At 45.8% G+C, this 115,343-nt stretch carries 94 protein-coding genes; 36 read left to right on the top strand and 58 right to left on the bottom strand.

The genetic code is table 11. The features are described from left to right. The first annotated feature begins 97 nt into the window (after positions 1 to 97). Together F3J22_RS11790 and F3J22_RS11785 are read left to right on the top strand one after the other, a co-directional pair. Positions 98 to 814, top strand: coding sequence for a hypothetical protein (locus tag F3J22_RS11790; RefSeq protein ID WP_167017335.1), 717 nt, complete (start codon positions 98 to 100; stop codon positions 812 to 814). A 65-nt stretch (positions 815 to 879) separates the two neighbouring features. Continuing rightward, entirely contained in the window at positions 880 to 3,522 is a 2,643-nt protein-coding gene (locus F3J22_RS11785) for an alpha-L-rhamnosidase (protein ID WP_167017333.1), read from the top strand. A 7-nt stretch (positions 3,523 to 3,529) separates the two neighbouring features. Here the strand turns inward: F3J22_RS11785 and F3J22_RS11780 are convergent, their stop codons facing one another. Next, a complete protein-coding gene (locus F3J22_RS11780; protein WP_167017331.1) occupies positions 3,530 to 5,119 on the bottom strand; it encodes a Na+/H+ antiporter in 1,590 nt (529 codons plus the stop codon). Between the two features lie 46 nt (positions 5,120 to 5,165). After that, positions 5,166 to 6,017 carry an NAD(P)-dependent oxidoreductase gene (locus F3J22_RS11775; RefSeq protein ID WP_167017329.1) on the bottom strand — a complete coding sequence of 284 codons (852 nt, stop codon included), beginning with the start codon at positions 6,015 to 6,017 and terminating at the stop codon, positions 5,166 to 5,168. Between the two features lie 198 nt (positions 6,018 to 6,215). On the opposite strand from F3J22_RS11775, the gene F3J22_RS11770 reads away from it, so the two are divergent. After that, positions 6,216 to 6,809, top strand: a complete 594-nt coding sequence (locus tag F3J22_RS11770; protein WP_167017327.1) for a porin family protein — start codon at positions 6,216 to 6,218, stop codon at positions 6,807 to 6,809. 155 nt (positions 6,810 to 6,964) lie between these two features. Here the strand turns inward: F3J22_RS11770 and F3J22_RS11765 are convergent, their stop codons facing one another. The 14 genes from F3J22_RS11765 to F3J22_RS11700 all read right to left on the bottom strand — a co-directional run bounded on the left by F3J22_RS11765 (position 6,965) and on the right by F3J22_RS11700 (position 22,696). Beyond that, on the bottom strand, positions 6,965 to 7,918 hold the full coding sequence (locus F3J22_RS11765) for a hypothetical protein (protein WP_167017325.1): 954 nt from the start codon (positions 7,916 to 7,918) through the stop codon (positions 6,965 to 6,967). Positions 7,919 to 8,041: 123 nt separating this feature from the next. After that, a complete protein-coding gene (locus F3J22_RS11760; protein ID WP_167017323.1) occupies positions 8,042 to 8,887 on the bottom strand; it encodes an NAD(P)H-binding protein in 846 nt (281 codons plus the stop codon). Between the two features lie 392 nt (positions 8,888 to 9,279). Further along, entirely contained in the window at positions 9,280 to 10,116 is an 837-nt protein-coding gene (locus F3J22_RS11755) for a hypothetical protein (protein WP_167017321.1), read from the bottom strand. A gap of 1 nt (position 10,117) precedes the next feature. Further along, a complete protein-coding gene (locus tag F3J22_RS11750; protein ID WP_167017319.1) occupies positions 10,118 to 10,567 on the bottom strand; it encodes a MarR family winged helix-turn-helix transcriptional regulator in 450 nt (149 codons plus the stop codon). Between the two features lie 42 nt (positions 10,568 to 10,609). After that, on the bottom strand, positions 10,610 to 12,187 hold the full coding sequence (locus tag F3J22_RS11745) for a DHA2 family efflux MFS transporter permease subunit (RefSeq protein ID WP_167017317.1): 1,578 nt from the start codon (positions 12,185 to 12,187) through the stop codon (positions 10,610 to 10,612). 189 nt (positions 12,188 to 12,376) lie between these two features. Next, positions 12,377 to 13,267 (bottom strand): MBL fold metallo-hydrolase, encoded by an 891-nt coding sequence (locus F3J22_RS11740; RefSeq protein WP_167017315.1) that lies wholly within the window; start codon positions 13,265 to 13,267, stop codon positions 12,377 to 12,379. A gap of 522 nt (positions 13,268 to 13,789) precedes the next feature. After that, positions 13,790 to 14,893 carry a Gfo/Idh/MocA family protein gene (locus tag F3J22_RS11735; protein ID WP_167017313.1) on the bottom strand — a complete coding sequence of 368 codons (1,104 nt, stop codon included), beginning with the start codon at positions 14,891 to 14,893 and terminating at the stop codon, positions 13,790 to 13,792. Positions 14,894 to 14,962: 69 nt separating this feature from the next. Beyond that, entirely contained in the window at positions 14,963 to 15,427 is a 465-nt protein-coding gene (locus F3J22_RS11730; RefSeq protein ID WP_167017311.1) for a MarR family winged helix-turn-helix transcriptional regulator, read from the bottom strand. 1 nt (position 15,428) lies between these two features. Continuing rightward, the gene (locus tag F3J22_RS11725; RefSeq protein WP_167017309.1) at positions 15,429 to 15,848 is read right to left on the bottom strand and encodes an SRPBCC family protein; all 420 of its coding nucleotides are present in this window, start codon (positions 15,846 to 15,848) and stop codon (positions 15,429 to 15,431) included. A 195-nt stretch (positions 15,849 to 16,043) separates the two neighbouring features. After that, on the bottom strand, positions 16,044 to 19,172 hold the full coding sequence (locus tag F3J22_RS11720; RefSeq protein WP_167017307.1) for an efflux RND transporter permease subunit: 3,129 nt from the start codon (positions 19,170 to 19,172) through the stop codon (positions 16,044 to 16,046). Continuing rightward, on the bottom strand, positions 19,169 to 19,474 hold the full coding sequence (locus F3J22_RS11715; protein ID WP_167017305.1) for a DUF190 domain-containing protein: 306 nt from the start codon (positions 19,472 to 19,474) through the stop codon (positions 19,169 to 19,171). Before F3J22_RS11715 ends, F3J22_RS11720 begins: the two co-directional genes overlap by 4 nt. Before the next feature lie 11 nt (positions 19,475 to 19,485). Then, a complete protein-coding gene (locus F3J22_RS11710) occupies positions 19,486 to 20,547 on the bottom strand; it encodes an efflux RND transporter periplasmic adaptor subunit (RefSeq protein ID WP_167017303.1) in 1,062 nt (353 codons plus the stop codon). Positions 20,548 to 20,555: 8 nt separating this feature from the next. Next, entirely contained in the window at positions 20,556 to 21,806 is a 1,251-nt protein-coding gene (locus F3J22_RS11705) for a TolC family protein (protein ID WP_167017301.1), read from the bottom strand. Between the two features lie 245 nt (positions 21,807 to 22,051). Beyond that, a complete protein-coding gene (locus F3J22_RS11700) occupies positions 22,052 to 22,696 on the bottom strand; it encodes a GNAT family N-acetyltransferase (RefSeq protein ID WP_167017299.1) in 645 nt (214 codons plus the stop codon). Between the two features lie 121 nt (positions 22,697 to 22,817). Here F3J22_RS11700 and F3J22_RS11695 point away from each other — a divergent pair, with 121 nt between their 5' ends. Beyond that, positions 22,818 to 25,613, top strand: a complete 2,796-nt coding sequence (locus F3J22_RS11695; protein WP_167017297.1) for a hypothetical protein — start codon at positions 22,818 to 22,820, stop codon at positions 25,611 to 25,613. Between the two features lie 101 nt (positions 25,614 to 25,714). Here the strand turns inward: F3J22_RS11695 and F3J22_RS11690 are convergent, their stop codons facing one another. The 4 genes from F3J22_RS11690 to F3J22_RS11675 form a co-directional block, all read right to left on the bottom strand. Further along, positions 25,715 to 26,290: a hypothetical protein gene (locus F3J22_RS11690; protein ID WP_167017295.1), complete on the bottom strand. Its 576-nt coding sequence runs from the start codon at positions 26,288 to 26,290 to the stop codon at positions 25,715 to 25,717. A 96-nt stretch (positions 26,291 to 26,386) separates the two neighbouring features. Then, positions 26,387 to 26,959, bottom strand: coding sequence for a hypothetical protein (locus F3J22_RS11685; protein WP_167017293.1), 573 nt, complete (start codon positions 26,957 to 26,959; stop codon positions 26,387 to 26,389). Positions 26,960 to 27,198: 239 nt separating this feature from the next. Continuing rightward, complete coding sequence (locus tag F3J22_RS11680) at positions 27,199 to 28,194, bottom strand: S9 family peptidase (protein WP_167017291.1); 996 nt, start codon at positions 28,192 to 28,194, stop codon at positions 27,199 to 27,201. Between the two features lie 8 nt (positions 28,195 to 28,202). Continuing rightward, complete coding sequence (locus F3J22_RS11675) at positions 28,203 to 28,694, bottom strand: hypothetical protein (RefSeq protein ID WP_167017289.1); 492 nt, start codon at positions 28,692 to 28,694, stop codon at positions 28,203 to 28,205. A gap of 73 nt (positions 28,695 to 28,767) precedes the next feature. Here F3J22_RS11675 and F3J22_RS11670 point away from each other — a divergent pair, with 73 nt between their 5' ends. Beyond that, positions 28,768 to 29,973 carry a serine hydrolase gene (locus F3J22_RS11670; protein ID WP_167017287.1) on the top strand — a complete coding sequence of 402 codons (1,206 nt, stop codon included), beginning with the start codon at positions 28,768 to 28,770 and terminating at the stop codon, positions 29,971 to 29,973. A gap of 24 nt (positions 29,974 to 29,997) precedes the next feature. On the opposite strand, the gene F3J22_RS11665 is transcribed toward F3J22_RS11670, so the two are convergent. After that, positions 29,998 to 31,053: a formylglycine-generating enzyme family protein gene (locus tag F3J22_RS11665; RefSeq protein WP_167017285.1), complete on the bottom strand. Its 1,056-nt coding sequence runs from the start codon at positions 31,051 to 31,053 to the stop codon at positions 29,998 to 30,000. Positions 31,054 to 31,226: 173 nt separating this feature from the next. Here F3J22_RS11665 and F3J22_RS11660 point away from each other — a divergent pair, with 173 nt between their 5' ends. After that, positions 31,227 to 32,285 carry a linear amide C-N hydrolase gene (locus F3J22_RS11660; protein WP_167017283.1) on the top strand — a complete coding sequence of 353 codons (1,059 nt, stop codon included), beginning with the start codon at positions 31,227 to 31,229 and terminating at the stop codon, positions 32,283 to 32,285. A gap of 79 nt (positions 32,286 to 32,364) precedes the next feature. Here the strand turns inward: F3J22_RS11660 and F3J22_RS11655 are convergent, their stop codons facing one another. Genes F3J22_RS11655 through F3J22_RS11640 form a run of 4 tightly spaced genes read right to left on the bottom strand, consistent with a single transcriptional unit; the run spans position 32,365 to position 42,143 of the window. Next, a complete protein-coding gene (locus F3J22_RS11655; RefSeq protein ID WP_167017282.1) occupies positions 32,365 to 34,077 on the bottom strand; it encodes a RagB/SusD family nutrient uptake outer membrane protein in 1,713 nt (570 codons plus the stop codon). Positions 34,078 to 34,098: 21 nt separating this feature from the next. Then, positions 34,099 to 36,951 (bottom strand): SusC/RagA family TonB-linked outer membrane protein, encoded by a 2,853-nt coding sequence (locus tag F3J22_RS11650; protein WP_167017280.1) that lies wholly within the window; start codon positions 36,949 to 36,951, stop codon positions 34,099 to 34,101. A gap of 29 nt (positions 36,952 to 36,980) precedes the next feature. Continuing rightward, positions 36,981 to 38,831 (bottom strand): RagB/SusD family nutrient uptake outer membrane protein, encoded by a 1,851-nt coding sequence (locus F3J22_RS11645; RefSeq protein ID WP_167017278.1) that lies wholly within the window; start codon positions 38,829 to 38,831, stop codon positions 36,981 to 36,983. An 18-nt stretch (positions 38,832 to 38,849) separates the two neighbouring features. Beyond that, positions 38,850 to 42,143, bottom strand: a complete 3,294-nt coding sequence (locus F3J22_RS11640; RefSeq protein WP_240155037.1) for a TonB-dependent receptor — start codon at positions 42,141 to 42,143, stop codon at positions 38,850 to 38,852. 407 nt (positions 42,144 to 42,550) lie between these two features. Here F3J22_RS11640 and F3J22_RS11635 point away from each other — a divergent pair, with 407 nt between their 5' ends. Both F3J22_RS11635 and F3J22_RS11630 read left to right on the top strand, forming a co-directional pair. Then, entirely contained in the window at positions 42,551 to 43,873 is a 1,323-nt protein-coding gene (locus tag F3J22_RS11635; protein WP_205195187.1) for a hypothetical protein, read from the top strand. A 527-nt stretch (positions 43,874 to 44,400) separates the two neighbouring features. Beyond that, positions 44,401 to 44,895 (top strand): GNAT family N-acetyltransferase, encoded by a 495-nt coding sequence (locus F3J22_RS11630; protein WP_167017274.1) that lies wholly within the window; start codon positions 44,401 to 44,403, stop codon positions 44,893 to 44,895. 36 nt (positions 44,896 to 44,931) lie between these two features. Here the strand turns inward: F3J22_RS11630 and F3J22_RS11625 are convergent, their stop codons facing one another. Then, the gene (locus tag F3J22_RS11625; protein ID WP_167017272.1) at positions 44,932 to 45,912 is read right to left on the bottom strand and encodes a DUF1080 domain-containing protein; all 981 of its coding nucleotides are present in this window, start codon (positions 45,910 to 45,912) and stop codon (positions 44,932 to 44,934) included. A 133-nt stretch (positions 45,913 to 46,045) separates the two neighbouring features. Here F3J22_RS11625 and F3J22_RS11620 point away from each other — a divergent pair, with 133 nt between their 5' ends. Next, positions 46,046 to 46,384: a cupin domain-containing protein gene (locus F3J22_RS11620; protein WP_167017270.1), complete on the top strand. Its 339-nt coding sequence runs from the start codon at positions 46,046 to 46,048 to the stop codon at positions 46,382 to 46,384. 39 nt (positions 46,385 to 46,423) lie between these two features. Next, positions 46,424 to 47,350 carry an alpha/beta fold hydrolase gene (locus F3J22_RS11615; RefSeq protein WP_167017268.1) on the top strand — a complete coding sequence of 309 codons (927 nt, stop codon included), beginning with the start codon at positions 46,424 to 46,426 and terminating at the stop codon, positions 47,348 to 47,350. A gap of 1 nt (position 47,351) precedes the next feature. Here F3J22_RS11615 and F3J22_RS11610 read toward each other — a convergent pair whose 3' ends face one another. Together F3J22_RS11610 and F3J22_RS11605 are read right to left on the bottom strand one after the other, a co-directional pair. After that, positions 47,352 to 47,870, bottom strand: a complete 519-nt coding sequence (locus tag F3J22_RS11610; protein WP_167017266.1) for a thioredoxin domain-containing protein — start codon at positions 47,868 to 47,870, stop codon at positions 47,352 to 47,354. 3 nt (positions 47,871 to 47,873) lie between these two features. After that, the gene (locus tag F3J22_RS11605) at positions 47,874 to 48,344 is read right to left on the bottom strand and encodes a redoxin domain-containing protein (RefSeq protein WP_205195185.1); all 471 of its coding nucleotides are present in this window, start codon (positions 48,342 to 48,344) and stop codon (positions 47,874 to 47,876) included. 126 nt (positions 48,345 to 48,470) lie between these two features. Between F3J22_RS11605 and F3J22_RS11600 the strand changes: the two genes are divergently transcribed. Continuing rightward, positions 48,471 to 49,595 carry a lactonase family protein gene (locus F3J22_RS11600; protein WP_167017264.1) on the top strand — a complete coding sequence of 375 codons (1,125 nt, stop codon included), beginning with the start codon at positions 48,471 to 48,473 and terminating at the stop codon, positions 49,593 to 49,595. A gap of 114 nt (positions 49,596 to 49,709) precedes the next feature. On the opposite strand, the gene F3J22_RS11595 is transcribed toward F3J22_RS11600, so the two are convergent. From F3J22_RS11595 to F3J22_RS11550, 10 genes are all read right to left on the bottom strand, one after another. Continuing rightward, positions 49,710 to 50,456 carry a DUF1269 domain-containing protein gene (locus F3J22_RS11595; RefSeq protein WP_167017262.1) on the bottom strand — a complete coding sequence of 249 codons (747 nt, stop codon included), beginning with the start codon at positions 50,454 to 50,456 and terminating at the stop codon, positions 49,710 to 49,712. Positions 50,457 to 50,582: 126 nt separating this feature from the next. After that, positions 50,583 to 51,563 carry a metallophosphoesterase gene (locus F3J22_RS11590; RefSeq protein WP_167017259.1) on the bottom strand — a complete coding sequence of 327 codons (981 nt, stop codon included), beginning with the start codon at positions 51,561 to 51,563 and terminating at the stop codon, positions 50,583 to 50,585. Between the two features lie 203 nt (positions 51,564 to 51,766). Further along, positions 51,767 to 53,362: a RagB/SusD family nutrient uptake outer membrane protein gene (locus F3J22_RS11585; RefSeq protein WP_167017257.1), complete on the bottom strand. Its 1,596-nt coding sequence runs from the start codon at positions 53,360 to 53,362 to the stop codon at positions 51,767 to 51,769. A 19-nt stretch (positions 53,363 to 53,381) separates the two neighbouring features. Further along, positions 53,382 to 56,594, bottom strand: a complete 3,213-nt coding sequence (locus F3J22_RS11580; protein WP_167017255.1) for a SusC/RagA family TonB-linked outer membrane protein — start codon at positions 56,592 to 56,594, stop codon at positions 53,382 to 53,384. Between the two features lie 18 nt (positions 56,595 to 56,612). After that, a complete protein-coding gene (locus tag F3J22_RS11575) occupies positions 56,613 to 57,569 on the bottom strand; it encodes a FecR family protein (RefSeq protein WP_167017253.1) in 957 nt (318 codons plus the stop codon). 94 nt (positions 57,570 to 57,663) lie between these two features. Then, complete coding sequence (locus F3J22_RS11570) at positions 57,664 to 58,218, bottom strand: RNA polymerase sigma factor (RefSeq protein WP_167017251.1); 555 nt, start codon at positions 58,216 to 58,218, stop codon at positions 57,664 to 57,666. 291 nt (positions 58,219 to 58,509) lie between these two features. After that, entirely contained in the window at positions 58,510 to 59,616 is a 1,107-nt protein-coding gene (locus F3J22_RS11565) for an NADH:flavin oxidoreductase (protein WP_167017250.1), read from the bottom strand. 26 nt (positions 59,617 to 59,642) lie between these two features. After that, positions 59,643 to 60,803, bottom strand: coding sequence for an iron-containing alcohol dehydrogenase (locus F3J22_RS11560; RefSeq protein ID WP_167017248.1), 1,161 nt, complete (start codon positions 60,801 to 60,803; stop codon positions 59,643 to 59,645). Between the two features lie 121 nt (positions 60,804 to 60,924). Continuing rightward, positions 60,925 to 61,377, bottom strand: a complete 453-nt coding sequence (locus F3J22_RS11555) for a MarR family winged helix-turn-helix transcriptional regulator (RefSeq protein ID WP_167017245.1) — start codon at positions 61,375 to 61,377, stop codon at positions 60,925 to 60,927. 17 nt (positions 61,378 to 61,394) lie between these two features. Continuing rightward, the gene (locus tag F3J22_RS11550; RefSeq protein WP_167017243.1) at positions 61,395 to 61,811 is read right to left on the bottom strand and encodes an organic hydroperoxide resistance protein; all 417 of its coding nucleotides are present in this window, start codon (positions 61,809 to 61,811) and stop codon (positions 61,395 to 61,397) included. Between the two features lie 209 nt (positions 61,812 to 62,020). Between F3J22_RS11550 and F3J22_RS11545 the strand changes: the two genes are divergently transcribed. Continuing rightward, complete coding sequence (locus tag F3J22_RS11545; RefSeq protein WP_167017241.1) at positions 62,021 to 63,541, top strand: hypothetical protein; 1,521 nt, start codon at positions 62,021 to 62,023, stop codon at positions 63,539 to 63,541. Positions 63,542 to 63,544: 3 nt separating this feature from the next. Here F3J22_RS11545 and F3J22_RS11540 read toward each other — a convergent pair whose 3' ends face one another. Next, positions 63,545 to 65,800: a family 78 glycoside hydrolase catalytic domain gene (locus tag F3J22_RS11540; protein WP_167017239.1), complete on the bottom strand. Its 2,256-nt coding sequence runs from the start codon at positions 65,798 to 65,800 to the stop codon at positions 63,545 to 63,547. Between the two features lie 167 nt (positions 65,801 to 65,967). Here F3J22_RS11540 and F3J22_RS11535 point away from each other — a divergent pair, with 167 nt between their 5' ends. Together F3J22_RS11535 and F3J22_RS11530 are read left to right on the top strand one after the other, a co-directional pair. Continuing rightward, on the top strand, positions 65,968 to 66,804 hold the full coding sequence (locus tag F3J22_RS11535) for a glycosyltransferase family 2 protein (protein ID WP_167017237.1): 837 nt from the start codon (positions 65,968 to 65,970) through the stop codon (positions 66,802 to 66,804). A 282-nt stretch (positions 66,805 to 67,086) separates the two neighbouring features. Further along, positions 67,087 to 69,528 carry a bifunctional YncE family protein/alkaline phosphatase family protein gene (locus tag F3J22_RS11530; RefSeq protein ID WP_167017236.1) on the top strand — a complete coding sequence of 814 codons (2,442 nt, stop codon included), beginning with the start codon at positions 67,087 to 67,089 and terminating at the stop codon, positions 69,526 to 69,528. A gap of 115 nt (positions 69,529 to 69,643) precedes the next feature. Here F3J22_RS11530 and F3J22_RS11525 read toward each other — a convergent pair whose 3' ends face one another. Continuing rightward, positions 69,644 to 70,621: a helix-turn-helix transcriptional regulator gene (locus F3J22_RS11525; protein WP_167017234.1), complete on the bottom strand. Its 978-nt coding sequence runs from the start codon at positions 70,619 to 70,621 to the stop codon at positions 69,644 to 69,646. Positions 70,622 to 70,700: 79 nt separating this feature from the next. On the opposite strand from F3J22_RS11525, the gene F3J22_RS11520 reads away from it, so the two are divergent. The 3 genes from F3J22_RS11520 to F3J22_RS11510 all read left to right on the top strand — a co-directional run bounded on the left by F3J22_RS11520 (position 70,701) and on the right by F3J22_RS11510 (position 72,365). Next, positions 70,701 to 71,078, top strand: a complete 378-nt coding sequence (locus F3J22_RS11520; RefSeq protein ID WP_167017232.1) for a hypothetical protein — start codon at positions 70,701 to 70,703, stop codon at positions 71,076 to 71,078. A gap of 126 nt (positions 71,079 to 71,204) precedes the next feature. After that, on the top strand, positions 71,205 to 71,864 hold the full coding sequence (locus F3J22_RS11515) for an NAD-dependent epimerase/dehydratase family protein (protein ID WP_167017230.1): 660 nt from the start codon (positions 71,205 to 71,207) through the stop codon (positions 71,862 to 71,864). Positions 71,865 to 71,903: 39 nt separating this feature from the next. Continuing rightward, entirely contained in the window at positions 71,904 to 72,365 is a 462-nt protein-coding gene (locus F3J22_RS11510) for a hypothetical protein (RefSeq protein WP_167017228.1), read from the top strand. On the opposite strand, the gene F3J22_RS11505 is transcribed toward F3J22_RS11510, so the two are convergent. Both F3J22_RS11505 and F3J22_RS11500 read right to left on the bottom strand, forming a co-directional pair. Then, a complete protein-coding gene (locus F3J22_RS11505) occupies positions 72,360 to 73,646 on the bottom strand; it encodes a sensor histidine kinase KdpD (RefSeq protein ID WP_167017226.1) in 1,287 nt (428 codons plus the stop codon). The two genes, F3J22_RS11510 and F3J22_RS11505, sit on opposite strands and share 6 nt — an antisense overlap. Next, positions 73,643 to 74,317, bottom strand: coding sequence for a response regulator transcription factor (locus tag F3J22_RS11500; protein ID WP_167017224.1), 675 nt, complete (start codon positions 74,315 to 74,317; stop codon positions 73,643 to 73,645). The genes F3J22_RS11505 and F3J22_RS11500 overlap by 4 nt, the downstream gene beginning before the upstream one ends. A gap of 291 nt (positions 74,318 to 74,608) precedes the next feature. Here F3J22_RS11500 and F3J22_RS11495 point away from each other — a divergent pair, with 291 nt between their 5' ends. The 3 genes from F3J22_RS11495 to F3J22_RS11485 all read left to right on the top strand — a co-directional run bounded on the left by F3J22_RS11495 (position 74,609) and on the right by F3J22_RS11485 (position 78,992). Further along, positions 74,609 to 77,017: a TonB-dependent receptor gene (locus F3J22_RS11495; protein ID WP_167017222.1), complete on the top strand. Its 2,409-nt coding sequence runs from the start codon at positions 74,609 to 74,611 to the stop codon at positions 77,015 to 77,017. Positions 77,018 to 77,088: 71 nt separating this feature from the next. Continuing rightward, positions 77,089 to 78,294, top strand: coding sequence for a PepSY domain-containing protein (locus F3J22_RS11490; RefSeq protein WP_167017220.1), 1,206 nt, complete (start codon positions 77,089 to 77,091; stop codon positions 78,292 to 78,294). Positions 78,295 to 78,428: 134 nt separating this feature from the next. Continuing rightward, positions 78,429 to 78,992 (top strand): NADAR family protein, encoded by a 564-nt coding sequence (locus tag F3J22_RS11485; RefSeq protein WP_167017218.1) that lies wholly within the window; start codon positions 78,429 to 78,431, stop codon positions 78,990 to 78,992. A gap of 59 nt (positions 78,993 to 79,051) precedes the next feature. Here F3J22_RS11485 and F3J22_RS11480 read toward each other — a convergent pair whose 3' ends face one another. From F3J22_RS11480 to F3J22_RS11465, 4 genes are all read right to left on the bottom strand, one after another. Next, complete coding sequence (locus tag F3J22_RS11480) at positions 79,052 to 81,313, bottom strand: WG repeat-containing protein (protein WP_167017216.1); 2,262 nt, start codon at positions 81,311 to 81,313, stop codon at positions 79,052 to 79,054. Further along, positions 81,303 to 83,606, bottom strand: a complete 2,304-nt coding sequence (locus tag F3J22_RS11475) for a WG repeat-containing protein (protein ID WP_167017214.1) — start codon at positions 83,604 to 83,606, stop codon at positions 81,303 to 81,305. Before F3J22_RS11475 ends, F3J22_RS11480 begins: the two co-directional genes overlap by 11 nt. Before the next feature lie 155 nt (positions 83,607 to 83,761). Continuing rightward, complete coding sequence (locus F3J22_RS11470; protein WP_167017212.1) at positions 83,762 to 85,900, bottom strand: M48 family metallopeptidase; 2,139 nt, start codon at positions 85,898 to 85,900, stop codon at positions 83,762 to 83,764. Positions 85,901 to 86,079: 179 nt separating this feature from the next. Beyond that, on the bottom strand, positions 86,080 to 86,481 hold the full coding sequence (locus tag F3J22_RS11465) for a DUF5856 family protein (RefSeq protein WP_167017210.1): 402 nt from the start codon (positions 86,479 to 86,481) through the stop codon (positions 86,080 to 86,082). 241 nt (positions 86,482 to 86,722) lie between these two features. On the opposite strand from F3J22_RS11465, the gene F3J22_RS11460 reads away from it, so the two are divergent. Next, complete coding sequence (locus F3J22_RS11460) at positions 86,723 to 87,211, top strand: dual specificity protein phosphatase family protein (RefSeq protein ID WP_167017208.1); 489 nt, start codon at positions 86,723 to 86,725, stop codon at positions 87,209 to 87,211. Between the two features lie 2 nt (positions 87,212 to 87,213). On the opposite strand, the gene F3J22_RS11455 is transcribed toward F3J22_RS11460, so the two are convergent. After that, the gene (locus tag F3J22_RS11455; protein ID WP_167017206.1) at positions 87,214 to 87,600 is read right to left on the bottom strand and encodes a helix-turn-helix domain-containing protein; all 387 of its coding nucleotides are present in this window, start codon (positions 87,598 to 87,600) and stop codon (positions 87,214 to 87,216) included. A gap of 93 nt (positions 87,601 to 87,693) precedes the next feature. Here F3J22_RS11455 and F3J22_RS11450 point away from each other — a divergent pair, with 93 nt between their 5' ends. Then, positions 87,694 to 89,064, top strand: a complete 1,371-nt coding sequence (locus F3J22_RS11450; protein WP_167017203.1) for an MFS transporter — start codon at positions 87,694 to 87,696, stop codon at positions 89,062 to 89,064. A 90-nt stretch (positions 89,065 to 89,154) separates the two neighbouring features. After that, complete coding sequence (locus tag F3J22_RS11445) at positions 89,155 to 89,619, top strand: DUF4268 domain-containing protein (RefSeq protein WP_167017201.1); 465 nt, start codon at positions 89,155 to 89,157, stop codon at positions 89,617 to 89,619. Between the two features lie 36 nt (positions 89,620 to 89,655). On the opposite strand, the gene F3J22_RS11440 is transcribed toward F3J22_RS11445, so the two are convergent. Both F3J22_RS11440 and F3J22_RS11435 read right to left on the bottom strand, forming a co-directional pair. Beyond that, the gene (locus F3J22_RS11440; protein ID WP_167017199.1) at positions 89,656 to 90,387 is read right to left on the bottom strand and encodes a DUF2490 domain-containing protein; all 732 of its coding nucleotides are present in this window, start codon (positions 90,385 to 90,387) and stop codon (positions 89,656 to 89,658) included. 8 nt (positions 90,388 to 90,395) lie between these two features. Continuing rightward, positions 90,396 to 91,193 (bottom strand): sulfite exporter TauE/SafE family protein, encoded by a 798-nt coding sequence (locus F3J22_RS11435; RefSeq protein WP_167017197.1) that lies wholly within the window; start codon positions 91,191 to 91,193, stop codon positions 90,396 to 90,398. A gap of 236 nt (positions 91,194 to 91,429) precedes the next feature. Here F3J22_RS11435 and F3J22_RS11430 point away from each other — a divergent pair, with 236 nt between their 5' ends. Beyond that, entirely contained in the window at positions 91,430 to 92,416 is a 987-nt protein-coding gene (locus F3J22_RS11430; protein WP_167017195.1) for a methylenetetrahydrofolate reductase, read from the top strand. Between the two features lie 240 nt (positions 92,417 to 92,656). Beyond that, positions 92,657 to 93,097: a YqgE/AlgH family protein gene (locus tag F3J22_RS11425; RefSeq protein ID WP_167017193.1), complete on the top strand. Its 441-nt coding sequence runs from the start codon at positions 92,657 to 92,659 to the stop codon at positions 93,095 to 93,097. A gap of 9 nt (positions 93,098 to 93,106) precedes the next feature. On the opposite strand, the gene F3J22_RS11420 is transcribed toward F3J22_RS11425, so the two are convergent. After that, positions 93,107 to 94,417 carry a hypothetical protein gene (locus tag F3J22_RS11420; protein WP_167017191.1) on the bottom strand — a complete coding sequence of 437 codons (1,311 nt, stop codon included), beginning with the start codon at positions 94,415 to 94,417 and terminating at the stop codon, positions 93,107 to 93,109. A 269-nt stretch (positions 94,418 to 94,686) separates the two neighbouring features. Between F3J22_RS11420 and F3J22_RS11415 the strand changes: the two genes are divergently transcribed. Further along, positions 94,687 to 97,038 (top strand): ABC transporter permease, encoded by a 2,352-nt coding sequence (locus tag F3J22_RS11415; protein WP_167017189.1) that lies wholly within the window; start codon positions 94,687 to 94,689, stop codon positions 97,036 to 97,038. 85 nt (positions 97,039 to 97,123) lie between these two features. Beyond that, positions 97,124 to 97,837, top strand: a complete 714-nt coding sequence (locus F3J22_RS11410) for an SDR family oxidoreductase (RefSeq protein WP_167017187.1) — start codon at positions 97,124 to 97,126, stop codon at positions 97,835 to 97,837. 5 nt (positions 97,838 to 97,842) lie between these two features. On the opposite strand, the gene F3J22_RS11405 is transcribed toward F3J22_RS11410, so the two are convergent. The 3 genes from F3J22_RS11405 to F3J22_RS11395 all read right to left on the bottom strand — a co-directional run bounded on the left by F3J22_RS11405 (position 97,843) and on the right by F3J22_RS11395 (position 100,314). Beyond that, the gene (locus tag F3J22_RS11405) at positions 97,843 to 98,769 is read right to left on the bottom strand and encodes an AraC family transcriptional regulator (RefSeq protein ID WP_167017185.1); all 927 of its coding nucleotides are present in this window, start codon (positions 98,767 to 98,769) and stop codon (positions 97,843 to 97,845) included. An 11-nt stretch (positions 98,770 to 98,780) separates the two neighbouring features. After that, the gene (locus F3J22_RS11400; protein ID WP_167017183.1) at positions 98,781 to 99,683 is read right to left on the bottom strand and encodes an NAD(P)H-binding protein; all 903 of its coding nucleotides are present in this window, start codon (positions 99,681 to 99,683) and stop codon (positions 98,781 to 98,783) included. 190 nt (positions 99,684 to 99,873) lie between these two features. Continuing rightward, positions 99,874 to 100,314 carry a matrixin family metalloprotease gene (locus F3J22_RS11395; RefSeq protein WP_167017181.1) on the bottom strand — a complete coding sequence of 147 codons (441 nt, stop codon included), beginning with the start codon at positions 100,312 to 100,314 and terminating at the stop codon, positions 99,874 to 99,876. Between the two features lie 388 nt (positions 100,315 to 100,702). Between F3J22_RS11395 and F3J22_RS11390 the strand changes: the two genes are divergently transcribed. The 5 genes from F3J22_RS11390 to F3J22_RS11370 all read left to right on the top strand — a co-directional run bounded on the left by F3J22_RS11390 (position 100,703) and on the right by F3J22_RS11370 (position 105,293). After that, positions 100,703 to 101,122 carry a BrxA/BrxB family bacilliredoxin gene (locus F3J22_RS11390; protein WP_167017179.1) on the top strand — a complete coding sequence of 140 codons (420 nt, stop codon included), beginning with the start codon at positions 100,703 to 100,705 and terminating at the stop codon, positions 101,120 to 101,122. Positions 101,123 to 101,233: 111 nt separating this feature from the next. Next, positions 101,234 to 102,229, top strand: a complete 996-nt coding sequence (locus F3J22_RS11385) for a hypothetical protein (protein WP_167017177.1) — start codon at positions 101,234 to 101,236, stop codon at positions 102,227 to 102,229. A gap of 117 nt (positions 102,230 to 102,346) precedes the next feature. Next, positions 102,347 to 102,766, top strand: a complete 420-nt coding sequence (locus F3J22_RS11380) for a BrxA/BrxB family bacilliredoxin (RefSeq protein WP_167017175.1) — start codon at positions 102,347 to 102,349, stop codon at positions 102,764 to 102,766. Between the two features lie 196 nt (positions 102,767 to 102,962). Next, positions 102,963 to 104,057 (top strand): serine hydrolase, encoded by a 1,095-nt coding sequence (locus F3J22_RS11375; protein ID WP_167017174.1) that lies wholly within the window; start codon positions 102,963 to 102,965, stop codon positions 104,055 to 104,057. Positions 104,058 to 104,183: 126 nt separating this feature from the next. After that, entirely contained in the window at positions 104,184 to 105,293 is a 1,110-nt protein-coding gene (locus F3J22_RS11370) for a hypothetical protein (protein ID WP_167017172.1), read from the top strand. Between the two features lie 85 nt (positions 105,294 to 105,378). Here F3J22_RS11370 and F3J22_RS11365 read toward each other — a convergent pair whose 3' ends face one another. After that, entirely contained in the window at positions 105,379 to 105,906 is a 528-nt protein-coding gene (locus F3J22_RS11365; RefSeq protein WP_167017170.1) for a hypothetical protein, read from the bottom strand. Between the two features lie 183 nt (positions 105,907 to 106,089). After that, a complete protein-coding gene (fusA, locus tag F3J22_RS11360) occupies positions 106,090 to 108,129 on the bottom strand; it encodes an elongation factor G (RefSeq protein WP_167017168.1) in 2,040 nt (679 codons plus the stop codon). 529 nt (positions 108,130 to 108,658) lie between these two features. Between fusA and F3J22_RS11355 the strand changes: the two genes are divergently transcribed. Continuing rightward, the gene (locus tag F3J22_RS11355; protein WP_167017166.1) at positions 108,659 to 109,678 is read left to right on the top strand and encodes a lysylphosphatidylglycerol synthase transmembrane domain-containing protein; all 1,020 of its coding nucleotides are present in this window, start codon (positions 108,659 to 108,661) and stop codon (positions 109,676 to 109,678) included. 4 nt (positions 109,679 to 109,682) lie between these two features. Here the strand turns inward: F3J22_RS11355 and F3J22_RS11350 are convergent, their stop codons facing one another. After that, the gene (locus F3J22_RS11350) at positions 109,683 to 110,585 is read right to left on the bottom strand and encodes a DMT family transporter (protein WP_167017164.1); all 903 of its coding nucleotides are present in this window, start codon (positions 110,583 to 110,585) and stop codon (positions 109,683 to 109,685) included. Between the two features lie 149 nt (positions 110,586 to 110,734). Between F3J22_RS11350 and F3J22_RS11345 the strand changes: the two genes are divergently transcribed. Both F3J22_RS11345 and F3J22_RS11340 read left to right on the top strand, forming a co-directional pair. Next, entirely contained in the window at positions 110,735 to 111,196 is a 462-nt protein-coding gene (locus tag F3J22_RS11345; protein ID WP_167017161.1) for an Lrp/AsnC family transcriptional regulator, read from the top strand. A gap of 34 nt (positions 111,197 to 111,230) precedes the next feature. Then, on the top strand, positions 111,231 to 111,653 hold the full coding sequence (locus F3J22_RS11340) for a pyridoxamine 5'-phosphate oxidase family protein (RefSeq protein ID WP_167017159.1): 423 nt from the start codon (positions 111,231 to 111,233) through the stop codon (positions 111,651 to 111,653). Positions 111,654 to 111,657: 4 nt separating this feature from the next. Here the strand turns inward: F3J22_RS11340 and F3J22_RS11335 are convergent, their stop codons facing one another. Continuing rightward, entirely contained in the window at positions 111,658 to 113,136 is a 1,479-nt protein-coding gene (locus F3J22_RS11335) for an alpha/beta hydrolase-fold protein (protein WP_167017157.1), read from the bottom strand. 92 nt (positions 113,137 to 113,228) lie between these two features. Continuing rightward, positions 113,229 to 114,656 carry an alpha/beta fold hydrolase gene (locus F3J22_RS11330; RefSeq protein ID WP_167017155.1) on the bottom strand — a complete coding sequence of 476 codons (1,428 nt, stop codon included), beginning with the start codon at positions 114,654 to 114,656 and terminating at the stop codon, positions 113,229 to 113,231. A gap of 121 nt (positions 114,657 to 114,777) precedes the next feature. Here F3J22_RS11330 and F3J22_RS11325 point away from each other — a divergent pair, with 121 nt between their 5' ends. Further along, a complete protein-coding gene (locus F3J22_RS11325; protein WP_167017153.1) occupies positions 114,778 to 115,254 on the top strand; it encodes a hypothetical protein in 477 nt (158 codons plus the stop codon). Positions 115,255 to 115,343: the final 89 nt, after the last annotated feature.

Raw genomic sequence — 115,343 nt, 5'->3', positions numbered from 1 at the left:
AAGGGCATCTAACATCTTTCATTTTTTTGCTTTCGTATATCCATTGAAGTATGACATTCTCATAACCACCACAATACTCCTTCAAAACCTGTTGTTCATGAATACCTTTTCCGAAAAGTTTATCCCCCGACTAAACGAATTCAAAGAACTACTAAGGGAAATACATAAACTTCACCAGCAACACTCCCAGAACTTCCAGCAATGGCATCGCAATATAGAACGCGAATGCCAGCAGCTGCTCCAACAGATGAATACCGGTATCAACGCCATCGCAGCAGACAATAAATACTTCGAGTCGATGCTCAGTAACCTCTCCCACTGCATGGAACTTCAGGAAGCCCTCACCACCTTCAGCGATGTTTTCAACGAATACATAGAAGATACCAATGAAGTACTCGGCCAGTTCAGCAACCACTGGAACGGCCACCTCGAAACACTATCCATTAAATACCTGGAAAAATCCCTGCAACACGAATACAGCACACATACCTTCATCCAGAAATATAAACACACCATCCCCAACACGGAAATACTGGAAGCCGATCATATCGCTATCAGCGATACCACCTGCTTTGTCTCTCATTTCGACAATCCGGTATTCTCCTCCCTGCTGCCTGATACACTCACTATTCAGTCTTACGCAAACACATTAATCCCAGGTACCAGTCACCTCCACCTGCAACCAGTCATCATCTGTATTCAGCCCAACGAAACCCTCTTCCAGAAAGCATTGTCACTGAATTGCTGGGTACTGAAATACGAAGGCTTTGATCCGGAAACCGCCAGGCACGCCTTTCAATGGTACCGCCCATAAAGTGATTTACGTATATACGACACCGTTTATTATATTGTACTACTGTACATCATAATATCCACGTTATGCGTCATCGTCTCATAATTCTATGGCTGATTGCACTGTTGTCGCCGGCAGCCACCAGGGCCCAATTACAGGTAAAAGATCTCCGCTGTGAATATCTTTCCAATCCCATCGGGATCGACCAGCCGCATCCCCGGCTTACCTGGTCCCTGCCTGCCCCCTTTCCGGCAACATCCGGGGAACTAAAGGTTTTTGCGCATGATACGCTTATCTGGACAGCCCCCCTTACCGACAGCACCTCCAGGCTGGTACGATATGAGGGCCCCGATCTACAACCTTTTACCAGGTATAAATGGACCATAACGTATACAGATACCCACCGGGATAAACATATAGGCACGGCCTTCTTTGAAACCGGCATGATGGCGCCTTCCAACTGGAAAGGAAACTGGATCAGCGACAGCCACGATAAAAACTTCCCCCCTGCTCCCTATTTCCGCAAAGTGGTCCCACTCAGGAAACCGGTCAAAAAAGCAACTGTCTATATCGCTGCTGCAGGACTGTATGAACTGTCTGTAAATGGTGAAAAGGTGGATAGCACTGCCTGTCTCGAACCCCTGTACACCCGCTTCGACAGGCGAAATCTTTACGTCAGCTACGACGTAACCAGTCTTGGCAAGGGGAATCGTATGGCTATCGGCGTTATACTTGGCAATGGCTGGTATAATATGCAATCAACGGCCGTATGGAATTTTGATAAGGCCTCCTGGCGCAACCGGCCGGCCTTCCTGCTGAACCTCCGCGTTGAATACAAGGACGGCACCATTGAAACCTTCGCTACAGGGCCCGACTGGAAAACAGCTACAGGAGAAATCAGCTTCAATAGCATTTATACCGGTGAACACCAGGACAGGCGCCGCTACCAAAAAGGCTGGGACCTTCCCTCCTTTAACGACAGCCAATGGCAACCCGCCATTGTTCGTGAGTCACCTGCTCCCCTGCTGGTTTCACAGGCTGCGGCACCGGTACGCCGGATAGAAACCCTGCCAGCCAAAACTATGCGGCAACTCAGCGATACCTGCTGGGTCTTTGACCTGGGCCGCAATATAGCCGGTATCAGTCAGCTGACGGCAGATGGCCCCGCAGGTACGGTTATTCGCCTGAAACACAGCGAACAGCTTAATGCCAGCGGCCACGCTGATCAATCCAATATCGACGTACATTACCGCCCCGTTGGCGACGGCGATCCATTCCAGACAGATATCTATATCCTGGATGGCAAAGGGCCACATACCTTCTCGCCGCTATTTAATTACAAAGGCTTTCAGTATGTGGAAGTAACGGCCAGCCGGCCGCTGAAACTTTCGGCCACAAGCCTGAGCGGCATAGTGCTGCATAGCGCAGTTCCTAAAGCAGGCCAGCTCACCACTTCCAATCCACTGATGAACAAAATATGGGAAGCTACCAACAGCTCCTATCTCGCCAACCTCTTCGGCTATCCTACGGATTGCCCGCAGCGGGAAAAGAATGGCTGGACAGGCGACGCTCATATCAATGTTGAAACCGGTCTCTATAACTTTGATGGCATCACCATCTATGAAAAATGGCTGGCAGATCACAGAGATGAGCAACAGCCGGATGGAACACTCCCATCCATCATTCCTACCGCAGGCTGGGGATACGAATGGGGCAACGGCCCCGACTGGACCAGCACCATCGCCATTATCCCATGGAACCTCTATCTATTTTATGGAGATACGACCGCGCTGGCAGACAATTACAACGCCATCAAAAAATATGTAGACCTCCTCACCCATAAGAGTCCGGAAGGTATCTGCAACTGGGGACTCGGTGATTGGGTACCAGTGAAGTCCGTAACACCCATGCCTTTCACCAGCACTGTTTATTATTATACCGATGTCCGCATACTCGCAAAAACAGCGAAGATATTAGGCAAAACCGCCGACTATCAGCATTATAGCCATCTGGCCGACTTCATTAAAAATGCCTTCAATGAAAAATACCTGAACAAACAGACAGGCATATACGACACGGGGTTACAGACAGAACAGGCCGTGCCCTTATACTGGGGACTTACACCCGACAGTCTGAAAACAAAAGTGGCCGCAGCTCTGGCCACACGGGTACAGGCAGATAGTCTGCAACCAGATGTTGGCCTGTTAGGCAGCAAAGCCATACTTTCCGCGCTCAGCGACAACGGCTATGGCAACATCGCCTGGCAGCTGGCTTCCAGGGAAACTTACCCCGGATGGGGCTGGTGGATCAAAAATGGGGCTACTACCCTGTTTGAAAACTGGAAGACCGACGCCCAATCAGATATCTCCAGAAATCATATCATGTTTGGTGAAATCAGTGCCTGGATGTATAAAGCCTTATTAGGCATCAGGCCAGTGGAAGACCAGCCAGGATTCCGGCAGGTATATATTGCGCCTGTCTTTCCGGCCGGACTGGACAGTGTAAACGGTTACCATCATACCCCTTACGGCGATATTGCAGTGGCATGGCGCCGTACCGGAAATGATATAGCCATGGAATTACAGCTGCCTCCTGGCAGCAATGGTACACTACAACTTTATCATCAACCACAGGAAATAACTATCAATCATCAACCAGTAAAATTATCTGCAGATAATCGCTATCAAAACATAACAGGAAAGGTGGTCATCTACCTAAAAAATAAATAAAAGGTGATCACATACGGAATTGCAGGCGCAGCTTTTCTTCTTCTACATCCAGCAACTCATAAAATTTGCGGATGACTTCATGATTTGTTGCGTAATCTTTATTCAGCTCATGTAATACCTCTCGCTGAAATTCCAGCAGTTGCAGGGACACTCTCAGGTACTGTTCCCGCTCAGTGGCTGTAGCAGCGGGCTTGCTGGTGAGCAGGTGCAGTTCTTCCAGCTCTTCCCGCATTTGCCTGACTGCGCGGTTAGACTGTTGTAATTCCGCATGCTGCTCATCAAGAAACTTCATACTACGTTGCAGCAGTTGCTTGCGGACTTTCACTTCCTGCTCTTCTAACGGCAGGGCATGGTCGAAATCCTCCATCTTCAGCCAGCGGACAATCAACGGCAGTGTTAGTCCCTGTAACACCAGCGTGACCAGTATTACCATAAAGGTGATAAAGAGTATGAGGTTACGCTCCGGAAAAAACACGCCCTTGCTGACATACACCGGGATAGACAATGCCGCCGCCAGCGACACCACCCCTCTCATACCTGCCCAACCTATGATCAGCGGCCCTTTCCAGCCGGGATGACGCTGCGCGGTAGTAATAAAATTGCTGATGAAAGTGGTAAAAATGCTGGTGCCCAGCGTACATAGGATACGTCCTACAATAAGGGCGAAAGAGATAATCAGGCCGTAGGTGATGGCATGAAAGATATTCGTTTTGCCCAGGCCTTTAATAATAACGGGGAGCTCCAGCCCTATCATTACAAACACAAGCCCATTCAGCATATACGTGACCGTTGCCCATACATCTGCACCGGCTATACGACTTCTGTTAGACAGGAAAAGATGTTGGCGGCTGGAAAGGAAAAGTCCGCCGGTAACCACCGCCAGAACACCACTCCCATGCAGTTGTTCTGCAATAATATACATCACGTATGGTGCGGTGAAAGTCAATACAATATCCATTTGCGTAGTGGTAGGCATCCAGCGGTGCACTATATAATAGACGACAGCGACGGCGAGTCCTACCACGATACCCATTACGATCACCAGCACGAAGCTGCCTGCGGCCTGCAGGAATACGAACTGTCCGGTAGTAACGGCTACCAGTGCAAAGCGGAAAATGATAAGGCTGCTGGCGTCGTTCATCAGACTCTCTCCTTCGAGGATAGCGCTGATGGCTTTGGGAACTTTTACATATTTGAGAACAGTAGTAGCAGAAACGGCATCAGGGGGAGAAACGATTCCTCCTAACAGGAAACCCAGTGCCAGTGTAAATCCGGGTATGATGGCCACCGACACCACTGCTACCAGGCAGGAGGTAACGATAACGATAAGGAAGGCGAAACTGATAATCATACGCCGCCATCGCCAGAAGTCTTTCCAGGAAGTATACCAGGCAGCTTCGTATAGCAATGGCGGCATAAATATGAGCAGTATCAGTTCAGGGTTGATCTGGATGGCGGGAAGCACATGTACCGTGCTGAGTAACAATCCACCTATACACAAAACAATAGGGTAAGCAATTTTCAGTCGCCCTGCAAGCATGATCAGCGTAAGGATGATAAACAGCAGCAGTATAAGCTGAATAAAAGATGCCAGCATATGATCGTGGGTTAGGGTGAAGGATAGTTACCCGCCATTGATCCTGTTATTTAACAGTATCGCTGCCGATTACGGTCCAGTCTTCGTTGCCATGGCCTTTGGCGATATAGGCATCCATCAGGGCTGCGATGGCAGGGATGATATGCAGTTCATTACCTGCTTTTTCAGTGGCATTCATGAACAGCTGGGTATCTTTTCTTGCCATGTTGAGTTCCCAGGAAGGTTTGCTGTAGTCGCCACCGGTAACACGCTGGATACGTAGCGGCAACGCACCGGCAGGGTTCCACTGCGAAAAGAGGTTAGCCACATCCGTTACAGGAACATCGAGGGATTTGGCCAGAGCGAAGGTATCTACGAGTCCGGCGGTAAAGGTTACCAGGAAGAGGTTACCAATCAGTTTGAGGCTGGCCGCGCGACCATCTACAGGGCCGAGGTTCAGCACTTTGCCTGTCATAGGCGCCAGTACAGGCTCCATTTTGGTGATCAGGGCCTGATCACCGGAAAGCAGCATATAGCCGGTGCTGTCCAGCGCATTGGCAGGGCCCATGAATACAGGTGCATGGAGGTAGGTAAAACCTTTATCTTTCCAGGCATTTGTTCTGGCAATAGCGCCTTCGGCAGAAGTGGTGGTATGGTCGATGATGATGGCACCGGGTTGTAAACCAGGTAATGCAGCTGCCAGTACTTCTTCAACGGCGGCATCGTCTTTAACTACGATATGCACCCTGTCTGCCCCGCGAACCGCATCTGCAACTGATTCGAATGCCTTCGCTCCGTCAGCCTCCAGTGCTTTGGCCTTTGACGCCGTCCTGTTCCAAACCTGTACCGTTTCACCTTTCTTCAGTAATGCCTTCACGAAATTAGAGCCAAGCAGGCCCATACCTAAGAATGCTATCATATATCTGTTTATTTATTCCTGCTGAATTAAAAAATAAAGATAACAAATTGTTCAGGATAGCCTTTTTCTCAAAAAACTGGACGAGGGAATTCTTGCTGTAATGGTTAAAATCACCTCCTTTATCTATTACTGATACAGATAGTGAATTACAGTTATTATGCTTGTGTTCAATATGCCTATTAAAAACACCAATATTATATGAGTAAAAAGTTACTATTAGCCTTTTTACTGGCAACAAGTGCCGGCTATAAGGCGAATGCGCAGTTTCATATCGGTGCCAAAGCGGATGCGAACTTCTTTAAAGTTACCGGCGAAGGTATTAAGCCTGCCTTCACTCCCGGGATAGAGCTGGGAGTATACGGGACATGGAAGATCTCCGAACTCTTCAGTCTGCAGCCTGAATTGCTCTATACGCAGAATACTGCTACCAAAGATGGCGACTTCTCAGCCAAATATATAAATAACAATAATCCTGATGGTAGCCGGCATATCAAGCTGAACTACTTCAGTATCCCGCTTTTATTAAGATATAATATTACTCCACGATTTACCATCGATGCAGGTCCGGAGTTCAGCTACCTTTTCTACAGCAACGAAAGCCTGCTGATGTATGGAAAAGATGCCTTCAAACGTCCTAATGCGGCAGTTGTTGGTGGCGTGAGCTATAAAGTGAGTAAAGTAACTTTCTTCGGCAGATATGTGCAGGGCCTGACAGACATCAATGATATCGACGACAGGTACGATTGGAAAACGCAGCAGCTGCAGGTGGGGTTAAGTGTGGAGATTAAATAATTTTGCCTTCGGCAGATGATTGGCAGATATGCCTGCATTATATTTTTTGCACTTTATTTTCCCGGGAACAGTCTCCCAGCCTTCGGCTGGGAGACTGTTCCCGGGTTTATCTCACGGCAGGAGGCTGTGCGATAAACCCGGGAGAAAAAGGTATTTTAATTCAGTTTCAGCTGTGAATCAGGCTGCAATTCATAGCCTTTGGCGCCTTTAAATACATAACGCTCCACGAGTACAAACTTACCTGCCTTCTTACCGGCTTTCTTCATTTTAGCCTGCACATCTGTGCTAAAACCTGCTATATCTCTCAGGTCATAATTCCCTTTAAGGGTAACCAGTACATCACGGAAGAACTTCTTTTCGCTGGCAGGCACCGCGTAAGTGCTGGTCCAGGAGGAATAGTTTCCTTCTTCAGGATCTCCCTGGGTTTTCTCAGACCCGAAGGCAGCCATTACCTGCTGGTAGGTACCGTTATTACCGGCAATCATGTAGTAGTCAGTAAAGAAAGGACCACCAGGGCCGCCATTGGCATGGCGCATCATAAATGCATACTGGTCCTGGCCTATCTGAATGGGCGTAGGTGTCGGGCATTGTGAAAATGCGCCATAAGCCGCTATTGCGGGCGCATACATCCGTAATTTCCAACCTGCATCCGTTTTGACGAATTTTGCGAGTCCGAGTAAACCACCGGTAAAGCGGGAAACCTGGATACCGTCTTCATCAAACTCACTATGGTTAAAGCTGATCACTTTATACTCCAGCCCTGTTGAGTCTTTGAAATCCATGATGTTCATCAGGCGCGTGGCAGTACCATTCGCAAATGGAAATGCTGCAGGGCCGTCTTCATTGACATCCTTGTAATTCTGGACTTTACAACGTGGGCAAGACCAGTTGATCATCTCATTCTTATATGATCCGGGAAGATTATAATGACGCCCCGGAAAGAGGGCCAGTAAAGCTTTTTGTCCGTTGAAAGGCTCTGGGAGGATTAACTCACGTGTAGTGGAAAGCACAGAATCACCCACCGCCTTTTTCTTCAACACAATATCTGTCTGGGCATAGCTACCGGTAGCAACACATATACCGACTAGCAGAGGTACTAGGAACCGCATTTTTATACTATTGAAATCGAGTAGCAAAAGTGAGCATTTTTTTGAGATTGCAATAGCATTTTTTCAAATTTTGCAGAATTATTTTAAGCTTCCCGCTACAAGTGCAGCGGGAAGTCAACAACATTATATTTCGCTAAGGAATGCACGCAGATCAATGGTAGGTCGGTCCAGCAGTTGCTGCCATCGTGCATCCGTATGGCTAAATTCCTGGCCGCGGATACTGTCGGCCATGCTGCTGTAGAAATCCACTGCTTCCGGCGGCATACCATAACCGGTGAGTTCGTCCCTGAAACTGGCGTCAGTGATACTGTCGTAAGTACCGGTTACCTGCCTTTCTTCTCCCAGTATACGGGCAATATCTGCAAAAGACCAGGCTTTGTCGCCGGTAATTTCATATACTTCATTTTTAATATGCGGATGGCTGAGCACTTTCGCCAGGGCTGCTCCGATATCATTACGGCCAACAAAACTGATGGCGCCGTTGCCGCCAGGATAGCGGATCTGGGCGGTAGCCATCGCCTCTCCTATGAACAGCGGAATGGTTTCCAGGTACATGCTGTTGCGGAAAATGACATAATCCATGCCGCTATTCTTAATGGCAGCTTCGGTGAGCCAGCAGGTTTTCCCTGCCATGAAAGCTGCTTCAGCAGCCGGGCGCAGGGTACTCGTATATACGATCCGCTTAACGCCTGCTTCCACCGCAGCTTTCACCACATTGCCCTCCTGGATGGTGGCAGCATCACCGTAGGCGGCGCTGGAGATCTGTAGCAGGGTATCTACTCCCTGAAATGCTATCACAAGGGAGGTATAGTCGTCGTAATCGGCAACCCTCACCCGGATACCGCTACCGGCATCGATTTTGGCTGCATCGCGCACGATGGCGATGATACCGGAAGGGTTTACTAATTTAACAAGTTGCTGGATGGTGGCCTGGCCAAGCTGGCCGTTTGCGCCGGTAATTGCGATCATAGCTGTTCTTTTTTTTCTTCAAAATTACCGGCACCGCAACCCGGAAAATAGAACAAAACCGACAGCCCGATAAAATCACCGTGTTTTTCCGGTGATAAAACGGGTGATTTCCACGTAACATTCAGCAGCTCAACAATATAGCTTTGCACTAACACTTATGACTCTACGAAATCCGTTTTCGTCCTGTGTCTATTCCTATTTTTATGATGCGTATGATCCCTTCAATGGGCTTTGCCCTCAATTAACCATTTTTACGTTTGTAACTTCAATGCCGTCCGTTTTTGTCCCCAAAAAACACTATAGATGGCCACATATAAAAACTAACAAAAGGCAAGGGCTGCCTCTACAACGTAGAGACAGCCCTTAGTGTATATAGTTTTTCAGTAACGCTGTTACTTCAATATCATTACCGGCAGATTTGCCGCCTTGTAAATGCCTTCAGAAATACTTTTATGAGTGAGCGTATACAGGAAGCTATGCCGCCCTGGCAGTGCGATGATCAGCTGTACCTTGTTTTCATCCGCATAACGGATAATTCCGCCGATGATATCTTCATCATCTCTGAACTCAATTTTATAATTATATCCTTCGAGATAAGTTTTCAGTTTGGCGATAGCGGTATTAAAGGTTTCATCCGGCGTGAGATAGTGCTGCCTTGCATCGATGTTCAGCACCGTTACCTCCGTTGGCACCCATAGCGGCGACTGTTTGAGGTGATGCATTTTATCTATCGTTTTCAGCGCGGTGAAATCGACAGGTATCAGGGCCTTCTCCACCGGCTGCCATGCCATACCGGAAGGTACTACCAGTACACGTACCGGACTCGCTTTAGCGATAGGGATCACCTGTTCGCTGATAGGGTCTTCGCCATTCTGGTTTTCGAGCATGATGAGCTGCGGGCGCTCGGCACGCACGGCATCAACTACGGCGCGGAGCAGTGGCAATTCGCTCCAGGCCATGGTCACCTCTACTTTCTCACCGATCAGCTTTTGCATCGCCTGTGCCAGGTCATTGAGTTTCCACATCACGTCCTCCCTTCGTTTTGCAATCACGTCCTGGTTTACCGCAGCGTAATCCGCAGACATCGCCATGGCGTCAAACACGTTCTCGTAAAGGGATTGCAGCATGACCACTCTCTCGTACTGATATTTCTTGATCCACTCTGCTGCGAAATTCACCAACGCCGGGTTGGTAGTGCTTGCATCTACAGGAATCAGTAATGTTTTCATACTATTTTTTCAGATTTTCGTTCATTTTACGGGCTACAGTCAGCGCCTGGTGTACTTCTTCGTAAGCAAGGTGCTGTGTGGCTTTTTCATAAATGTCTACCGCCCAGGGATTTAGTTTCAGTATCAGACTTCTACCTTTTTCTGTAAGAAAAATAAGTTTGTTCCGTCTGTCGTTCTGGTCTTCGGTTCTTTCTACCAATTCTTTTTTCTCTGCATTGTCGATGAGATAGGTGATGCTGGATTTATCCTTTACCAGCTCATCTGCTATCTCCTGTTGGTTCATGCCATCTTTGCGGTACAGTACACCCAGGATCTCCAGTACTTCAAAGCTGATCTCCCAGTTATTTTCCTTGATTTTCACCTGTAGTACGCGGCGGAGTTTGAAACGCAGATCTGCCATTTCAAACGCCAGCTCACGGGCCAGTTCTGCTATATTTTTATCAGGTTTCATGCAAACAAATATATTGCATTAGACGGTTGCAACCACTGACTATTAGTGTGCTGCTTCTGCCATACTTACTTTATTTTTAGATGTCTTAATAAATAACAGCACAAAAGGAACACATACCAGGAACATAATACCTACCCAGAGGAATACGTCCATGTAAGACAGGATAGTAGCCTGTTTCATGACACCGGCATCCATCAGGGCGTATGCCTTCTGTTGTGCCGTAGCGATATCCGCACCCTTTGCATGCATACTCGCAGCAGTTTGTGCGATCCTGTTCATCACATCCGGATTATTCACGTCCAGGTGGTCTACCAGTGTACTGCGGTGGTAATCCGTCTGTCGGGTAACGAAGGTAGATATCAATGCCACCCCGAAGGCACCTCCCAGCTGGCGCATCATCCCTGAAAAGGCAGCACCCTGGCCTATCTCCTTCCCTTTCAAGGTAGACAGCGACATGGTACTAACCGGTACAGACAACAATCCAAGACCGAAACCACGGATGATCAGTACCCAGAAGAAATCTGCCCCGCTGGTATCAGGACCGATGACCTTATAGGAAAGGAAGCTATAAATAAAGAACACGCTCATACCAATGGCGATGAGGTACTTCTGCGGTACGCCTTTCTGGATCAGAATGGCTACCACCGGCATCATGACCGCCACAAAAATGGTGCTGGGCAGTTGCAGCATACCGGATTGCTGAGCGGTCCAGCCGAGTAGCGACTGTGTATACAGTGGAATAATGAAGGTGGAACCAAACAACCCGAAGCCCATGATAAAGGACAACATCACCCCAATACGAAGGTTCCCGTTGCGCAGTACGCGTAATTCTACCACAGGGTATTTGTAAGTCCATTGCCGCCATATAAAGAAGAATATCCCGAAAACCGCTACTACACTCAATATCACGATCAGGGAACTGCTAAACCAGTCTTCTTCCTGCCCTTTTTCCAATACAAACTGCATGGAACCAATACCGATGGCCAGCAGTGCGATTCCCAGCCAGTCTACCTCGCTGGCGCTGCGCTTTTCATCGTATTTAGGACTGCGTACATACTGCAAGGTCAGCAGTGTAGCAACAATACCTACAGGAATATTGATATAGAAGATATATGGCCAGGAGTAGTTATCGATAATAAACCCACCCAGTGGCGGGCCCAGCGTAGGGCCTACGATTACCCCGAGGGTATAGATCGCCTGTGCGGTGGCACGCTTTTCTGTTGGCCAGCTTTCGGTGATGATGGTTTGTGACGTTACCAGTAACGCCCCTCCTCCCAGTCCTTGCAGGAAGCGGAAAACAACCAGCTCCCAGATATTGGTGGCATTACCACAGAGGAAAGAACATACGGTAAAGAGGATGACAGAGGCCGCAAAGTAGTTGCGGCGGCCAAATTGCTGCGATAACCAGCTGGTCATCGGTACTACGATTACGTTGGCAAGGGAGTATGCCGTGATCACCCAGCTTACTTCGTTGAGGGTAGCGCCCAGGCTACCTCTCATATCCGGCAGCGCCACGTTTACAATGGTGGTATCTATGATCTCTAATAAGGCACAAACGACAGCGGTGATGGTGATAATCACTCTGCGCGGACCGTACTCTACAAGCGATTGCTGTTGCATAGTAGTTCAAAAAATTAGCGGAACAAAGTTAAAAATAAAACAGTTTGAATTCCAACTATTATTTTACAAGATCATAAAATTAAATACAAGTAATTAAAAATCAATAAGTAAGAAATTGTTAAAGATTAGATTTGAGAAGATAGAAAGATAATAACTTCTGCGGATCTCCTACGGCAGTGGAGCCGCCACCTAGGTCAGGCAGGCGGCATTAACGGGCAAGGCATGCAGGATATTCCAGGCGGTAGCGCCAGGTAGTATACGGTGTACGGGGATATCGATATTATATTTTTTACAGCCTTCGCAGATGGCATCATCGATTTGTTCGGCACTATAGCGGCTGGAGAAATGCCCCAGGATCAATTGCTTTACATTCATCGTGCTGACCATAGCCAGCACTTCTTCGAGGCGGGAATGCTTGTTTTTATAAGGCACTACCTTGATATCATCTTCACTCCCCAGGAAAGTGGCCTCATGTATAAGGATATCTGTATTATCCCAGCGCTGGAGGTCAATAACAGGTGTATCACCGGAATATCCCAGGATGGTATTCCTCACTTCTATGGTGGTATTTGCTTTTCCCCTGGCCATGATAATGCTGCGGATTTCTTCCGGCGGCAGGGCGGCAATTTCCGGTTTTACTTTTTGTTTTACTTCCATCACCTTATAGCTGAGACTGCGGATAATCCGTTCCTCCGTAGTGACGTGTTCGTTACGAACGGGCACCACTACCAGGTGGTCGTTGAGCCAGATTTCATCACCGGGGCCTACCGGCTGCCAGCGGATGCCGGCGGTATGTGCATCAAACCGTTTCAGAAATGCTTCCATCGCCGGGAAGGAACTACTATCCCGTGGATAATAAATCACAGGCCAGCCATCACGGGCATTGAGCTGATTGAGCTGTAGTAAGCCGGTGAGATGATCTCTGTCGGCATGGGAGATAAATACATGATTAATTTTACGACTCTTCTGCAGGAGAACAGAGGTGAGTCCGTCGCCGGCGTCGAACAGGACGCCCAATTCCTCGATCAGGTACCAGGTGGCGAACAGTGCGGTAGAGTATCCTGTAATTGTAAGTCTCATTTTGAGTAGGGTTAAACAGCTACAAATATAAAAATAAATGCTAACAGCCTTGCCTATACGAATTTGCAGCAGCAGAGGCTGGCATCTCTTTACATATAAAAAATTAAAATAAATCTATAAAATATCTTAAATATTCACTAAACATTTATATGATCCTATGGTTATAATGGTACTCAAAATAGCATATTGACTGATGGCAAATCCTATTAAACATACCGTATAGTTAATGCGGATGAAGGTCATGGATAGTTGTAGCGATTTTCCCGCATTTCCAGCTACAAAAGGCGGCCAACCTTTACGGGCATATCCAGAATGACCTTTGCGGTAGCAAGCAGTCCGTTTGTGTGTACTCCAATCACTTGAGTCGCCTGCCGGCGGCGTATTTGCCGGCATTTTTTCTGAATTTTTCTTTTTAAATACTTATAAAAAAATCTCCTCTGCCTTCGGCAGAGGAGATTTTTTTATAAGTAGCTGATCGATGCCTACGGCATCGATCAGCTACTGTAGCGGAATTGGAAAAGGTCAGCCTAAATGCAGTGTTTCTTTCTTACCTGACTTAACGGCGGCATAAATAGCATCAATAATTTTCAGGTCTTTCACCCCTTCTTCGCCATTGACGGGTATTACGGGCTTTTTACCACGTAGGATGATATCCGCCATTTCGTCCATTTGAACAGTCTGATGGGTTTTATGTGGCTGTGTCAGTTCACCCAGATGGGTACGGCCTTTAATGGGGCCATAGCCCGTAGAAGGCTGCAACTCAGCAAAGCCTTTTTCTCCTATCAGATAAAAGCGGTCCAGGTAGTTCATGCTATAGGTAGAAAGACAGGAAGCCACGGCACCACTGGGGAAGCCCATCTCGAACATAATGGTTTCATCTACGCCAGGCTTGAATTTCACCGGATCAGTTTTCACCTCCTGTGCAGTTACCCATATAGGATCTTCACCGGTCATATAGCGACTGCCGTTAATAGCATAGATGCCAATATCCATGATAGAACCGCCACCAGCAAGCTCTTTATTGAGTCGCCACTGTGTAGGATCGCCGATCGTAAAACCACATTGCCCCTGGAAAAATTTCACTTTACCGAACACACCACTGTTGCGCATATTATTGATGGCTAAAGTTTTCGGCTCGAAATGCATCCGATAACCGATGAGCAGCTGTACCCCGGCCTTTTTGCAGGCATCCACCATTTCCTGTCCTTCGCGGGCATTGAGTGCCATGGGCTTTTCACAGATCACATGTTTACCGGCAGCGGCTATACGTAAAACCTGGCTATGATGCAGGCCGTTAGGCGTGGTCACATATACCACATCGATATCGGGGTTATCTTTTATCTTATCGAAATTTTCGTAATTGTAACAGTTGGCGGCAGGAATATTAAAGCGCTGTTGCCAGTCGCTGAGTTTGGAGGGAGTTCCGCTGATAGCTCCGGTGATACGGGCTTTTGTGCAATCCTTCATCGCATCCGCCACCCTGTTGGCATAACCACCCAGGCCCATGAATGCAACGCGCAGCTGCGACTCTTCACGTAAGGGGTGGGCGATAGCCGGCAAACGCAACAACGGTACGGCAGCAGCGGTGAGTGCCACCTGCTGGATAAAATCACGGCGAGTTTTCATAATGTGGTATTTAGTAAAATAAGATTACAAAAAATCGCCGGGAAATTATAATATATCTAACGGGAAAACCTACACGTTATCGGACGCAAGCAATGCATGCAGTTGCTTATTAAAGCCTGCACCCTTGTTGCCCAGTACCGCAAAAAATTCATGATCGAACTGCTCTACCTTTACTACAGCGAGTTTTACCAGGTGCTTTCCTGCATCTGTGAGCTTTACTATTTTAGCCCTGGTATCAGTAGGATGTTCTGTTCTTATCACCAGGTTTTTCTGCTGCAGTGTACGCAGCACCGTGGAGGTAGTCATGACGTCGATTTTTGTATGGCCGGAAAGCACGACCTGCGTTACATCTTGCGCCTGTAAGGTAAGCCAGTGAATACTGGCCAGGATTACAAACTGGGAATGCGTGAGGTCGTAAGGCTCCAGCGCCTTTCTGATGCCCCGCTGCCACAAGCTGGTTACCTGCCATAGCAGAAAGCCGGAACTGTCGCCAGCTTGTGCTACGCTAAAAGTATTGTCATTGTTTTTTGCCATATTATAATTTTGATGCAGCCGCAATCTTCCGGTTCATATCTTCCGGTAAACTGTCGGCCAGTTGTTTAGCCACCAGCTTTACCCATAGAAATCCCAGTAAGCCCTTTACCGTAAGACGATTGGTGATACGTAAACCTTCCGGTGTTTCTTCAAAGATATGCTCATCGTACATTTTCGCCAGCGGAAAAAGTGTAATATCCGTAAAACGCTGATAGGGCTTCACCTCCGACAACAAGACTTTTACCTTAGGGCCGCCTTTAGGCTTTAGCATGAAATAATTCCCGGCTTCGAAAGGACCATTCAGGGTTGTCGCCTCCAGGCCATCATCCCAGGTTGGCCAGCTGTTTACATCTGCATATAAATGCCATAATTGCTCTTTGGTAATAGCGGAAGATGTAACGGTATAAGAACGGGTCCACATAAAAAAGGAGTTTAGTGCTGTTTTAATAAGCACAAATATAATAAGTGTACTTATAATAATAAAATTTACTTTCCAGAGAGATGAATATATTATCTAGCTGCTGTTTTGGGTCATACCTTCGGTATGACCCAAAACAGCAGGGGCTTTTCGCGCGTAGCGCGAAAAGCCCCTGCTGTAAGCGTATTACCTGCGATATTATTCAGGAAGCTCCGTCGGTTTTGTACGTTTCTCTACCCAATAATATAATGGGGGAATAATAACCGGTGTAAACAGCAGTGTGAAGGTAAGTCCGCCGATGATCACCGTCGCCAGCGGCCTTTGCACATCGGAGCCGATACCCGTACTGATTGCTGCCGGCACCAGGCCGATGATGGCCACCATCAGCATCATCATAATGGCTTTAAACTGGTCCACCGATACTTTTTGTACGGTAGCCCGCAAGGTAAGCCGTGCACGGTACAACTCCCTGTTTAATGCCGACACCAGCAACACGCCCGCCATTACAGATATACCGAAGATAGACACAAAGCCCACCCCTGCGGACACATTGAAATGGTACCCACGCAGGAACAACGCCACGATACCACCGGCCAGTGCTACCAGTATGCAACTCATCGTTACAAATGTATGCTTCATACTCTTGAAGAGCATAAACAGGAACACAAACACAATCACGATCGTCAGCGGAATAGTGAGCGAGAGCTGCTTTCCGGCACGCTCCAGGTTTTCATATTGTCCGCCGTAAATGATACTGTACCCTTTTGGCACCTTGATCTGCTCACCGATCTTTTCCTGTAGTTCTTTCACAAACGAGCCCTGGTCGCGGCCGCGTACATTGGTACGCACCGTCACCATGCGCTTGCCATCTATGCGGTAAATATTCGTTTGTCCGTCAATAAATTGTATATCTGCCAGCTCCGACATCGGTATCAATGCACCGGTAGAAGAGGTTACCTGCAAATTTCGTATAGCCTCTACCGTATTACGGTATTCCGGCAGGTAACGGATAATGACATCATATTTTTTAGTACCGTCGTACAAGGTGCTGATGGGCTTTCCGCCGATGGCGGCTTCTATCATGGATTGAATATCACTCACATTGATACCGAACCTGGCGGAATTCTCCCGGTTGATTTTGATGGCCAGCTGCGCCTGCGTTCCCTCCTGTTCTATGTTTACCGAAGCCGATCCACGGGTCGCCTTTACGATCAATGCGATACTATCTGCTTTATGTCGCATCATTTCCAGATCATCACCCACCACTGAAATAGCCAGATCAGCAGCACTTCCGGTTACGATTTCCATCACCTGGTCAATGATAGGCTGACCGGAGTTAAAGGATGCTCCCGGCAGGGAACGCTCCAGGTCGTGCTGTATACGGTTTACGAGCTCTTTTTTGGTAATGGTGTCACTCCACAGCTTATAGTCTTTCAGTCCTACCAGTATCTCCGTTCTGTTGGTCGGAAATGGGTCTGTACCATCATCATTTCTTCCTGTTTGTGTGATCACATATTTTACCGGCGGATATTTAGCAATGACTTGTCGGATGACCGGTGCTATTTTGGCATTTTCCTGAATAGTTACGCCTGCCGGCAGAAATGCACGCATAAAGATAGAGCCTTCGTCCAGCTCAGGCAGGAATTCTGTTCCCAGCGCGCCTCCCAGCGTGATGAGTCCGACGATGGCTACGGCGCCAACGATCACTGTCTGGCGGGAATAACGCAGGAAAAAGTTCAGCGACTTATTATACCTGGCCTCGAGCCAGTCGAGAATAATATTCTTATGTGCTTTCATGGGCTTATCTTCCGACAATGCCTTTCTGTAAGCATATGAAATCAGTACCGGTATTAAAGTCAGTGCGCACAGCATGGCCCCGATTACGGCAAAGGCCAGTGTGAGCGCCATGGGAGAGAACAGCTTCCCTTCCACCCTTGTCATCAGCAAAATTGGCGTATATGCCAGGATAATGATGGTTACCGAGAAAAATATCTCTCTGCCTACCTCCTGCGCAGCAGCTAATGTTAAGCCCACAATACCGGTATGTTTCTCTTCCGGAGTGGCATTCCGGTACTTGCGAATCAGGTGTTCCGCCATCACACAGGCACCGTCTACAATGATACCGAAGTCGATGGCGCCCAGGGAGAGCAGGTTGGCGGGAATACCGGTCAATCTCATTAAAATAAAAGCGAACAACAGGGAAAACGGAATAGTGGCAGTTACCACTAATGCCGAGCGGATGCTTCCCAGGAAAAATACCAGCACGATCACCACAATGCTAACGCCCATAAAGAGTGTATGCGATACCGTTTCCAGGGAGTGGTCGATCAGGAAACTACGATCGTAGAGCACCCGCAACTTCACACCTTCCGGCAGCTCCGTGGCAGCTACTTCATCCATTTTGGCTTTCAGCGCTTTCAGCACCACGCTTGGATTTTCTCCTCTTCTCAGCAGGATAATACCTTCGGGAGAACCGATTTTATCAATGCCTTCATCCGGCACCGCGTAGCCCAACACGCCCGATGGCGGCGGTGGTGCTATCTCTACTGTGGCAACATCGCGTATATAAACCGGTACACCGTTTACTGCAGTAAGTACGATATCCTGGATATCCTTTTCAGACTTCACGGCACCGAGTCCGCGGACAGCAAATCCTTGTCCGCCGCGATCGATCACGTTTCCTCCTGTATTCAGGTTGTTTTTACCGACTGCATCGATGATATCCTGCAGTGTGAGATTGTATTTACGTAGTTTATCAGGCGAAGTGAGGATATGAAATTGTTTGAGTGAGCCCCCGAAAGTGGTCACATCTGCAATACCCGGCACCTGTAGTATAGCAGGGCGGATCACCCAGTCCTGGAGATCCCGCAGCTGCATAGGACTGAAGCTGGGCGGGGCTTCTACCACATAGCGATAGATCTCCCCTACTGCAGTGGTGAGCGGCGCCAGTTCAGCACTGACGCCCTGGGGAAGGTCCAGGGAAGCGAGTCGCTCCATGACCTGCTGACGCGCAAAATAATCATCGGTACCATCCTGAAAGGTGAGCTGCACAACAGACAGGCCAAAGATGGTACGGCTTCTTCTGTCGAGCACACGGGGTACGTTATTGAGTGCCCTTTCAATGGGGATGGTCACCTGCTGTTCTACTTCTTCGGCAGCGCGGCCATCATAGGGCGCTACCACGATCACGTTGGTATCCGCGATATCGGGATAGGCTTCTATTTTCAGTTGCGTGAAGCACCAGTACCCCAGCACCGACAGTACAGCAGCCGCTACGATGACCACCCAGCGGTGGCGCAGGGAAAATATGAGGAGGTTACGGATCATGCGTCGAATATGTCTACCGGATGAGTAATGATGAGGCCTCCGCTATAGGTGGCCCTCAGTTTGCGCAGTACGTCCTGTACTATATTGTTTTCATCAATGAAGGTGATCATCAGTGGAGGATCATCGAAAGAAAATATTTCGTTGGGCCGTTTCAGTTGTTGATTCTTGCCGAAGCCCATAACGCCTCTGTAGGCAGTAGCTCCTTTTACATTATTCTGTAACAGGAGCTTCATAATAAAATCATATAGGGGCTGCCCCTGGAAGAGGTCGTCTCTGTCTATAAATATCTGTGCCTGAAGCATAAGTCATGAATTTAATAGCCAAAAGAGATTCCTTTTAATTGCATGGTACCATCGGTTACCACCTGTTCTCCGGGCTGAAGGCCGCTGTACACCACCATTCTGCCATTTACCTGAGCGCCCGTCTGCACTTCCTGCCGGATGAAGGTATTTTCATTTTGCCGGATGAATACATAGTTGTTGCCTTGTACGGTTACCACGGCGGAACGTGGCACAGAGATGCTTTCACCTTCATTCACCCCAAACCTGACAGTAGCATACATGCCTGCTTTCAGTTGCTGGCGACTATCGAAGAGGCCTATACGTAGTTTTACCATTCTGGTTACGTTATCTACCACTTCGCCAACGTCTTCTACCTTGCCGGTATAGGGTGTGGCCGGGAAGGAAGTAAACCGGAGCTGACAGCTGCTGCCTTCTTTCACTTTGGTCACCTGATTCTCAGGGATATCGCAGATAATCCAGATCTTTCCCGGTGTTGCGTTGATGAGCGCATCGGGGTCGAAACCGGCCAGCTTCAGGCGGGACTCATGTTCTATGATACTTGTTTTTTCATTGGCGAGCTCCGTTTGCGCAACCGCAACATCCGTCTGAGCGGTGATGAGGTCTGTTTTGGCATCGGATACATCTTTCCCGGTACCTGCGCCGTGATTGAGCAGGTCCTGTGCCCTGTCTACCTCTATCTGTTTCTGCCTAGCAATGGCCTGTTTCTGCAAAATGATACCATTCTTTTGCCTGATGTTAATGATATGCTGCAGCATTTCGGTGTAATTCGCCGTCAGTTCAGGGTTATCAAACAGAACGATATTCTGAGGTACGTTAGGGTTTGACTTCACCACAGTGGCCACTACCCTTGCCGGCGCGGTGAGTTCGCCGGAAAGGTCGCTTCTGCCGGCAGTTTCAGTTTTAAAAAAATGCAGGGTAAGTGTATCATTCGGAAAAACGATCACCCTGCCGCTGTCGCTGACAGTTAGTTTTCCTGACGTACCGGTATTCTTTTTTTCCTGCTGATGGCTTTTACAGGCCATCAGCAGCGATATTACCGTCAGACACAAGAGGGATATATGGCGTAGCTTCATCTGCATAATTATAGTTGATTGATTAATCCTGTTACCGTTAACAGTTGCAGGTAACTTTTACGATAATTGTATAGCGCTTCATTGTACATTTTCTGTGTATCGAACCAGGTACGCTGGGCATCCAGGAAATCGATAATGGTAGTACCTCCACGGGTATACGAATAACGTACCGCCGTAAGCACCTGTTCCGCCTTGCTGAGGATGCCATGGTATTTCTCCACCGTGCCGGCATTCACCTGGTAAGTGCGGTAGCTGGTAGCCACTTCCGTTTCCACCTGTTTTTTCAGCGCATCGTACGACAGCTCCGTTTGTTGCAGGAGTATCCGTGATTTTTTCACTTCGCCCTGGTTGCGGTTGAAGAAGGGCAGGTCTATTGTTCCATATATACCGAAATAAGGCACTGTATTCTGTGGGTTCCAGATGAAGCCCAGCTCGGGCGCCGGCACTGCCATGGCCCTTTGCAGCCTGATATTGCTCTTCGCGGCGGAAATGGCATTCTGTGCCACCTGCATATCCGGGCGCTGATGAACAGATTCGCTGACCAGGCTATCGAGTTCCTGTATCAGCTGAGGATTTACAACGGGGTCGTTTTCATCAACAGAGATACTGTCTTTGATACCTGTCAGCAGTTTCAGGTGCTGGAGTTCGTTTTTATAATCCTGCTCGGCAGTTTTCAGCTGGAGGACGTATTGTTCCTGTAGCAGCTGTGTACGAAGCAGGTCGCTGTTACTGATCACCTGGTTTTTGAGCCGGATTTCCTGCGTTTGCACGAGGCTATCCAGGTTGATTTTTGCATCCTGCACCAGGAGCAGATTCACCTTATTGAACCATACATCCAGCCATTTATTAGCCGTGGAGCTGAGGATGTTTCTTTCTGTATCAGCGTAGGTTTTTTCGGTAATGTTTAAATTTTCTCCGGCCACTTCCAGGCGGTATTTCCTTTGTCCGGAAAACTGGAATTGTTTGGTAAGCTGCCACCAGACCTGCCTGTTGTGAGCGCTACCGAATTTTGTATCCGGTGCAAAGTACTTGTCGTTGGCAAGTTGCAGCGTTTGGTTATTCAGTTGCGGGTTGGGCCGGAGGCCGGCGGTGATGATATCAGCTCTGGCAGCACTGGTATTCAGTATTTCTGTTTTCAGCACAGGATTACTGCTACGGGCAGTGCGAACAGTTTGTTGAAGGCTCAGGTTTGATTGTGCGACAGCCTGCGCTGCAAAAAAGGGCAGGCTCAGTAAGGCTAAAACGCGTAGATGAAGCATATATGGCAGATATTCCTTTTTTTGGACGTAAGTAAACAAATAGGTTGAACAGATAGCGCGTATAAACACCACCAAGCAAACAACAATCCTGCTACTTTAAAGGTTGCAGGAACCAAATACAGTTCAATGAAGCAGCATACCGGTAACCAGTATCCGGAGAAAGAAATGTTATGCTAATCTGTTTTCATTGTTGTGAGAGGCTTAATCATTAACAATTTCGTATATGCGTTTGGAGTTATCTGCTGTTAGCCCTGGAATGGAATATGCGCGGTAGTGTACAGAGAAATGAGTTTCCATCCAAGGGTTTCATAGAGCGCTTTACCATCGTCTGTGGCAACGAGCAAACCGTAATCGGTGTTATTGTCGTTGGCCATATGCTGGAGGTAATGCATCAGGATACTACCCAGTCCTTTACGCCGGTAGGCCGGCGATACAGCAATGCTGTCGTAGACAGCAAAATTATCAATGATGGCAACGCGTCCGGAGGCGGCTTCTTCTCCTTCCAATGTCAGTATACGTATAGCCGGCACCGTGGCAGAGCTTAATTTTTCTATTACAAAACCTTCCGGGAGGTGGAATTTCGCGCTGGCCATCTGCCCATGTAATTCCATCATATAACCTAAAGATAATATGCGCCATTCACCCGGAAGGGCGGCAGTAACCTTTTCAGGTGCGTCACATACCTTAAGGTGTACAAAGGGTTTATGTATAGCTGCTGCCAGCTCATGTAATGCGGGGGTAATGCGGGGAAAGAGGTACCTGGAATGCTGATCGGCCCAGCCGAGGTCAACACGATAACCATCTTTGATTTTTACCGGCGGGCGGGCGCCTTTTGCGAGGCACCATCCCTTCAACCAGGTTGCGGCGATATGTGGATCAACGTTTTGCATATCTGTATGGGAAGATAACAACTTTTTTGCTGTTCCCGAAAACTTATATTATCTTGGAAATACGTTATACGTCCCATACCTTTTTCCAACTTTTAGTGCTAACTGTCTTAATCCCCCAAAAATGAGCAGATTATTACGTAATGGTGTCTTCCTGTACCTCATAATTATCTTTGCATTAATATTCACAGACCTGTATTCCCATCTCAACAAGCCCTTGAAAACCAGCATCAGTACTGGGGGAATAACCGCACTTGCTAACGCATGGACACCGAAACAGGCACAGACTATTCTAAGCAACTGGAACAAAGCACCAGCCCCTCTACAAGTGGAAGGGTACCAAAACGATATCAGCGGCATTACAAAAGTTGTTTCGGATGAATTGAGTAATACAACATCAGCAACAAACGATACCGCCATCAGACTACTGGGATGGAATTTTGTCGTGATAGTCGTTTATTCGCTGTTGCTGGCCAGTGTATTCCTGCAAACAGTATTGTATTATGGTGCTTCTTCCCGTGCAAAAGTGGAAAGGGCCGGAAAATGGAGTATCTGGGGTGTGCTTGTCATGGGCATACTGAATAACATACTGCTGTTAAGCGCTGTAAAATCGGGACATCCGGTACTACCTTGGTTAACGGCACTGTCGTACTGGATCTATGGCAAACTGATCATAGTAACGGTTGCGCTTTGCATCATTCCACGCATCAGGCTTATCCTCGGTTTGATACCACAATTGTTCTCGCTGCTGTGGGAGTTCAGGATCGTATTTGCGGGATTATTGTTTACCTGGCTGATCTTATGGGTAATGGACCAGGGCCAGGACCTGTTGCTGACTATTACAAGTCAGCCACTGGGGCCTATTGTCAGCCTGTCGGTGATATCCATTTTTGCGGTCACTAACTGGTATTTCCCGAAATATTACGACAAAACACCACAATCAGTAAGGGAAGTCTTCAGCGACAGCTGGCAATATACCTTTAATGGAGACAAGCCCTATGAGGAAAGGATATTTACCGGCAGATTACTGGGAGCAGCAGGGCTTATCCTGCCAGGAATATGTGTATTGCATGCCATGCATATCTTCCGCATCAGTTACCTGATCGATTTCCTGCAACCCTCCACCATTATGGTTATTCTGTTGATTTTATATTATCTCATCCTGCAAAAGAAATGGTTTACCAATATCAAATGGCTGCTAATAGCGGCCTTATTTCTAATCGCATTGCTTTCCTATTCCGGCCTGAGAAGTAGTGAGAACACCCAACCTGGATTTCTGCTTTTCTTTGCATTGGACTTCTTTTTATTGTCATTTGTTTTTATTCTCTTCACCATCAATCGTTCATCTTTCCCGGGATTGAACAGATGGCTTTCCACCCTGATACTGAGTGCTGTAATTATAGTTTCTCTGGTGTTTTTATATCTCAACTGTTTCCCGCTGGCGCTTTCCTTTTCAGCTAATGCACGCTTTTTCACCTTATCAGTCGTATTTTCCGGCGTGCTGTTTTATATACTTTTTTTCTCTTTCCTGCTGGTGTTAGGAAGAAAGTATAACATACAGTTTATCACATTACTGGTAATTGGACTTTTTGTGGCGGCGTTGTTCACCACAAATGATTATCACTTAGTAAGATTAGTGCCTGAAAAATCTTCAAACATAGCGCAAACACCTCCCTATGATCACCTGGAAGACTACGCATCAAAATGGTTTGACACCAGGGAAACAGAAATAACAGCCTATTACAACCGCTTCCATAAACCTTATCCGGTATTTATCATCAATGCATATGGTGGTGGCATCAGAGCGGCAGCCTGGACCAGCAAGGTGATTAGCTCCATCGAAACAACATTATTACAACATACCCGCAACGATACAGACAGCACTTTCCGTCATGATTTCCAGCATTATGTTTTCGCTTACTCGGGTATATCAGGAGGCACCATCGGATCTTCCGTATTGTGTGCGCACCGTTTTGCAAAGTTGAAAAATAACAACCTGTTACAAGAAGATACGGTTCTGCAATGCTTATATAAACGAGATTTTCTAACACCCGTATTGGTATTAATGATGGGCAGAGATGCCCTGCTCTCTTCTTTCGGATACAATTTTATGGGAGACAGAGGAAGTTACCAGGAGAGAATATGGGAAAAACATATCAGTGAAGCCGCTCACCTGATGAAAGCTGATTTCGTATATGACAGCACGTTAGATTATTATTGGTACCGGGATAACAAACGTTATGAAGTGCCGTTACTATTTGCTAACAGCTATACGATAGACAGTGGTTTAAAAACAATTTCAGCACCTGTTTATCTTAACGAAAATAATTTCCCCTCCGCTTTTCTTATCAATAATTACCTGGGAGAGAAAAGACAGTATTCCCAGCAGATGAGATTAAGCACCAGTTCTTTCCTGAGCGCACGTTTTCCTTATATCAGCCCTGAAGCAAAAATTGACAACACCCATCACCTGTTGGACGGCGGGTTGAAGGATTACAGCGGTGCTGAAACTGTCAGGGAGATAAAGCTAGTATTAGACAGTATTGTAGCGCACCGCGATTCGCTGAAGACGCGGGTACGCTTTTTTATCTTGTCGCTACCCAATACTATCGAACAGGACGATGAACAGCCAGTATCAAAAAATATATTTGAGTTAACAGCCCCCCTCACCGGTCTGGTGAATAACCCAGCTGGCAATACACTAAAATCAGAGGGCGTAAATATCAATGCAGCCAAACGTGAAGGGTACGATTACAGCAGAATTCCACCAATAGCACCTAAAGGGCAAAAGGGCATCAGACCTGTATTTCCTTTAGGCTGGCAGATTTCTGATGCCGCATTGGATTTTATGGATAACTGTTTACTGAATGGCGCTAACCGTGAAGCGGTGCATGCAGTGGCTGATTCGATATATAAATAGGCTAAAGGTCAGGACAAAATGTCGGAAATGAAAAGAAAAACTTATCTGTTCAGAAAAACAGTTTTTAATTTTGATGATTCGGCATAATCATCTGCCAGCGTTTAGTATTCAGGTTTAATAACAAAAATAATTGCTTCAATTTTCTCATCAACCAGCACAAGTCGCTTTTCGACTACATCAATTTTATTGGCTAGTGCCACCAGCACACCTTTCATGGCGCCAAGCCGGTTGCCCAGGCTCTTCACGTATCCGCTATCGGGTACTGCAACTTGTTTTATTCTGCTAATGTCTGCATTAAATGTATTCTTAGTTTCTTTTCCATCACTTAACATTGATTCGGTGTAATTCATTCGTAATTCCATGCAGGCTATCTGTGCGTCTATATTATCCATCCGGTCAGACAGCTCATTGATGGCAGCTTTCAATTGTTGATAAAGCATTTCAGCATTTTCTCCCGTCGCGGCTACTTCTAAAAGATAAGGATCTATCTGTAATATACCCGCATCAATTCTTATAACGCCATCGCTGATGTATAGCGCTTCTCTGTCTATTTTCACCAAAGCTTTGTTTACACGTAAGACAGCAGTATCTACTTTTGCAGCAGCCTTATTTAAGCGGCTGGCAAGGTTTTTTACTCTTATACCCTGGGGCAACGTCATTGATTGTTCAGTTTCCATGGATTGAATTTTTGGGAAAGGGTTTATTATGGCTAAAGGTTAGGACAAAATGTTTGAGGTGATAAATAAACAATGCTGCATAAAGATACGGCCCGGCTATACTTTTCGCATTGAAGTCGATTGCCCCTCGTCATCATCTTTTTTACTTATTGATGCCCCGTTTGCATTTGCCCACACTATCACCTCCTGAAGTCTTCCATCCATCACAAATACACGCTTCTCGAACCGGCCAAATTGTCCGGTCAGGTCAACCATCATGAGTACTGCCGTATCCAGCTTACTGTCCATTTTGCTTTCCAAATTAGTTATACGTGTATCCAAATTACGGACAGCCGCATTTACCTCCTGCATTTCTCTGACGAGGTGAACCATTTTGTGATCCAATTTAGTCATATTAGTTTCCACGCACTCCATACGTTTCTCCAACCCATCCATACGTTTTTCCAGGTAGTTCATACGATCGGATAGTTTCTTAAATCCAGTCTGCATTTCATGACGGGATTCTGCAAATCGTTGATCCATTTGTGCGCCAAGCGATTCAATCGCTGACAATACAATTTTCATTTGATCATTACTCATTGGCTTTTCAATTTTAATTTTATTAAATCCGGTTAACAAATACAAAATCATTTCTCTTAAAAAACGCTTCACCATTACTTCTACACACACCTCTCCCCGGCAGATTAAACTACCCGTTTCATTTAGACGTAATTACTTTTAAAATAATAGCAGGACTTACAAATTCAGCGGCATATTCTTACTACAATAACAGCATTATCAATATGCACAAATTAGTCTCAAAGCATTTATCAGCGCAGGTTACATGCTAAGACAACACAAAACTACAAAGAAGAATAATTCAAAAATCACTGTTCAGACCATTTTTCAAAACGAACAAAATGAACAAATCATTTTGACAACCAGGCTCTCCATTCTGAGACCACCTTATCCCAGTTAAATACATCGTAATTCACTGTCCCATCAGCTTTTAGCGGAAAGAAATTATGCTCCGTACCAGGCAACGCACGGAAAGAAAAATTTTTTAAACCCAGACGTATACATTCCAGATGAAAATAATCATTGAATAATGCACCGGCATCTTTACTCCCGTAATACACCAGCACCGGCACTTTCAGCTTCAACAGGTATCGCATGGGCGGCCGCGAAAACTGGTACATGGTTTTAGTCATATCGCCCTGCAACTTCACCATCTCCGAGGAATCCGCAATAACCTGTTTCCAATAGTTAAAACTATCATCCACAGCTGAACTACTGTCGGTATCCTTTGCACGCTCACGTGCTACAATCGTCATCATACGGCCCATCGGATTACCAGCGGCATAAATCAACGCCTCTGTTTCCGGCAGCTCCGTAGCCAGTTTTGCAGCTACCGTACTCCCCTCCGAATGCCCCGCCAGCACAACGCCACGCTTATCTGCCCACGACTGTTTCAACAGATAACGTACAACAAATTTATTTCTCGCTACATAATAATCTAACCTGTTATGCAAATCATACGCTAATGGAAATCTACCTGTACTATCAACATAAGTTAAATCTGATTGCAATGCCGACTGCTCACTCATCACCGGAATAAATGGTTTCCCAATAATGACAAGATGATAATCACGGGTAAGACTATCCGTATTAAAAACAAAAGCATCGTGGATACTTCCATCGTTCCAGCGGAAAAATAAGGGCACCGGCAAACTACCCTGACAAAACAGGAACAAGGGCTTGGGCTTCAACTCCTCTCCCGGTGCGGATTTCACGAGCACCTGAACATTATCGTCCTGAAAAGGCAATTCGAAATGGCGGTAATTGGCGGGAATATTACCGGTGTGCTGCTGTGCATTTGCAGCAAAAGCCAGCAGTACCAGCAATAGGGATAAATATCGGTGCATAGGAATTATTAAAGTAACCAACCTTTTTGTTCTTCCATCTTCTTTTTTATAGTATGGTAAGATGCAAAAAAGATGGTTGCCGGCAATTTCATTTCCAGCAATTCCATGATCTTCAGCATTTGCTGTTTGCGGAAAACGCTGTTAGCAATGATCATTTTAGTATTGCCATAATGTACATAAATCTGTGGGTCAAAATATTTTCCTATTTCTTTTATTTCCACCACTTTGATAGCTTGCCAGCCGGCCTCCCTTTTAGAAAAACCATTCTTTAAAAAAAGGCCATCATCCGAGATTTCCAGGCGGATATTTGAAAAAGACCAGATACTTACACTTACCAGAACAAATGCTAAAGCTGCTATCAAAATGACTGGATCGGTTACCGGGTTAAGCATGAGTAACAGCATGATCAGCGTAGCGGCCAGCAATACCGCTACCCCTCTCAACAGGTAACGTGCCCATTGCGGCATCTGAAAAATATATGGTACGTACAATCGTTGCATATAAATAGTTTCCGTCAAGGGAAGTTAAAGAATCTGATTTGATTTCATGATATAATCGGTTACTTTTATCCGCATGAAAAGAATGGTATTCCATATACTGGCACTGGTGGCCATTAGTGCCCACGCGCAACAAAACAACATCAAAAAATATTACCCTCCTGCGGGGAGCTGGGAGCACCGTACACCGGAATCCCTGGGTGTCAGTGCTGCGAAATTGAACGAGGCCATCCGTTTTGCGGTGAGCAATGAATCAAAGCAGTCGAGGAATATGGACAGCGCCCAGTACCAGTCTTTCGGAAAAGAGCCTTTTTCTGATCCGGTGGGTACACTCATAGACCGGGCCGACCCGTCCGGTATTATCATCTACAAAGGCTATATTATCGCAGAATGGGGCCAGCCTTCCCGCGTGGATATTACCAACAGCGTTTCCAAAAGTTTTCTCTCCAGTGTGATTGGCGTGGCTGTAGACAGGGGCCTGATCAATAGTGTATACGATACCGTGGCCAACTATGTACCACCGGTAGAAGTATATCATCCCGGCCAGCCTACGGAGATCATTTACCCATTCTCTTCTCCGCATAACCGACAGCTGACCTGGGACGTCATGCTGCGACAGACGAGCGACTGGGAAGGCACCCTCTGGGGAAAGCCTGACTGGAGCGATCGTCCGGAAGGAGAATTCAGCACCTGGAAAACACGGCCACGCAACAAACCGGGCACCGTATGGAAATATAACGATGTGAGAGTGAATGCCCTGGCTTTAGCTGCCACCAATGTATGGCGTCAGCCATTACCTCAGGTACTCAAAAATTATATCATGGACCCTATCGGCGCCTCATCTACCTGGAGATGGATGGGGTATTACAACGCCTGGATCGTACTCGACGGACAGCCTGTGCAGTCTGTCAGCGGTGGTGGCCACTGGGGAGCGGGTATGTACATCAATGCCTATGATATGGGCCGATTCGGCTGGTTAACGCTCAATAAAGGTAACTGGAACGGCAAACAGCTGCTCTCTGAGAAATGGGTACAGCAGGCGCTCACCCCTACCACCGCCAATACCGGCTACGGCTATATGAACTGGTTCCTGAATACCGATCATAAACTGGCAGCCAAGGCTCCTGTAACTGCGTTTATGCATATCGGTAATGGTGCAAATATTATCTATGTAGACCCTGAACATGAGCTGGTAGCGGTAGTGCGCTGGATAGAAAGCAAAGCGATGGGTGATGTGGCGGGTAAATTACTGGAAGCACTTCCTGCCGGGAAATCAAAATAAAAGTAATAAAAAAGATGTACGTTTTTAACGTACATCTTTTACACACCTGAAGCCAATGTGTGAGGCTCCGGAGTCAAAGGCGGTTCCTCTTCTGGCACTCGGTCTGTAATTGATACAGTAGTCGTTGGCACATAAAAAAGATCCTCCTTTTGTCACCCTTTCGATGGCGTAAGGGTTCTCCGGGTTCCTGGTAGCAGCGGGCCCCTTTGGGTTATCGGTAATTTTATTGGCGGCTAATTGTTTGTATTCATCTGCGTCGTACCAGTCGGCGGTCCACTCCCAGACATTTCCTATCATGTCGTAAAGCCCGAATTTATTCGGTGGAAATGAGGCCACCGGGGCTGTTCCCTTAAAACCATCTTCTCCGGCGTCTTTATCAGGGAAATGTCCCTGGAAGGTATTGGCCATGTATTTATTTCCTGGTGTAAAATCATCGCCCCAGGCATATCTTTTTTCTTCCATACCACCCCTGGCGGCATATTCCCATTCGGCCTCCGTAGGCAGGCGTTTTCCAGCCCATTTGGCGTAAGCATTCGCATCTTCCCAGGCCACCTGTACAACGGGATGATCCCAGCGCCCGTCCAGATTGCTGCCAGGTCCTTGCGGATGTTTCCAGTCGGCCCCGGGCACCCATTTCCACCAGTTACTGATATCACTTTTATCTACCGGATGATCAGGTGCTTCAAAAACCATGGCGCCGGCTACCAGCTCATTATCCGGAATTTTCGGCGTCCCCGGCGGCAATTGCTTTTTCAGCTCCTCCCAGTCGGGCTTGCGCTCCGCTACCGTCACATATCCGGTAGCATCTACAAATGCTTTAAACTGTTTGTTAGTGACCTCCGTAGCATCAATATAAAAAGCCTTTACCCTTACCTGGTGTGCAGGACGTTCTGCGGGATAGGAATTTTCATCATTGGTGCCCATGGTAAACGTAGACCCTGGCAGATATACCATTCCCTTTATGGCATTGACACCGGCAACAGCAGCAGTAACATGGGTTTCATCTGATGCTGCCTCAGAACTGTTGCAGGCATAGCATAATGTGGAGAGTAATGGTAAAAGCAATATCCTGTAGATCATAACATATATTTTTAAATACGGGAGATTTCGGTGTGTCCGGATGATAATGCTAATCTGCTTTCTACCTTGATCTATTGCTTAACATATTACCGCCCATAATGTTCAGTATAATTGAATTTCAACTATTTGACCGGAAGGGCTGTTTTATCCAGTACTTAACAAATACATTCATCATGAAAAAGCTGATTAAAGTGATGGCTGTCATCGCCGCCGTAGTAGCCGGCGGGCTTGCTGTCAATAATGGGAAAGCCTGTACCAGAGTGGTGTACAAAGGACTGGATGGTCTGATAATGACCGGTAGGTCGATGGATTGGAGTGAAGATATTCTGACCGACCTCTGGGTGTTTCCGAGAGGGATGAACCGTGATGGAGCCACCGGCAGCAATACGATCAAATGGAAATCCAAATATGGCAGCGTGATAGCATCTGCCTATAAAGTATCTACTTCCGATGGCATGAACGAAAAAGGACTGGTAGCTAACCTGCTGTGGCTGGGAGAATCCCAGTACCCAAAATGGGACCATAAGAAACCAGGCCTCTCCCTTGCCGCCTGGACACAATATGTGCTGGACAACTTCGCCACTGTTAAAGAAGTAGTGGCAGCTATGAAAAAAGAAGATTTCACCATTGTAACAGACCAGGTACCCGGCCAGGATCGCCTGACTACCGTACACCTCTCTGTCAGTGACCCCAGCGGTGATAATGCCGTTTTCGAATATATCAACGAAAAGCTGATCATCCATGAAAGTCCGGACTATACGGTGATGACCAACAGTCCTACTTTCGACCAACAACTCGCATTAAATGAATACTGGAAAGGAATTGGTGGTACCACCTTCCTGCCGGGTACCAACAGGGCGTCTGACAGATTTGTAAGAGCCAGTTTTTATATAGATGCCATTCCGAAAACAGCCGACCTGAAACTCGCTACCGCCAGCGTTTTCAGCGTGGTACGAAACTGCTCTGTACCCTATGGTATCACCACACCCGGACAACCGAATATTTCTTCCACACGCTGGAGATCTGTTGCGGACCAGAAAAATCTGATCTACTTTTTTGAGACTGCGCTGACACCAAATACCTTCTGGGTCGACTTCAAGAGCCTCGACCTGAAAGAGAATGCGCCTGTAAAGATGCTGTCACTAACCAAAGGTGAAACATATGCCGGCAATGCGGCAAAAGATTTTGTAGCTGCGAACCCATTTGTTTTTATGTCGCCTGCAGGCATGTAACAATATTTCCTAAACGACAAGGTCCCGCAGACGCGGGACCTTTTGCTCATTTCGATACAAATCAACAATACCTAAGCTCTTATTTCCAATCCCCGTTCTGATTCCAACCGGTTTTTGTAATTTCTGACTGTGGGATCGGATACCAATCCATTTTCTTCAGGTATACACGATCTTCCAGTTTTTTACGAACGTAGGTTTTGGATGTACCACTTTTAGTGATCTCGACTCTATATACAGGTGCGTTTAATACAGCTACTCCATTCTTCAATCTCCTTACATCCCAGAAACGGTGTCCTTCCATACCCAGTTCCACATTACGTTCGTGCTGGATGGCATCAGCAGTAAGGTTTGCAGCGGTATACAGCGGCATTTTCACACTGCTGCGGTTTCTTATGGCATTGATTGCCTCTAATGCCGTCATTTTATATCCATTCGGATTATTCACAGGCCCGTTGGCGTTATACATTGCTTCTGCATAATCCAGCAGTATTTCTGCATACCGGAAATAAATCCAGGCATGTGCAGCAGTAGTACCAGTACCACCGTTATTCAGGTTGATGGTAGCATTAACATATTTAGCCAGATAATAACCTGTTTTAGAAGCATTCTGCTTAGGCAGGCCGCTGCTACCGCCGGTAAATGTTTCAATTGTTGCGGTAGTGAAGCCGGAAAACACAGATCCGTCGTGGTACAGTGTTGAGTCCAGGCGCGGATCACGGTTAGCATATGGATTAGCAGCATGCACCGGGTTGTTCCAGTCGAAAGGCACGGAGCTTACCGGATTTTTTGCTGCATCTCTGGTAACTACTTCAAATTCGTCCACAAAATTTTGTGTTGGCGTCAGGCTGTTACCAGTCGCTCCCTGGAAGGCAATCGGATAGTTGCTGGCCTCCAACGTATTGATAGCGCCATAACGTTTATAGAAGATCGCTTCTTTGGAACCTACGTTGCTGCTACCGAAGATCGTTTTGTAGTTAGATTCCAGCGAATAGGCATTTAAGGCAATCACCGCATTGGCGGCCTTTGCAGCGTCATCCCAGGTAGCGGTGCAACCAGCCTCTTTATAGAGCGGGCTTGCCGCATACAATAGTGTACGGGCTTTCAGGGCCAATGCAGCGCCTTGCAGCGCCAACCCCTGGTCATACCCGTTTGCAGCAGTTACAGGAAGAATAGCCGCTGCCTTATCGCAATTGCTGACAATGTACTTGATACATTCATCCAGGGTATTACGTTTCATACCAATGTAACTGTCAGGATTGTTATAATCCACGGCAGTGTCCATGATAGGCATAGGACCGTAGCGCTTTACCAGCTCAAAGTAATAGAAGGCTCTCAGGAAATACATCTCCCCTTCAGACATCTTTACCCAATACACTGAATTTTTATAATCTGTACTATCTGGCCCATTGATTTTATCCAGCTTTGCCTGCAAATTCACTTTATTGAAATTCTTCAGCACCAGATTTGCCTGGCGGATACCTCCAAAACCTAATGTCCAGTAACTATCCGGCAGCAGGTACTGACTCCAGATACCCAGGTTGAAGAGCTGGGAGTTATCCGTTACATTCGTAGCTTCTGCAAAGTCGGAAGCCGCTTCCATGGTGATATTACCTAATCCATCCGGCAGGTAACTGTAAGCATTGTATACGGCAGACTGAAAATAGGGATAGTTGGAATACAACAGATCCGTAGAAATATTGGCATCGATTTTCTTTACATTCAGATAATCTTTCTGGCAGGAAGAAATCAAACCCACTGCCACAGCCGAGAATATGATAAATAACTTTTTCATTTCTGGATAATTTTAATCATTCTAGAATTTGGCATTCAATCCGAAGCTGAAAGACTTCATTAATGGATACCCCATAGAAAAGCGTTCCGGCTCCAGGTGCAGATCTCCCAGTTTATCTATTGTAAAGAGGTTATTACCAATTACAAAAACTCTCACGGTATTCATTTTTCTCAGGAAGCCCGATTTAGGGAAAGTATAGCCCAATTCCACGCTTCTGAGTTTAACGAAATTGCCATTACGCAACCAGAAATCAGCATTAACACTATTGTTCAGGTTAAGTGTGGTAGATAAACGCGGAGCAGTGGCAGTAGTCGCTGTTTCAGGTGTCCATGCATTGGTGGAGAACCTGGTGATGTTATTATTATTTTCAAAAGGATGTGTATAATCATAGGCAACATCCAGCAGATTGATGGTTCTGTTAAACACTCCCTGAACAAATGCATCGAAGTCGAAGCCTTTGTACTTAAAGCCCAGATTGAGTCCTGTGGTAAATTCAGGAATGGCAGAATATCCGGTAGGTACAAAATCATATGCATTGATAACACCGTTTCCATCCTGGTCTTTAAACTTCAGGTCGCCCGGGCGTGCCACTGTATATGAAGATTGGGCAACACCAGCCTTCAGGTTACCATTGGCATCAAAGTCGGACTGCTGATAGAAACCATCTGTTTTAAGCGCGCGTGTCTGGTTGATACGATAACCTTTGTTATAGAGGTAATCAGCTGGCATGGCATCCTGTTGCATTTCAAGGATTTTATTACGGGCAAAGGCTACACTACCACCAACATAATACTGGAAATCTCCCACCTTATCATTATAGTTCAATGCCAGTTCAAAGCCTTTGTTTTCTACTTTACCTGTGTTCAGCTTTTGAATGCCGAAACCGGTGAAATATGGTACGGAAGCAGAATTATCCAGTATACCTGTTCTGTTTTCCTTGAAAACGTCTGCTGTCAGGCTAAGTCTTTTCAGGAGCTTCAGGTCTATCCCAAAGTTGAAAGCTGCTTTGGATTCCCAGGTGAAGTCCTTGTTAGGATAAGATCCTTCCAGTCGGCCACCCTGGCTGGTTCCGGTATTGGCGCCGGTATACCATCCGCCACCGGATATGGCCCATTTCTCATAGAGGAAACGGTAATTTTCATTGATGTTACCTGTTTTACCGTAAGTAGCACGGAGTTTCAGGAAGTCAATGATCTTGCTGTTGCTCAGGAATTTTTCGTTGGAAACGATCCATCCTGCACCGATTGCCGGGAAGAAGCCATACTGTTTGCCTGGCTGGAAATCCGCGGCACCACTGTAGCTTGCGGAGAGGTCGAGGATATATGTTTTTTTGAAGTCGTAGGTAGCGTAACCAAACAGGCCCTGGGTACGAATAGGGTAAACCAGGCCATCGTGGGTATATTCTTCTCTGCGTGCCTGTACTGCGCCCGTGATGCCATGATCACCAAACTGGCGGTCATAGTTCAGTCCGGCCTGGATGGTATTATGTATCCAGTGTGCGTTACCGCCATCGCTGATACTCTGGCTGATAGCTCCTAAAACGTTATAGGTATAATTGCCTTTTGCATCAAGGATAGGCTGGTCGTTACCATCTTTCAGCAGCTCCGAAGATTTCACGGTGAAGATCTTCTGATAGGTACCAACATATTGGTTGTTGAACGACACCATACCGTTGAGTGATAACCCTTTCACCAGCTGGTCCAGTCTTTCCGTCATAGACACTGCTGTTTGCAGGGTTCTGGCGTGTGCGTCATAAATACCGTTCTGCTGCAGGAGCTGTACCGGGTTGAAATTATATACGCTGCTGTTTCCCCAGGTGTTATCCGGGTTTTTCACGTTAAAAGCGGAGGCCGGAATTCTGGCCAGGTTATTAAATACCGTGGAAGCCGTAAAGCCGTTTGGCGTGATCCTGTCTTCTGTGATACCGCTGAGGTTCACGGCAACAGAGAGGTTTTTGGTCAGCTGCAGGTCTACGTTGGCACGGAGGTTAATACGTTTGTATTTCGCATTGGTACCAAAATCCGGGTCGATGGCATCTGCATTTTTATAGATACCGGAGAAATCGAGGTACCCCATCTGCACGTAATACCTGGCGCGCTCGCTTCCGCCCCTGAATGTCAGGTTGTAATCCTGCAGAACAGAAGTACTTTTTAGTACCTGATCGTACCAGTTTACGTTCGGGTGCGCCGGATCATTGGCGGCCTTGTATAAGTCCGGATTTGCGTATTTTACCGGTAATCCGTCGTTGGTGAGCGCCTGGTTGTATAAACGCGTATAGTCGTATGCGTTAGCCACCTGTGGTAATTGTAACGGACTAAGTACACTGTACCTGCCGTTGGCAGTGATCTGTATTTTAGAACTAACATTCCCTCTTTTGGTGCGTACGCTGATCACACCGTTTCCTCCCTGATTACCGTAGATCGCATTGGCGGCGGCATCTTTGAGCACGGTTACCGTTTCTACTTCATAGGCACTGAGCGGGCTGAGTGCGCTCAGGTCTACCGGAAACCCATCGAGGTAGATGTTGAGTTTACCGGCAACGTTCCAGCTGCTGAGTCCACGGATATATAAGCCGGGGTTATCATAGCCCGGTTCGCCGGAACCGGTGACTACGGTGAGTCCCGGGATACGGCCCTGTAAGGCGTTCAGCAGGTTGGCCACAGAAGTATGCGCCAGATCATCACCAGTAATGGTATAGGTGGCAGCGGTGGTACGCCATTCCTTTTCGCTGCGTAATCCCAGGTCGATTACTCTTTCAGTTGCAGGTTTAAGTGTAATACTGGTATCGGATGTATTTTTCGTTTGTGCCTGTGCGTTAGTGATACCACCCAGCAGCAGTGTCAAACCAAAAATGCTTATATATTCTCTTTTCATTTTAAGCTTGGATTAAGGTTGATATTAGATTACCAGCCAGGGTTCTGACCATTCCAGGATTTACCATCGCCGAGATAGTTTTTACTTACTTCCGCATTAGGGAAAGGAACATAGTAATACTTTGTCGGGAAGTAACGTTGCTGGAAGGTTACTTTTTTCCAGGCGCGGTTAAACTTACCACCACCGGTTGGTACAGCCTGTGTAGCGATACCATGTACCAGGAGATTACCGGCAACATGTGCTTCCATCCAGCGGTTAAGATCGCTGTAACGCTGACCTTCATAAGCCAGTTCCACGGCACGTTCGTTATGTATGGCGGTACGGAATTCATCCTGTGATGCCGGGTGCTTATCCAGTATGCCTGCACGCTTTCTGATTTCATTCAGGTAAAAGTCAGACTCACCATTGACACCCTGGTATTCGTTCAGTGCTTCTGCATAGTTCAGGTAAAATTCTCCCAGGCGGAAGATGATCCAGGCAAAGTGCTTGTTATCATTACCTTGTCCGGTGGCGAGGTGCTCCACGAATTTGTAGGTTTCGAAGGCATAGCCATCGGGGCCGCTATCGCTGGACGACAGCGAACCTGCGGTAATGCTGCCGTCGGTGCTGGCCAGGTAATAGTTGAGGATACCTGATTTACCACTGTTATAGTTCATGCCATCGTAGGCAATCGTCTGGTAGAAACGTGGGTCCAGGTTGGCGTTTTTGATGAAGGTTGTCAGGTCTGTCCCGGTTTCAGGGAAAGCGAATTTTCCACCATCCCTGGTTTCATACTTCTCCATAAACTCTACAGGTACATTATTCTTCACTCCCCATGATTGCAGGAGGAGTTTGGAAGACATATACTGGTCCCATTCGAAGCCACCATTGGAGGCATTGGCCTGGTTAAAGGTATTTACCAGGATCAGCTCCTGGTTGGCATACTTACTATACATAAGCTGGTAGTTACCATACGTATCGTAGGTATTACCGGTAGAAACAGGATTGCTGGCAGGACCATACATAAGGGAACAACCTGCTGCAGTGGCTGCATCTATCACCGCTTTATTGGCTTTGGCCGCGAGGTTCCATCTTTCCTTATCATAGGAAGGATAGCATAAAACAGAATCGCGTGCATCGTTGAACCTTGCCTGGCTGATGACACCCGTCATGGAAGCCGGTGTATTATATATAGGACTTGCGGCATACAGCAGCACCCTGGCTTTCAGGGCCAGTGCGGCTACGCTGGTAACCTTACCAAAATCAACAGAGGCACGGGTTGCAGGCAACACTGCCGCTGCTTCATCACACCATTTTACGATACTGTCTACGGTAGATTTTAAAGAACTGCGGTGTACGTACATATTATCTGCACTCAGCACCTGCCCTACAATCGGGATACCACCATATAAACGAAACAGTTCATAATGCTGCATAGCGCGGCAAAATACAGCCTGTGCCCTTATATCTTTTTTCCAGTCGTCGCTGGCATCAGTTACCATGGCTATGTTGCGGTATACGAGATTGGCCTGGCGGATACCTTTGTAGTGATTGCCAAAGCTGGGGTCCACGGTATTTGTTGTACTCATGTTACCTACATTGTAAGGCCCTGCATTGATAGTACCGCAAGCCCAGTCGTAACCTGGATGCAGGATATAAAGCTGATCTGTAACTGCCTCCGGACGCGAGTTTCCGGGGTCGTTTGCCGGGAAACCACTTTTGATACACAATTGGTACATTTCCGCAATCGCGTACTGTGCCTGGTTCATGGTATGGAAGATGGTATCTACTGTTACCGTTCCACCTTTTGGCATCTCCAGAAAATCTCTCTTACAACTATTTAATGAAATGCCGGCAGCAACAACAGACAATGCTGCCATCAGGGTATATATTCTTTTCATCCTTATCTGCTTAACTAATTAGAAATTGACGTTTAAACCCATATTGTAGGTGCGTGTAAGCGGATACCCAACATAGTTGAGGTTTTCCGGATCACCCCAGATCGGTTTAGGGCACCAGGTAATCAGGTTATTGCCATTTGCATAGATGCGGGCGGAGCTGATACCAATACGTTTGAGCAATGACGCTTTCACGGTATAACCGATCTCCATATTTTTCAGACGGGTATACGCCGTATTGATCATGAAGAAAGTGTTATTCTTTGCAGCCATGTTATAGCCTGCAATAGGGAAATCAATTTTTTCTCCATTTTTATAACGCTCTTCCGTGAAACGGTTCAGGTCCACATCAAATAAAGCTTCCTGTTTGTTGAAGTGCGGACTGGTGGAGTACATGGCATTTCTTGCGGTACCACTCACGCCCTGGATCAGTGCAGAGAAGTCGAAACCTGCATAGCTGAAGCCGAAAGAGAAACCATAGGAAATAGTAGGAATATTCGTTGCACCTGATCTTACAAAATCTTTCTGGTCAATCACACCATCTTCGTTGTAATCTATCAGGCGTACTTCACCAGGTTGCAGCATAGCACCGCCATAGCCCAGGTCTTTCTGGTATACGACATTTCCTGAAGCGTTGGTATAACTCTTACCCATCTTATTTTTAGCAGCCACCGGTTTGGTGAGGATAGGATTACCACTGCCATCTACTTCGTAGAGCTCAGACCAGGAAGTATAGAGACCGCTGGATTGTAACCAGAGTCCCTGATTGATCGGGCGGCCGGTAGCAGCCTGGTATTCGAGTCCTGGCGTAATGGCTTCATCCTGGAACAGGATTTCATTTTTATTATTGGAGATATTACCTTTTACCCAGAAGTCAACTTTACCTACTCTGTCGTTGTAGCCTACTTCGAGTTCATTACCCCAGTTCCTTACGGAGCCGATGTTGTAAGGAGGCAGTGTTGCCGCCATAACAGCAGGTACGGTTCCTTTGTAAGAGAGGATGTTGATTCGTTTTTCGTTGAAGTGGTCAAAGGTAACGGTGATTTTATCTTTCCAGAGTCTTGCTTCAAAACCAATGTTTCCTTTGGTAGAAGTTTCCCAGGTTACGTTCGGGTTGCCGAGCGCGCTTTCGATAGCCCCCATCACGTAGTTACGGTCAGTTTGTGTACCATAGAAATAGCCATCATAAATCTGGCTGGAGCTATAGTTCCAGGCGTCTGGCAGGTAGAGGTACCTTGCTTCTATCGTGGTGCCTGGGATGGTGATTTTATCGTTACCTACTTTACCGAGGGAACCACGGAATTTCAGGTAGGTCAGCAGATCATTTTTAGGGAAGAAATTTTCATTGCTGGCTACCCAGCCTGCTGAAACTGCCGGCAGGAAGCCATAGCGCTGTCCTTTAGGGAAGTTTTCAGATCCGTTATAACCCATGTTGAATTCTGCCAGGTATTTACCGGCATAGCCATAGGTCACCCTTCCTGCCATGCCTACATAAGCGTGCGGCAGGTCTGGTACGAGTTTAGGATTAAAGAACTTCTCTGTATTACCCAGTAAAAGGCCCGTTACTGCATGTTTTCCAAAGTCGCGGGCATAGTTGATACTGAACTCTGTATAAATCTTACGGTTTTTCTCATTATACCAGTCAGCCCATCTTTCATTTGGTTTGATGTCATTGACCAGGTAGATAATAGGATTGAGTTTATCGCCATTAGGGTTAGGCCTGAAATTATACAGTAAAGGGTATGATTTACCACCTGTTCTGCTGGAGAAGTAGCTATCATAGGCACCACGTGCATTTACAGATAATCCTGGCGTAATGAAATCCAGTTTGTAACTGAGTTTCAAAGAAGAGTTAAGTGTACTGTTGTTTGTAAGGTTGTAGTTATTGGAGTTGGCGATCGCGTAGAGCGGATTTGTCTGGTCGTTGGTAGTTTGGGTATAAGGGATGAGGAATTTACCATCTTTATAACCAGGGGAGCTGAGGGGAGATGCCCACAATATCCTTTTTTCCCAGATGTACTGGTCGTTATCCATACCGGTCAGCTGAATATACTGCGTACCGAGATCGAGGGAAATCTTGAAGTCTTTGTTTACATCAAAGTCGAAGTTACCTCGGAGGTTATACCTGTTTTTCTTAAACTGCATTTCATCGGAGAAAGGCATGAAGCTGGTATTGAAAAGGCCGCCCTGGTTGAGGTATCCGAAAGACAGGAAGTATTTCACTGCATTCGTTCCCCCGGTAACGTTAGCATTCACCTGTTTCTGTGGTGCCGTCTTTCTGAAGATCTGATCTTTCCAGTTTACATCAGGGTGGAAATATGGATCATAGTAAGGGTTTGGCTTGCCATCGATTGCAGGAGTATGTGCATTCTGATAGTATTTGATGTCTTCAGGAGAGAAGTAGAGTCCGCCGCTTGTAGTCCAGTTGGCATCGCGGTCTTTCACGAACTGGCTCCAGTCCGTATAGCCTTTACCGTATTGCACCCAATAGTTTTCGAATGTCTGTTCATTCTTCAGGGTAGCATACTGGTAGGAGTTGACGAAGTTGGGCATTTTATTGAACTCTGAGTAGGCTGTTTGTGCCGAGGCGCTGATACGCGGTGTACCGGTTTTACCACGTTTGGTGGTAATGAGGATCACACCGTTTGCACCACGCACCCCGTATACTGCCGTAGCAGAAGCATCTTTCAGGATACTCAGTGTTTCTATTTCATTCGGGTCGATATCATTATAGGAATCTCTGGCCACACCATCTACCATCACCAGTGGTGCGGTATTACCGGTGTAGGTTCCTACGCCGCGTACATATAAGGTACTGGCATCTGCACCAGGCTTGCCACTCGTTTGTATGGCGGTAAGGCCCGATAAGCGGCCGGCGAGCGCATTACTGATATTTGCTACCGGCGACTGCACCAGCTCTTTGGAAGAGATAGTGGAGATAGCTGCCGTAACAGATTCTTTTTTCTGCTGACCATAACCTACCACCACCACATCAGTAAGCGAAGTGGACGCCTGCTGCAGTATGATGCTGAAGTTATTGCTGGCGGCCATACTCAGGGACTGTCTGTTATAGCCTATAAATGTTACGATGAGAGAATCCGCATTACCATTGGCGTTGAAGGTAAAATTCCCTTTCGCATCGGTGGTAGCACCGGAAGGAGAATTTTTAACTTTAACCGTAACACCTTGTAGGGGATAATTCTTTTCATCTTTAACGCTACCGCTGATGACTCTTGATTGTGCCGATACCTGCATCGCGGTAGAACTCAATAGCAATAGGGATAGCAGGCACTGTAATTTCTTAGCTTGTGGCATACAGTATACGCTGTTAATTTTGGTTGACATTAAATAAAATAATAGATAGCTGGGACCATGTATTTTCCGGACTAACCTGCTTCCTAAGAAGAGTTAATGCAAAATACCGGCGCGTGGAATAAACGATAAACGCTTACGGGAGGTAAGAGAATCACCATTGCACAACGTGGATTGATTTTGGTAAATAGTAAATAATAAATAATAGCTCCTATACGGAGATTATATCAGCTTGTTATATTGGGTGATTCTCAGGCTACGAATGTATTGCCGGTATTTGAAAATTTCTAATTATTAGCCCTCCAGTATTATTTCTGAAATTTTTAATCTAATTTTCCACCGCTGGATAATTTCCAGAAAACGATTTACATCACCCAGTAATTCTGTAACTGACTTACTTTAAACACGTTATGCAATTAAAAACGGGTAAGGATGAAATCGTGTATCTATTAACGAACGTCCTGGAAAAATTCGAAAGCACTACCGGACAAAAGATTGTTCGCAACTCCAACAGGAAAAATTACGAAGCCATTGCCATTCTACTGAGCGACATCAGTAACCAGTTTCCCTTAAATCAGGCGGCATGGCAGCATCAGTTTTATGAGCCTGATTACAATCCAAAACAATTAACTTATCCTTCCCGTAAATATGATATTACGGGCAACCAGATCAAAGATGCCTGTTATAATCAGATTGTAGCAAAACCAAGGGCTTTTTTGGTAGATGCCTGTTATATATATTTATATGGGGTAGGAAGAAAAGGATTTGAACAACATCCCACAGACCCTTTATTACTTGCGACTGCCCCGGCAACGCCGGTGTCCAATGCCGCTGAAGTGCTTCCAAATCCTCCGGAAATCACTTCCCTGGCAGACAACCAATTTCCAGAAATTTCGCAACCAGTTTTAAATGAATTAGTTACACCTGCTACCCACACACTAACGCCCACCACCCAACGTAGCTGGCAACGTTACGTCATGCCGGCATTACTATGCCTGTTCATCTTTTCAACAGGCATACTGAGCTACCAGTACCTGAGCTTGTATACCAGGTGGACGACTATACGAAAAGATTTCAACCTGATACCTTATCAGCCTACTGCTGCTGAAATCAGCCAGGTAGAAGGATTATGGCAATGTTATACGGGATCACCGCAGGCAAGGGTATCACAACCAGACCGCTATCACCTGGTAGTGCCCAATATTATAGAAGTAAAGTACAAAGACGGGTACTTTACCTACAAACGTTATGGCGCCAATTTTAACCATAGCGGATATATCCAGTTTGAAGGCCCCGGAGTAATTTCCATACATACCTGCCTGATCAATTATGATGGTAAATTATCTTCTCCAAGGCATAGCCTGATGCAGCTACAGGGCGAAAACAGCCGCCAGGATGCTATTTCAGCCTCCTGGAATTTTGACGCCGGGAATAACAATAAGATCATAGGTATCAGGGAAGTATATACGAAAATCGGGAAAGGTGGCAGCGTGCAGGAAATTCTCAACTCAGTGGAAACCGCTGCCTGTCATTGTAAAATTATCAGCTGGCAACAGCAAGACGGCCAAACCTCCACCTATTACCTTAAAAACGTAAGACTGGAAAGCCTGCCCGATTCCACACTCCATAATCTGCTGGATGAGAAGAGTATGATTTCGGCGTACCCGCAGGACAGCCTGATACAAACCAGGCCGCTCCCACTGGTGGGCAACGGCTTAGAATGGAAATCCTGACATTGCGATGGCATTACAGCAGATATACTGATATTTAAGATAACAGAACAGTCATAAAATTCTTGTAAGGAAGATGATCAGCGGCAATAATTTATGTCGCAATTGTACTATCTTGTTATCAGGATACAACAGGTCCGATAAAGTGCATTCCTAACATTAAAAGATGTACGTAGAAATCAGGTAGCAGATTACAACGCAAAATATGAAGTAAAAAACAGGGCTTGAAAAGGGCCTTGAATGAAAAGCCTCCCATAAAAGATGGGAGGCATAGTTTCCAGTTTTGCTTATGAGAATAGAAATATTAAACAAAATAATCTTAATCCTGCTTAAATGCAAGTCATCATCCCAGATATGATATAATATTCTTCAAGAAATTACAGAAACAACCCAAGTAGCGGGGAATTAAGCACCTATACATTTGGGAGATAACCAACTTAAACACCTGTCTTACTTATCAAGACCCTGCTAATGTACGCGGATATTGCGTTAGCGGATTTAATCCCTGTTGAATTTATTATCTTGCCGGTATGAATATTCCATTAACGACGACCCGACTCTCATTGGCCGCATTAACTGTTGGTGACGCTGCATTTATTCTCGAACTGGTGAACACCGAAGGTTGGAAAAAATTTATCGGGGAACGCCATGTATACAATCTGGAGGATGCCATCGGGTATATCACGAAGATTACCGGCAATCCGGATATTCAGTATAAGGTAGTAAGAACTATTGAGAATTCCATGCCTGTTGGCATAATTACCTATATAAAGCGTACTTATTTGCCTCATCCGGACATTGGCTTTGCCTTTTTACCTATGGGAACCGGCCAGGGATACGCTTTTGAAGCTGCCAGTGCTTTCCTTGACCTGTTAAAGGCGCAATCGGTGCCAGTCGTTTATGCTACCACATTTCCAGATAACATCAGATCCATGCAATTGTTGGGGAAATTGGGATTTTCTTTTTCTACCGTGCTGCACCGCGAAGATGCCACCGTTAATTTATTTGAACTGCAACTGGGCTAACCGCCGCCCCTGCGGACAGCGGTAGCCATATAAATATTATAATGCCGGTGTAATCACCACCTTCCTGAACTCTATAGGACCATGATCTCCCTGGAAGTAGATCGGGCCCGCCTCTCCTTCAGCACTATCCAGCGCTCCACCGGTAATACCCGGAATCTCCTGGTTGCTGATCACGGTTTTGCCATTCACCACCACGGTTACCATACGGCCAATCAGGGTGATATCATAGCTCTGCCATTTATCAGGGCCCAACGCCTCAATATCGCTAGGGGCCAGGAACCCGTAGATACCACTGAATAATACAGATGACGGATGTGCCCCTTTAGGACTGTCCTCTATCTGTGTTTCATAACGGCCGCGGAGATATACGCCACTGTTACTTCCTTTCTGGTAGCGGAATTCTACATGCAGCTTGAAGTCATTGAATTTCTTTTCAGAGATCAGGTTTACACCGGAATGCGGACTGGTGAGAATACCGTCTTTCACAATCCATTGGTTATTGGCTCCCATTGGCTTCCAGCCGGTAAGGTCCTTGCCATTGAAGAGATTCTCCGGCTTACCCCATTTAGGCGCCGTTTCCCTTCTCAGCATAGGCGCACGTACTCCCTTGTAGGAATAAGTTTTCCCTTCACTGGTAGTCACAGTACCGGTAATGGTTTCGCCAGACACCATGCCTTCTATCACAAAATCCTGGTTGCCACCTTCCCATTGCGGCGGAATAGTGAAACTGAATTTTCCTTTATCAAAATTTACTTTCGACACCGGGCGGGCACTACCGGAAGTACCTACAAAATATCCTACCAGGGTACGGGTACCAGATAGCTTTACTTCCAGCCAGCTGGGAAGCACCTTCCCATTTTCATCTACGGAAATATCCCAACGACCAATCAGCTCATGCCCATTTACATCTTCTGCAACGGCATTCATTTTATCAGCCTTTACTACTGCACCGGCTGTGCCAATCTGGCCCAGCATCAGCATACAGCTTAATCCTGCCAGGTAAATTTTTCTTTGCATATGCTTAGTTTTTTGCATGTTCACTTAGTGATCAAACAAGATAATACTTATTTCTATCTATTACAATGCATTGATTTTTACTTTCTCACCGGAAATTATACCTTTACAGCAAACGATTGCATAAACTAACAGCATGAAAGAAAGCGCGATATTCCAGTTCAACACAGATATTCCATGGGAAGCCACTGCACCGGGTTTGCAGCGACAGATATTCGGTTACGACGACCGTGTCATGCTGGTAAAAGTAAAATTTGAAAAAGGAGCGGTAGGCACCATGCACCAGCACCCACATACGCAGGTGACCTATGTAGAAAGCGGTGCTTTTGAATTCACCATCGGCGCTGAAACTAAAATTATCCGTGCCGGCGACGGATGCTATATGCCTTCCAATGTAATGCACGGCTGTACCTGCCTCGAAGCTGGTGTACTGATAGATACGTTTAGCCCTCACCGTGAGGATTTTCTGAAATAGTATTTGTAAGATTTTAGGTAGATAGATTATTTTTGCGGCATGAAAAATTTCCTGCCGCTTACCCTCCTTTTGCTGTTCATTACAGCAACTTCCCATGCTCAGTCACTATACTCAAAGGCTTATGGTAATCCTTCCCATTCACCTGTTATTTTCCTGCATGGTGGCCCAGGTAACAGCAGTGTATTTTTTCAGGCTAACGCCGCTCAGGCGCTGGCAGAGAAAGGTTTCTATGTAATCGTCTACGATCGCCGCGGAGAAGGCCGCTCCGCCAACCCGCAGGCGAAAATGAACTTCCGGGAATACCTCGCCGACATCGACAGCATCTACCAGCAGTACCACCTCAAAAAGGCCACTCTCATCGGCTTCAGCTTCGGTGGACTCATCACCGCGAAATACACGGCAGCACATCCGGAAAAAGTGAGCCGGGTAATACTTGTCAGCGCACTCGTTGACCAGCAGGCAACCTATAATACCATATTTAACAGGTGCTCCGATATCTACCTGAAAAAGAAAGATACTGCTGCCCTCGCCGATCTGAAAAAAGTGCAGCAACTGGATTACAACACACTGGAATACCGCACCCGGATTTTCCAGCATGCTTCCAACAATAAATTCTTTACCGTACCGGAGCCCAATGAAATGGCACGTGCAATTCGCGCCAGGAACGATACCAGCAACCTGATTAAATCCTACGTAAAGAATACTTCGGCGGTTGCTACTTTCTTCGCGAATGACAGTCTGCATAACTTCAGCAGCCTTCCTATCCTTTCCAGCATTGTAAAAACCGGAATTCCTGTTTACGCCATCTACGGTGATCATGACATGATCTTCTCTCCCGGCCAGTTACAACAGCTGAAAAAAGTAATTGGAAGCGGACACCTTACCATGGTTAGCAATGCCTCCCATACTGTATTTGATGATAATCAGCCTGAATTTCTGGCGGCTGCGCAGGGGTATTTAAAATAAATCAGTGCCTGACCAGTTTGGCCAGCGATGCATAGGTGGCATCATAGTCATCATAGCGCTGGCCATTTACAAAGAAGGTAGGGGTACCATTGACGCCGCTACGGAGTCCGCCAGTAAAGTCTTTCTCTACCGTGCCCATCGTATCCTGACTTTGCCAGTCACGCTCAAACCTGGGCATATCCAGCTGTAATTCCTCTGCAAAGCGTAACAGGGTCTGGACGCTCAGTGCGGCCTGGTTTTCAAAAATGAGATCGTGCATTTCCCAGAATTTATCCTGGTGGGTAGCTGCTTCGGCGGCCAGGGCCGACATCATTGCAGCCGGGTGGATCTCCTGCAGGGGGAAATTGCGGAACACGAACAATATCTGGTCTCCATGGTGCTGCAATAATTTTTTCACCAGCGGGTAAGCCTCTCCACAGCTGGGGCATTGATAATCTCCATATTCTACCAGTACTATACTGGCGTTCGGGTTACCTGTTGTATGATCATGTGGCGTTACTGCTGCTTTCAGGTGGGCCATAGGTTATTTTTTACCGTTATTTAATTTATCCAGTGCATCGAGGATACCGTCTGCACCCGGGTTGATACCATCCGGAGATAGGTAACTCCATTGAATGATACCGTTGCCATCGATCACAAAAAGGGCCCGGTGGGCTTCTCCTTCTTTGTCATCATAAATACCATAAGCCTTTGCCACGGCACCTTTGGGTTCAAAGTCGGCCAGCAGCGGAAAGTGCAGGTGCCTGTTCTCCGAAAAGGCCATGTGGCACCATTTACTGTCTACCGAAATACCGAGCAGCTCAGCTCCAGCCTCATGGAATATCTTTAACGTTTCATTATATAATGCCAGCTGATCGGAGCATACCGGGCTCCAGTCTGCCGGATAAAATGCAATAATCAGGGATTTCCCTTTGAAATCCGCGAGCTTCAAACGCTGATCCGGCGTGGAATACAGCTCAAAATCCGGGGCTTTTGTTCCTGGTGCTAAAATCATAAATAATCAGTTCATTTATTACCTGTTAACAGTCCTGTTTCGGTTTTGTTCTTGTGGCCGGCCGTAATGCAGTGTTTCCTTTTTCTGTGGTTTTTTAGTAATCTTGAGTTCAAATAAAATGTATCAATGAAGCGGATACTTCAACGGTTTACCGTTCTCTCTATTATTACCATACTGCCCTTTGCTCATTTACTGGCGCAGAAACAATACCTGTTGCTGGGTACCTATACCAACAGCGGCAAGAGTAAAGGTATTTACGTATATCAGTTTAATTCCGCTACCGGAGCAGCTTCGGAAGTGAGCAATGTGGTTACCGGCAATCCCTCGTTTGTAACGGTGTCGCCGGACAATAAAAAGGTATATGCTGTTAATGAAGATAATGGACCGGGAAGTGTTTCCTCCTTTTCTTTTGATAAATCCAGCGGCAAACTGACGCTGATCAATAAAGTACCTTCTCGGGGAGAAGCCCCTTGTTACGTATCTGCCAGCAAAAACGGCAAATTCATTGCGGTCGCCAATTACAGCTCCGGCAATTACCTGGTATACCCCGTAGATGCCAATGGTAAAATCGGCACGCCCGTAGAAAACAGGCAGGACGTAGGTACCGGCCCTAATAAGGACAGACAGGAAAAAGCGCACGCACATGCGGCCTACTTCTCTCCTGACGGCAAATATTTATTTGCCAATGATCTTGGTACAGATAAAGTGATGGCCTACAACTTCAATGACGCCACCGGTAAACTGAGTCCTGTTGCACCGCCTTTCGTCACTGTTAAAGCGGGTAGCGGGCCACGTCATATGGTTTTTGATGCAGCAGCAAAATATGCCTACCTGATGACAGAAATGGGCGGCGAGGTAATCGTCTATAAATATAATAATGGCACTTTTAAAGAGCTGCAAACGATTTCCAGCCATCCGGCAGATTTTAAAGGTACCATTGGCTCTGCCGATATTCACCTCTCTCCTGATGGTAATTTCCTGTATGCCTCCAACCGCGGCGATGCCAACTCTATCGCAATCTTCAGTCGAGATAAAAATACCGGCCTCCTGAAATTATTAAAGGTGGAGCCTACCAAAGGCATTATGCCACGTAACTTCAACTTCGACCCAAGTGGTAACTTCCTGCTGGTAGCACATCAGCAGAGTAACGATGTAGTGATATTCAGGGTAGATAAGAAAACGGGGATGTTAACGGATACGGGCAAACGAATTGAAGTAGGTAGCCCGGTTTGTGTAACGTGGATTAAGTAAGGAGCTTAATGAATTTTGCAATTTTTTTCGGTTTTTGAGCATGCCTTCGGCATGCTCAAAAACCGAAAAGAGGCCCCAGCCTTCGGCTGGGGCCTCTTTTCGGTGGGTATACCATTATTTAATATTACTTAGTTCATTTTCCAGCCTGGAAATCCTGGACTTATAGAGTTCGATCCGGCTTTTCAGGCGATTGGTTCTCATTTCTTTCAGGGTAGCTTCTGAATGTGCTACTTTGGTTTGGGCACTGGCGCGTAAGGCCGCAATCCGTTCTTTTCTTTTGTCTTTCAGACTGGCAATTTCTTTTTCCAGCTTAGCTTTATCGGCCTCGGCAGCGGTACGGATCTTAGCCCGGTCGGCCGCTATCTGTTCATCAATAGCCTCCACCTGCTCATCTGAGAATTTTTCATATTCGTAATCCACGTCTGTGCGGGTAACGCTGCCACCCAGACTTTTAACATAGGAGTCAACGAACACTTCGTTATCCTCATCCACCTCAGCGATAAGGGCGGTATAACCTGGCTGCAGCTCTCCGGCTATTTTATTGCTGAATTCCTGTGTAAAGCTATAGTAGTTACTTTCCCAGATGGCCCCGCTGATGGTACCCACCAGCATCCCCGCCAGGATACCCACCGGACCGGCAAAAGCGCCAATCAGGGTACCAAGCGCCATGCCGGACAAGGCACGCACGCCTTCGGTGGTGCTGTCTGTTTCCAGCAGGGAGGTTTCTCCGTTTGCATTCTTTTTTACCAGCGCACTCTCATAGATGGTAATATCTCCGATAGACTCCAGCTGGGTAAATCTTTTCAGTGCGGCAACTGCCTGGGATTCCTGTGGAAAAGTGGCGATGATAATATTTGTCATTGGGAAATTTTTAGTGTGAGACGTGTATTATCATCAACAAGGCAGCAGTGAAATTGTTGAGCGGGGTACTATAAACGAAAAAGGACGACCCGGGGTGGCCGCCCTAATTCTATTTCAACACACAAATTATTTGGCAAATATAACCGTTTTAAGAATATCTCCTTTCCTGCTGATAGCTTGTACCTGCACATTTTCCGGAAGTATGGAAAAAGTAAGGAATCCTTGTATATGTTCAAAGAAATCGTACTTACCACGAGGCTGTAATGCTTCACTGGCTTCAGATCCGGCGCCCGAAATAAAATGGTGGGTGTATCTGTCTTTGGGATGATAGTACTGTAAATGATGTTCGTGGCCACTTATATACATGTCAACTTTATACTTTTCAAGTAGTGGTTCCAGGGAATAACGGATATTGGGGGTTTCCAGTGCCCTGTTGCCGGCAGTATAACATGGGTGGTGCCCGATAACGATTTTCCAGCGGATATTACTGCTGGTATCTGCCAGGGTTTTCTCCAGCCAGCGCTTCTGGGCAGTGCTATCCTGTGCACGCAGTTCATCGCCGTAAGAAGAGGTATAAGCCTCAGGATCAAGGGTATTGGTATCAATGAATACGAACAGTGCTTCCTGGTTACCGCTGATCTTACGTTTGATGGAATAGTACCTGGCTGGCATATGCCAGCGCTGACTTACCTTGGAATAATCTACTTCCGCCTGTGCATTGCCGTGATAGTCGTGGTTGCCCAACACCGCATACCAGGGGCGGTGCAGCGGGTACTGATAGAAGACATCCTCGAAAGAAAGGCGCCAGAGCGGATCCTGGGTGCTGGCCACGCCATCAGGGTAGATATTATCGCCGGTAGCGATGATAAACTCAGCTCCATTGCCGGTAACGGCTTCCGCCAGGGTGGCTGCCACATCTTTCTGGAAGTATTCCCCTCCCCTGCCGAAATCGCCGATAACGGCGAATTCGAAGGCACCTTCCCGGCTGATCTGGCCGGGAATAAAGCCGCCTCTATAGCCTTTGTCGTATTCCTTGTAGTACTTTTTCGTTTGTGCGGAGGCGTTAAGGGCGGTGGCGCAAAGAAGTAATAAAAATAATTTCTTCATATATAGATAATTGTTTACTAGCATGCGCCTACGGCGCTGTTTTTTCTCGCAAAGCAGCATAAGCAGCAGAGCAGCAAAGGCTTATGTTTTGTCCGTTAAAGTTTGCAGATAAACTAAACAACAAAATACTGGTCTTTGCTGCTCTGCTGCTTATGCTGCTTTGCGAGCCCAATTTAAGTGCCGAAGGCACCTATGAAATCATATTATTTGTAACCTTCGTTCTGGGTCAGGTTACCATTAAGGGTAATCTCTGTTGCCGGGATCGGGTAGATACGTTTTCTAATATCCGCATCTGTTTTGAAGCCCCACTGTCCTTCGTATTTACCGAAGCGGATCATGTCATTCCTGCGCCATGCTTCCCAGGCCATCTCACGGGCTCTTTCTTCCAGCAGTTCATCTAAGTTAATACCGCTTACCAGTGTGGTTTTTGCACGGGTACGGATTTTATTTACCAGTACATCCGCAGTTTGCAGTTCGCCGGCAACGGTAGTGGCAGCGGCGCCACGAAGAATAGCTTCGGCCTTCATCAGCATAACATCTGCCAGACGAAATACCGGTACATCATTATTGGAATTCCTGGTACTCGGGTTGGTATTCTTATCAGGATAATATTTTATACTTCTTACCCCTCTTGCCTTACCCAGTTCATCGTTACCAACATCCATGGTTTCCACCTTTTTCAACGGCATCTCCGGGCTGAATTCCAGCTGCCATTTGATGGTAGTAGCGCCGTCGCTGCCGGTATAGGTATCGTCCAGCCCCTTTTTGGTGGTACTGATCAGGATAGGCGTTCCGTCGAAGTTATATTGCTTACCCGCCAGCCAGGTAGCATTTCTTACATCTCCCGGCAGATTAAACTTCTGGTAGAAAGAAGCAATGGTACTCATCGCAATACTCGGACGGAAAGGCAGCTGATATTTTGCCTGCAAACCTGTGTGCAGCCCGAAACGGCCAAACTGGTTACCCTCGATAACATTGGCATCGTAAGGGATGGCGAAGATGGTTTCTGTAATCTGCGGACCATTGTCAGGCGCAAAGATGCTGACATAATCGCTGGTCAGGGAAAACTTATTGGAAGCCAGGATACTGTCGCCCATGGCTACAGACTCCGTATACATATTTTTACCGATATATACCTGTGCGTTGAGGTACATCTTTTGCAGGATAGCGAAGGCCAGCCATTTTGTAGGACGGCTATACGTAATCTGGCCGGTAGTACTGCTCAGTATCGGCAGCACGGCTTTCAGCTCAGATTCAATAAAAGCGAAGATCTCCGCACGGTTCGACTGCTTCGGCAGTTCCGTTGTTTTGAATTTTGTAATCAGCGGGATGTTGGCGTACAGGTCCATCATAAAATAATAGTACAGTGCGCGCATTGCCCTGATATCCGCTAAGGCGCCAGGTTTGCTGTCGCTCTCCGGCGCAGCCTGAAACAGCTCATAGATACGGTTGCAGGCATTGATACCTCCGAAACCCCACTGCCATACGCTGCGTACGGTAGGGTGGTCCTGCGTATAGGTGTGCAGGTGAAGGAAGCGGTATTGGCCACCATCATCGTAGTTACCATCGCGGGCAGGTATAATGGCTTCATCTGTAGAAAGCTCCTGCAAACGCCAGTAATCAATGGCAAAGGATGTTGCCAGCTGAGAATAGATAGGACCCGAAGCTGCAATAAACCCTTCCGGCGTGGTAGGGAAATTATCCTTCACATATTCCGATTCCACTTTTACGTCCAGTTTGGTACATGCTGTTGTCAGCGCTAATCCGCACAAGGCGCTATATAAAAATATCTTCTTCATAAATTATCATATTATACTTTTAGAATGAAGCATTCAGACCCACCAGGAATGAACGTGTCTTTGGATAAAAGTTATTATTGTCAATACCCGGTGTAAGTCCGCCCATATTGATTTCCGGGTCAATACCACGATAATTGGTGATCACAAAAAGATTGTTACCGGAAACGTATACACGTAATCTCTTGATATATGGATTATGCATCGGTACATTATATCCCAGGGTAGCATTATCCAGACGCAGGTAACTGCCACTTTCGATATACCTGTCGCTCAAGAGGTAAGCCCTGTCATCTTTTGCTGATTCGGTAAGAGAGAATTTAGGCAGATTGGTTTGTGTAGAACCATATGGTACGTTGAGGTTAGCCAGCGTAGCGTTCAGGATCTTATTACCGTAAACGCCTCTCAGGAAGAAGTTCAGGTCAAAGTTTCCATAGGTGAAGGTATTGCTCCAACCATATAACAGCTTAGGCTGTGCATTACCAGTTTGTACCAGGTAGGTGCTGTTGTACTCATGCGAAAGGGTACCATCAGGTTTATAGAACTGAGACAATCCGTCCTTATCTTTTCCTGCGAAACGCATCGTATAGAATGTGCCCAGCGGCATACCTTCCAGCAGTCGCTGAGAGTAGTTGCCCGACTGCCCGCGACCGCCCAGGTCAGCAGTTTCAATATATTTTACTTTGAAGATATCATTGGACAGGGAAACGATTTCGTTCTTGTTATGCGCGATGTTGGCGCTGGTAATCCAGGTAAATTTACCACTACGTACAGGCGTTGCGTTTATCTGCAGCTCTATACCTTTGTTCGACATCTTTCCAACATTTGCCAGCATAGTTGGCACCACACTGATGGAAGGTACGTTGTAAGAGTAGATCAGGTCAGAGGTAATTTTGTTGTATACGTCTAAAGAGAAGCCCAGTCTGCCTTTCAGTATAGTCATATCAATACCGGCATTGGTCATGGCAGTGCTTTCCCACTTCAGGTTAGGGTTATCATTCTGCACCGGTGCAATACTGCTGAGGATCTGGCCATTATAGTAGAATTTACCGGAGAGGTCGTAACGAAGCGTAGCAATCAGCGGGTCGAAGCCCAGTGAGTTACCGGTAACGCCATAGCCTATACGCAGTTTCATATCATCCAGCCATCCTGCACCAGCCATGAAGGATTCCTTACTGATTTTCCAGGCACCGGAAACTGCCGGGAATAAGGCCCAGCGGTTGTTTATGCCAAAAGCCGAAGAACCATCTTCACGTAAGGAAACCTGTAACAGGTATTTATCTTTATAACCATAATTAGCACGGCCATAGAAGGAAATAAAGCGAAGTGTAGAGATCCTGGTGGTGCCATAATTAGGTACATAGCCATTCAGGGCACTGCCGAAGCTCAGGTTATCACCTTTGGTAGCGTCGGAAACGAAGTTCTGGTTGGAGGTCTGGAAACCGTCACCTTTGCGGTCTTCCTGCCAGGAATAACCTGCCAGTAACTTCAGGTCGTGGTCGCCGAATTTAGCGCCATAGTTGAAGTAGGTCTCGAGTAACTTACGTGTATTCGTAAAGGCACTGCGGATGGCGCGGCCATTCAGGCCTTGTGCCAGCCCGGAAGCACGGCCATTATAGATATCCCTGTTAATCTGTTCGTCCTGCAGGGAGAGGTTTACCGTATAGGTCAGGCCTTCCAGCAGTTTGAGTTCAGCGCGGGCGTTACCCAGCATGGTTTTGGTTTTCGTACGATCGCTGTTGTTAACGATCAGTGATACCGGGTTGAGATAATCCCTGGTACGGGTCCAGTCTTCCTTAAAGGTACCATCTGCATTTTTTATGTTAGAGGTAGGGAGATAGGTCAGCATATTCAGAAATACCAGATCAGGGATGCGGTCCTGGGTGGAGATGCTGTTACTGATGCCCAGGTTGAGTTTCAGGCGATCGTCGAAAGCACGTTGTTCCAGGTTCGCACGAACGTTGAGGCGTTCCATGTCTGAGCCTTTCATGATACCATTGTTTTGCAGGTAGTTAACGCTACCATCAAACACTGTTTTTTCGTTACCACCGCCAAAAGAGATATTGTGGTTATGGGAGAATCCCTGACGGGTTACTTCCTTCTGCCAGTTGGTATTGGCGTTGTTCTCATCGCTTGGAGCAAGTGTATTGCTGTTAGCTTTGAGAAAGTTACGCAGTTCATCCGCAGATAACATCTGTATACTGTTACTAACATTTTCTACTGCTGCATAACCATTATAGCTTACCCAGCTTTGTCCGGGTTTGGCATGGCGGGTGGTGATCATGATAACACCGTTGGCTGCACGGGCGCCATAGATAGCAGTAGAAGCCGCATCTTTCAATACGTCCATGGATACGATATCGGCAGGAGAAATCAATTGAATAGAAGCGCCTGGCACGCCATCAATAACATAGAAAGGTTGCTGTGCCTCACCGCTACGAAAAGTGGAAGGGCCTCGGAGGATCACGCTGGGCGTAGCATTCGGATCACCGCTACGGGTGATGTTCAGTCCGGGTACCTTTCCTTGCAGCAGCTGTTCCGGAGAGTTGAATACACCCGTGTTGAAACTTTCGCTGCCAACATGTGATACGGCGCCGGTAAGGTCACCTTTGGTAGTTTGGCCGTAACCTACTACCACCACGCTGTTGAGCATACTGGTATTGGCATCCAGGCTAACGTTAATGCTTGTACGTCCGTTAAGTCCGATACGTTGTGTTTTATAACCGATGAAGCTCAGTATAAGTGTGTCCGTTGCAGGATCTGCCTGAATACTGAAGTTTCCTTTTGCACCGGTAATAGCGCCGGCATTGCTGCCTTTTACAACGATATTGACGCCAGGAAGCGGTGTAGCAGAGCTTTTCTCCATAACAATACCGGAAACTGCTACGGTGGCTTTTTCTTTACGGATAATAATCACACCTTCATTGATGGCATACTGGTAGCCGGTGCCTTTGAGCAGACTACGCAGCACCTGTTCAACAGGTTGATTGCTGATATCGAGTGCAGCTACTTTCACGCGTTCCAGTGCTGCCGCTTCGTATACAATGTCAATTCCGGCTTCTTTACGCAGCTGCTGTAATGCCTGTGTAAGGGAACCTTCCTTCACATGTAACTGCTGTATCAGCGTATGCTGTTGCTGTGCGCTGGCATTTTCTGCGAAACACACCAGCATAAGGGCATAGAGGGCCCTGGTACAAATTTGCTTTGTACCGGCTTTCTTTAAATTTGAAATCATATCAGGCCAGGTTAATTTTTAATTTCGGGATGATCTGACTAAATAAATATCAGGTTGTTGTTGAATAATTGCTACTTTATTTGCTACCAGGTCTTGCAATACATGTACTACCTGTTCAATTTTCAATTTAGTATTGAAAGAACCGCTGATACGGAGTTCCAGCGGCGCCTCCAAGGTGAATCTGACAGGGTAGTAATGTTCCAGTACAGTTAAAACTTCTGCCAATGGCATATTTTCAAAGTTGATTCTGTTATTTTTTAATCCTTCTACATCCTGTGTTCCGGTGGTCATCTGACAGGTGTAATTATTTTTCTGCACCTGCATCTGCTGGTGCTCCGTCAACACGCCCATTACCTGCGATCCTTTACTGATGCGTACCTTACCGGTACTTACACCAATGGTAACAGCGGAATGCTGTTCATATGCCTGTATATTAAAAGAGGTACCCAATACATCCACCTGTAAACTGTCAACGGCTATACGGAAAGGGTGTGCATCATCTTTATATACATCAAAAAAAGCTTCTCCCTGTTGCAAACGCAGGCTTCTGTCTGACGTGAAATTTTCTGCGTACTCAATAGTGGCATCAGGCCCCAGCCAGATGGTACTATTATCGGGAAGACGGATTTGCTTACGTTCACCGATATTGGTATGCAGGGCAATATAATTCACGCGTCCGGCGGGCTTTGTAAACCACCAGTATGCGGCGCCTGTCAGAAACAACGCTACTGCCGCAGCTGCCGCCATACGACGTATAGTCATAAAGGTTACACGGCCATTCGGCTGACCGGTTCGCTGGCGAAGCTCGAGCAACATCGCTTTACGGAGTTGTTCCTTTTGCCTTCCTGCAGGCATTTCTCCCGGAAAGGGCTGCTGTCCGGCCATATGGTCCAGCCATTGCTCCAGCACCGCCGCGTCTTTATCTTCACCGGCGAGGTGTTGTGATATTAATTTTCTGAGTTGTTGAAGATCCAAAATCCCGCTTGTTTGAAGTAAAGTTGCACAAGCACATCTTTTTAACTATTCAAAAAACGGAGTTAACATTATGGTAATATTGGAAGGAAGTTGATCAGATAAAAAGGAGGAGACGATGTAGCATAGGGCGAGCTTTTTTGTAGGCATTGCCCAGCTGATTCCGAACCGTTTGTTCTGCCGTTCCGCTTCTGGCGGCAATTTCGCGGATACTCAGTTCATCGAAATGGTACCACTCAAATACTTGTCGCTCTTTTTCAGGAAGCTGACGCAGGTCGTTATGAAAATGGCGTAACAGGTCTTTTTGTTCTATACTGACCTGGGAGAGTGCAGTACGCAGGTCGCTGTATTCAATGAATTTCTCCAGGTGTTTCTCTTTCAGTCCCTGGTCGCGGAAGCGGCGAAGGATCAGTTTACGTATGGCGCTGAAGAGGTAATATTGGATATCCGTTTGCAGTTCAAGGTGATCGCGGCGTTCCCAGATACTGGTAAAGAGGTCCTGCACAAGATCCTGTGCATCAGCCTGACTTTCCAGTACCCTGGCCGCATATACGAACAGCTCTTCCCACCAGGCATTGAAAATAGCTTCAAATGCCTTGAAATCGCCTGATTTCAGGCGATCTACCAGCTGTATGTCTGTTGGTTGCGGCATATTTTAAAAACGGACGCAGCAAATTTAAAAGACGGGGATTAGAGAAAAAATAGCTGGGGAGAATGATAGCATTGTGTTAACATTGGCGGATGCCAGTGATTATGTTTTATTGTCTTACTCTTTTTTCCAATGCCTTCGGCATTGGAAAAAAGAGTAACTCTCTCCCCCGCCTCCGGCGGGGGAGAGAGTTACTCCCGGTAAATATCAATGAGAAAGCCGGCTAAGAGACGGTTATGTATCGGGCACATGATACGTAAGCGTTTCTTAGCCGGCTAATAATGTTATTAAAAATTATTCGGTAATCAGCGAAGCGAGTGCTTCTTTGGAGAAGCCTTTCAGTTCTTCATGTCTGCCTTCTTTAATTTTTTTCACCCAGTTAGGATCCGAAAGTAAAGGGCGGCCTACGGCTACCAGGTCAAAATCGCCACGATCGAAGCGGCGGAGGAGTTCCTCGAGGCCGCTGGGCTTGGAGCTCTCTCCTGCAAATGCGGCCAGGAATTCGCCGTCGAGTCCTACAGAACCTACGGTGATAGTGGCTTTGCCGGTAACTTTTTTAGCCCATCCTGCGAAGTTGAGGTCGCTGCCTTCAAATTCAGGTTCCCAGAAGCGACGTTGGGAAGCATGGAAGATGTCCACACCGGCATCGGCCATTGGCTGCAGCCAGGCTTCCAGCTCAGAAGGATTGGCAGCCAGTTTATGGGTATAGTCCGCAGGTTTCCATTGCGATAAGCGGAGAATAACGGCGAAGTCCTCTCCTACACTTCTTCTTACTTCCTTAATAACTTCCAGCGCAAAGCGGCTTCTTTCTGCCAGGGTTTTACCACCCCATTTATCAGTACGGTCGTTGGTACCTTCCCAGAAGAACTGATCTATCAGGTAACCGTGCGCACCGTGAATTTCCACTGTATCGAAGCCCAGCTGTTTAGCTTCAGCAGCGGCTTTCCCGAAGGCGGCGATGGTATCTGCAATGTCTTTATCTGTCATGGCCTTACCATTTTCCAGCGCAGGGTGCTGGCGTCCGGAAGGGCCTTCGAACGGTGTTGGAGGCACCCAGCCGGAATGGTGGTTGTTCATTACACCCATATGCCATATTTGTGGTCCCATCTGGCCGCCTGCCTGGTGAACGCCATTGATCACCTGTTGCCAGCCCTGCAAGGCTGCTGCTCCATAAAAATGGGGCACATTGGGATCATTGGAGGAAGAAGGGCGATCGATTACCGTTCCTTCAGAAAGAATCAATCCTACTTCACCGAAAGCACGTGCACTGTAATAGGCCGCTACGTTGGCGGTAGGTACCCCTCCCGGGGAGAATGACCTTGTCATAGGCGCCATCACGATGCGGTTACGCAGGTGCAGCGATTTAAGGTCGAATGGTTTGAATAGGTTTCCTGTGTTCATGATTTGTCTGTTGTTTAAAAGCCATCTTAATAGCTTAATTCTACTATCTGTCTTACTTTATCAGGCGTAATATTTTTTCTTTCTCCCATGGTGGTCCAGCCTCTTTCGATGAAACGTTTTTCGATGAAGTCGGCTGTTTTAGCGTATTCGGTTGTGTAGGAAGATAATTTCATATTCATTCCCATTTTGTCGAAGAAGCTGATCGTGGCGTCTATAGCTTGTTTGGCTACAGTGTCAATATCATCTCCCTGGATATTCCATACGCGTTTACCATACTGGGCCAGCTTTTCTTTTTTGGTCTCAAACATCACCTTGTACAGGTTAGGGCCGATGATGGCCAGTGTACGGGCATGGTCGATATCATACAGTGCGGTGAGTTCATGGCCAATCATGTGGGTTACCCAATCTGTCGGAACACCTTTCTGTATCAGGCCATTGAGAGCCATGGTGCAGCTCCACATGAAGTTAGATGCAAGCGTATAGTCGTCCGGGTTATCCACCACTGCTGGTCCTACTTCTACCAGTGTTTGCAGGATACTTTCCGCAAAACGGTCCTGGAGGTAAGCGCCGGCAGGATAGGTCAGGTATTGTTCCAGCACGTGTGTATAAGCGTCTATGACACCGTTTTGCAACTGACGTTTAGGCAACGAGGTTATTACCGTAGGGTCACAGATAGAAAACTGCGGAAACAGCGCCGGGCCACCGAAAGAAAGTTTTTCGTGTGTAGCCTTGATGGTAACCACAGAACCGGAGTTCATTTCACTACCGGTAGCTGGCAGGGTGAGTACGGAACCGAAAGGAATGACGTTATCCTTGATACGGATATGTTTTTGGAGGATATCGATCGGGTTGCCGTCAAATTTCACGGCAGCAGATACGAATTTAGCGCCATCGATAACAGAACCACCGCCTACGGCCAGTATGAAGTTGAGGTCTTTTTCACGGATCAGCGTTACCGCTTTCATCAGTGTTTCGAAATGAGGATTCGGTTCTATACCTCCAAACTCAGTAATATCAAAGCCTTTCAGTGCATCAGTCACCTGTTCATAAATACCGTTCTTAAAAATACTGCCACCGCCGTATAGGAGGATGATCCTGGCATTGGCCGGAACGAGGTCTTTCAGTTTGGCGATCTGTCCTTTACCAAATACCAGGTTAGTAGGATTATAGAATTCGAAATTCAGCATGGTTTAATCTTTTTGTTTAAAATGCAGACGATTGCTAACGCCTGTGAGGAAATAACAAATATCCGCAGGCCGGGGTTGAAAGAAAGTGACGTATATCACAAATATCCGTCAAGTCCGGCTGCTATTGGTCTTCTGCGCCACAGCCCAGCTGAACGATCAGCTGGTTCAGCGTTTTGACCAGCTGGCTGAGATCTGCCACGGATATCTGGTCGGAAAGCAGGCAGCCCGACATATCCTGCGGGATATCTGCCGCTTTTTCCTTTAGTTTCTTACCTTTTGCAGTAAGGGTAACGATCACTCTGCGTTCATCTTCCGGACACTTTTTCCTGTTGAGCAGCCCCATGGTTTCCAGCCGCTGGAGCAGCGGCGTCACCGTATTGGTATTGAGCAACAGCTTTTCCACGATATGACGTACGGGTACATGGTCCTCTTCCCATAATACCAGCATAACCAGGTATTGCGGATAGCTAAGCCCCAGCTCGTCCAGGTAGGGTGTGTATTTCCGGATAATCAGCCTTGATGCCGCATATACCGGAAAACAAATCTGATCAGAGAGTTTGAGTGATGATTCCAATGTTATTTTTTTTAGTGTTACACCAGGGTCAGTGTCACGTCCACATTATTGCGTAGTGCATTGGAGTAAGGACATACCTGATGTGCTGTTTCCAGCAATTTTTGTGCTTCGGCCCTATCCAGCTCAGGGATGGTAACATCCAGGTGTACCTCCAGTTTAAAGCCCGGGTCCTGCTTCTGTAAACCCACAGTGGCGGTCACTGCTGATCCGTTGAGCCTGATTTTCTGCTGCGCAGCTACAAAGTTAAGCGCACTATCGAAACATGCAGCATAGCCAGCAGCAAATAATTGCTCCGGATTGCTATATGCACCACCTGGTCCGCCCATTTCCTTAGGAATGCGCAGGTCTATATTCAATACACCATCTTCACTTTTTACATGTCCGTTCCTTCCACCTGTAACTGTTGCCTTTGTCTGATAAATTGTGTTTGCCATGGTAATATTTTAATGATGTAAGCAGATAATTAAATTATATCGTTTGCGACACAAATGTAGATGTAAATATTATATCGCAAGCGATACAATTCAATTTTAACACAGAACTGACAAAAAGCCGACATTTCTAATTACTGACGTCTGGTAGCAGCCTAAAGACGGATATTTAGTTTCCCCCTAGATTACTATGCCATCGAAACTCTCCGCATATGAACATTATCAAGCTACTATCCCATCAGGCACAGCCACTGGGAGAAAAGCCTTCTTTTTCTTCTTTTGTATGGAAGGGCAAGACAGGCAGATCCTATTTACTCTGGGCAGCGATACTGACGGTTGTCCAGTTTGTGATTTTTAAAATGCTCTATCCTTTTCCTGATTTCATTTCTGACTCGTGGAGCTATATCGACACCAATTTATGGCATATGCAGGTAAACCTCTGGCCGATTGGCTACTCCTGGTTCCTGGCATTGGTGCACCTGGTATCACCTTCCCACGTATTTCTTGTACTGGTACAGTATCTTATTCTACAGCTGGCATTGCTGTATTTCTTTTTCACGGCACTTTACCTGCTGGACTTAAAACGTATTAATGCCAATATTTTCTTCATCTTCCTTATTGTCAACCCTGCGTTGTTGTACCTTGCCAACACGGTATTGAGCGATGCCCTGTTTTGTAGTATCAGTCTTGTTATTTTCGCACAATATCTATGGATGTACAAACAACCAAAAGTCTCTTATATATTGACGCAGGGAATACTGATCGGGGTGGCGTTCATGATTCGCTATACGGCTATGTACTACCCACTGGTAGCCATTTTTGCGATCCTGTTAACCAGCTATAAGCTGCATTTAAAGCTACTGGGCATGATACTTCCCTGGCTCATCATTATACCATTTATTTTACATACTGAACAGGAAACAAAAAAGATAACTGGTACGGCAGAGTTTTCTGTTTTCGGGGGATGGCAGATTGCCAACAATGCGTTGTATATGCGCGGGCATATTACTGTGGATTCTACAAAATTACCGGAAGGCACGCAGGAGCTGGACAAATTAGCACAGGTATTCTTCAGTAAGGTAAATCCCACTGAAGAGCAATTAGCAGATGTACCCGGCACTTATTTCATCAAAGTACCTTTTGCAGTATTGAAGCCTTACCTGCTCAACCATGTAAAAATTACAGACCATACACCTGCAGGTTATTTTGCCGCCTGGGGAGCTGTTTCGCCTATCTACAATAAATACGGTAGTTATCTCATCAAACACTATCCGTTTTCCTTTATGCGGTATTATATGTGGCTGAATACAAAGAATTATTTTTATCCGTATATGGAAAAATACACGAACTACAACCTGGGCAGTCCTAAAATGGAAAGCAGTCCCGCTAAGTGGTTTGAGGTGAAAGACCCAACGGTATATTCGGTTCCGCCTATACCATTCCAAAACGCTTTCTTCTATCTTTATAAAATATTTTTTACCGCCATCAATGTCTATTTCCTGGCATCGGTAATTTTCCTGCTGGTAGGAAGAAAAAAGAACGCAGGCAGCATTTTATCCTTCAAGGCCATGCTGCTGGCGATCGTATTCCTGATCGTCAATTTCGGTTTCAGCGTATTCGCTACTCCGGTAGTATTACGTTATCAGTTTGTGCCGATGATCATCCTCCTTTTATTCTCTTTACATAGCAGCGAATTGCAGCCCGACGAAAAATCCGTTAAGGCTGCTGTTTAGTAATCAGCCCCCACCGGAAGGCTGGTATACCCCTTCAAAGGTATACCGGCCTTCTTTTATTTCTACCGGTGCTTTTCCGGGTATTATTACTGTTGCCGTAGTTCCTGTTGGTATTTCCACTTCCATCTGCAACTTATCGCCTTCTTTCTTCCAGTTTGAAACAATTTTTCCGTACGGACAATTATAACTTGCCCGCACCCATGTTATGCCTCCGCCTGGCTGCGGTGCTATCCTGATATGCCTGTACCCTGGCTGGGCCGCATCGATACCTGCCACCGTGCGATACAGCCAGTCGCCAACAGCGCCATAACTATAGTGATTATAAGATGTAGCCTGTACGGTACTATCCGGTAATATGGCATTCCATTTTTCCCATATGGTGGTAGCACCCATCCTGACAGGATACAACCAGGATGGGTAAGTATCCTGCTGCAACACATCATATGCCACACCAGTATAGCCATTGTTACTCAAAGCATGCAAGAGGAAAGGTGTCCCCAAAAATCCTGTAGCCAGATGATTATTATTTGCTTTTATCAGCGCGGCCAGCCTGGCTGCGGCGGGTTTACGCAGACTATCCGGTAGCAGGTCAAATTCCAGCGCCAGCACATAGGAGGTTTGCGTATTGGGCATAGTACTGCCATCCGGATGGATATACGCTTTCATAAAGGCATCTTTCACCCTTTGGAGCATGTCGCCATATTTTGCCTGATCCGCTGTTTGGCCCAATACCTGCGCAGCATGGACCACCAATTGTGTAGAATATGCCCAGAAACATTGATCTATATAAGGCAGGGAAGTACTATCGCCCGGCGCCAGCCAGTCGCCATAACCATTGGCACTCCAGTAGTCATTTTTGCTGTTTGCCTGGATATAGTCCACCCAGGCTTTCATGCTCTCGTATTGTTTATGCAGGATGGCCGTATCACCATATACCAGGTAGCTGTTCCAGGGCACGATGGTGGCAGCATCCCCCCAGCCTGCGACGCCGTGGCGGCGCGGTGGTTGCAGGTTGCGGTAAATATTGGGAATGATAGCCGGTACAGAACCATTATCACGCTGATCAGCTTTGAGGTCCTGCAGCCATTTTTCATAGAAGGAGGATACATCAAAATTGAATGCTGCGGTACGGAAAAACACCTGTGCGTCGCCTGTCCAGCCCAATCGTTCGCTGCGCTGCGGGCAGTCGGTGGGAATATCCAGAAAATTGCCTTTCAGGCTCCAGGTGATATTATGCTGCAGTTTATTGAGCATGGTATCAGAGCAGCTGAAAGTACCTGCCGGCGTAATGTCTGTATACAGGGCAACGGCAGTAAAATCTGCGGGCTGCACTTTAACACCGCTCACCTTTACGTACCTGAATCCGTGCCAGGTAAAATGCGGTTCATAAACTGCCGTACCTTTTTTCAGTATATACGTGTCCGTAGCTTTTGCTTCCCGGAGGTTGCCGGTATAGAAGTTACCGGCTTTGTCCAGCATTTCAGCATGTTGCAGTACTACGGTATCGTTGGTATTGCCGTGGAGGCGGCATTGCACCCACCCTGCCAGGTTCTGTCCAAAATCAATCACCTGATCACCGGCGGGCGTTGTCCATACTTTTACCGGTTTAAATGTCTCGTGTTTCCTTACTGCCTGCCCGATGGCAGGTACCAGTATAGCGGTGGAATAATTGCCTGTACGTACACCGTACCAATGGTCCGGCTGTATATTGGCATCATAGGTTTCACCGCCGTAAATATCGCTGTGGCGGATAGGGCCGGTGCTACTCTGCCAGCTGGTATCGCTGATGATGGTATCAGCGGAGCCATCTTTATAGCGGATATCTATCCGGCAGATAATCCCTGCATCATGGCCATAGTTATCTTTCTCCATAAGACCGCCGAAAACGCCACGATACCAGCCTTCACCAACGGTTATACGTAGATCGTTCTGCTTCTTTATTAAATCTCCCAGCTCATATTGCTGGTATTGCAGCCGGGTATCATAACTGGTCCACCCGGGGGCAAAAAAGGCATCGCCTATTCTACGGCCGTTCAGCATTCCCTCATAGACTCCATGCGCAGAAATATACAGGGTGGCAGATTTTACCGGCTTCAGTACACGGAATGTTTTCCTGAATACAGGCGGCGACCGTAGAACGGTATCTTCTGCAAAGCCGGGATTAATCCATTTAATATCAGGTGTCCAAACGGATTGACCTGATACAAACTCCACAAAACCAAGTGATAATATCGTAACGAAGCACAGTAAATGTTTCATCAAAAACAATTGAGGTCTCAAAAATCATCTGCATAATACTAAAATCATTTATCTACTTGCTTTACCAGATGTTAATGCCTGCATTTTTTTTCATAATCCCCGCAAATTCAATGCAGTGGCTTTAATTAATTTGAGAATATAGTTCTTCATCCTCAAAATCATCTGTCATGATAAACGGTCAGAAAGTGGTAGTGGTATTACCTGCCTACAATGCCGATAAAACACTGAAAATCACCTATGAAGAAATTGACCGCAGTATTGTGGATGACATTATCCTGGTTGACGATGCCAGCAAGGACAATACGGTAGGTGTAGCGAAGGACATTGGTATTCACTACATTGTATGCCACGAAAAAAACAAGGGCTATGGCGGCAACCAGAAATCCTGCTACAGGAAGGCGTTGGAACTCGGCGCCGATATCATCATTATGCTACATCCTGATTATCAGTATACCCCTGCCCTGGTCACACCGATGGCTGCACTTATTGCCAATAACGTATACCCGGTAGTGTTCGGCAGCCGTATCCTCGGCATGGGCGCCCTTAAAGGTGGTATGCCACTTTATAAATATTTCTTCAACAGACTGCTCACCGTTTCCCAGAACCTCCTGATGCGGCAGAAGCTCTCTGAATACCATACGGGCTACCGCGCCTATCATCGCCGTGTACTGGAATCTATCCCATTCGATAATGACTCCGACGACTTCGTTTTTGATAATGAACTGGTCGCACAAATATTTTTCAGTGGCTATGAAATCGCTGAAATCACCTGTCCTACCAGGTATTTCAAAGAAGCATCGTCCATTAACTTCCGCAGAAGCAGTATATACGGACTCGGTGTATTACGCGTCAGCCTCCAGTATTTTCTACAAAAACTGGGTATAGCCAAATTCAGATTATTTGACGGAATTATTTCCAATGCCTATGCGCAACCACGCGTACGGCTGGATGTGAATGAACTGCATGAACAGCAGATGAAACAGCATAACAGCGTTGAGCATTAATCTATTTTATATATTTTTTCGGCTTCAGGACGATGCCTCCGGCATCGTCCTGAAGCCGAAGTATGTCCCGCGCCTCCGGCGCGGGACATACTTCGGTCATAAGCCACAGTAGCTCAATTGCAACTTTAGGGGACATTTAAAATCGATTCAGGAAAGACAAATATCTACCTGAAAAAATAACTATATCTTATTCATAACAATTAGATAATATACTATCCCTAAAAACCTTTCCTGAATGAGTACTTTCGTTGCTTAATTGGCCAACAGCACATCAACACACACATGAAACCATCACATTTACTCCTGCTATCCTTAACAGTAGCGGGACTTAACGCATTCGCACAAAAGCCCGGCCTGCAGCAAGACACCAAACAGATCTTACTGCCGAATGGATGGAAACTCAGTCCTGCCGGACATTCCATCCAACTGGGCGATCTGCCGCTCAACATCCGACTCAGCAGCTCCGGCAAATACCTGGCTGTCACCAACAACGGACAAAGCACACAATCCGTTCAGCTGATAGATCCGAAATCTGCCACCATACTGGATAGCAGCATCGTCGGAAAAGCATGGTACGGACTGGAGTTCAGCAATGATGAAAAACATCTCTATGTTTCCGGCGCCAACGATAACTGGATCCTGAACTTCCCGGTAAATGCCGGTAAACTCGGTGTAGCAGATACTATCGTACTCGGCAAACCATGGCCCAAAGAGAAGATCAGTCCTGCCGGTATTGCCGTAAATAAAAATAATACAAGGCTGTATACCGTTACCAAAGAAGATAGTGCCCTGTATATCATTAATCCGGCAACGAAGCAAACGCTTCATCGTATTCAGCTGCCGGATATCGCCTACAGCTGCACACTTTCACCGGATGAAAGCAAACTATATGTAAGCGTTTGGGGAAGCGCTTCCGTAGCAGTTATCAACACCGCAGAGGCAAGCGTCAGCAGCTACATTCCTGTTGGAAACCATCCGAATGAACTTTTATTGAATAAAAAAGGTACCATATTATACGTGGCTAACGCCAACGACAATACGGTATCTGTTATCAATACCACCACCGGAAAAGTTATTGAAACGATAGCTACCACCCTGTACCCTACGCAACTGAGTGGCTCCACTACTAATGGTCTGGCACTTAGCAAAGATGAAAAGACACTATACATCGCCAACGCAGACAACAACTGCCTCAGCGTTTTCAATACTTCCCGTCCCGGACACAGCGAGAGCATGGGTTTCATTCCTGTAGGATGGTATCCTACCAGTGTGAAAGTGCTGGGATCTAAAATTATTGTGGCTAACGGCAAAGGCAATACGTCGCTGCCAAACCCAGAGGGCCCACAACCTGTCAGCAAGCTGGACAACAGTGGCATTCATACCGGAAGCACTGCCAACAGCAGGTTACAGTACATTGCCGGTCTGTTCAAAGGCACCTTATCTTTTATTGATGCACCTAAGGAAGAACAGCTGAAAGCATATACGAAACAGGTATATGCCAACACTCCTTTCTCTGATAAAAAGGCACTCCTGGCCGACGGAGAAGCAGGCAATCCTATTCCTCGCAAGCAAGGGGAATCATCTCCCATCAAACATGTTTTCTATATCATCAAAGAAAACAGAACCTATGATCAGGTATTGGGAGATTTACCACAAGGTAACGGCGATTCTTCCCTTACTTTATTCGGAAGAAATATCACCCCTAACCACCATGCTTTTGCAGAAGATTTTGTTTTGCTGGATAATTTTTATGTAGATGCAGAAGTGAGTGCCGACGGGCATAACTGGAGCATGGCAGCCTATGCTACTGATGTGGTAGAAAAAACATGGCCTACCAGCTACGGCAACCGTGGCGGTACTACCAACTATGAAGGCGGTCGCCCGGTTACCTATCCAAAAGATGGTTTCATCTGGGATTACTGCCAGCGTGCAGGTATCAGCTTCCGTAGCTACGGTGAATTCGGCTCCTTCAACAAGGCACAGCTCAAAACCCTGGAGGGACATATGTCTCCATACTCTCCCGGCTTTGATATGGACATCAAAGACCAGGTGCGCGTAGATGCATGGCAGCATGATTTCGACTCGCTGCTGGCCATCAACCAGGTGCCGCAATTCAGCACCATCCGCATCTCCAACGACCATACCAGCGGCCAGCGTAAAGGCAAACCTTCTCCGCGCGCCGCTGTGGCAGACAACGACCTCGCCGTTGGCCGCCTGCTGGAACACCTCTCCCACAGCCCGGTATGGAAAGAATCTGTAGTGTTCATACTGGAAGATGACGCACAGAACGGCCCCGATCATGTGGACGCGCACCGCTCGCCCGCTTTCGTTATCGGCCCTTATGTAAAAAGAAAAGCAGTGGTCAGCAGCATGTATTCCACCTCCGGATTCCTGCGTACCATGGAACTCATTCTCGGCCTGCCGCCAATGAGCCAGTACGATGCCGCCGCATTGCCTTTATTTGAGTGCTTTACCAATACGCCCGACTTTACGCCATACACCGCCAAACCAAGCAATATCGACCTGGAAGAACGCAACGTAGCTGTAAATGAAAGCAGTAAGAAATCAGAGAAATTCGACCTCACCAAAGAAGATGCCGCACCAGACCTGGAGCTAAATGAAGTAATCTGGAAAGCAGTCAAAGGAGAACATTCCGTTATGCCTGCGCCTAAACGTAGTGCCTTCGTTATTCTCGAGAAGAAGAAAAAAGATGATGATGATTGATAAATAAATTTACCTGATACCATTAGTGAGCGCAACTTTCCCCGCCTCCGGCGGGGAAAGTTGCGCTCACTTTTATTGCGCTGCCTTCGGCAGCGCAATAAAAGTGAGCAAAAAACTATTGCAATAATTGTTTACGTATAGTCATCGGTGTTTCTCCATACCATTTTCTGAAACTATGCTGAAACGCAGCAGGTTCCGCATATCCCAGCAGGTACCCCACATCGGAAACTGAATACTGCTCATGCCGCAGCAACATCATCGCCAGGTCTTTATTCAGCTCATCTGTCAGCTGGCGGAAAGTCAGCTGTTCCTTAGCCAGTGTACGCTGGAAGGTACGCGGACTCATATTAAAACCATCCGCTACATCTTTCAGCTCCGGTAATGCCGGCGTAGCCATATTCAATGCAACGATTTTTACTTTATTGATGAACCGCTGGTCACGTTTCAGGCCTTCTATCATCATCAGGTATTGCGGCACCAGGTAATCAAGGTGATAGTGCTTCATATTGCTGATAGCGGCTTTCAGGGCACCAGGTATAAACGATATATGATAATCATCTGCCTGTACAAACGTTGACGGATATACGTCGTTATAAAATGGTGAGCCAATGCGTATATCTAAATCTTCTGCCGCCATCATCGATAGTTCCTTCGCAATAATGGTCAGCGTAGATTCCAGCAGAATCCTGTTCAGGTATGTCTCCTGGTTATTGATGGCTAATCCGATGTACTGCCGGTTTTCTTTCGTGTATAGCTGCATATCAATGATACCAATGGTATTACTGATAAAATTTTTGAGATAATACATCCCTTCTTCCAGCGTGCCTGCCTGCAAAGAGATCTGATAGATGAGCCCCAGTGCATTAAGGTTCAGGAACTTCCCTACCTGCACGCCAGACAACTGCTGGTCAAGCGCCTCATTTATCTTCCCTAAAACTTTATAGAAAAGTGCTGTACCGATCATATCTTTCGAAAAATCCATATCCGCCGTCAGTGCAATGGCTTCCTTCAGCAACGGGTTATCTGCCCTGGTACGCAGGCGGGCATAGTCGAGATAGGTATTCAGGTGATGTGCTAAGATGGGTGGCTGCATAATCCCTGTTTTAAAAATTGTCGTAAAATATCAATTCCAAAGATACAAACACCGGTAGCTTTGAAAAAAAATAATTGATATGGAAACACTGAAAAAAGTATTAATTGTAAACGCTATCAGCTCCGGCGCTACCGGCTTATTATTGATCTTCATTCCTGGTGAAATCGCTACACTTTTTGCAGCAGGCGCATCATGGCCGTTTACAGAGATAGGTATATTCCTGGTATTATTTGCTGCCATGGTGATGTATGCAGGATTGACACCTTTACGTTCCGGACTTATCAGGACCATCATCGCGTTGGACACCCTATGGGTAGTTGCCAGTCTGGTTTTGATGCTTACGGGTGCATTCAGCCTCTCCGGCATCGGGTACCTGCTTACCGGCGCTGTGGCCGCATGGGTAGCACTGATGGCCATCCTGCAGTTTAAATTTCATAAACCTGTAACTGTTGCCTGAAACGCATGATTCTCCCCATTGGTTCCGGGTACCTGCGGGCGGTACCCGGAATTTTTGTGCCGGCCAAGGGATGAACTGATTCTCAAAAACATGCCTTAACTTCATCTGCAAATATGAAAACGCTATATGCAGATCAAAGTTATCCTCACAGGCGCTACGGGCTTCGTTGGACAGGGCGTACTGCTGGAATGCCTTCAGAATAAGGATGTTTCGGAAGTACTGATGATTAACCGCCGCCACCTGGAACAGTCACACCCCAAACTGAAAGAACTGATCGTTCCTGATTTCATGTCACTGGAAAAATATACCGCTCAACTACAGGGATATGATGCCTGCTTCTTTTGCGCCGGCATCAGCTCTTTGGGTATGTCGGAGCCGAAATACACACAAATCACTTTCGATACGACGGTACATGTAGCTAAAGTATTGCTGGACGCCAATCCTGGCAGCACTTTCATTTATGTTTCCGGTGCCGGCACCGATTCTTCTGAAAAAGGCAGGCTGATGTGGGCGCGTGTGAAAGGCCATACAGAGAATACACTGGCAGCAATGGGCTTCAAAAAGCAGTACAACTTCAGGCCCGGTTTCATGAGTCCGATGCCCGGGCAGCAACACGTCAAAACCATTTATAAAGTGCTGGCTCCTGCGGCAAAGATATTCTGGCCTAAAATGTATGCCACGGTACAACAGGTGGGACAGGCCATGATCAACGCAACCATTGATGGTTACAGTAAAAACATCCTGGAAGTGAGCGATATTAAGACGCTCGCAAAATCTCAGTCGTAAAAGTTTTTCGGGTAGTATATTTGCAGGCAAATTTCAATAATGTATCCGGTATTACTTTCCATTCATTCCCTTCTTCGTTGGGTCGTTGTAGTTAGTATGGTTTTATCGCTGATCACCGCCTGGCAAGGCATGCGCAGCAAAAGGGAATTTTCTTCACGCGATGTGTTACTGCGAAAGGTCACTGTTTCATCGCTGCATATACAGCTGATACTGGGCGTATGGCTGTACTGCATTAGCCCGGTGGTACATTACTTTTTAGAAAACTTCTCTACAGCGGTACACATGCGTGAGATCCGTTTTTTTGGAATGGAACACATTACGATGATGACGACCGCCGTGGTGCTGGTAACAATAGGCGCCAGTAAATCGAAGCGTAAAAGCAGCTCCCACGACCAGTTCCGTACCATGCTTATCTGGTACAGCATTGCATTTGTTATTATGTTCTTTAGTATTCCCTGGGCGTTTTCTCCCCTTACACATCGCCCCTATTTCCGTTTATAGTTTTAGGGAGATGATAAAGTGATGATAGCCATTGTGGTAGTTGTAGCCGGCTTCCCAGCCGTTAGCCAGGCAGATCTGCCGGATGATGGCGAGTCCCAGTCCGGTACCCTGGTAATCGGGTGTTACGGTGCCAAAGCGCTGAAACAGATTTTCGGTTAAGAGGGCCTCCTTACCGGGATTAGCTACTATAAGTACTTCCGGCGTGGCCGTAATATGTATTTCGCTGCCGGCATCGCTGTAGCGGATCGCATTCAGGAGCAGGTTATTCAGCAGTATATCCATTAACGTTATATTGGTATGCAGGCAGATGCCGGCATCGATTTGCGTATGCACCTGCTGGGATTTATCAGTAAAAAAATCCTGCAGCTCCTGCAACTTCTCTTCCAACAAAGGTTTTAGCTGTATATCTTCTTTGTCGGGAAACTGACTGTTCTCGATCTTCGCCAGTAACAGGAGATTTTTATTTAACCGGGAAACCCTGGAAAGGGCTTCATATGCCTGGTCTATAAGGGCGGATTGCTCCAGGGTAAGGTCCGGACTCTGGTATAGCAGGTCCAGCTTAAAACGGATGATGGCCAGCGGTGTTTGCAGTTCGTGCGAGGCATTCTGTGTAAACTCCTTCTGCTGCTGGTAAACCGCCTGATTGGAGCGGATCAGCTTATCCAGCGACAGGTTCAGGGTATTAAATTCTTCAATGTCTGCCGTCGGAAAATGCACCGGCTGGTGTTGTTGCAGGTCGAAGGATTGCAATCGCTGAATGGTATCATAAAATGGCTGCCATAGCCTGACAGATATTCTTTTATTCAGATAGATGAGTCCTGCGATGAGGATGACAAAGAACAGACCAGTTACAAATCCAAGCGCAGGAATGGTTTCGTAGCTTTCTTCCATATTTGTTTCCACTGCAAAACGGTAGTTTTTACCATTGATGGAAAACCAGGTCACCAGGCCTTCGTAGCGATCGTAGCCCTTTTTTGGCAGGTATTTATTTTTCCGGTAGATGTTATAGGTAGAATCAGGGCGGGTTTCGGCGACTTCTGTCAGGGCAGATGCCGGGTGTAGCTGGTTCCAGAGCGTCAGCGCGGCTTCCATACTGGTACCACGTTGTTCGAGTGTTTGCAGGTTTTGTTTTACCGCTGCCGCTTCAATACGGTTATGTTCTTTTATTTCATGGCGCCATATAAAGTCTACGATCAGGTAATATACCGGCACACTTGCCAGCAGCACAATGGCCGAATATATAATAAATACCCGTAGTGACCTGTTCAGCAGTTTATTCATGATTGCCAGATATATCCTGTTCCGTATACTGTTTTCAGATAGGGGCCGCAGCCTGCTTCGTGTAATTTCTTCTTGAGGTTCTTGATATGCGCGTAGATAAAGTTATGATCTTCCAGCATACCGGCAATATCGCCGGAAAGATGCTCCGCCAGGGCGTTTTTAGAAACGACCCTGTTACGGTTTCCGATAAAATATACCAGCAGTTCGAACTCCTTTTTGGTCAGGGGTACTGATTGCTGGTTGACCTGTACTGTTTTAGCCAGGAGGTCGAGGGTGAGCTCATTGAGCTTGAGGATATTGCTGTTATTGAATTTCCTTCTTCTGATAACAGAAAATATACGTGCTGCCAGCTCCGGGAGGTGGAAAGGTTTCACCAGGTAATCATCCGCACCATGTTCCAGGCCTTTGATACGGTCTTCGTAGGCATCTTTGGCAGAGATAATGATCACTCCATCCTGTTTTTGCTGTGCTTTAAGTTCATCCAGCAATGCCAGGCCGTCGCCGCCGGGCAGCATGAGGTCCAGCAGGATACAGTCGTACTCATAGCTATGGATCTTCTGTATGGCCTGAGTAAAGTTGGAAGCAAATTCACATTTATAACCATCATCCGTGAGATAGTTCATAATGCTCTGCGCCAGCTGGATTTCATCTTCAATTATCAGCAATTTCATCCGGCAAAACTATTAGTTGATTCTGAATTCTTTCTGAATTTTTCCCGATCTGATCAGGATTTTTCCATATGGGAATATAGGAAGAAATAAGATTAAATGAAGAAAATATCTACATAAATATCTAATTTATAATTATTTACACATTAATATCATCTACCTAAATGGTATTACAACAAATGGTAAATCAGATAAATACAAGGGTAGATATGGGAAAATTATGCATTTATTTTTTCCGGTTTTGTCTTTATGAAGCTATCTGGCTGCGCGAAATTTGCATAAAATTTACAAGCGTTGAAACATTTATACCTTATTCTGAGCTTACTGCTGATCAATATTACCCTCTTTGCCCAAACAGGAACCATCAAAGGGAAAGTAACCACTTCCGATGGCGAGCCTACCCCATATGTTACTATAGGATTAAAAGATGTCAAAAAAGGAACTTTCACAACAGAAGAAGGCACCTATGTAATAAAGAACGTTAAGCCAGGCAATTACATCCTGGTGATTTCCCATACAGGCACCAGAACGCAGGAACAGCCGGTAGTAGTAACCGCAGACCATACCACTACTGCCAACGCTACCCTGGAAGTAAGCGCCAGCCAGTTAAACGAAGTAGTAGTAGGTGGCGCACATGCTACCGACATCAATAGCCGCCGTGTATCCATCGGTAAGCTGCAGGTTGCCAGCATGGACCTTCCGCAGTCTGTAACCGTTATCAGTCATGAAGTACTGGAAAACCAGCAGGCACAGCGCCTCAGCGATGTGGTAAAAAATGTCAACGGGGTATATATGGCTTCCAGCCGTGGCGGTGTACAGGAAAGCTTTAACTCCCGAGGTTATGCCTTTTCCTCTACCAATATGTTTAAAAACGGTATGCGGGTAAACTCAGGTGCGATGCCGGAAATGAGTGGTCTGGAGCGTGTGGAAGTACTGAAAGGCAGCGCTGCCATCCTTTATGGCAACGTTTCTCCCGGTGCAGTAATGAACATGGTCACCAAACAACCTAAATTCAACTTCGGCGGTGAAGTAAATCTGAGAGCAGGCAGCTTCGGGTTACTGAAACCAGCCTTCGATGTATATGGCCCCCTCAGCAAATCTGTTGCATACCGCGTAAACGGCAGCTTCGAAACTACCGACAGCTACCGCGATCAGGTACATTCCAAAAGATATTATGTAAACCCCTCCTTATTATTCAAACTGAGCGACCGCACAGAACTGGTGGTGCAGGGTGACTACCTGAAGGCTGACTTCACTCCTGATTTTGGTACACCATCGCTGAACAGTACTACCATTCCAAAGATGGGCCGTAATACCTTCTTCGGTGAACCATGGAACTATACGCATACACAACAATCTACAGCTTCTGCCAACATCAAACATCAGATCAGCAAAACATGGAATCTGAATGGTCTGGTATCTTATTCTAAATATGTGCGCGATTATTATGGCATCGAGCGCCTGCAGGCCGGAACCAGTGCTAAAACAGGTCTGGATACCCTCGCCCGCATGTTGGGTAAAAATGGTACCAATGAAGACTATTTCGCCGCTGAACTGGATTTTACCGGCACTGTAAAAACCGGTATACTGGAACACAATATACTTGCAGGCATTGATGGAGACAGATATGTTACAGGTGCCTATAAATACAACGTATCAACTAAACCATATGATACCATCCTGGATATCCACAATCCTGCTACATCACGTTTACGCACAGATATGCCGGATGCGCCAATCCTGAATGTTGCCATTGCACCGATTAACAGAATCGGGATTTATCTTCAGGATCTGATCAAAATCAATGACAAGCTGAATATCCTTGTAGGTGTTCGTGCATCATATCTGCAAACTGAAAATTCTGTTACCTATGACTTCACCAAAGGAGGTCAGAAAACGACAGCAAACAACAGCCGGTATGATCATGCCATTTCACCAAAAGTTGCTTTCATTTATAAATTAAGACCAGCAACAGCAGTATTTGCCAGCTATACCACCTCATTCACGCCTAACACAGGGTTTGATATAAGCGGTGGAAACCTTGCTCCATCTACTATCCAACAATACGAAGCAGGTATCAAGAATGATTTCTTCGGCGGTAAATTATCAACAAATCTGACTGTTTACAGTATAATTAATAACAACTATGCACAAACAGCGCCAACCCTTGCCGACGGTTCGTCAAATACTAACACCTCTTACAAACAAATGGTGGGCGGTACCAAAAGTCAGGGTGTAGAACTGGATATCATGGGTCATCCGATCGCAGGACTGGATGTAGTTGCAGGTTATAGCTACAACAACATCGAAATCACTGCCAGTGGCGATAAATTAGGTTCTGTTAAAGGGGAGCGCCTGGTAGGTAACCCAAATCATACTGCCAACGCAAGTGCTTTCTATACTATTCAGAAATCTACATTAAAAGGTCTTAAATTTGGTGCCGGATTCTATTACCTGGGCCAACGTTATGCCGGCTGGAACAACACCACCGATATAAAAGGCCAGCCAACGGCTAACCGCCTGATCTCTGTACCTGGTTACAGCACTATAGACATCAGCGCTGGCTATACCTATAAGAAGTTAAGCTTTATGGCAAAGGTTTCTAATCTTACCAATACCTACAACTATTATGTACACGAAAACTATAGTATCAACCCGATTCCTCCGACCGCGTTCACAGGAACAGTTGCATACAAGTTTTAATTAAATACCGAAAATCATTGGGCTGTACTGGTAAAACAGGCAGCCCTTTTACCGTTTTATATCAACTATTTATGAAAGTATTCTTCCGACGCATTCACTTATACCTCGGACTCACAGCCGGCCTCGTTATCACCCTGAGCTGCCTCACAGGTGCCATGCTGGTATTTGAGAAAGAGATTACAGAGGCGCTCAACCACGACAGGTATTTCGTTACGCCTGCCGAAAAACGCGTGCCACTGTCGGCCATCATTAACAGCGTCAAACAGGAAGTTCCCGGTGCGAATATTACCCGCATCCAGTTATTTGCAGATCCTACCCGTACCGTACAGGTTTTATTTGAAGAGAAGAAAAAAGAAAAACGCGCCGAAGGCGAGAAAGCCGACAGCAAGCCAATGGGCCGCGAAAAAGGCAAAGGAGCAGCCCCCAAAAAAGAAAAAGGCCGTACAGCCTTCGTAAATCCCTATACCGGACAAGTAATTGAGCTTTACAGCTACCAGGCTACCTTCTACTATAAGATATTCGCCTTCCACCGCTGGCTGCTGGCAGGTGATACCGGAAAAATCATCACCGGTACCAGTACCTTCATATTCCTGTTTATCCTGATCACCGGGATTATCCTCTGGTGGCCTAAAACAAGAAATATCCTGAAGCAACGCCTGAAAGTTAAATGGGATGGTAACTGGAAACGTGTCAACAACGACCTCCACGTAGTACTCGGTTTTTATACTTCCATCTTTTTATTTGTGATTGCCTTTGGTGGCGTGGTATGGTCGTTCGACTGGTTCAGCAATGCCTTCTATTCCACCCTGGGTGGTAACAAACCCGCTACCATCGCCGGCAGCATAGCTACTGAACCTAACCAGCTGCGTATCAGTCCGGACGATGCCTTCCGCATTGGCCAGCAACAGGAACCTAACGCCTACTTCTATACGGTGAATATGCCTAAAGACAGCAGCAGCTCCTTCGTTGTAAACGCACTGCCATCCTCTGCAAGAATAGAAGTAGCCACTACCGCTTTTACCATCGACCAATACAGCGGTAAGGTATTACAGAAAGAAACTTTCAGCGATCGTAAACTGGGTACCCAGGTAAAGAACCTGATGAAGCCCATTCATACCGGTACTATTTACGGTACCCCTACAAAAATATTCTATTTCGTGATTGCCTTGCTGGGCGCTATCTTCCCTGCAACAGGCACCATCATGTGGCTGAACAGAACACGTAAGCAAAAAAAGAAACCAGCGACAAAAACGATGGAAACGAAGAAAGCAGCATAATTTACCTTAAATAGTTTTTTGAATCCCGCAGCACCATTTAGCACTGCGGGATTTTTATTTTAGCCTAATCTCTTCCTTTTTCTCCAAAAAACTTCTACTTTTACGCCCCCCTAATAATTTTGAAATCTGACTTTATGGAAAAGATAACCCGCTACAACCTCGAATGGCTCCTGGCACAGGAGGAAAACAACAACCCCGCTAAATACCTGTTCTTCTGGGGACATACACCTGCCGCCAACGGGCAATTAGGAAAAGAATGTTTCAGTCAGTGGTACGAGGCCCCGTTCACTGCCGACGGCCATCGCTATCTTACCGCAGAACACTGGATGATGGCACAGAAAGCCCTGCTATTCAAAGACCAGCCCATCTTCCAGCAAATCCTGACTTGCAAAACGCCCGGTGAAGCCAAAAAACTAGGCAGGAAAGTCAGCAACTTCGATGGAGGGATATGGGACAAACACCGCTGTGATATTGTAAGAACCGGCAACGTGCATAAATTCGGACAGCATGAAGCGCTAAAAACCTACCTGCTGAATACCGGCAGCCGTATTCTCGTAGAGGCGAGCCCCTTAGATAAGATCTGGGGAATAGGCATGGGTAAAGACAACCCAGATGCTGCCCGCCCTGATGCCTGGAAAGGCCTCAACCTGCTGGGGTTTGCCTTAATGGAAGCACGTGATATACTGACTAAGCAGTAAACGAATAAAGAAGCGCGGAACTACCATGGTAATCCCGCGCTTCCTCTTATAAAAATATACTAGTAAAGGTTATAGTCGTCGCCCATAAAAGGCATAATGGCTGTCACTTTCATCGGCAAGGTAGTACCATCTTCGTTTACGTACACCATCGTATTTCCCTCTCTGCACAATACAGGAAAACTATATTTAACGGAGCCATAACTTGCCGGCTCATCCAGCGCAATATCATCAAACTGCTTGCTGGTAACAGGTTTGCCATTAGCATGCAGTAGTGTAAACTTATGGCCATTCTTGCCAATAAAGCCTTTATCATCGGCATTGATCAGCAGCTGGTCATAGCCGGGCGGTATTAATATCAGCCCCTGTAAGGAAGCCAGTCCTTGCCGGAACGTAGCCCCATCAGGCGACAACTTCAATAACAACAAACTGTTACCCGTCTCGAAGTTGCTATACCCATATAGGTCTACATCGTAAATGCATGGCACCAATTCCTTGCCGGTACTGTCAATATAGCCATATAGCATTTTGTTGCCGGTATTTTTCACGACCTGGTAAATCCCCCTACTGCGTACCCTGATATCCGCATAATCCGTTGGGATAATGGTCTTATTATGTTCATCAACCACACCGGATTTCTCCCCATTGCCAACGATCATCTGCCCCTCCACGGTGGAAAAATTCTTATACCCTTCAACTGGTTGTAGTTTCCGCGTAGCAACATCATAGAGCGTATAGGTTGAATGGTCTCCAATCAGCTTACTAACCCCATATACCGTTCCTTTCATATGATATACACCATCGTAGGTGGCAGGCAGCAAAATATTACCCTTCAAATCGGCGATACCATAGGTATTATCGCCGGCACTGTTCCGCTGAGCGATTTCCAGCAGTGTATCTGAAGCGGCAAGCAACTTAATATCGGTATATTGATAGGGCATTACCTGTTGCTTTGTTTTGATATTCACCAGGCCCCAGTTCTTATTTTGCAGCACCAAATACAGCTCATCATTCAACTTCTCAAAGTTATTATAGCTGGCCGCTAATATTTCCTCTCCGCTGGTAGAATACAAGCCTTTTTTATGCTGGTATTCTACTTCCATATACTTGCCGGAACCATCTGATGTAAATTCATGGAATGCCGGCTCAATAAGCTTTTTTGTCAGCGGGAAATAAAATCCATACACAGCGGCTTTTTGTAATACAAAAATCAGCGGCTCCTGGCTCTTGTAGCCGGGACGATTACCTTCAATATTCGTATATGCCTTTTCCAGCACCGGTTGCCCGGTACTATCAAATAATTTATAATCACCCGAAACCTTTGCAATGTAGTAGTGTTCAAAGCAACGGATCTCCCCGTCGTAAGATGGAGGCACAATGACTTTTCCTGCCCTGTTGATCAGTCCTGATTTTTTATTCTTTGTAACGGTAATAAAAGGACCGTTCTCAAATTCGCTGTAGGGATTGGAGATATCGTCGTAGATAAAGTCTGTAATTGGTTTCCCTTCATTATTTATCAACCCGAAATAACCATCTTTCTTCACCTTCAGCATATCGTCGATGGTTTCCATATAGGTATATTCCGGCGCTGCATAGACCTTTTTTGTAACAGGATTGATCATTACATAGCTTCCGTTTTTCTGCAGGCCGCAAATCCAGTTTGTACCACGCGGCGAATAATTATCGTGCTGGTATTCGAAAGGAATAATCGTTTCATTCTTTAAGTTAATGACACCCCACTTATTTCCCTTTGCTGCCAGGAGATAATCTCCCTCGCTGCCACAGCCGGCGCAGTAGTCCAGCTGATCGTACATAGCGGGTATTACCAGTGTACCGGTATTCCCGTTATATATGCCCCATTTATTATTGGAACGTACGCCAAAATAATTACCACCCAGTATAGTGATGTCCTGGTATAACAATGGCACGAGTAGTTTTCCACGGGTAGTCGCCAACGTTACCTTGTCTGCTTTTTTCAGGCGGAGATATAATCTATATTCCAGCGAAACGGAATCGTATATCGCTGGCACCAGCCAGGTATTGGTACTATCCAGCACCCCGAATTTCCCGTTGTTCTTAACCAGCAGCAGCCTTTCATTTTCCTTAATCTCCGGATGTTCATCATCTTCAAAGTCGGCAGGATTAAAGGGTTGCTCTATCTTGTCAAATACTTTCTGTCCCTTTGTATTGATGTACCAGGATTTTCCGTTCTGCTGAATGCGCGCCAGTCCCTTCACGAATATGGAACCTTTCTGTGCCTGTGCAGGGAATTGCAGCAATATTCCTGCGAGGCAGGCTAATAGTACTAACTTTCTATTCATCATATCCCTTCCTTTTCTTTGAACGATAAGGTAATACGGAACCATCGGCGTTTATGTAGAAATACCAGCCGTCTTCTTTTACCATCACCGGAAAACCGTCGCCATCGTAGTAGCTTTGGTTGCGTTCCAGCTCATCATATTTCGCCGGAATTATAATAACTCCGCTGCTACTGATAATGCCATATTTCCTATTATCCGTAACATAAAAATTCCGCTGACTTTTATCATAGGTGATATCCTGGTATTTCATCGGGATAATTTCTTTACCGGTAGAATCTACCACACCAAAATTTCCACTTTTACCTACTTTATAATATCCGATATCGTAAAACTTACTGATGTCATCATATTTCAGCGGCAGGAATATACTACCATCCTTTCTGATCAAGCCTTGCAGGGTATCCTGTCTTACTTGCAGGAGATCATCTTCAAAGCGGTTAATATCATCCGCAGTGATAGGATATACGACTTTATTATCACGGCTGATAATGCCAAAATGCATACTCCTTCCCTCTCCTTTTCCTGCCAGTGCCAGACCATTGTAGAAATCTCCCACAAACTGGTAATCATTGAAATATACTTCCTTACCGGTGGTATCTACGAAGAGGTTTTCATGGATGTTGTTCCAGATTTTCAACAAGCCGTTGTTAAAAGAAGCTATATCTCTTTTAACGGAATCCGGCATGAGCAGGCGCGAGAAACCATTGTGTTTAAATTCCCAGTACGGATAGGTATACAGCTTATTCCCTTTCAGGTCTGTCAGCCAGGTATCGGCAGAGTTTTTACTGCCATAAACAGTTTGTACGATCCTGTTTTCTGAAACGGCGGTGAAATTGCCATATTTACTGGCAGCTCTTATCATTGTGCCGTCAGGTGCGGCCATGGCACTGGTATCATAGTTGATGTTCAGCGCTATCATGGCAGGGTTTTGCCATTCTATCCTGGTGTAAATTGGAGGCAGCACTTCTTTTCCAGTGGTGGTATTAAAAAGTCCGAGGCGGTCTTTTTTCATCATGGCGATGAATTGATTGCCTTTCGGACCTGCCATATTTGACATATAGGAATAACCATCATTATAACCCTGGCTGATACCGGTATAACGGCAAGGCACCAACGGAGTACCGTCGGTTTTTGCCAGCCCCATCAGGTGCTGTGCAGTGGTAATAGCGATCAGCGGCATCCCGTTATAAACGATGATATCGGCATGCGCGTAATCTGTTGCCAGCAGTTTTTTACCGGTGGTATCATACACATTCCATAGATTGCCTTTACGCGTGAGGAACCATCCGGGATGACCATAGTTAAAACGTGTACTGAAGGAAGTTGCACTGGTGAGCTTTTCGGCATCTATGCCAGCGGGAATAATCTCATCAAATACAATCGGCACAATTTCTTTTCCTTCTCCGTTCAGTATACCCTGCTTACCCATTTTCTTCACCATTACATAATTGCCATAAGGAGCAGATGAAGTATAGATGAGATCTGTGATTTCCTTTCCATCGCGGTTAACAAAGCCGACCTTTCCTGCTTTGGATACCGCAAAGGTACCATAGACGGGTCCTCTTTCTATTTTATCGTACAGTGGAGGAGTGATCTTTTTGCCGGCACTGTCCATAACGCCAATTTTCCCTTGTACTTCGTAGGTGAAGTAGGCGTTATCTTCATAGCCAAGGCCGCTGAAGTCGGCATACCCGATATCAGTTACGGGTGAGCCGTCATTGCGTATAAGTCCGACTTTATGCTGACGTTCTACCTTGAGAAAGGGAGAGATATAGCTTTTTCCTACTTCGTCAAAGGCGGCTTCCTGGATGACCTGACCTGTTTTGATGTCGGCCCATCCCCAGAGTGGCCCTTTTCTGAACTTATAGACGGCAGCATTCAGTGGTCCTAACTCATCATATATAGGCTCTGCCAATACTTTACCGAACGTGTCAATAGCGCCATATTTCCCATTCAGGCGGGTGATAACAAAACAATAGTCGTTGCTATGATCATAATCGCTTTGTTCATCTGCCAGCTTCACCTCATCAAATTTAAACGGTGCGATCGTTTTCCCGTTGTAGTTTACTGCACCATAGGCATTATGTTTTATGCCGATGAGTGTTTTATAATACCCCTGGTTTTCCCGTTGATCTATCAGCACGGAACCGCCACGGTGCAGGAATTGCACCTGGTTATCGATCTTTACTTCAGCGAGGAGGTCCTGAAACGGAGAGAGGTATTCTACTTCTGTAAATTGCTGTGCACCGGCAGTAAATGGCAACAGCAATGGTATGATAAATCTTAGGTATTTCATGTGGTTAAACTAAAAAACATGGCTCGTAAAATACAAATATGCAATGTTTATTATGATAAATCAAGTTTTAGTAAGGAATCCGGAGATAGAAAAAGGCAGTAATACGATCGTACTCCTGCCCTTCTCTGTTAACCGTTTTTACAAATTTACCAGTTCTATACTGCTACCATATCCCTGATTTCAGGGATTTCCAGTTGTCTTTCCAGCAAGGCTTTAAATTGTATAAACAGCCATTCTATATTTTTTCCATGAACCTCACTCAGGATAGACCTTAAAGCTATCATTTCCTCATTGATAAAGCCAACGTTGGAATGCACTGATTCCAGCTCCTTCAATTCCCCCGGAGGAATAGAATTTTGGGAGAAGTAAACATAATCAGCCTTAATAAAGGCGCTGATACGGCTATTCCATTTTTCTTCAGCGGCCCATTGCTTATCCAGCACCTGCGTAAGTAATGCCTTCAGCTTTGGAATCTGCTGCTGCTTCATGGCATCCAGGGTATCAGTAATATATGTTACAGTCAATTCGTGATTATAAAATGGCGTTATTATCTGTTCAATCTCAATAGCAATGGCCAGAAAATCCTCTACAAACTGTTGCTCCAGTTTCAGGCTATGATACTGATTTCCTATAGCTGCATCCTGGTTGTTAAAAAGTACGAATCCTTCCTTATCCAACTCTTTTAGCAGCAATTCCTGTTCTTCAATCTCGTCTTCCAAAGCGGCAGCTAATGTGGCGGCTTTATCAGCACCAAATTTTTTACCGTCAAAATCAAAGGTATTTACCTGGATCTTACCTGTTCTGATCGCATGTAGTATTTCAAGGTCTGCCTGGTTCCGCCTGATTTTATTATACAGCTGTCCATTGGATTCGTTATAAATTTCATCGAAAGTCCGTAGCCTGGTTTCCTGGCTGATTTCATCCATGTCCCAACCTTTAAGGTCGATATTTCTACCATCATAAAATCCCAGGTAGACAGCAGGCAGGGCATATCTTGTTATTTCACCGGTGTAGAATTGTTCAAATGCTGCCGGCGTAATAACCGTAGCCCGGGTAATATCTACTTCTGCGTAAAATAACTGACTGATTTCTTCCTGCACTTTTTCAGGTGACTCAAACAGTTCCCAGGCGCTGCGATTATCTGTTATACCTTCAATATTCAATGCTTTCAGCGATGTGGAACGGTCTTCTAAGGAAGGGTGGCTTGCCCATTGATCTTTATAGTTCACCCTTGATGTAGCAAAGCTTTTAGAAAAATTATCCGGTATCAATGGCAGGCCGTTATTTACTTCCCAGCTCCTCGATTTTGCATTAATTAACATAACAGACCGGTGGTTGAGATAGACATTCCTGCTGACCTTCCCTTCTGCAAACAATAAATTTAGTTTGTCGCCCAGGGCATTCATGGCTGCATTAGCATATTCAGTGCTAACAAGGCTGGTAATTGCGTTATTACTTCCAGCCAGGGAAGCACCGACCATGTCCGCATGGAATTCCATTTCACGGCTAAGGCTCATATAGGTCCTGTTAACATAAGCATACAATCGCTTCATAACATACATGACAGCCTTTACCAGTATATCTGCAGCATATGCCACCAGTGCCAGCACACCATTTACTTTTTCCATCCCTTCTATAAAGCCGTTGACACGCTCATCATCGCGGACCATACTATAAATCAACCGGTTTACATGATAGATATAGCCACCTAATTGCAAACTTTGCTGGCTAAAATGCCCGAATTCATGCGCCATGGCAGCTTTGAACGCTGTAATATTCAGCGCATTGATCAGCCCGGCGCCAATAACGAGATTGCGACGTTTCGGAAAAAACATGCTCCAGAAAGTGGGGATATAGAATACGCTGGCGTTAACTTCCTGGCTCAGGTAAATGCGCCTGGGAAAACTTGTCCCGGCTTCCCTGCTGATTTGCCTGATAAAATCAAATAGTACCGGGTGCTCCACTTCCGTTATTTCTATATGGCTAATTTTCTCTCTTCCTAATCTGACAAACTGGAATTGCAGCACAAAATAGATGGCAGCAAAGCTCGTTACCAGGATAGCTCCTCCTAACATCAGCGTCAATAATCCTATCTGGGTAGACATGAGCCAGAAACCAAAATAAACGCCCAGGCATCCTAATATCACTGCCAGCAACACTACCAGTGGATACACAAAAAAGAAGCAGCATATCGAGACGATAACGCGAACTGCCTGTTTCTTAAAATTCGCATTGGGTAATAAAAAACTTTTATCCGCAATGACGGGAGATGGCGGATACAACATTTTGCTCATAGGGATACAGGTATAAGTAGGCACAAGATAGATAAATCACGGCAAGGCGGTTAACTGGATCAAAAAATTAAGTACTTCTACTTAATCTCCTCACCTGCAAACTTATCGAGCATAACAAAAAATGCCGTCCCTACAGGAAGAACGGCATTTAAACAAAAAACTTATGCGGCATTTTCATATTATTGCAGACGTTTAAGCCGGTATAACAGCTGTTTGATACCTTCCTGGTATTCGTCAATAATAGACTGTGTAAACTGGTCGGGGAACAAATCACGCTTAGCATCTACCACCGTATAAAATCCATCGATATAGGCAATGGCATCTTTCGGTTTCCTGGTTTCAGGAATGGTTATGTCCATGTCGCCTTTTGTGGCCATAGTTGTTTCTACCAGGCGGTCCAGTATCTTTCTGAGGTCGTGCTCTGCCTGGTCCAGTGCAATATGGGCCGCATAGCTACCTTTACCCTGCGCATCCCAGTGCAAAAGCTTCAGGCTGCTGTTAAATGAGAACATAATCCCTAAAAACTCTCCGGTAGAAATCTCAGTGGATTTCTTTACTTCCTTAACAGTGTGTGTACTCATAAAAAAGGTTTTTTACTGTGAACGAATAGTATAATGCAATTGTTCGTTTCCCTGTTGCAACAACAGTTCTGACGAACTCCGTCATTCCTCGTTTTTCAAACTGTTGCGCCGGCTGCACAAAATGCGTCAGGAGATACACATTCCATACAGTAACAACCGCTGTAAAACTGCCGTAACCCTTTATTTACAACAGGTTCTGACTATTAAATTCACAATTTCAGGGCCATCTTATTAAAAAACCATGTATACAAAAATTTACTGGCTACATCAGCTGGAAAACAACGCCCAATTAGGCATCAGTGCCAGGCCACGTGGTGGCGAATGGCTGCAAGGGGAAATTATTCATTACAAACGCAGTAATATAGGAATGGTCATTGTTCTGCTGGAAAAAGAAGAAATAACGGCACTATCTCTCCGCCAACAGGAAAAGCATTGTGTGGATAACGGCATAGTATATACGAATTTTCCAATTCCGGACAGAAGTGTTCCAACAGATAATCCGGCAGTCAATAAACTAATTAATGCAGCCATACAACTGCTTCAGCATGGAAAGTCTGTTTTAATTCATTGCAGGATGGGTATTGGCCGTTCAGCAATTATTGCAGGCGCTGTTTTAATGAAAATAACAAAATCAAATGCCACAGACATCTTACAACACATTACACAGGTAAGGGGCCTGGAAGTACCTGATACTTCAGCACAGATAAAGTGGTTACAAAACAGGGAATAATCTTACGAATTCAAGACCTTCCCCGCTGGCCTTTCAGCACAATAGGCATCACCAAAGGCACATAACGCTTCGATTGCCGGCACCAGCTTCTTTCCAAGCTCGGTGAGCTTATACTCTACTCTGGGCGGGGTTTCTGCATATATCTTTCTTTCTATAATACCATCGCGCTCCAGCTCACGAAGCTGTAAGGTAAGTGTGGCCTGCGTTATGTCCTGCATCTTCTTCTTCAACTCACCAAAACGCAACGGACATTCCTTACGGATGCTGTTCAGCAACTGCAGCTTCCATTTACCACCTATTATTTTCAATGCATTTGTCATCGGACAGTTATTTCCTTCAAATGCTTCATTTTCAACTCTCTGTAAATCAATAATAGTATCTTTTTTCATACCAGGTATCTTTCCTTGAACTACTTGATAAAGCAATATCGCCACGCCAACTTTGCGTGCTATAAAGGTACAGAAATGTTGAAACCATCGTATATGACACAAAGAAATTCAGCCTGGCTCTCACTGATCATCGTTTCCACCGCCGTATTCTTATCGGTGATAGATATCTTCATCGTCAATGTGGCACTGCCTTCCATCAAAACAGGATTACATGGCACCGATGCCGACCTGCAGTTAATTATCGCATTATACTTGTTAGGCCACGCGATATTTTTAATTACCGCCGGCCGGCTCGGCGACTTCTATGGCCGGAAACGTATGTTCATGCTAGGCATGGCGACATTCGTTATAACGTCCTGCTGTTGTGGCTTTGCGGCAACACCGCTACAAATGAACATCTCCCGCTTTTTGCAGGGAACCGGCGCTGCACTGATGTTACCACAAAGCATCACCTATATCCAGCTGTTGTTTCCTGATCCACAACAACGTATCAAAGCGCTGGGTATTTATGGCAGTATCGCCGGCACCGCTTCTGTTATCGGGCAGTTGCTGGGAGGCATACTCCCGGATGTACATAGCATCGTGGAAGGATGGCGGCTGATCTTCCTCATCAACCTGCCCATTGGTACCATCGCCATCATTGCGGCCTGGAAAATGCTGCCCGAAACCAGCACCGGACAAAATAAAAAATTCGACTGGACAGGCGTCCTGCTGCTCACCACCATGTTATGTTTCCTGATATTCCCGCTGGTATACGGGCGCGAACTGGGATGGCCCACCTGGACGATACTACTGCTCATTTCCAGTATAGTACTGCTTTTCGGGTTTATCTTACAGCAGCAGAAAAAATCTACAGCAGCATTGGTAGACATGCGCCTCTTTCGTTTCAAAGATTTCAATATAGGCCTGATGGCCGTTTTGTTCTACTTCATGGTACAGGATTCCTATTTCCTCATCAACGCCGTACTACTGCAAACAGGCCTTGGATACAGTTCTTCGACAGCAGGCGTATTATTTACCTTCCAGGGAATAGGCTATGTGGTGGCTTCCGTGTTATCGATACGACTGGTACCCGTTTACGGGAAACGTGTATTGCAAACCGGTATCGGCATTATGATCTTCAGCCTGTTCGCACATATCCTGTTTTTCTCACTGCAAATAAATTCAATGGCGGGATTAACCATTATCCTGTTTGCTTATGGCACCGGCTGCGGCTCCGTACTGCCGTCTTTACTAACCATGGCGTTAAAAAGTATCCCGACAGCCTTTGCCGGCACGGCATCGGGGGTATTCACCACCTTGCAGCAAACAGCCATCGCACTGGGCGTCTGCATCTCCGGCGGAATATTTTTCTATATCATACAGCATACCGGTTATATCTCTGCCTATCAGGCAGCCACCAGCGTGAATATCGGGCTACTGGTACTAACAGGATATTGTTTGTACAGATTACCCGAAGCGTAATTTATTTGTCAGGCAGATGATTATCAGCTGTTTAAATTTTGATGCCCTTCGCGAGTACCGTACTTTTGTGGCCGTAATAGCGGAACAACGATGTACACCAAAGAGGAAGTATCTAAACAAAAACAGGCATTCTGGACAGCCTTCGGTAAATATATGAAACCGGTTTTATCAGCAGATGGCAATATCATCAGCTGGTCTAACTACAAAACAGGCATACCCGGTATGTTTTTTAGAATAGATGCAGATAATAAAACCGCATCTGTAGCGATTGCCATTACACAGGCAGATATGGACCTGCATCGGCGACTCTATGAACAGCTGACAGTGCAACGAAGCGTTTTAGAGGAAATACTGGGGGAAGATGACTGGAGCTGGCAATCAGAAACTACCGACGACTATGGCAAAACCATTAGTACCATCAGCAAACGGATTGCAGGCGTTTCCGTGATGAACGAGGCCGACTGGCCAGCTATTATTTCATTCTTTAAGCCACGGATGATGGCACTGGATGAGTTTTGGAGTATGGCGAAATATGGATTTGAAGCTCTTCTATAAGCTGTTTTTTAATTCAGGGCGACGCCTTCGGCATCGCTATCGGAGCGTTTCTCCGCCGCCTGTGGCGGCGGAGAAACGCCGGAAAAATCGAAGTCTGATATTTATATAAAGAACATGTTGGTTCAGCAGCCCCTGATAAAAGGGCAAAGCCCTGTTGATGTACAGATAACCAGTTTCCACACCCAACGCCTTATTCAGTTGAAAGCTAACGCCGGCGCCTAAACGATTCTGCTCAAAAAAGCTGCCGGCATACAGGTTCGCCATTACTTCATCGTATGCCAGTACATGTACCTGCGGCGATAAGCAATAATCCATTCCAAATTTCTGTCTTACCCTGATCACATCCTGCTGCCGGCTGAAGTTCCTGAATTCCAGTCCTGTCCTGGATTGCAGCGAGAACCTTTGTGTCAGCGGCCATCTTTGTTCTACTGCCACCGTCGTTCTCCACTCCTGCTGTGCCGGTTTCGATTGATCTTTTGGGGATATGGTAACCGGATACAGGTAGTAATAAGCGATCGGACTTAACGACAACGTAGTATTTTCCTGTATTTTATAATTTAGCCAGGGCCGCACCGAATGCAACAGCGGACTGGTAATAAGGCCGCCATTCTCAAATCCCTGTGCCCTGGATTGCCATTCTATTACGCTGTTGAGCTTTGGTGCCAGCGGCATTTCCACCGACAACCGCAGCCAGCTGTTGCTTTGCGACTGTCCCATCGCTGTAATAAACAGTAGCAGCAGCAACGCTGTGAGTGCTGTATGTTTCATGACCATGCTCACTTTGCGACTTCCAGGAAGATGATATAGCAGCCCATCACCAGCACGAACCAACCAAATGCCTTTTGTAACGGGGCGCTGCTGATCTTACGGCCTAAGCGGCCGCCGGCAATGATCCCGAGTATGGCCATGGCAGTGATGCCCAGTAGTAAGCTCCAGTTGAGGGTATGGCCGGCAGCATCTGCCGCAAATCCTATAAGTGAGTTTAAGGTGATGATCAGCAGGGACGTGCCCACGGCTTTCTTCATAGGCAGCTGCTGTACGAATACCAGGGCCGGTATTAGCAGAAAACCGCCACCAGCACCCAATAATCCCGTTATTAATCCTATCAGGGCGGCATTTCCTACCAGCTGCCTGTTGATACGGGTAGTTATTGGGGCAGATGCCAGTGTAGCATCCGTTTGTTTCTTTCTGATCATCGATACGGCAGACAATAACATCAGCACTGCCAGCAACATCATCGTAGCAAAGCCTTTGGTTACGGCAAAGCTCCCAATGGTAAATAATTCGTCCGGCACCAACGGCAACAGCAACCGCCTCGTTATTACCACTACCAGTACCGATACCGCAGCATACATCAGCGACATCCTAACATCCAGCTGTCCGCGCTTATAGGCGCCAAAAACACCTGTCAGACTGGTAGTACCAACCACCATCAGGCTATAAAGCGTGGCTTCCGCTGCATCCAGTCCAAATAAATATACCAGTACCGGCACCGTCAGAATAGACCCTCCCCCTCCTATCAACCCAAGGGAAAGCCCAATTAATGTCGCCGCCACATATCCTATAATTTCCATGTATTCCTTCGTTTCTGCAAAGGTCCCTGCTTTGCGCTGCGTGCTCGGTTACATTTGTCACATAAGGAAAATTTCATCTTTAAAAATGAGTACAATCGGACGGATGGGTAGAAAAAACACCTAAAAAATGCCGTTTATCAGAAATTATATCTTAAAGATATTTGTATTATAGATTCGTTTTCTATAATTTTGACGGGATAAAAGAACAAAAGACCACCATTTAGATCCAAATCAGCATGAAATCTGATCTTAGACGTAAAATATCAGAAAGAAACACTGGCCTAGTACTTTACAGCCTGACTCCTCCAAAGATCACCACTGCAGAGGAAAGGGTATTGTCGATCGCACATAATCAGATGGAAAACCTGAAGCGACTGGACATTGATGGTCTGATCCTGTATGATATCCAGGACGAAGCTACCCGTACGGAGAAGGAAAGAACATTTTCCTTTATCCCTACCATAGCACCGGAAAATTACGGCTATAACTTCCTGGCGGATCTCCAGGTACCTAAGATCATTTATAAAAGCATTGCCAACCAGACCAGGGAAACCTTTGGTAACTGGCTGCAAAATAACAATCACCTCGACCTGGCAGTATTTGTAGGCGCCTCTTCCCATCAACAGATAGCAGCCACGAAGTTCAGTCTGACCGATGCCTATGAACTGCACAAGGCCACTTCCTCCAACATTTTATTAGGCGGGATTACCATACCGGAGCGTCATAGCAAGAAAGGCGATGAACACCTTCGTATACAGCATAAAATCAATAATGGCTGCGGCTTTTTCGTATCACAATGTGTGTACAACCTGAACGACACGAAAAACCTGTTATCCGACTACTATTACAATGCCACTGAAAACGGTATGGAGATGGCACCGCTCATCTTTACACTGGCGCCTTGCGGTTCTCTGAAAACTTTACAGTTCATGGAATGGCTCGGCATTGAAGTACCGAAATGGCTGTACAACGACCTCAAAAATTCCCGCGACATTCTCACTACCTCTGTACAAACCGCTACCAATATAGCCGCAGAGATACTGAACTATGCACATGCGAAAAATATTCCTGTAGGATTCAATATCGAAAGCATCTCTAACAAAAAAGAAGAGATCAATGCGGCACACGAACTGCTGCAATATATACTGGAGCTGACCAAATCCCTGCGTAACAAGCCGGAATTGTCCGTACCACAAGGTAGCAGCCGCGTACAGGTATATTAATTATAGCCATGAGTGATAAGGCGCAGCGCGGAAAATATCCGTTAGTGCGATACAATAAAATGTAACTTAAATTCATCTATTAGATAACATATTACTTCCACAAGCACTATGTTAGATTTTTCAACCGGGACCTTCGGTTCCGGTTGGCTTGATTCCGCGCTGCGCGCGGGGGCTATCGCCAGACAAATTATTTTGTAAAATAATTTTGAATGGCAGCCTTTTAAGTACTACTTTCCCACTATGAATGAGGGCATCTTTTTACATAGCACAAGTTTGCTGGATGACACCTTTTTTGAGAACACAGTGATTTACATCACTGAGCACAATGAAAAAGGAGCCATGGGGTTTGTTGTCAACCAACCCTTTCCACGAAAAATCAATGAACTGAAAGAATTCAGCCATAGTATTCCTTTTCCTTTATACATTGGTGGCCCTGTAGACCAGGAGCACATCTATTTTATTCATCAGCGGCCTGACCTTATCAGTGGCGGCGATCCAATCAGGGATAACGTCTACCTCGGTGGCGACTTCAAATCCGCGATTCAGCATATCAATTCCAGGGAACTCACCGAAAAGGATATTAAAATCTTTATCGGCTACTGTGGCTGGGATGATAAGGAACTCGAAGAAGAAATCAACGAAGGCAGCTGGGAGATAGAAACGGCCGGCAGCGCATTCTAACGCAAACGCCTACTGGATTATCTCCAGCACCCAGGGCATTACATCCTCTGCAGGCGCAATGCTCCATGAATGTGGATGCCGTGTACCATCCAGGCGATATCCTTTCTGATAAGCATTAATAAAGACAGCTTTCTTATTACCTATACTATGCAGATAGTTGATCATGGCCGATTGCGGTAATGCGTTCATTCCATAAAGATCGCAGTTCCTGTTTGCCAGCCACCAGTTTACATCTACATCGTTATAAATCCTTACAGGCATCTTCGCCAGGTATTTCGCATTGCCACCATCTTTTTCTCTATAAGAATAAGTAGAAAAATATAAATAAGCTGCAGGCTTTTCTGCCGGCGACCCGCCAAAGTATTTCCTGAATTCATTCAAACCATATGCAGGTTCTGCTTTATTAGGGCTTCTTTCCAACGCTACTTCAAAGTTATGATACATGGTTTCCAGATCTGTCGGGCCATCCACGCTATATACACCGGCAGGATGTACCGCTGTTTTTGTACTATCCGATACAGATAGTTCGCCATAGCGCAGGGCAAACAATCCTCCCATGGAGAACCCGCCAATAATGAATTTATTCTCCGGGATATGGTACCTGGTAACAGCATCCTGAAACACCGTATTCAGAAAGCCCTGTACCTCTTCGTTTAGTGATAAACGTTGGTTGATCGTTGGCGCTATCACTGCCACACCATTCTCATACGCCTGCTGTACCAATGCCTTATTGCTACTTAATGTATATTCTGCCCTGTCCCAGGTTCCAGGCAGCAAAACAATGGCTGCACGCGGCTTTTCGGGCACCAGGGCATAATAGAACAACTCCGTTTTTCCACGGTCATTTTCATAAAGTTTTCCTGTATCTGTTGCAGCTATTAAATGTTTATGCAGCTGTTCCCGGTATTTTACATCCAGGTTCAGTATCTCTCCATCGGTGAAATTACCAACCAGCCGCTTTGTAGAATCAGGAAAAACTATCTTTCCTTCTCCGTTCATAATACCATCCCTGAATTGCCCCTGCATACGCAGACCATTATTAAAAACAAACTCGCCGTAACCATTCGGATAACCATTGCGCATCTCTCCGGTATACTTCACCACCGGCTTATCCCCTATCACGTAATCGGCGCTGCCCTGGCCAGTTGCATAGCCATTTCCGGCGGCGCCGTTCCAATTTACTTTCAGGTCATTTTTGGGAAAAAAGAAGGTAGCCCAGACCAGGCATTTGCCTTTACTGTCTTTTATTAAATCATCAGGAGATTGTGCATATAACGTTGAGGCATATACGACAAATACCAGGAGTAATAGTTTTTTCATAAATTCGGGTTGAATGAAAGAACAACACTTACGTTTATACGTTTTAGTTATTCATCTTTCTAAATTAGTATTTTTGAAATAGCAGATTTCTGCAGATAAATATTTTAACAATATTTTACTTCGGGCAGATGATCAACAGATTTTATCAACTGTCCGGATTCGCACACCAGCCTGTATCATAAGCGGACATCTCACTACAGACTTAACACTTAAATTATTTATCTTCAGGCATATAGATGACTGGCATTCTTTTAGTCCGGTAAGCTTTTATGTACAGTAATTATTTCAGCATTGCCATCAGGAATCTCCGTATCAACAAAGGATATTCTCTGATCAACATTGGCGGACTGGCCATAGGAATGGCCAGCGCGATACTTATCCTGATGTGGGTAATGGATGAAGTGCGCTTCGACAGGTTCCATGCTCATGCAGATCGTATTTACCAGGTATGGTCTAACGACACCATCGTTGGTAAGATCAGGTCCATAAGTGCGACACCGGAAGTAATGGCGCCAACACTAAAAACGGATTACCCGGAAATAGAAGAGGTAACCCGCACCCGTTGGACCCGCAACCTGCTGGGCATTCCAGGACAAAGTAACAACCTGTTATCTTCCGGCGCCGTGGTTGATGCAGGATTCCTGTCTATCTTCTCTTTCCCATTGCTGAAGGGTGATGTCCGGCTTGTATTAAAAGACCCAAACAGCATTGTGCTCACGGCGGCTCTGGCTACTAAACTCTTCAACAATACAGATCCTGTTGGTAAAATAGTTACCATGGGTGGCAAAATCAATTATACCGTTTCCGGTATTTTAAAAGACATCCCCTCCAACTCTCAGTTCAGCTATATACAATACCTGACTTCGTACCAGCGTGAAATGATCGATCGCGACTGGAGCAACTTCAGCATTTCTACGTTTATACTACTAAAACCAAAAGCAGATGCGGACTTACTGAACACCAAGCTAAAAACAATTATCACACAGCATACCACCGAAACCCAGACGACTGAATTCCTCTATCCTTTTTCACAGACACACCTATACGACAATTTCGAAAATGGCATTGCCACTGGCGGCCATATTACTACTGTCAGAACATTTTTCCTGATAGCGTTATTCATCCTGCTGATTGCCTGTATCAATTTCATGAACCTGGCTACAGCACGCAGTGGCAAGCGCGCCAAAGAAATAGGTGTAAGAAAGGCTATAGGCGCACAAAAACACACTATCATCCTGCAGTTCCTTATAGAGTCAGTCATATTATCTGCCATAGCTGGTTTTGTGGCCTACATCCTGGTGGCTTTCAGCTTACCATTTTTCAATCAGCTGACTGGAAAACAGCTGCAGATAGAATACAACAACCCTTACTATTGGATGGCTGCCGTTGGATTTATATTGCTCACCGGCATACTCGCCGGCAGCTATCCGGCATTTTTTCTTTCCGGGTTCAAACCTGTGGCGGGATTGAAAGGACTGAAAAGAACCGGCCCTTCCATGGTGAATCCCCGCAAAGTATTGGTGGTACTACAGTTTACTTTTGCTGTTACACTGATTATCTGCACCATCATTATCTCCCAGCAAATAAAACACGGGCAACAGCGGAAAACCGGACTGAATATGCAGCAACTGGTGAATGTGAGTATGAACGACGAAATGGCCTCGCATTATTCCCTTATCAAACAGGCACTGATAACTGCCGGCTATGCCACGTCTGTAAGTAAAGTACAGTCTCCGCTGTCAGAGAACTGGGGATATGGCCTGAGTCTGCGCTGGCAGGGCCGGCCCGAAGGCCTCAGAGCCCAGGTAAACCGCTATTCCACAGATGGTAGCCTTATCACAACAGCAGGTATGCACCTCCTGGCAGGAAGAGATATAGACGTCAATAAATACCCGACAGATTCATCTGCCTGTATCATCAACGAGGCAGCGGTGAAATTAATGGGCTTTAAATCGCCCTTAGGACAGGAAATTTACGACGATCCCGACAGCTGGCATGTGGTAGGCGTTATTGAGGATTTCATCCAGGAATCGCCTTATATGCCCGTAAAGCCCATTGTGATCAAAGGCCCCAAAAGCTGGATGTCGACCATGCTGATATGCCTCAACCCCGACAAACCAGTAGCAGCCAACGTTGCGGGCATGGAAAAGATATTCAGGGAATATAACCCCGCCTATCCTTTTGAATACCAGTTTGCAGATGATGCCTATAACATGAAGTTTGGCAATGAACAGCTGACAGGAAAGTTAACAGGCCTCTTCGCAGGACTCACCATCTTTATTTCCTGCCTGGGACTGTTCGGACTCGCCGCCTTCATGGCAGAAAGCCGCTTCAGGGAAATCGGCATCCGAAAAGTACTTGGTGCATCCACAGCGAACATCACCGTACTGCTATCCAAAGAATTTGTACAACTGGTCATCATTGCTGTGCTGATAGCCTCTCCGGTGGCCTATCTTATCAGTCACCGCTGGCTGCAGGACTTCTACTACCGGATACAAATCAATAGCTGGACATTCGTTGCTGCAGGCGCAGTGGCCATCATGATCGCCCTGCTCACCGTCAGCTCACAGGCCATCAAAGCAGCATTGACCAACCCCGTTAAGAGTTTAAAATCCGAATAACCGGCTGGGAACGGCTATTTTAAATGCGATGAAATCTTTCGTATCTTTCTACACAGGATATTCATCTTATTAAAATATCGTTTCCATGTCTGTAAAGAAAACTGTTTGTCTTGTCACCGGCGCCAGCAGCGGCATTGGCCATGCCATCGCCCAATACCTGCAGCAACAGCCCAATACCGAAGTCATTGTGACGGCACGCCGTAAAGAGCGCCTGGAAGCACTGGCAGCACATCATACCACCATTATACCCGGAGATATCACAGAACCGGCATTTCAGGACAACCTGATTTCGTATATATGGGAACGTTATGGTTACTGCGACTACCTCTTTAACTGTGCAGGAAATATAGAAACCGGTACCATCGAAGAAATTAATATTGACCGGGTAACAGCTATGCTGCGACTGAACATTGAGGCAACGTTCCGGCTTACCTATGCTATACTGAAAAAGTTCAAGGAACAGGAATATGGCCACATCGTTAACCTTTCCAGTGTGCTGGGCACTAAAGTACGCGCTACCGCCGGCGCCTACGCTGCCAGCAAATATGCCATAGAAGCCCTTTCCGAAGCCCTGCGTATGGAACTCACCAACTCCGCCATTAAGATCACCTGCATAGAACCCGGGCTGGTAATGACAGAGCTGCATAATAGCTGGGAAGTACATCCGAAAGATAGCATGAACATCCCACACCCCTTATCTACAGCAGATATCGTGGCAGTAGTTAAATTTATCATGGAGCAACCCGCACATGTAAATATTCCTAAACTGATGATCTTACCCAAAGGGCATAATATCTGATATACCTATCTGAAAGAAGCCCTGAACTCCAGCGGCGACAAACCTGTTCTGGATTTGAACAGCCTGCTGAAAGACTGCGGATGATCAAACCCAAGTTCATAGGCAATTTCACTTACCGACAACGTTGTAGAGGAGATCTTCTCTTTGGCTTTCTCCATCATCTTATCCTGGATATGCTGCTGTGTATTTCTGCCTGTCATTACCTTTAACAAGGTACTGAGGTAGTTGGGAGAGAGATTTAATTTTGCAGCAATTTCTTTAACACCAGGCAAACCTTTCTGCGGCAGCTGATCACTATTAAAATACTCTTCCAGTATAGCTTCCAGACTATCCAATATCCGGTGGTTAGCTATTTTTCGTGTAAGAAACTGCCGGTTATAGAAACGATCCGCGTAATTCAGCAATACTTCCAACTGCGCAATGATAATATGCTGGCTGAATTTATCGATGTTCGTCAGATATTCCTGCTGTATATTTTCCATAATACCGATGAGGGTATTTTCTTCTTTATCAGAAAGGAATAGCGCCTCATGTACGGCATAATCAAAAAACTCATACTTACGTATATTCGTTGCCAGTGGCGTATGCCACAAGAAATCCGGATGAATGCAGAGCATCCATCCGGAAACGCGCGGTGCGTCATTGGCATCTGTAGTCTCCCCCACACCGAATACCTGTCCGGGCGACATAAAGCACAGCACACCTTCGTTAAAATCATATTGTTGCTGACCATACCTGAATTTTACATTGAAGTTGCGTTTCAGGGCGATGATATAAAAGTCGAAGACAATATTCACAGGGTCCTCCTCAGCAGCAGCATGTGTTTCATCCAGCCGGATCACGCTGATCAGCGGGTGTGCCGGTTTTGGCAGATGACGCAGCGCATGAAATTCGCTGATTGTTTTGATACGTAGCGGCTGAGACTTTTTCATACCTAAAGTTATTAACCTTTTACAAAAGCGACGGCGAAGTCTTTCGCAAAATCTTTCATTTTAATTTTGCCAAACCGGGCCGGGCGGTGTTGTTCATAATCTTCGTATAGCACAGCCCTGTTGGACTGGCTGTACATTTCCGTCAGGCCTTTGGCTAATTGCGGCTGCAATCCGGCGGCGAGGAGGCCATTCAACATTTCGGCATCTGATATCCTGATCCATTGCAGGTCTGGTATACCGATAGCTTTTCCCAGGATGGTAGCTGTTTCGTTACAGGAAAGTTCATCGCTCACCACATAGCGAACATAGTGGTTGGCTGCCGGCGGGTTTTCGACTATCTCCGCAATAGCGGCAGCGATGTCTGCGGGCGCTACCCAGGATACGATATCATCTGCGCCGTAATTGGCGGCAATCAGACCTTGATTTTTGATCATGCGGATGTAGCCAAGCAGGTTGTAATAGAAGCCTGTAGGACGCATAAACGAGACCTGTATATCCTCTGGCAGTTCCCGCAGGATCGTTTCAGCAATATGATGAAATCTCAGAAGGCCATTGCGTGTATCCCGGTGTGCACCTATGCTGCTGAGGTGGATAACACGTTTAACGCCTGATTTCAGGATAGCCTGTTTATAGTTATTTACTACCTCTCTTACGCGTCCTTCCAGGTCCAGCTGCTGATCAGTGTAGTTTTCAGGTGGCAACATGGTATAAACGAGATCAGCGCCGGTAAAGGCGGCGGTGAGGAAGTCCAGGTCCGTAATGGAACCTATGGCAGCGCCGGCACCTAAGGCCTGAATGGCTGTTTCCTTGTCGGGATTACTGCTGATAACGGTTACTGCATGTCCTTTGTCTACGAGGATTTGTGCCAGTGGCTTACCGATATGTCCGATTGATCCGGTTAATACTATTTTCATATAACTGCTTTTTTTTTATTCTCCAGGGAGATATATGCCCGATCATCTCCCTTAAAATGATATAACAAAATTGCAGCAGCAATGATTAACGGATGAAACAGTATCTACGGAAAATGTAACAAAATGTAAGATATTGTGCTGGGAAAAATATTAAACAGCAGATAAATGAAATTCTTGCCAGGTTAATGGGTTAATTTATTTTCCTTTTACACGCCTCGCATAATTCACCATTTTCACGGTCAATAGTGCGGATACTTTCCATAGCATCATTCATCACACAACCAGGCTGCGGACAATGATCCAAACCAAGGTTATGCCCAACTTCGTGTATTACGATTTTTTTCAGCCTGGACACCATCAGCTGCCCGGTTCCCAGGCGATGAATGGATACAATGTTGGACTTACCTGGTTGCAAGCCCAATCCGAAAATTCCCCAGTTTTTATAGGTACTCAATGGCAATTTGTTTCCGGAGGAAGGCACTTCTTTGCTTGTGAATATATCCGCTGTAGTGAGTCCCGCAATATAAGTACCAGCATCCGACCTCTCCTGTAATAAATAGCGGAGTATAGCATCTGCGCTGTAACGCGGACCTTTGTCATTATTAAAATACTTTTCTGGTATAGGTTTCACAGGAGCTACCTGAACCTGAAAACCATATACTGCGGTAATGTGTTTGCTAATAATTGGCAACAATGAATCAGGAAAACTTTTTAAAGGCTGTAATACTACTACTTGCTTCAGTCTATACGCATGACTGGTCTTATTGAAACAACCTGTAAATATCAGTCCTACAAATAACAGTGTTATAATGAATTTGCTGGGCAAAGGAGATACATTTTTATTCAAAATTAGTATTTAGGAAGATCTAAAGCGAGTGCTTACCCGATCAATTGAAATTTTCGCTGCCATTTCTTAACAATACCTGATTAACAATATCCGCCATAACATTCTGATTTCCATTTATGTTGTTCATCCGATAACGGTTTATCCGTACTTCTTTTAATCTCAATTTTTTATTATGCCCTACTCACCAATGTTAATCAAACCTTTCAAGGAAGAACTTACTAATGCTGGTGTAAAAGAGTTGCTTACACCGGAAGACGTCGATAAAGCACTTAACCAGAACGGCACCACGCTCGTGGTGGTCAACAGTGTTTGTGGATGTGCTGCAGGTGTAGCCCGCCCGGCCCTTAGAAAATTAATGGAAGATGAAAGCATTAAGAAACCAGACAGAATCGTTTCTGTTTTTGCAGGCCAGGATCTTGAAGCTACACAACGCTTCAGAAATCTTATTCCTGACATTCCTCCATCTTCTCCAAGTTTTGCTTTATTCAAAGACCAGGAGCTGGTGTATTTCGTTCCCAGACATCGTATTGAATCCCGCGATGCGAACGGTGTAGCCAACGACCTGCAGGCCGTTTTTGAAGAATTCGTGTAAACATTCTTTGCATGCCCGGACTCGCAGGAAGTCCGGGCGCTTTGTTAATTACTACGGCAACAAATAACACCAACTCTCCAAAAGCACTATATTTGATGTCACTATTCCTATATGAAACACAACGAGCTATCTGAATACACATTTGAACCCATTTCCTACTTCAGGGAAATCCCCGGCACTCCTGGCAAATTTATCGGACAAACAACCAAACAATCATTATTAAGATTGAGTCTGACAAACAACATTATTCAACTTGAGCATTCGGTTAATATTCCTTCACTCCAACGTAATTTTTGCTTCGGGCAAGATAACAACATCATCATACCTACCGGCGAAGACAAATTGCTGGTTGTACATCCGGAAACGCTGGAGTTCCTGCCGGAAATCCAGCTCGAAAAAGGCCTGCGACCGGACCAGTTGGCGTACCTCCCGGGCAGGAAGATATATATCAGCGGCTGCGACAGGAAGATGCTATACATCCTCGATGCCGATTTCAAACTGCTTAAAAAAATTACGCCGGATAACGGGAGCTTCTATCCGATAATAAACGAAGCGGAGAATCTGCTAGCCTTCTACAGTTATAACCAATTTACCTTTTATGACCTCTATATCCTGACAGACCAACTGGATATTATATCCAAAAAAGGTTATACCGACCGCGTATTATGCAGGCCACCCATTACCTATAGTGAGTATTTCAATGAGTATGAGGATCTCTGCCTGGAGCCATCTGAAGATTTCGCTTTTAACGGCAACAACTTCGCCGTATCTTATCGCTCTTCAGTAGAGTATTATAATCCGGCAGTAAGTAACCATACACCTTTATGGAAGCTGGACATCTCCCCATATCCTGTTAAATGGGACCGCGGACCGAAATATTTCAACGGAAACATCCCCATTGCATTTATTAACACAAACATATTGGTGGTATGCAAGAAAAAAATGCTGTTATTCTTTGATATCAGCGAGCAAATAATTGTTCACATAGAAAAGTTGTTTGTTGAGGAAGAAGTCAGCAAATTATTTATGGATAAAAACTCTGATCATCTTCTTGTCTTTGCCGGAGCTACTATCAAACCGATTAATGTCAAAAAATGGCAGGAATAAAATCAGTTTAACATAACAAGTTATCTTAACAATATCTGCCATAACATTCTGATTTCCATTTATGTTTTTAATTCGACAACGGTTTATCCGTACTTCTTTTAACCTCAATTTTTTATTATGCCCTACTCACCAATGTTAATCAAACCTTTCAAGGAAGAACTTACTGAAACTGGCGTAAAAGAATTGCTTACAGCGGACGACGTCGATAAAGCACTGGATCAGGATGGCATTGTATTAATTGTAGTGAATAGCGTTTGTGGATGTGCAGCCGCAGTTGCACGCCCTGCCGTAAGAAAAGTGATGGAAGATGAAACCGGCAGAAAACCAGATAAAATTTATTCTGTTTTTGCAGGCCAGGACCTTGAAGCAACTCAACGCTTCCGTAACCACATCGCTGACATTCCTCCATCTTCTCCATGCTTTGCACTATTTAAAGACAGAGAGCTGATTTACTTCATTCCCAAGCATCGTATCGAAATGCGTGATGCGAACGCAGTAGCAAGTGATTTGCTGGCTGTTTTTGAAGAATATGCTTAAGGAAGATTAAAAGTGCCCGGGCTGTTGCTGGCCCGGGTTCCAGCTTAACACAAACATTATTACTCCAGTCCTACGCTCCCAGACATCGGCCAGCATTCAAATCTCTCTAAATTTGTAATTCGCTATTTATCATGTATACAATTTAACTACAATCTACTCCCAGGATTTTGTATATATGTAGTATAAAATTCCACATATGCTGACATTAGTCCTTTCAGTCCTTTTATCCGGGCCCTCGACAGCTCCCAAAGCCAATACCATAGACTCATTGCTTAAATCCACCGCCAATGCTTTTATGCAGGACTCCGCAAGGGCAGGCGTTTCCATAGGCATCGTGAAAGACGGGAAAACCTACTTTTATAATGCAGGGGTGGTCAACAAACGCAGCTCCCGCACACCGGATAATCATACCTTATACGAAATCGGCTCCGTCACTAAAACCTTTGCCGGTGTATTACTGGCGCAAGCCGCAGCAGAAGGCCGCCTTCACCTGGACGATGATATCCGCAAATACCTTAAGGAAGATTACCCTAACCTCGCCTATAAAGGCACTCCGATTAAACTATCACAACTCCTCAATCATACCAGTGGCCTGCCGTTCTTTCTTCCGGACCGGAAAGACCTTTTTCAGCAGCCGCAAGACTCACTACCCGGCATTGTGGTAGCCACGCAGAATAATTATTCTAAAAAACAGTTCCTGCAAGACTTACACCAGGTAACGCTGGATACCCTCCCAGGCACTAAATTCAGTTATTCCAATGCTGCCGCTCAGTTAATGGGATACATCCTGGAAGATATGTACCAGTCATCCTTCAGCGACCTCGTTAAAAAGTATATCACTACCCCGCAAAATATGCCGCTAACCAGCGTACACTATTCCAAAAAGGATGTAGAACGACTTTCAACTGGCTATAATGGTAAAGGGCAGCCAATGCCTTATAATCCACCGCTGATTGCAGCAGCAGGAAGCATTACCTCCTGTGTAGCTGATATGGTGAATTATCTTAAATTTCATCTGAATGAAAACAACAAGGTCATCGCCACTACTCACCAGGCTACCTTCGGCGATATTAACTCCTTCGCTATAGGGTTGAACTGGCAGATGATGAAAACAGCTGAAGGACATAGAAAGATATGGCAAAGTGGTGGCAGCTTTGGCTTCTCCAGCTACTGCGCTGTCTTCCCCGAAGAAAACCTGGGCATTGTAATCCTCACCAACGAGGCCGACAGAACCGCCCAGCCCGCATTAGGAGAAATGGCAGATAAGTTTAGGAAAGCGCTGAATGAATAATCAACAACGCTTTCTGCATACTAACAGAAAAATATAAACGCCTGGCAATTTTTAGAAATTGCCAGGCGTTTTTTTTAACAGCCAGCATAAATACCTGTACTTTGCCATCAGGAAATATTATTATCAATGGAATTGAAGACTATCTATAAAAATACCCTTACAGGAGAACCTACCATCACTACAGCCACGATTTTATCACATAATGAGCTGGTTATTTTATTAAACAATGGTGACGTAAACCACCTTAATTTCAGAGAAAATACTTACTCCCATGCATTTAGCATGAAAAGTAGCTTCACCTTTGACGATGGCGGGTTTGATGCCAGTGCGCCATCATCAATATACACCATGGACGAAATCATTGTTGTGGTAAATGATTACAAAACCCATGGCAAAGTCTACTTCCCGGAAAATTATGTTTTACGGTTAAGGCGGGAAGACTACCATGCAGATATATCAGAATACCCGATTGCTTTATTTAAGGACAGTGACGGCATACCGCACCTCATTTACAGCCAGGCCTGGAACCATTTACAGGTAATGAATATCCGTACAAGACAAATTTTAACCGCAACAAAATCACTCATCGAAGAAGGTGCAGAAGAAAAGCATCTGGCATATTATTCTTCCCACAAAGAAGATAACAAACTACCATGGCCACAGCCATACGACTATTTCTTCGGAGAACTGTCTGTATCTCCCGATGCCCGCTACTTCCTCAGCAATGGCTGGGCATGGGGATCCTTTGGTCATTATGTTGCATTTAACATCAGGGAATTCATTTACGGCAATAGAATCAAACCTATTAACATTGCTATTATGGACCACCAGGATCGTGGCATGTGCTGGGCCAGCAATGATACCGTAGCCATTACCTGCCATCCTTTTCTTGAGGAGCAGGAAGAGGACGAAGAAGACAAAAAGGGCTACCCATCAGATTACTACGAAATAAAACTATTCAAAATTTCAGACACAGCGGCCGAAACATTACCTCCAATTGGCATCAATGGGATTGACATCACAGGCGCAGTAATCCACTACAGCTCAATATCAGCAGCATATATACTTCACTCAAAAAAGATAGGTGTTCTTGTTGTTTCACCTGACGGAAAAATTCTTTTCCATGATGACACAGTGGTGATCGACAGTTATGATGAAAAGACCGGTTTAATGTTAAAAATTTCCGGGAAAGCCATCAGCGTATATACATTTAGCCAGACTATTAAACCCGTTTAGAAAAAACAAAAAATCCTGCCATCAGTGATCGCAGGATTTTTTTCATATAACAAACAAACAACTTCTTAAAACTAAATACCATGGCTTATCTTCCCCAGTGCACTTCTATATGGTGCTCACTGGCAAAAGCCTTTCCTTTCTCAAACAATGCATCCATCTGTTGTGTAAACTTAGGCATGTCCTGTTCCTGAATCTTTGTGAGGATAGCATCTTTATCGGCGCTCGTCACATGCTGATCACAGAGCTTTGCATATTTCAGGTAATCATTTTTATATACCGGCAGTACCGTTTCAAATAAGCCAATGGCATTTTCTTTCAGGGCACGTTCCTTATCATCTACCGGCGCTAATGACTTTAGTTTCTCCAGCACTTTTTCTGAATATTTTATTTTCATCTCCACAACCTGCTCCGCCTCATTACCTTTCTTTTGCACATTCGGTACTGGCTGCGCATATTGTTCAAGAATCTTACCAAAAGCACGCGGATCAAAGTCGTTCAGCAGGTTACTGTTCAGTACTGTTGTAGCGAAAAATTTATCCGGTGTAACCGAACTACAGGCTGCAAATGTCAATAGACAAAAGGCGATGAGTAATCGTTGGAGTAGTTTTGTCATAGAATAGAAATATGGGATTCGGATATGTTTAAAGTGTAACAAATATAATCATCCTGCGGGTAGATGTTATCACTGGAACCAGGGAGATTTGTTATTATTTGGTTATTGTTAGCCTTTGTAAGGTATAACAAAGGCCTCGCTATACACGAGGCCTCTTATTATTTTTCAGGTAGATGATGACCTTTATGAGGCCAGCACACTTGCAGGTGCTATCTGATAATTATGGAATGTCACGGAAGCTGCGGCCCTACCGGAAGAGAGGGTCCTCAGCGTAGTAACGTAGCCAAACAATTCGGCCAGCGGCACTTCTGCTTTTATCACCTGGGTATTTCCTTTCATTTCCATGTGACGGATGATACCGCGTCTTCTGTTGAGGTCGCCGGTGATGGCGCCTGTAAATTCTTCCGGCAATGTCACTTCCACATCCATGACAGGCTCCAGCAACTTAGGTGCGGCCAGCTTCGCTACCTGCTTAAACCCTATCTGCGCAGCATGTTCGAAATCCAACGCATGAGAGTCATTTTCATGAATGCTGCCATCGAACAGGCGCACACGCATGGACTGCAACGGATAACCTGCCAGCACACCAGTTTGCATAGCGGCCTCAAAGCCTTTCTGCACCGAAGGAATGAACTCTTTAGGAATGGCGCCACCCTTGATATCGTTGACGAATTCCAGTCCGGGTTGCCCATCTGCTCGCGGTCCCATTTCAAAAGCAATGGCAGCAAAGTTACCGGAGCCACCGTTTTGCTTCCTGTAGACTTCCTTATGCGTGACAGTAGTAGTGAACAACTCCTTATAGGCAATTTGTGGCTTACCCTTACTGACTTCCAGCTGATATTGTGTAGCCATTTTCTCCAGTACCACTTCCAGGTGAAGCTCACCCATTCCTTTCAGGATCGTCTGGCCCGATACTTCGTCTACGCTTGCCTGTAACGTAGGATCTTCATCCAGCAGGCGTGCCAGCACTTCTCCCAGCCTGTTGGCATCCTTGGAGAGCTTTGCTTCTATCGCATAACCTATCATCGGCTCAGGGAATGTAATCTGTTCCAGCACCAGCGGATGAGCGCCTTCAGAAAGCGTATCCCCGGTACGTACATCCTTCATACCCACAACAGCACCGATATCACCGGCTTCTATCGTATCCACCGACTCAAACTTATCGGACATGATACGCAGCAAACGACTCACTCTTACCTTTTTACCGGTACGACTATTCCAAACGGCATCGCCTGTACGTAATGTACCTGTGTACACTCTTACCAGCGTGAGCTTTCCGGCATAATCATCTGCCATAATCTTAAATGCCAGCGCAGTCAGCGGCGCTTCCGCTTCCACCACCAATTCCTGTTCAGGCTCCGCTACATGAACGGTACCAATATCTTCAGGAGAAGGCAGGTAGGACACAACGCCGTCCAGCAAAGGCTGTACACCTTTATTCCTATAGGCAGCTGCTGCAAACACCGGTATCAAGGTACGGTTGATAGTAGCTTTTCTGATGGCACGGTACAAATCATCGGCAGTAACGCTTCCAGGGTCATCGGTATATTTTTCAAAAATCTGTTCATCTACCAATGATAATTCTTCCAGCAACGACCTGCGCATTTGCAACGCGTTTTCCAGCAGAGCAGCGGGAATAGCAGTAACAGTATACTGTTTACCATCTTCACTATCCCACACCATAGCCTGCATCTTCACCAGGTCAATAACGCCGGTGAAATGATCTTCCGCACCGATAGGCAATTGCACAGGCACCGCATTGGCATTTAACACCTCACGGATCTCCTGCAGCACACGGTTGAAGTCGGCGCCCTGCCTGTCCATTTTATTGATCAGGACAATCCTTGGTACATTATATTTATCTGCCTGACGCCACACGGTTTCAGACTGTGGCTGTACGCCTGACTTAGCACAGAAAACAACAATACCACCATCGAGTATACGTAAAGAACGTTCCACTTCAGCAGTGAAATCAACGTGCCCCGGTGTGTCAATGATATTAACCTGATGATCGTTCCAATAGGTAGTAATGGCTGCGGAAGAGATGGTGATACCACGTTTTTCTTCCTGCGGATCACTATCCATTACCGTGTTACCTTCGTCTACACTACCAAGTTTATGCGTAAGACCGGTGTAATACAGCATTCTTTCTGTAACAGTGGTTTTACCGGCATCAACATGGGCCATTATTCCTATATTCCTATTGCGGGTTATACGTTTCATAAAAAATCTATTGATAAAAAAAGCGCCTCCGTTTGGTAACAGAGGCGCTTTGTATGGTGCAAATGCTTTCCTGTTACCGGACTTCTCTGGTAATTACGATAATCAATGTTTTAATGATCAGGTGCATCATGCTGTTAATAATTAAGTGAATTCAAAAATGGTTGTTCCTAGGGGGAGAACAGCAGTATACTCCATGCCTGGCATGGTCATCGATTCAATGAAAATGGAAAAGGAATGTGGAGTAACTATCAATCATATCTGGGTGCAAGGCTGCCTCCCCGTCTTAAATTAAGACGATACAGGTACTTGCAATTACTGCCCTGATGACAGTATTTGCGTTCAACGCTGTATGATATGTAATGTTAGTGAACATGATAGTTTGTTTTGACGGCACAAATTTATAAATAAAATTTATCACAAACAAATTTCTATAAAGAGGCCCACCTGTTGTAATTATCCTGTTTTAACAGCCCGGTTTTTGTAAATTTATAGAGAGATGAGTTAACAGTGTGTGAACAAAATATATACCATGGCTGACGGTACAGATAAAAATGATGGTAGTATTAACACCTCCTATTGGATCTGGACGGTTATATTCATCGTTTTTGCAGTTGTGCTTGTTATCCATTTCCTTCCTGAGATAAAAAAAGATTTGCTGCTGCTCAAAAGTGTTAAATTTTACTGGCTGGCCTTCGCCATCATGGCGCAATTACTGACCTACTTCTTTGCAGCCACCGTTTACCGTATACTTATCCGCTCCTATCACCTGAAAGAAAACCCATCCATAGGCGCCTTGATAAAAGCGACTATTATCTCGCTGTTCTTCAACCAGACGGTACCCAGCGGCGGCATCAGCGGCAACACTTTCATCTTCCGGTTCCTGAAGCGGTTTGACATGCCTGTTACGGATATTATTTCGCTGATAGTTATTGAACTGAGTTGCTATTATGCAGCGCTTGAAATACTCATTATAGGCTCGCTGCTGGGCTGTCTGTTACCTGCCGGCGAAACACCGCATGCTATTAAAGTAACACTGATCGCAGGTATTTTCATCTTTATATTGCTGGGCACACTGATGTTACTGGCAGGCAGAAAGCAGTTCCTGGTGAAGGTTTACGATCAACTAAGGAAAATAAAATTCTTTCGTAAACGGCTGTCGGCCGAGATGCTGGAGACTGCCAACCAGGAAACAAAGCTGTTGCAAAACAAGCGGTTGCCAATAATAAAGAGCATTTGTTTTCAGCTGCTGGTGTTATTATCTGATTGCTTCACCGTTTATGCGTTACTGTTAGGACTGGGCGCTGAGACCTCCGCATTCACGGTGCTGCTGGTTTTTCTCTGCACCCGTATTATAGCTATTCTACCCATATCACCGGGAGCACTGGTACTGTATGAAAGCAGTATGGTATTCTTTTTTTCAGCGCTGGGAGTACCAGTAGGTACGGGTATTGTAGTTACGCTACTATACAGGCTATTATCCTTCTGGCTGCCGATGCCGGCAGGCCTCATACTTTACAGGAATGAGCAACGGAAAGATAGCCAGCCATAACACTTTATTCTGTTGATAGCACTACCTTGTCGGCATAGCTTTTATCCTTCGGGAGATTAAGAAAAATGATGGCGCCCATCATTAGTAATATACCCAGGATCTGGAGCAGTGTTACCGGCTCATGCAAAATGAGGTGTGCGCTCAATACCACAGATGGCAACTCCAGCGTCAGGAGCACTGCACTTAATGCCGGCCCTATTTTAGGCATGCCGGTAGTAAAACAGATAGGTGGTATTACTGTTCCGAATACAGCCAGATATAGCCCCCATTTCAGCAAACCAGCATCGAGGTGTACGTTGCCTTTCAGCGCAGGCAGATTGATCAGCAGGATCATTAAAGCAGAGCCTGTTGTCATGAGCGCACTTTTTTCAAGTTTAGAGAGATTATTCCCCAGTTTGCTCGTACACAGTACATACATCGTGTAAAAGCACGCTCCTGCAAGTGCCAGTACTACACCAACAACAGAAATATGTAATGATTGAAGATGAATAATATCTCCAGCCAGTACCGTTCCGGCAATGATTCCTGCCATGGCGGCCAGCTGCACGCCTGATACCGGCTTTTTGAACACCAGGTATTCTGCCAGTGCGCTGATCCATGAAACCTGCATTAACAATACGATGGCCAGTGAAACAGGTATATAGCTTACCGAGAGATAAAAGCAATAGGCAGAGCATCCCATGGTAGCCCCGGCTAAGATCAGTTTATAATCGAATGCCAGGCCCTTTTTGCCTGCTTTGATATTGGCCAGCAATGCCAGCAACCAGAGTAAAATAGCGCCCAGGCTTGCCTGTGCAAAGGTAATCTCTCCCGCAAGGTAACCTTCGCCATACGCGATTTTTGCGAAGGATGTCAGGGTGCCATAGCAAACTGCCCCCAAGGCTACCAACAAAACATATCTGTTCATTATTTTGGATATTATCTGCCAAAACTAGATACATCCATAATAAATACGATCAATGTCAATAAAATACAGATATCATCCACATAAAAGCTATATTTTTGGAATAAATACAGGACAATCCAGATTTTCTCACCATTTCCCGGAAAAAATCCATGCAAACACTTCATGAACAAGACCTTGCACTGCTAAGGATACTTCAATCAAACTCCAGATTTGATATTGCGGAGATAATGAAGCAACTGAATATCTCCCGCAGCTCCGTATATGAGAAAATAAAGAAACTGGAAGCAGAAGGCTATATCAAAGATTATGTTGCACTCATTGATCACAAAAAAGTAGGGCTCAACTTTTTCGTGATCGTCAACGTTTCATTGAATACGCAACGTATTGAATATGTGGATGAGTTCCTGGAAAAAATCAAGGGCCTGGAAGAAATAATGGAAGCTTATGTAACTGGCGGTATCTTTGATGTAATCCTGAAAGTAGTAACGAAAGATCCGGAAGCATACAATGACTTTGTTACCAAAAAACTATCTGCCATTCCACACATCAGCAAAATCCAGAGCTCATTTGTAATGCGCTATGTTAAACAGACGACGGCATTACCATTCTGAGTCATTCACTTCATCATCCCATTAATTGCAGGTCATGACAACGGAAGCACTCTATCATTATCTCCAATCGCAGCACCTGGCGGTCGTTTCGTCTGTCAGCAGTGCAGGCATGCCACAGTCGGCCGTGGTAGGCATTGCCGTATCTCCGCAGCTGGAACTGATTTTCGATACGGTAAGCAGTTCACGCAAATACATTAACCTCATCGCGAACGCCAATATTGCTGTGGTTATTGGCTGGGATAATGAAACCACGGTACAGCTGGAAGGCATTGCCAGCCTGTTACCTTCCGGCGAGGCACATCCGCTGAAAGATATTTATTTCCATACCTTCCACGATGCCCGGCAACGGGCAGATACCTGGCCAGACCTGGTGCATTTCGTGATCACACCACACTGGATCAGGTACAGCAATTTCAATGAATTGAATAATCCTGTGCAGGAATGGGACCTGAAATAAAATGTCAGTGCGTGGAATAATATACATCTTTGAGTAACAACGCTTCTGGCAGATGTGCCAGCGATGGTACTTTTGGTGGTCTCAGCATACTCAGGGAGATATTATTATCTTTCTCCTTACATAAAAACTCCAGTGCAATACGATGATATCCCGCTGCCAGCGGCACCGCAAACGATTTACTACTGAGGCCATCTTTTGCAGCGTCGATACTGATGAGCAGCTGTTTATCCACACTTAAGCTGCAACTGGTACCAGCCTCCAGCAACACGGTATAGTAACCGGTTTTATCTGCTTTAAACCATCCTGTTTCATCACAGATAACATGGCCGGCAACTTTGAATGGTGGCTGAAAATCCTTTACCAGTAAGCCGCTTGCAAGTAACCGGCGTTCTCCTGCGCTATCCTGGTAGCATTGATAATTCATACCACCGGGTTGCAGTCCTTCTATTTTTTCTGCCGGAAACATTTTACCTATACTGAACCTGGCACTTGCAGTTTTATCAGGACCGTAATTGGAAAACTGCTTCAACATCAGCACTGACGGCGCTTTCACTTTAAGGCCGTAATCATAGCGCGGTGAATGCATTGTTGGAACAGTGCCATCAGTAGTATACCTGATGCCGGGATTGATATTTAAATAAGTAGAATACAGATAGACAGGTATGGCATCATGCGGCTGTATTATTCCGCCCATCGGGAAGAAATCCAGCATAAAAGAACTATAACCGAAATAAGTAAATTTCAATCCGTCGTACATGTTTTTCAGTCTGACAGACCCATGGTGTTCATCTTCATTAAACACCACCTGCCGGCGGATCTGCGGACTCATTTTAGTCAGCAGGCTATCAAAATCACTGATCCCGAATGATTCGCCGATAGCACCATTCCTGCCGCCTGCAAACAAAGTGGACGTATCGCGCATTTGCGGCAGGCGTTGCCTCGCCAATTGCAATACGGCGCCATCGTTCCACCATAAAGAAGGGTCTGACGCAATATAATGATTGAATAATGAAGTTTGGGTAAGAAAGGAATAAACGACAAACAGGCCGGCATAAGAGTGTCCGAAGAGTATGTTACTTCCACTCGTTGCATAGTGCTGATTAACATAAGGCACCAACTCTTTTCCTATAAAGTTTAAAAATTTATCTGCAGCATTGGCGGGCAGCAGATCCCGCTCCCGGCTATCCTGGCCTATGTTATACCAGTAATTATTCTTTATACCCACTATAATAACCGGTGGCATCAACTCATTCTCCTCCTCAAAAGCAACAACAGGCGGTACAAATCTTACCAACATCTCACCATCCAATACATACAAAACGTCATACCTTTTCGTAGTGTCGTAATCGTGAGGAAGATATACCTGCAGATATCTTTGTTCATTTAATGTAGCAGAGAAAACAGAATCCGGCCGTTCTTGCGCCAGCAGGCAGTTATTAGCCAGGATAAAGAAGCATAAACCAAAGAGATACAGTGGTTTCATAAAAAGAACAATTAAGGCATAGTTGGGGAACGTCAAGTATCATCTAATATTAATGAAAATATATGTAATTGTCAAGTATTCCCTCCCCAGGCTTAATACACGATCACATCCGGACTCCCTGATACCGGCAGCTTTGCAGGATTATTCAGGAATTCCCGCAGGATAGGCATGAATTCCGGTCCGCCCACACCATGTGCGCGTTTGGTAAACAGCAGCCGGTAGCTGTTAGGCATATAATGCCGAATCATATCTATGTATAGCGGACGACAGGCATTATCCATTTCTCCATCGGCCAGCAGTGCGTACCTGGTAGTATAAAAAGCGGTTTTTGTAGCCGGCTTCACCGGTTTATATTTCCAGCAATCGCATACTGCATTGTATACATCATTGATGTGGTAGCCTTTCATATAGGGGTAAGCGTTATAAATGCTCTGCACCACCTTTTCATTGTGATAGTTGTATTGATCCGCGCAATACGCAGAAATACGCATACCGTTAGGGCCTTTCCCATATTTAAACAACCTGTCCAGCAGGGGTTTGATGTAAGCCGCATGGCGGCCGCTGATGATATCGGTAATAACATAAGGTACTGCGGCAACCGGGCCGCCGAAAGCATCCTGTATGACATCGAATAAGTCATTGCGGTCGTAGGCAATATTCAGGCTGTCTTTTGTACCTTCTTCCAGGTATTTTATGTAGAATTTTTTATCAGCGATATCATTGAAATATTGCTGAAAGCGGTTTTTCAGGTTACCATAACGTACCTGATCAGCAGAGTCTTTTTCGCAGTGACTAAACAGGATATTCAACGCCTCATTGAAATTGGCCGGCTCATCTTCATCGATGGGTACAAACATGGGCAAAGGCGAATTAAGTATGACAGAGCGGATACGTGACGAATCTTCTTTTAGTACCGCCATCATGAGGCCACCACTATAGGAAATACCAAAAAGGTTTACCGAATCGATTTTCAGGGCGGTTAGGAAATCATGAATATCTGCAACGGATTCGTCTGTATTATAGGCTTCCAGGTCTATACCTTTCGCCTCCAGTCCTTTACGGTAGCGCTTTACCCCTTCCAGCATCATACTGTCTTTATTGAGGTTTTTACGATAAGCCATTTTCATGGCGTCGCCCAGCTCCGGCCCTTCTGTGTTGGGTATGGCGAAATGCGTACCGCGTTGCTCAAAGGCGATACAATCCCTATCGTTGATGATGGTGCTTTTGGAAATCCCTGTAGCCCATCTTATTGAGCTGGTGCCAGGGCCACCGCTGGTAAACAACAGTGGATCTTTTCTCTTATCCGGATTCTTACTTTCCACGATAACAAAAGGTAACTGAATGGTTTTTCCATTTTTCTTACTTCTGTTTTCCGGCACTACCAGGTAGCCGCAGTGGGTTTTGAAACTGCTGTCGATAGCAACAAGACAGGCGCCGGGAACAATCGTGGCCTTTTGCCGGGCCACTGCCGCAGGGATGCAGGCGATGAAAGCGAAATACAGGAGGAAAACCGGTTTCATATTTAATAAGCAATTAATAAATTTCCGATATTGCTAAAGACACCCAAATTTAGCCATGGTTGCATAATCCGGAGAATAATTTTTAGCTTTAACGCTAATAAATCCAATATTCACCCATACTATGAGCATAGAAGATTTTATCAACCGCTATCAACAAACAAATACCCTTACGGCAGCTGAGGCTAAAGAAGTCTGCGAGGAGCCACTGCGGCAGTTATTATTCGACTATTTCAAGACACATAAAAACAGAAATTTTGCCTTAGCACTACTGAATAGATTAATTGAGTTAAGAAAGGACCCTGATAATTTAGTTTCAGGCGATGACCTCATGCTTGCCTGCTATATTTTAGGTCAACACAAACAGGTAGAAGACTGCCTGCTGATCTGGAAAGCCAAGCGAACAGACTTTGATTCCTATTGCTATATCGATGGTCAATTAATCGCATTTATGGGCGCACAGCCTACCATCGACTTTCTAAAAACAGTAAATTCAGAAGAAGCTGCTGATGCGCTGTTCTATACTACAGGTTGTGTGGAGTCGGGCGATTATGATTCGTTAGACGAATATTATTCGCGGAACTCGTACTATTGGCTTTGAATGCATCGCTGGTTTCCTGGGCCCCGGATAAAAACAGAAAGCAATCCCGTAAAAGATTGCTTTCTGTTTGCTAAATATTTAGATATATT

The organism is Chitinophaga sp. Cy-1792, from assembly GCF_011752935.1.
In the GTDB taxonomy this organism is placed as follows: domain Bacteria; phylum Bacteroidota; class Bacteroidia; order Chitinophagales; family Chitinophagaceae; genus Chitinophaga.
The sequence above is the reverse complement of the archived record's forward strand: the minus strand, read 5'-3'. Positions and strand labels throughout refer to the sequence as shown.

Excerpts from the sequence above, each read along its gene's own strand:
- F3J22_RS11515 (WP_167017230.1), top strand. The coding sequence starts at position 71,205 with ATGCAGATCAAAGTTATCCTCACAGGCGCTACGGGCTTCGTTGGACAG.
- F3J22_RS11365 (WP_167017170.1), bottom strand. The coding sequence starts at position 105,906 with ATGACAAAACTACTCCAACGATTACTCATCGCCTTTTGTCTATTGACA.
- F3J22_RS11355 (WP_167017166.1), top strand. The coding sequence starts at position 108,659 with ATGGCTGACGGTACAGATAAAAATGATGGTAGTATTAACACCTCCTAT.
- F3J22_RS11625 (WP_167017272.1), bottom strand. The coding sequence starts at position 45,912 with ATGCAAAGAAAAATTTACCTGGCAGGATTAAGCTGTATGCTGATGCTG.
- F3J22_RS11510 (WP_167017228.1), top strand. The coding sequence starts at position 71,904 with ATGTATCCGGTATTACTTTCCATTCATTCCCTTCTTCGTTGGGTCGTT.
- F3J22_RS11450 (WP_167017203.1), top strand. The coding sequence starts at position 87,694 with ATGACACAAAGAAATTCAGCCTGGCTCTCACTGATCATCGTTTCCACC.
- F3J22_RS11565 (WP_167017250.1), bottom strand. The coding sequence starts at position 59,616 with ATGAACACAGGAAACCTATTCAAACCATTCGACCTTAAATCGCTGCAC.
- F3J22_RS11665 (WP_167017285.1), bottom strand. The coding sequence starts at position 31,053 with ATGATCTACAGGATATTGCTTTTACCATTACTCTCCACATTATGCTAT.
- F3J22_RS11470 (WP_167017212.1), bottom strand. The coding sequence starts at position 85,900 with ATGAGCAAAATGTTGTATCCGCCATCTCCCGTCATTGCGGATAAAAGT.
- F3J22_RS11570 (WP_167017251.1), bottom strand. The coding sequence starts at position 58,218 with ATGCCGCAACCAACAGACATACAGCTGGTAGATCGCCTGAAATCAGGC.
- F3J22_RS11590 (WP_167017259.1), bottom strand. The coding sequence starts at position 51,563 with ATGAAGAAATTATTTTTATTACTTCTTTGCGCCACCGCCCTTAACGCC.
- F3J22_RS11710 (WP_167017303.1), bottom strand. The coding sequence starts at position 20,547 with ATGAAGCTACGCCATATATCCCTCTTGTGTCTGACGGTAATATCGCTG.
- F3J22_RS11440 (WP_167017199.1), bottom strand. The coding sequence starts at position 90,387 with ATGAAACATACAGCACTCACAGCGTTGCTGCTGCTACTGTTTATTACA.
- F3J22_RS11730 (WP_167017311.1), bottom strand. The coding sequence starts at position 15,427 with ATGGCAAAAAACAATGACAATACTTTTAGCGTAGCACAAGCTGGCGAC.
- F3J22_RS11485 (WP_167017218.1), top strand. The coding sequence starts at position 78,429 with ATGGAAAAGATAACCCGCTACAACCTCGAATGGCTCCTGGCACAGGAG.
- F3J22_RS11705 (WP_167017301.1), bottom strand. The coding sequence starts at position 21,806 with ATGCTTCATCTACGCGTTTTAGCCTTACTGAGCCTGCCCTTTTTTGCA.
- F3J22_RS11775 (WP_167017329.1), bottom strand. The coding sequence starts at position 6,017 with ATGATAGCATTCTTAGGTATGGGCCTGCTTGGCTCTAATTTCGTGAAG.
- F3J22_RS11595 (WP_167017262.1), bottom strand. The coding sequence starts at position 50,456 with ATGACAAATATTATCATCGCCACTTTTCCACAGGAATCCCAGGCAGTT.
- F3J22_RS11415 (WP_167017189.1), top strand. The coding sequence starts at position 94,687 with ATGTACAGTAATTATTTCAGCATTGCCATCAGGAATCTCCGTATCAAC.
- F3J22_RS11630 (WP_167017274.1), top strand. The coding sequence starts at position 44,401 with ATGAATATTCCATTAACGACGACCCGACTCTCATTGGCCGCATTAACT.
- F3J22_RS11675 (WP_167017289.1), bottom strand. The coding sequence starts at position 28,694 with ATGCAACGATTGTACGTACCATATATTTTTCAGATGCCGCAATGGGCA.
- F3J22_RS11430 (WP_167017195.1), top strand. The coding sequence starts at position 91,430 with ATGAAATCTGATCTTAGACGTAAAATATCAGAAAGAAACACTGGCCTA.
- F3J22_RS11620 (WP_167017270.1), top strand. The coding sequence starts at position 46,046 with ATGAAAGAAAGCGCGATATTCCAGTTCAACACAGATATTCCATGGGAA.
- F3J22_RS11525 (WP_167017234.1), bottom strand. The coding sequence starts at position 70,621 with ATGCAGCCACCCATCTTAGCACATCACCTGAATACCTATCTCGACTAT.
- F3J22_RS11600 (WP_167017264.1), top strand. The coding sequence starts at position 48,471 with ATGAAGCGGATACTTCAACGGTTTACCGTTCTCTCTATTATTACCATA.
- F3J22_RS11645 (WP_167017278.1), bottom strand. The coding sequence starts at position 38,831 with ATGAAAAGAATATATACCCTGATGGCAGCATTGTCTGTTGTTGCTGCC.
- F3J22_RS11690 (WP_167017295.1), bottom strand. The coding sequence starts at position 26,290 with ATGGAAACTGAACAATCAATGACGTTGCCCCAGGGTATAAGAGTAAAA.
- F3J22_RS11350 (WP_167017164.1), bottom strand. The coding sequence starts at position 110,585 with ATGAACAGATATGTTTTGTTGGTAGCCTTGGGGGCAGTTTGCTATGGC.
- F3J22_RS11680 (WP_167017291.1), bottom strand. The coding sequence starts at position 28,194 with ATGCACCGATATTTATCCCTATTGCTGGTACTGCTGGCTTTTGCTGCA.
- F3J22_RS11375 (WP_167017174.1), top strand. The coding sequence starts at position 102,963 with ATGCTGACATTAGTCCTTTCAGTCCTTTTATCCGGGCCCTCGACAGCT.
- F3J22_RS11380 (WP_167017175.1), top strand. The coding sequence starts at position 102,347 with ATGCCCTACTCACCAATGTTAATCAAACCTTTCAAGGAAGAACTTACT.
- F3J22_RS11605 (WP_205195185.1), bottom strand. The coding sequence starts at position 48,344 with ATGATTTTAGCACCAGGAACAAAAGCCCCGGATTTTGAGCTGTATTCC.
- F3J22_RS11435 (WP_167017197.1), bottom strand. The coding sequence starts at position 91,193 with ATGGAAATTATAGGATATGTGGCGGCGACATTAATTGGGCTTTCCCTT.
- F3J22_RS11330 (WP_167017155.1), bottom strand. The coding sequence starts at position 114,656 with ATGAAACCGGTTTTCCTCCTGTATTTCGCTTTCATCGCCTGCATCCCT.
- F3J22_RS11335 (WP_167017157.1), bottom strand. The coding sequence starts at position 113,136 with ATGAAACCACTGTATCTCTTTGGTTTATGCTTCTTTATCCTGGCTAAT.
- F3J22_RS11780 (WP_167017331.1), bottom strand. The coding sequence starts at position 5,119 with ATGCTGGCATCTTTTATTCAGCTTATACTGCTGCTGTTTATCATCCTT.
- F3J22_RS11410 (WP_167017187.1), top strand. The coding sequence starts at position 97,124 with ATGTCTGTAAAGAAAACTGTTTGTCTTGTCACCGGCGCCAGCAGCGGC.
- F3J22_RS11760 (WP_167017323.1), bottom strand. The coding sequence starts at position 8,887 with ATGATCGCAATTACCGGCGCAAACGGCCAGCTTGGCCAGGCCACCATC.
- F3J22_RS11640 (WP_240155037.1), bottom strand. The coding sequence starts at position 42,143 with ATGCCACAAGCTAAGAAATTACAGTGCCTGCTATCCCTATTGCTATTG.
- F3J22_RS11445 (WP_167017201.1), top strand. The coding sequence starts at position 89,155 with ATGTACACCAAAGAGGAAGTATCTAAACAAAAACAGGCATTCTGGACA.
- F3J22_RS11340 (WP_167017159.1), top strand. The coding sequence starts at position 111,231 with ATGACAACGGAAGCACTCTATCATTATCTCCAATCGCAGCACCTGGCG.
- F3J22_RS11370 (WP_167017172.1), top strand. The coding sequence starts at position 104,184 with ATGGAATTGAAGACTATCTATAAAAATACCCTTACAGGAGAACCTACC.
- F3J22_RS11325 (WP_167017153.1), top strand. The coding sequence starts at position 114,778 with ATGAGCATAGAAGATTTTATCAACCGCTATCAACAAACAAATACCCTT.
- F3J22_RS11755 (WP_167017321.1), bottom strand. The coding sequence starts at position 10,116 with ATGAAAACATTACTGATTCCTGTAGATGCAAGCACTACCAACCCGGCG.
- F3J22_RS11405 (WP_167017185.1), bottom strand. The coding sequence starts at position 98,769 with ATGAAAAAGTCTCAGCCGCTACGTATCAAAACAATCAGCGAATTTCAT.
- F3J22_RS11530 (WP_167017236.1), top strand. The coding sequence starts at position 67,087 with ATGAAACCATCACATTTACTCCTGCTATCCTTAACAGTAGCGGGACTT.
- F3J22_RS11765 (WP_167017325.1), bottom strand. The coding sequence starts at position 7,918 with ATGCGGTTCCTAGTACCTCTGCTAGTCGGTATATGTGTTGCTACCGGT.
- F3J22_RS11545 (WP_167017241.1), top strand. The coding sequence starts at position 62,021 with ATGAACATTATCAAGCTACTATCCCATCAGGCACAGCCACTGGGAGAA.
- F3J22_RS11720 (WP_167017307.1), bottom strand. The coding sequence starts at position 19,172 with ATGATCCGTAACCTCCTCATATTTTCCCTGCGCCACCGCTGGGTGGTC.
- F3J22_RS11670 (WP_167017287.1), top strand. The coding sequence starts at position 28,768 with ATGAAAAGAATGGTATTCCATATACTGGCACTGGTGGCCATTAGTGCC.
- F3J22_RS11660 (WP_167017283.1), top strand. The coding sequence starts at position 31,227 with ATGAAAAAGCTGATTAAAGTGATGGCTGTCATCGCCGCCGTAGTAGCC.
- F3J22_RS11635 (WP_205195187.1), top strand. The coding sequence starts at position 42,551 with ATGCAATTAAAAACGGGTAAGGATGAAATCGTGTATCTATTAACGAAC.
- F3J22_RS11610 (WP_167017266.1), bottom strand. The coding sequence starts at position 47,870 with ATGGCCCACCTGAAAGCAGCAGTAACGCCACATGATCATACAACAGGT.
- F3J22_RS11345 (WP_167017161.1), top strand. The coding sequence starts at position 110,735 with ATGCAAACACTTCATGAACAAGACCTTGCACTGCTAAGGATACTTCAA.
- F3J22_RS11400 (WP_167017183.1), bottom strand. The coding sequence starts at position 99,683 with ATGAAAATAGTATTAACCGGATCAATCGGACATATCGGTAAGCCACTG.
- F3J22_RS11420 (WP_167017191.1), bottom strand. The coding sequence starts at position 94,417 with ATGAAAAAACTATTACTCCTGGTATTTGTCGTATATGCCTCAACGTTA.
- F3J22_RS11715 (WP_167017305.1), bottom strand. The coding sequence starts at position 19,474 with ATGCTTCAGGCACAGATATTTATAGACAGAGACGACCTCTTCCAGGGG.
- F3J22_RS11725 (WP_167017309.1), bottom strand. The coding sequence starts at position 15,848 with ATGTGGACCCGTTCTTATACCGTTACATCTTCCGCTATTACCAAAGAG.
- F3J22_RS11390 (WP_167017179.1), top strand. The coding sequence starts at position 100,703 with ATGCCCTACTCACCAATGTTAATCAAACCTTTCAAGGAAGAACTTACT.
- F3J22_RS11475 (WP_167017214.1), bottom strand. The coding sequence starts at position 83,606 with ATGAAATACCTAAGATTTATCATACCATTGCTGTTGCCATTTACTGCC.
- F3J22_RS11385 (WP_167017177.1), top strand. The coding sequence starts at position 101,234 with ATGAAACACAACGAGCTATCTGAATACACATTTGAACCCATTTCCTAC.
- F3J22_RS11580 (WP_167017255.1), bottom strand. The coding sequence starts at position 56,594 with ATGATTTCAAATTTAAAGAAAGCCGGTACAAAGCAAATTTGTACCAGG.
- F3J22_RS11740 (WP_167017315.1), bottom strand. The coding sequence starts at position 13,267 with ATGAGACTTACAATTACAGGATACTCTACCGCACTGTTCGCCACCTGG.
- F3J22_RS11550 (WP_167017243.1), bottom strand. The coding sequence starts at position 61,811 with ATGGCAAACACAATTTATCAGACAAAGGCAACAGTTACAGGTGGAAGG.
- F3J22_RS11750 (WP_167017319.1), bottom strand. The coding sequence starts at position 10,567 with ATGAAACCTGATAAAAATATAGCAGAACTGGCCCGTGAGCTGGCGTTT.
- F3J22_RS11785 (WP_167017333.1), top strand. The coding sequence starts at position 880 with ATGCGTCATCGTCTCATAATTCTATGGCTGATTGCACTGTTGTCGCCG.
- F3J22_RS11505 (WP_167017226.1), bottom strand. The coding sequence starts at position 73,646 with ATGAATAAACTGCTGAACAGGTCACTACGGGTATTTATTATATATTCG.
- F3J22_RS11425 (WP_167017193.1), top strand. The coding sequence starts at position 92,657 with ATGAATGAGGGCATCTTTTTACATAGCACAAGTTTGCTGGATGACACC.
- F3J22_RS11745 (WP_167017317.1), bottom strand. The coding sequence starts at position 12,187 with ATGCAACAGCAATCGCTTGTAGAGTACGGTCCGCGCAGAGTGATTATC.
- F3J22_RS11520 (WP_167017232.1), top strand. The coding sequence starts at position 70,701 with ATGGAAACACTGAAAAAAGTATTAATTGTAAACGCTATCAGCTCCGGC.
- F3J22_RS11490 (WP_167017220.1), top strand. The coding sequence starts at position 77,089 with ATGAAAGTATTCTTCCGACGCATTCACTTATACCTCGGACTCACAGCC.
- F3J22_RS11560 (WP_167017248.1), bottom strand. The coding sequence starts at position 60,803 with ATGCTGAATTTCGAATTCTATAATCCTACTAACCTGGTATTTGGTAAA.
- F3J22_RS11700 (WP_167017299.1), bottom strand. The coding sequence starts at position 22,696 with ATGCAAAACGTTGATCCACATATCGCCGCAACCTGGTTGAAGGGATGG.
- F3J22_RS11455 (WP_167017206.1), bottom strand. The coding sequence starts at position 87,600 with ATGAAAAAAGATACTATTATTGATTTACAGAGAGTTGAAAATGAAGCA.
- F3J22_RS11655 (WP_167017282.1), bottom strand. The coding sequence starts at position 34,077 with ATGAAAAAGTTATTTATCATATTCTCGGCTGTGGCAGTGGGTTTGATT.
- F3J22_RS11615 (WP_167017268.1), top strand. The coding sequence starts at position 46,424 with ATGAAAAATTTCCTGCCGCTTACCCTCCTTTTGCTGTTCATTACAGCA.
- F3J22_RS11695 (WP_167017297.1), top strand. The coding sequence starts at position 22,818 with ATGAGCAGATTATTACGTAATGGTGTCTTCCTGTACCTCATAATTATC.
- F3J22_RS11585 (WP_167017257.1), bottom strand. The coding sequence starts at position 53,362 with ATGAAGAAGATATTTTTATATAGCGCCTTGTGCGGATTAGCGCTGACA.
- F3J22_RS11465 (WP_167017210.1), bottom strand. The coding sequence starts at position 86,481 with ATGAGTACACACACTGTTAAGGAAGTAAAGAAATCCACTGAGATTTCT.
- F3J22_RS11770 (WP_167017327.1), top strand. The coding sequence starts at position 6,216 with ATGAGTAAAAAGTTACTATTAGCCTTTTTACTGGCAACAAGTGCCGGC.
- fusA (WP_167017168.1), bottom strand. The coding sequence starts at position 108,129 with ATGAAACGTATAACCCGCAATAGGAATATAGGAATAATGGCCCATGTT.
- F3J22_RS11535 (WP_167017237.1), top strand. The coding sequence starts at position 65,968 with ATGATAAACGGTCAGAAAGTGGTAGTGGTATTACCTGCCTACAATGCC.
- F3J22_RS11460 (WP_167017208.1), top strand. The coding sequence starts at position 86,723 with ATGTATACAAAAATTTACTGGCTACATCAGCTGGAAAACAACGCCCAA.
- F3J22_RS11540 (WP_167017239.1), bottom strand. The coding sequence starts at position 65,800 with ATGAAACATTTACTGTGCTTCGTTACGATATTATCACTTGGTTTTGTG.
- F3J22_RS11500 (WP_167017224.1), bottom strand. The coding sequence starts at position 74,317 with ATGAAATTGCTGATAATTGAAGATGAAATCCAGCTGGCGCAGAGCATT.
- F3J22_RS11480 (WP_167017216.1), bottom strand. The coding sequence starts at position 81,313 with ATGATGAATAGAAAGTTAGTACTATTAGCCTGCCTCGCAGGAATATTG.
- F3J22_RS11650 (WP_167017280.1), bottom strand. The coding sequence starts at position 36,951 with ATGAAAAGAGAATATATAAGCATTTTTGGTTTGACACTGCTGCTGGGT.
- F3J22_RS11790 (WP_167017335.1), top strand. The coding sequence starts at position 98 with ATGAATACCTTTTCCGAAAAGTTTATCCCCCGACTAAACGAATTCAAA.
- F3J22_RS11735 (WP_167017313.1), bottom strand. The coding sequence starts at position 14,893 with ATGAAAACTCGCCGTGATTTTATCCAGCAGGTGGCACTCACCGCTGCT.